Genomic DNA, 112817 nt, shown 5'->3' on the forward strand with positions numbered 1-112817 from the left:
TGGGCCCGGTGCGCCGAGTTGTCCGCAGGGTGGGCCGAAACGCCGGTCGGGCGACCAATTTCAGCCCGGCCGGCGTTTGAGGCCGCCTCGGCCGGGGGCCGGGTTCCCGGCCGGGCCAGCGTTTGAGGTGGGCCTGGTGCGCGGAGCTTTCCGTAGGGCGGGCTGAAACGCGGGCTGAGCGACCAACTTCAGCCGGGCGGCGGTTGAGGCGACCTCGTCCGGGGGCCGGTGTCCCGGCCGGGGCGGTGGTTGAGGTGGGCCCGGTGCGCCGAGTTGTCCGCAGGGTGGGCCGAAACGCCGGTCGGGCGACCAATTTCAGCCCGGCCGGCGTTTGAGGCCGCCTCGGCCGGAGGCCGGGTTCCCAGCCCGTCCGGCGTTTGAGGACGGCGAGCGGACGGGGGGCCAAGTCGCGGGCACGCCAAGCCCGGCACGGACCCGCTGCGCCGAATCGCCGATTCGCCGGCCGAGCAACCAACTTCAGCCCGGCCGGCGAATGAGGCCACCTCGCCCGGCCCCGCCTACGGCACCGGCGCGAACCCCCGGCTCCGGCGACCGTCGACGCCCACCGGGACGTCCCCGTCGATCGTCACCCGATGCAACAGCCGCCGCGTCTCGACGAAGTCGCGGATCACCCGGTGTTGCGTCGCCCGGTTGTCCCAGATCGCCACGTCACCCGCCCGCCACTGCCACCGCACGGTGTTCTCCACCCGGGTCACGTGACTTTGCAGCAGCGCGATCAGCGCCGCCGAATCCGCCGCGTCGAACCCGACCAGCCGCCGGACGAACGCGCCCAGCAACAAGGTGCGTTCGCCGGTGACCGGGTGTATCCGAACGACCGGGTGCTCGGTCTCGTACACGGTCGACTCGAAGACCTCCCGATACTCCAGCTGCGCCTCGGAGAACCCGTCCGGATCGGCCGCCGCGTAGTCGTGGCGATTGCTGTGCACCGCCCGCAACGAGCCGGCGAACGCCTTCAACTCGTCGGGCAATCCCTCGTACGCAGTCGCCGTATTGGCCCACAACGTGTCGCCGCCCACGTCCGGCAGCTTCACCGCACGCAGGATCGACGCGAGGGGATACGCCGGCACGAACGTCACGTCCGTATGCCAGCGGTCGGCGACCACCCCGTGGTCGCTGTCGATCGGCACGATCAGCTCGCCCTCGGCGGACGCCGTCGGATGCCCGATCGGCTCGCCGAGCAGCTGCCCGAAGGCGATGTGGCCCGCGTCGTCCAGGTGGTCCTGGCCGCGAAAGAAGATCACCTTGTGCCGGTGCAGCGCACCCCGAATGGTGTCCACGGTGATCGTGTCGAGATCGCCGCCGAGGCGAACTCCCTCGACCACGGCCCCGATTCGGGTGGCGACCGGCGATACCGCGATGGTGGTTGCAGTCATGACTGTCCGATGTCCCTTCGACCTTCAGATGCGGGCGAGAACGTCATCCGAAGCGGGCGCACACACGGCCCCCGACCGTCGAAATACCCGGACGGTCAAGCAACACGACGGATCGCCGGAGCCGGCCGACACAACAGGCCGAAGCACGACGAACCGGAGCCGGCGTACGCCCTACCGACAGCGCGTACCGGGCGGCACCGGCAAATGGGTGATCCGATGCCGACGAATCACGCACGCGACAACATGACCGCCGACGCCGGCCATCCGCGCACTCCCCACGATCCCCACGCCCGGATTCTGACCGCAGCCACACACCCGGGTCAACCACTCGCCGACATCCGACCCACGGCCACCGCACCGCTGCCCTGGACAGGGGAGCCGGCCCCAGTGCGCGGGGCACCTCCGGCGACACCGCCAATCGGGTGACGCAGGGTGACATCAAGCATGTGGAGATCTAAACTATGTACATGAGCATGCCCATAATTCTGCCCGTGGCAGAGGTTCGCAGTCGCTTCTCCGAGCTGATCACCTATGTCGAAAGCAGTGGTCGTCGTGTCGCCGTGACCCGAAACGGCAGAGGCGCGGTGGTCATGGTCTCGCTCGGCGAGTTGGAGGCTCTGGAAGACCGCATCGCGTCATTGGAGGAGACCCTCGCAGTGCTGCGTGAGAGCGGCGCACTGGAAGAACTTGCCGAAGCGAAAACCGAATTCGAGGCCGGAGGCGGCGTCACAGCCGAGCAACTGGACGCGATGCTCGCGGACCGTGCCCGGCGGGAACAACCCGGTTCGCAGGATGTGGCGTGACCTTGGCATCCGAACCCGAGCCTGATCGCCTCCGGCTCTCGTCGGGTGCCGCGCGTGCCCTTGCCGAGGCGGCGGCCGGTGGGGGTTAACCCTGGGGTAATGCTGGCGCAACAAGGGCGCGGGACAGTGGGGTGCGGGTGCGGGTGCGGGTGCGTGGGTGGTCTGGGGGAGTGCCGTGGGCGAGGCCGGTGGGGTGGGGCGGGTTTCCGGGGGTGGGGATGGGCGACATGGTGACGTTGTTCGGCGCGACGCTGGCGGATGGTCGGGTTCGGGACGTGGTGTTGTGCGACGGGCGGATCGGGGTGTTGCGGGCGCCGGGTCGCCGGATTCAACGGCCGTCGGCCGGGCTGGACTTGGCCGGCTATCTGCTGTTGCCCGCGCCCGCCGAACCGCACGTGCACCTCGATCGTGCGTTGCGGCGGCAGCCGGTGGGCTCGGTTTCGGGCGGCCGGGACGATGCGTGGCGGTCGTGGCGGGTAGGGCCGGTTCGGTACCACCCCGGCGACCTGCGGCGGCGCTCGCGCGAGATGTTGCGCGCGCTGGCCGTGCGTGGGGTGACGGCGGTCCGGACCCAACTCGACGTCGGCGGTCGTACGCCGCTGCGCGCGGTGGAGGTGCTGGCCGAACTGGGCGCCGAGTTCCGGCGCGTACTGGATGTCCAGATCGTCGCCGTGCCGGTGCCGGGCACACCCGAGCGCACCATCGTGGACGCGGTGAGCGCCGGCGCCCGGGTGCTCGGCGGGCGGCCCGGCGGCGCGGCGGACTGCCGGCAGGAGATCCGCCGACTGTTGCGGCTCGCCGATCGTGCCGAGGTCGGACTGGATCTGCACCTGGACGACGGCTTCGACCCACGCCTGCTCGCGGTCGGCGACCTGGCCCGGCTGCTGCGCGCGTCCGGCTTCGACCGGCCCGTGACCGCGAGCCACCTGACCGGCCTGAACCGGCTCGCGCCGGCCGCGCTGAGTCGGGTGGCCGAGACGATCGCCGCGGCCGGCCTGCGGGTGGTCGCGCTGCCCTCGGATCGCGGCTGTGGGCTGCCGATTCGCGAACTGCTCGCGGCGGGGGTCACCGTCGCGGCCGGCGGCGACCATCTGCGCGACGCCGGGCACCCGATGGGCCGCGCCGATCCACTGGCCACCGCCGCGGCCACCGGCCTCCCGCCCGGGTCGGCCTGGGCCACGGTAGCCGGCCACGCGCGGGACGTGCTCGGCCTGGAGCCGGGCGGCTTGGCCCCGGGCGCGCCCGCCGACCTGCTCGCGGTACGTGCGCCGTCCCTGGCCGAGGCCCTCCGCACCCGTCCCGGCGACCGAGTCACGATCCGGGCGGGCCGGGTGAGCACCCGGGCGGTACGCCGCACCCGAGTCCGGACGGCGGCCTGACCGAGGCCCACCCCCCGGGGGGCCGGCCGGAACGACCCCGGCCGCCGCCGATCAGCCGATCACTCGGCCGCCCTCTCCTCCTGACGCGCTTTCAGCGCCTGGCGGCAAGCCTGGTCGGCCGCGCGCGTGGTCTCCGGGAGGCGATAGCGCGGGGTCAGCGCCAGGACGTGGGCGCAGGCCGTGTCGAGGTCGACGCCGTGGCCGATGGAGACGAACACCGGCTTGACTCCGTCCCGGGTACGCAGCGCGCGCCCGACCACGTCCCCTTCGTGCACGAGGTCGGTGCCGGCGCCGCGCGTCTCGCCCGGCGCCTCGTACGTCCCCACGAACGGCGTCTTGCCGACCCCGATGGCCGGCAACCCGGTCAGCACGCCGAGATGGCAGGCCAGCCCGAACCGCCGCGGATGTGCCAGCCCCTGGCCGTCGCACACCAGCAAGTCCGGTACGACGTCGAGCCGTTCGAGCGCGGCCAACAACGCCGGAATCTCCCGGAACGCGAACAGTCCCGGCACATACGGAAAGCCGGCCACCCCGGACACCACCGACCGGGCCAGCACGGCATGCGTACGCGCGTCCAACACCACCACGGCGGCGGCCAGTTCGTCCGAGTCCTCGGCGTACGCCACATCCAACCCGGCCACCCGCCGCACCTCCGCCGGCGCCGGCCCCGGCCCGACCACATCCACCAGACCCCGCAACCGATCCTGCACGGCCAACGCCTCGACAGCGGTCCGCGGCCAGGGCTCGATCGCACTGCTCACGCCGGAAGTACTCACCCGGAAACGCTACCGCCCACGCGGGCCGGTCGTATCGGCCCGAACCCGGCCACCGACTAATCCGATCCGGCGTCACGCGCCGACGAGGAGTGTGCAGGGAACCCGAGGCTTGCGACATACCATGGGAAATATGGACCGCGAGGAGTTCGACCGGCTGACTGCCATCGCCAATAGTGTGCGGACGCCGTCCAACTACAAGATCGAGATCAGCGACGGCACGCTCGTGATGATGACCGGTCCCTCCGGAATCCACGAGTTCATCGTGCGCCGGCTCCGGATGCGCATCGAGCAAGGTATCGCCGGGCGGGCCGAGTGGGCCGGGATGGCCGTGCACGGTGGGATCGACGTGCTGGACGACACGAACCTGATAAGGCGCAACCCCGACGTCTGCATCTTCCCCGAGGACGATCTCCTCACCGTCGAGAACCACGTTCCCGCCGCCGACCTGCGCCTGGCCGCCGAGGTCGTATCGCGATCGAATCCCGAGAACGACTGGGAGGCCAAGCTGCGTGACTATCCGCGCATGGGCATCCCGGTCTACCTGATCGTCGACCCGCGCCAGGGCACGATCGCGGTGAACTCCGAGCCGAAAGGCGGCCGATACACGGCACGCGCGGCCTTCGCCTTCGGCCAGGACGTTCCCCTCCCGGGCTTCGACTTCTCGATCACGACGGCGGACTTTCCGCTCTACTGACCGGCGGTCGGGTCCGGGCGGTTCACAACATGTGGTCCGCCGTGCGCAGGATTGCGTGTAGGTCGATGGCCGCGTCCCAGGCGGCCCACGTGGACAGGGCCGCGCCGGTCAGGGCGATCAGGGTGGCGGCGCCCGGGGGGCTCCACGGGGTGGGCCAGCGGTCGGCGGGGGTCGGGGCCAGGAGTGCGGCGACCCGGCGTGGGACCGGGCCGCCGGTGGCGGCCATCGCGCCCGGCGGGGCGGCGGTGCCGGCCAGGGCCGCCTTGCCGACCGCGCGGGCCACCACCCGGCGATCGCCCACCACCCGTGCGGCGGCTTCGTCCGCGCAGCGCTCCAACGCGTACTCGATCGCCGTCCGCATCGGCCGCAGCAGCGGATGGGCGCACATCGCCAGCGTCGCCACCAGCAACACCCGGTCGTGACGCCCTGTCAGATGCGCCCGCTCGTGCGCGAGCAGCGCGCGTCGTTCGTCGGCGTCCAGGCGCGCCAGCATCGACGCCGAGACCACGATCCGAGGTCGCCGCCCCGGCAGCGCGAATGCGGTCGGCGGTCCCACCGGCAGCACCGTCAACTCGGTGGCGCCCGCCGCCCCGACCCCCGCGCGCAACACGGCCAGCGCCCGCCGCCGGCGATACAGCAGCACCGCCACGCAGACCAGCGCCGCGGTCAGCGCCACGCTCGCCAGTGAGCCGATCACCTGTACGTTCGGGATCGAGGCCCGCACCTGCGCGTCCGACCAGTGGTCCGGCAGTGGTACGCCGGGCAGTTGGGCCGTACCCACCACGGTGAGCAGGCCCAGGCTCGTGCTCGCGCACAACGCCAGGACCGAGGTCAGCGCGGTCAGCAGGCACACCACCCGGCGCGGCGCCAGGTGGTCCGCCGCGAGCCGGGCCACCGGCACCGCGGTGATCGGCAGCAGCAGCGGCAGATAGACGATCCAGCGCACCCGACTACGACCCGCCCTCTTCCAGCAGTCGGCGCAACAACGCCTCGTCGTCGGTGGACAGGTCGGAGACGAACCGGGCGAGTACGGCCTGCCGGTCCCCCTCCTTGTCCAGCACCTGCCGCATCCGCCGCGCGGCCAACCCCGCCTCGTCGTAGACCGGCGCGTACACGTACGACCGGCCCATCCTGGTGCGCTGGAGCACACCCTTGTCGTGCAGGCGGGACAGGATCGTCACCACCGTGGTGTACGCGAGTTCGCCGGACAGTTGCTCCTGGACCGAGCCCGCGCCCATCGCGGTCGGCGAGGTCCACAGCAGCGACAGGATCTCGGATTCCAACTCGCCGGGGCCACGCCGCGCGGGCGGTCCGCCTGCTCTGCTTTCGGTCACTTCGGCCTCCGGTGGATGGGCACAACGCCCCGGCAGCCTAAACCGTCGGCGGCCGATGCGGCCCCTCAGGTGGTTCTGCCAGGTAGCCGCGCATCAGCACATCGAGCAGTACGTCGAAGTCCATCGGCGGATCGACCGGGAACCGGCCGCCCTCCTCGATCGAGGTCCAGCCGAGCAGCGCGGCGGCGAACACGTACCAGTACTGCTGCGCGTGCTCGCGATCCGCGCCGCCGAGGACGAACGCGGCGACCGCGCCCTCCTCGATCGGCAGATGGCCCGCGTCCCGGTGCGGGCCGGTGAGCATCCGAGTGGCGAAGCCCGGGATCGCGCGGAACTCGCGATGTACGGACCGGGCCAGGTCGAGCAGCCACTCGCGCCAGGTCTCGGCGGTCGGCGGCGCGGCCGGGGTGATCCGCTCCGCCATCCGGCGGCTGACCAGATCGAGCAGCCCCTCGCGGCCGTCCACCCACCGGTAGAGCGCCGACGTGGCCACGCCCAGGCGTTCGGCGAGCGCCTGCATGGTCAGCGTGTCGAGGTCCATGGTCAGCGCGGCGGCCACGATGCGATCGGGGTCCAGCCGGGCCGGCCGACCGAGCCGGGGTGTGCGGAGCGCGGGTCGCGGGGCCTCTGACATGGGCCCAAGCGTAGCCGGCGGGCCTACCTTCAAGCTTTAGTGAAATGGCTTCACAAATAAGTTAGGGAAGCCTAATCTCGGTCGGGATCGGCCGACCACCGGCCACTCTTCCGACGAAGACGAAGGAGCACCATGCGTACGCCGCCCGAACGGGTCCTGCTCGGCCTGTCCTGCCTCGCCCTGTTCATCGTGGTCCTCGACGCCACGATCGTGGCCGTCGCGCTCCCCGACATCCGGGACGACCTGGACTTCGCCGGCAGTGCGCTGCCGTGGGTGGTGAACGCGTACACGCTGGCCTTCTCCGGCTTCCTGCTGATCGGCGGGCGCTGCGCGGACTTCTTCGGCACCCGCCGGATGATGCTCGCGGGTCTGGCTCTGTTCACCGTCGCCAGCCTCGCCTGCGGGCTCGCCGACCACCCCGCGACGCTGCTCGCCGCGCGGGCCGCGCAGGGCCTGGGCGGCGCGTTGTTGATGCCGACCACGCTGACCCTGCTCCAGCACACGTTCCCGGACGGGCCGAGGCGGACCCGGGCGCTGATGATCTGGAGCATGGTCGGCGCGGTCGGCGGCGGCGCGGGCACCGTGCTGGGCGGGGTGCTCACCGATTTCCTGAACTGGCGTTGGGTGTTCCTGGTCAACGTGCCGCTGGGGGTGCTCGCCCTGGTGGTCGCGTGGCGGGTGTTGCCGGCCTCGGCGCGGGCCGCGCGGCGTGGGCGGATCGACGTGTTCGGCGCGCTGCTCGCGACCTGCGGACTGACGTCGGCGGTCTACGGGACGATGGAGTCCGTACCGAAGGGGTGGAGCGCGCCGGCGGTCTGGGGACCGCTCGCGGGTGGGCTCGTGTTGTTCGCGATCTTCCTGATACACCAGGGGCGTTGGGCCCGCGATCCGCTGGTGCCGCTGGGCATCTTCCGGGCCCGGTCGGTGTCCGGGGCCAATATCGTGATGTTCCTGATGGGCCTCGGCTTCTTCGCCAGCCCGGTGCTGCTGTCGCTGTATCTCCAGGGTGTCCACGACTATTCGCCGCTCCAGGCGGGCCTTGCCTTCGTACCGGTCGCCTGCACGCTGATGCTCGGGGCGCGTGGGGCGGGCGCGCTGATGGCCGCGCACGGCACCCGGCGGATCACCGTGGCCGGCGCGGCGCTCGCCGCGGCGGGCTTCCTGTGGTTGGCCCTGGGGTTGGGCGAACACGGCGCGTACGTGACGACGGTGGGGCTGCCGGCGGCGTTGTTCGGGCTCGGCATCGGGGCCTGTTTCACGCCGATCGCCCAGTCCGCCACGACCGGTGTGCCGAGGGAGCGGGCCGGGCTCGCGTCGGGCGTGCTCAACACCACGCGGCAGGTGAGCGGTGCGGTCGGGCTCGCGGTGCTGAGCACGATCTCGGCCCAGGTGAGCGGCGCGCACCCGACCCCGGGCCGGCTCGCGCACGGGTACGCGGTCGCGTTCGGCGTCGCGGCGGCCTGTGCCGGGGCGGCGGCCGTCGCGGCGGCGCTCGCGATGGTGCGCGACCAGCCGTGCGTGGCCGCCGCCGAGCGGGTGCCGACTTCGGTCTGAGCCTGCGTCAGGCGGCGGTGACCAGCGGCGCGGGGATGGCGGCGGCGCGGCGCACCAGGGTCGCGCAGCCCTCCGCGCGCAGCGCGTCCACCAGCACGTCGTGCCGCCGGGAGCGGGCGCGGGCCGGATCGGCGTCGGCCGGGAGCAGTACGGCCACCCGCCGCTCCGGCAGCCCCCGGACGAACGTGGCGAGCGCCTCGACGAGCCGGCCCCGCTCGTCGTGGACCACGCTCAGCGGCGCGTCCACGCCGGACGCGTCCCACGCGGCGATCAGCGCCTCCCGGGCGGCCCGTTCGCCGGTGTGGGTGACATGTACCGCGATCGCCCGGCCGCCCATCGCCCGAGCGGCACCGAGCGCGGCGAGCGCGGCGGCGTCCATCCGCACGATCGGCACCACCACGACCTGCGGCCCGTCCTCGGCACTGCGCGCACCTCGTCCACCACGTCCACCGAGCCCGGTGGCCCGGCGGATCGAGGCGGTGTGGCGGATTCCGGTGACCCGACGAATCACGGCGAACATGGCGGCCCCCTTTCGACCGCCCCCAGCCTGACCCCGAACCCTCCGGAACGACCCGCCCGTTGACGCGCTCTTGGCGCACCTCTTGCCGATCCGAGCGGGTCCCTTACCCGAACTCCGCCCCCGTGTTTCCCTGCCGCACGCCCGGGGCGCCGGCCGCGAACGGCCGCGAACGGCCGCGAACCGCAGGCGCCGGGAGTACGACGGGAGGACGACGGGAGGTCGAAGGCAGACGCGAAAAGGCCCCCCGGCCGCCTGCGCAAGGCTGGGCCGGGGGGCCTTTCGGTCACCGGCTCCCCAAGGGGGGAGGATGGGGAGCCGGCTGCTTTGTGGTGGAACGACCGCGACGGGTCAGTCCGTTGCGATGGCGCGCAACACGTTCATCCGCGCCGCCCGGAAGGCCGGCATCACCGCGGCCAGCAGGCCGACCAGTGCCGCCGCGACCACGATGCCGATCACCGTGCCCCACGGGACCGCGAGCACGTCCAGACCCTGCTTGGCGAGCAGGCGCTGGGCGCCGATGCCCCACGACATGCCGAGCGCGAGCCCGACCAGGGCGCCGAAGACCGCGATCACCATCGACTCCAGGCGGATCATCCGGCGGATCTGCCGGCGCGAGGCGCCGATCGCCCGCATCAGGCCGATCTCCCTGGTGCGTTCGACCACGGACAGCGCCAGCGTGTTGATCACGCCCAGGATCGAGATGATGATCGCCAGGCCGAGCAGACCGTAGATCAGGTAGAGGAACGTGTCGATGCTCCCGCTGATCAGGGCCTTGTAGTCGCTCTGGTCACGGGCCTTGACCTGTGGGAAGGGTTCGAGCGCCGTCTTGAGCGCGTCGCCGACCTTGGTCGCGTCCTGACCGGAGGCCGCGTTGATCGTCATGATCTGGTACTGCACGTCCGGGACGAACTTCTTCATGATCGTGTTGGGGATCATGAGCGTTTCGCCGAAGCCGATCGCGCCCTTTTCCTTCTTGCGGATCGCGCCGACCTCGACCGTGGTCTTCGCGCCGTTGGGGAAGGCGAGTTCGATCTTGCCGCCGAGGCCGAGGTGGTGGTCGTTGGCGTAGTTCTCGCCGATGGCCGCCTTGCCCGCCGCCATCGCCGCGTCGCCGCTGCCCTGGAGGTAGGTGGTCTTGAACCCCTTGTCGACGCCCGGGTCCGCGCCCACGACGAAGTCCTTCTTGGCCTTGCCGTCCGCGGTGACCGTGGCGTTGCTCATCGTCTGGGTGGACACCTCGCCGACCCCGGGGACCTTCTTCGCCGCCGTGACGACGCCCTCGGGGAAGGTGCCGGTCAGCGACTGGATCGTGTAGTCGGCGCCCAGGGACTTGTCGATCTGCTTGTCGAACGAGGCCGACATCGACGAGGCCGCCACCGACATGCCGCTGACCAGCGCGACGCCGATCATGATCGCCGCCGCGGTGGCGCCGGTACGGCGCGGGTTGCGCAGCGCGTTCTCCCGGCTGAGCCGGCCCATCGAGCCGAACAACTTCGGGTACCAGCCGGCAAGGGCCGGGATCACCGTGCGGGCCAGGAGCGGCGCCAGCACGATGAAGCCGAGCAGGGTGAACAGCACACCCAGGCCCAGGAAGCCGCCGCCCTGACCGCCGTTGCTCGCGGTGGCCCCCGCGACCAGCGCCAGCGCACCGAGGCCGAAGAGCACCGCGCCGATGATCGAACGGGTCTTGATCGACTTCTGCGGCGGGGCACCGGCCTCGCGCAGCGCCGCCATCGGGGCCACCCGGCCCGCGCGACGGGCCGGCACGTAGGCGGCGATCACCGTGACGATCACGCCGACCAGGTAGGCCACGATCGGGGTGGCCGCCTTGATCACCAGGGACGTGCCCTTGAGGTCGACGCCGACCGAGCTGATCAGCGCCTTGAGCCCGACCGCAAGCCCGAGGCCGGCCGCCAGGCCCAGCGTCGAGCCGACCAGGCCGAGCAGGACGGCTTCGAGCAGCACCGAGCGGTTGACGTCCGCCCGGCTTGCGCCGATCGCCCGCATCAGGCCCAGCTCACGGGTGCGCTGGGCGACCAGCATCGAGAAGGTGTTGAAGATCAGGAAGATGCCGACCAGCACCGCGACACCGGCGAAGCCGAGCATCGCGTACTTCATCACGTTCAGGAAGCCGCTCAGCGAGTCGCTGGAGTCCTTGGCGGACTCGGCGGCGGTCTTGACCTCGAAGTTCTTCGGGTCGTTGAGCGTCTGGACCACACGCTTCTTGAGCTCGTCGTCGCTGACGCCCTTCGCGGCGGACACCGACACCGAGGTGATCAGGTTCGGATCGCCGAGCAGCCGCTGCGAAGCGGTCGCCGAGTCGAACGAGATGAGCGCCGCACCGGGGTTGGTGGTGATGAAGCTCATCAGCCCGGAGACCTTGACCTGGAACTCCTTGTTGCCGGGTGCGATCACCCGCAACTCGTCACCGATCTTGACGTGCTTCTTGTCCGCGGTGTCGGAGTCGATGATCACCTCGCCCGGACCCTTGGGCTCGGTGCCGCTGCTGAGCTTGACCGGAGAGCGGTCGGTCGGGTGCCAGGCGGTGGCGATCGTCGGCGCGCCGGACGTGGGGCCCACCGACTTGTTGTGCTTGTCGACCACGGTGATCGACTGGAGGGTGACGTCTGCGTACGCCTCCTTGACGCCGTCCACCTTGGCGATCTTGTCGATCACCGACCGTTGCAGTGTGGGCGTCTGGCCCGTGGCGGCCAGGTCGTTCTTGTCGAAGTCGGACTTCGGGTCGACCGAGACGTCCGACGCGGTGGACTTGAACAGGTCGTCGAAGGTCTTGGTGATCGTGTCGGTGAACACCAGGGTGCCGGAGACGAACGCGACCGACAGCAGCACTGCCAGGGCGGACAGCACCATTCGCCCCTTGTGGGCGAGGAAGCTGCGGAACGTGGCTTTCAACATGGTGTGGGGACTCTCCGCCTGCTTCAGCTGGTCCGGGCGCCGTCGAAGCGCTTCATGCGCTCCAGCACGGCGTCGGACGTGGGACGCAGCATCTCGTCGACGATTCGACCGTCTGCCAGGAACAGGACCCGGTCCGCGTAGGACGCCGCGTTGGGGTCGTGGGTGACCATCACGATGGTCTGACCGAGCTCGTTGACACTGCGCCGCAGGAAGGCCAGCACCTCGGCGCCGGAGCGCGAGTCCAGGTTGCCGGTCGGCTCGTCGCCGAAGATGATCTCCGGCCGGCTGGCCAGCGCGCGGGCGCACGCGACACGCTGCTGCTGACCACCGGACAGCTCGCTCGGGCGGTGCTTGAGCCGGTCGCGCAGACCGACCGTCTCGATCACGTTGTCCAGCCAGGCGCGGTCCGGCTTGCGGCCCGCGATGTCCATCGGCAGCGTGATGTTCTCCAACGCGGTCAGCGTCGGGAGCAGGTTGAACGCCTGGAAGATGAAGCCGATGTTGTCCCGGCGGAGCTTGGTGAGCGCCTTGTCCTTCAGGCTCGTGATCTCGGTGTCGCCGATCCAGCTCTTGCCGCTGCTGACCGAGTCGAGGCCGGCGAGGCAGTGCATCAGCGTGGACTTGCCGGAGCCGGACGGGCCCATGATCGCGGTGAACTGACCACGACCGATCTGCACGTCCACGGCGTCGAGAGCGACGACTCGGGTCTCGCCTTCGCCGTACGCCTTGGTGAGCTGCTGCGCGCGGGCGGCGATCGTGCCCCTGGAGTCCGCGTCGGTCATGGCAGCCGTGGCCGTAGTCACGAGTCTGTCCCCCATGTGAGGTGATTAGGGTGGCGCGCTCCGCGGTTGCAGTGCACTCGATCACCGTATGGGGAGGCCGGTCCGGCCGAATCGTCTCCAAGGACAGATCCGATCGTCCTACGCAGGGAGGACCCCGGGTACGCCGAACGACCCTTCCCCCTAGGGGAGCCCCGTACCGGCGAGGTAGAGATCACGGACGCGTGGATCACTCGTCACACTCCGTGGAGATCCACCGGGTCAACGATCCACATCTGCCCATCGATTCCCGAAATGTCGCGTTCGGTTTCGCCGCACGCCTCGGGGATGGTGCCGTCACTCCTGGGAGGGACCCGCCGGCCCCCGATGGCGGGTCACGATGGCCGCGCCGATCCCGGCCATCATGGCCCGCAGACTCGGCGGCGCCACCGCCTCCAGATCCGGGCCCAGCATCAACAACTGGCCGGCGGCGACCTCCTCGGACTCGGTCCGCACCCGCAGCTCGACCCACCCCGCCGGATCGGCCGGCCCGGCCGAGTCCAGCGCGTCGCGTGCCACCACCGGACCGAACACCCGGGGCAACGCCCGCAGTCCCGACGGCGACACCCTGACCACGCAGTCGAACCGCATCAGCGAGCGGGCGAAGTCCTCGTTGCTGTGCGCCCACCACGCGCCCAGGTCGAAGCCGTCCGGCCGGTCGAAACGATCCGGTCGGCTGCTCGCGGCCACCACCCGGGACACCCGATAGCTGCGGATGTCGCTGCGATGCCGGGCCACCAGGTACCACACGCCCGCCTTGAGCACGAGGCCGAGCGGATCGAGCCGACGGGCCACTTCCCGGTCGCGGCGCGCGTATCGCAGATCCAGCCGGTGACCGGTCCAGACCGCGCCGGCGATCTCGGTCAGGTGCGGCACCCCCTCGTCGCGCTGGAACCAACCCGGCGCGTCCAGATGGAACCGCTGCCGCACCCGCCCCGCGCGGGTGCGCAGATCGGCGGGCAGGGTGGCCAGCACCTTGGTCTGCGCCGCCACCAGGACGGTGTCCAGGCCGAGCGCGTCCGCCGCGTGCGGCGCGCCGGACAGGAACAGGGCCGCCGCCTCGTCGCCGGTGAGCCCGTCGAGCCGGGTCCGCCAGCCCTCGACCAGCCGGATCCCGCCGTGCGGCCCGGTCTCGGTCCACAGCGGTACACCGGACGCCTGGAGCGCGGCGACGTCGCGGTAGACGGTACGGACCGACACCTCCAGTTCGCTCGCCAACTCGGCGGCGGTCGCCCCACCGCGTCGGTTTTGCAGATGCAGCAGCAGGGCCACCAGTCGACCGGATCGCATGACCCGAAACTAACCCGGAATCCCTGCCGGCGGTTGTCAGGGATCGGCCCGCAGGATGGGCGCATGACAGGTTGGTCGGAGTTCGAGAAGGCCGAGCCGGAGTTCGCGGCGACGGTGCGCGAGCGGTTCGGGATGTACAAACACCACGTGCTCGGCACGCTGCGCCGGGATGGCTCGCCCCGGCTGACCGGCCTGGAGGCGGACTTCCGGTTCGGGCAGCTGTGGCTGGGGATGATGCCGGGCTCGCTCAAGGCGCGGGATCTGCTGCGTGATCCGCGGTTCTCGCTGTTCGCCAATCCGGGGGAGGGCGCCCAGATGGCGCACGGCGACGTGCGGGTGAGCGGGCGGGCGATCGAGGAGGTGGACGAGGAACTGAAGGCACGTTACGTCGGCGCGACCGGCGCGCCGACGCCGTTCCATCTGTTCCGGGTCGAGCTCGCCGAGGTGAGTCGGATCGGCGTCGAGGGCGAGGAGATCGTGGTCCGGACCTGGCGGCCGGGCGGCGCCGTACGCACGATCCGGCGCGGGAACGCCGCGGAGACGGCGCGCGAGGAGGGCTGAGCGGGGCTGGCCCTCGGCCCCCGAGCGCCGGCCGACCGCGGTGGTCGGCCGGTGCTCGGGGGGCGTTCGGTTACCCGTGTCGCGGCATCGGGTCGGCGTCCTCCACCGCCCGGTCGGGCGGCGTCAGCCCGGTACCGCGATGCAGCGTCAGCTCGCGGGTGATCCCGATCCCGGCCAGGAACGGGCGGTCGTGGCTGACCACCAGCAGGGCCCCCCGATAGGCGTCGAGCGCCTGTTCGAGGCGACGGACCGAGGCCAGGTCCAGACTGTTCGTCGGCTCGTCCAGGATCAGCAGGTGCGGCGGCGGCTCGGCGGACAACAGCGCGGCCAGCACCGCACGGAAACGTTCGCCGCCGGAGAGGGTGCCGACCACCTGTTCCGGACGGTTGCCCTTGAACAGGAAGCGGGCCAGTCGCCCGCGCAGTTCCGCGTCCGAGGCCGACGGCGCGAACCGGCGCACGTTGGCGAACACGGTCGCGTCCTCGTCGAGTACGTCCAGCCGCTGGGGCAGCAGGCGCACGCCGTCGACGCCGAGCCGGACCGTGCCCTCGGCGGCTTGCTCCGCACCGGTGAGCAGGCGCAACAGCGTGGTCTTGCCGGAGCCGTTGTCGCCGACCAGCGCGATTCGTTCCGGGCCGCGCACGATCAGGTCCAGGCCGGTCGGGCCGAACAGTCCGCTCGACGTGTTCAGCCCCTCGGCGACCAACACGGTGCGGCCGGCCGGCACCTCGGTCTCGGGCAACTCGATCCGGATCTCCTGGTCTTCGCGTACCGCGTCCCGGGCCTCGGACAGCCGGGCCCGGGCGTCGTCCAGGCGACCCTCGTGGGTGCCCTTGAGCTTGCCGGCGGAGACCTCGGCGGCCCGCTTGAGCTTGCCCGCGACGATCTTGGGCAGGCCCGCCTCCAATTGGGCCTTGCGCCCGGTCCGCGCCCGGCGGGCCAACTTGACCTGCGCCTCGGCCAACTCCCGTTTCTGCCTGCGCAACTCGGTCTGCGCGGTGCGCACCAGGCGGTCCGCGGTGGCCCGTTCCTGGTCGAGCAGTTCCAGGTAGGCGCTCAGATTGCCGCCGTAGCTGCGCGCCCGGTCGGGGAGCAACTCCACGATCCGGTCCACCAGATCGAGCAGGACGCGGTCGTGGCTGACCACGACCAGGACGCCCGGATATGTGCGTACCGCGTCGTAGAGCCGCTCGCGCGCGGACTCGTCGAGGTTGTTGGTCGGCTCGTCCAGGAGCAGTACCTCGGGTCGGCGAAGCAACAACGCGGCCAGCCCGAGCAGGATCGACTCGCCGCCGGACAGCGTGCCCACCGGGCGGTCGAGGTCGACGTGCGGCAGCCCGAGCCGGTCGAGTTCGGCGCGGGCCCGCTCCTCGACGTCCCAGTCGTCGCCGACCGCGTCGAAGTGCCGTACGTCGGCGTCGCCTGCCTCGATGGCCAACAACGCCGCACGGGTGTCGGCGATGCCGAGCACGTCGTCGACGCGGCGGGCCGCGTCGAGTGGGAGGTGCTGCGGCAGATAGCCGAGGTCGCTGCCGACGGTGACGGTGCCGCCGGTGGGCCGCAGGACGCCGGCGATCAGTTTGAGCAGGGTGGATTTGCCCGCGCCGTTGACCCCGATCAGGCCGGTTCGGCCGCTGCCGATGGCCAGATCGAGATCGGCGCAGACGGGGGTTCCGTCCGGCCAGGCGAAGGACAGCGCGGAGCAGACGATCGTGGGTGCGGTCGGAATGGACATGAGGTGACTCCCGGGACGCGTGGTGAACGGATCGCGTGGGACACCGCGCGGCGGGATCGGAAGGGGCCGAAACACTGGCACCGGAAACGAGGAATCGTCCGGGACGGCCACATCGAGGTCACAGCCACACCGAGGCGGAAAGGCGACCGCGAGCACACAGGGGGCTCCAGCGGCGCGATGTCCTGACCTCAGTTGCGCAACGGACCATCCAGACGGACGACAATGTGACCCCGTCAGGCTAACCCCGGGGTCGGCGCGAACTCAACCACTTTCCTGGTCCGGCGCGGCGAGGCCGGCGCCGGCCTCGATCCGCCGGGCCCGTCGGTCGAGTGTGTAGCCGACCGCGGCCGTGGCGATCAGCAGGGCCAACGGCGCGGCGAAGGCGATCAGTACGTGTACGCGCAACACCAACATCGCGCCGGTGAACGCGCCGAGCGCCATCGCGAGCGCGGAGAGCAGCCGGCGGCCCGCCCGCGCGCCGCTGCCGCCGAACCTGCGGATGTCGGCGGCCAGGCCGGTGAGCGTCTGGGACAACACGGTGGTGGTCAGGTCCGGTACGGCCAGCCGCCGGGCCACCGCGTTCTGTAGTCCCATGGCCAGGCCCAGGAGCAGGATCAGCGTGTATCGCTCGCCGGTGCCCAGGCCGCTCACCGCCGCGGCGACGATCAGCGCGGCGGCGAGCAGCACGGCCTGGAGGGCGCAGCCGATCCACAACAGGCGCAGCCGCCGGTCGCCGAACACCGTGCCGAATCGGCCGCCGGCGGCGGCGCCGACCAGGAACGCGGCCAGCGCGGCGACCGAGGCGGCGACCGACAGACCTGGGGCGCCGGCCAGCGCGAAGCCGGTGAAGACCACGTTGCCGGTCATGTTCGCGACGAACACCCGCCCGAGTTCGAGGTAGCTCAGCGCGTCGACCAGGCCGGTCACCACGGTGAGCACGATCAGCAGCGGCGGGAGCGGGCCGTGCGGGTCGTCGCGCGGCGGCAGCAGGGTGTGCTTGGCGTCCCGAAGCGTCTCGCGCATCGATGCCCCTTCGAGATCGGCCGTCCCTTGCCCGGCCGCGAACGCCGGCCGGGCTATCCATAGCCCGTTCGGTGCGCGTGGACACCTCGACCGGGCCATGAGCCCGGTCACCCCGCCGCCGAGTGGCCGTATCCGTTCATCCCATGCGGTGATCATGATCCTCCGCGCGGCTCGGCGCGGTGCCAACCGGGTCGGTGGGCGACCTAGCCTGCTGTGGATTTCTCTACATTTCCAATCACTTGGGGCATTCGTGCGATCATCCCGCGGCGTGGCCGCAATCGTCCTGGTGGTGGCGGTGGTCGCCGCCCTCGGCTTCGTCGTCTTCGCCCGAGGGCACGACGCCGACCCCAAGCAGCAGGCCGCGGCGCCGGCCAGGGCCCCGCAGGGACCGGCGGCCGCCGGCCAGGCGCCGGTGACCCTGATCGGCGATGGTTCCACGTCGAACACCGGGGAGCAGCCGGGTCGGCTCAAGCCGGAGAAGCTCGCGCCCGGGGCCACGCCGCCGCAGTTCGTGGTGTTCTCCTGGGACGGCGCGGGTGAGGACGACAAGAGGTTGTTCTCCAGGTTCCGGCAGGTGGCCAAGGAGAGCAACGCGAAGATGACGTTGTTCCTGTCCGGGGTGTACGTGTTGCCGGAGGCCAGGAAGGCCCGGTATCAGCCGCCGCACAAGCCGATCGGCGCCTCGGACATCGGCTATCTCGACGACGGCCACGTGCGGATGACGCTGGAGCAACTGGGCGCCGCGTGGCGGGAGGGCCACGAGATCGGCACCCACTTCAACGGGCACTTCTGCGGGCCCACGGGTGTGGGTTCGTGGTCGCCGGACGATTGGCGCAATGAGGTCGAGCAGGCGCGGGAGTTCGTCAAGAACTGGAAGACCAACACCGGGTGGACCGACCTGCCGGCGCTGCCGTTCGACTACGACAAGGAACTGATCGGCGGCCGGGCGCCGTGCCTGGAAGGGCAGCGGGCGCTGCTCGCGGCCGAGCCGTCGTTGGGCTTTCGCTATGACGCGAGTTCGCCCGGTGGGCGGCAGGTGTGGCCGGAGAAGGTGAACGGCGTGTGGGACCTGCCGTTGCAGCAAATCCCGCTGCCGGGGCGCAAGTTCGAGGTCCTGTCGATGGACTACAACGTGATGTTCAACCAGTCGCAGACGGTCAAGGGCGATCCGGCGAGGTTTCCCGAGTGGGAGGACCAGGCGTACGCGAGTTATCTGGCGGGCTTCGATCGTGCGTACACCGGGAACCGGGCGCCGCTGCTGATCGGGAACCACTTCGAGGGGTGGAACGGCGGGATCTACATGAAGGCCGTCGAGCGCACGATGCGCACGGTGTGTGTGCGGCCGGAGACGAAGTGCGTGAGCTTCCGCGATCTGGTGGATTGGCTGGACGTCCAGGACGCTTCGGTGTTGGCCAAGCTGCGGACGTACGACATCGGGGCGAAGCCGGATTGGGCGACGGTCGTCCCGGGCCTGCCGGTTGCGCCTGCGGCGCCGCCTTTGCCGCTTCCGGCGGGTGGGTCGGCCGGGCACCGGGCCGCGGCGATCCGGGACCGCGACTGAGGTGGCCTCAAACGCCGGCCGGGCTCTTCGCCTCAAACGCCGGCGGGGCTGATTGAGCCCGGCCTCCGGCCGAGGCCGCCTCAAACGCCGGCGCGGCTGATTCGCCTCAAGCGCCGGCGGGGCTGATTTTGGCTCGGCTTCGCTCGAGGTCGAACGCCGGCGGGGCGATATATACAGCCCCGCCGGCGTTTGAGGCCAAGCGGGCCGCGGGGACGTTTGGTCGGCGTTACCCGTGGGGATGGCGGCGGTCTTCGCGCAACAGTTCGGGGAGGGTTACCGCGCCGGAGCCGTAGCGGCTGACCACGTCGTCGGGGTTGGAGATTCGGCAACGTTTCATGCTGAGGCAGCCGCAGCCGATGCATTGTTCGAGGCCGTCCCGGAGTCGGACCAGGGCTTCGATCTCCTCCTCCAGGCGGCCCCGCCAGGCCCGGCTGATCTTGGCCCAGTCGGCGGGCGTGGGGGTTCGGCCCTCCGGCAGCCGGCCGAGCGCGTCGCGGATCTCCTCCAGCGACAGGCCGATGTTCTGCGCGGCGCGGATGAAGGCCAGCCGGCGCAGGATGTGCCGTTCGTACCGGCGTTGACCGCCCGACGTGCGGCTCGCGGTGATCAACCCCTCCGCCTCGTAATAGCGCAGCGCGGACGCCGCGAAGCCGCTGCGCGCGGTCATCTGCCCGACCGTCAACAAATCCGTTCCGGTAAGCACGTCGTCTCCCGAAGTTCGCCCGATCGCTTGACCTCAAGCCCACTTTAACTTGCAGTGTAGAGGGGCAGCCCATCACCGGGTGGGGTGCGGAATGCCTCTGGAGACACCATGCCTGTCGCACTCGTCACCGGCGCCTCCCGCGGCCTCGGCCTGGCCCTGGCCCGCGCGCTCGCCATCCGCTCCTGGACCCTGGTCCTGGACGCCCGCCGAGCCGGCGATCTGGACCGGGCCGCCCGCGAACTGCGCGAGCTGGGCCCCGCCGACGTGATCGCCGTCGCGGGCGATGTGGCCGACCCCGCGCATCGCCGCGAACTGCGGGACGTGGTCGGCGAGTCGGGTCGGCTGGACCTGCTCGTCAACAACGCGAGCGCGCTCGGCCCGAGCCCGATGCCGCGGCTCGCCGACTACCCCGAGGCCGAGCTGGCCCGGGTGTACGAGGTGAACGTGTTCGCGCCGCTCGCGCTGACCCGACTGACCCTGCCGGTCCTGCTCGACACCGGTCGTGGCGTAGTGCTGAACATCAGCTCGGACGCCGCCGTCGACGCCTACCCCGGCTGGGGCGGCTACGGTTCGAGCAAGGCCGCGCTCGACCAGGCCACCGCGACCCTGGCCGCCGAGCAACCGGGCCTGGACGTATACGCGTTCGATCCCGGCGAGATGAACACCGAACTGCACCAACAGGCCTTCCCGGGCGAGGACATCTCGGATCGACCGGACGCCGAGACGGTGGTGCCCGCGCTGCTGCGGCTGCTCGACGAGCGCCCCGCGAGCGGCCGGTACACCGTTGCCCAACTCGCCCCGGCGGTGACCTCGTGACCACGGCGATCGTCCGCGAGGCGACCGAGCCCGCCGAGGCGCGCGGGCTGGCCCGAGACGGCGTCCGGCTGCTCGTGCACGCCGAAAACCGGGTCGAGCACACCGTGTTCCGCGACCTGGGTCGGCATCTGGGCCTCGGCGACCTGCTCGTGGTGAACACCTCCGCGACGCTGCCCGCCGCGGTGGACGGCTACCGGGCCGACGGCTCACCGGTCACCGTGCACTTCGCCACGCGTCTCGACGAGGAGACGTGGGTCCTGGAACTGCGGCACGCCGACGGTACGCCGGGCCCGGTCGAGGGGGTGCGCCGCTTCGAGGCGGTGCGCTTTCCCGGCACCGGGTGCGGGATGGCGCTGCTCCTGGACCCGTACCCGCAGGAGCACACCCCACAGCGCCTGTGGAAGGCCCGGATCACCGTGCCGCAGGCCCGGGTGGAGACCTTCCTGGCCGAGCGCGGCCGACCGATCAGCTACGCCTACGTGCCCGAGCGCTGGCCGCTGACCGCCTATCAGACCGTCTTCGCCCGGGACGAGGGCAGTGCCGAGATGCCCAGTGCGGGACGGCCGTTCACCACCGAGCTGGTGGTCGACCTGATCACGCGCGGGGTGACGATCGCGCCGGTCGTGCTGCATACCGGGGTGTCCTCCCAGGAGGTCGGCGAGCCGCCGCTGCGCGAGTGGTTCAGCGTGCCGGAGCACACCGCGACGCTGGTCCGCCAGGCCCGCCGGGTGATCGCGGTGGGCACCACGGTGACCCGGGCGCTGGAGTCGGCGGTCGGCGCCGACGGCCGGATCGGGCCGGCCCGCGGCTGGACCGAGTTGCTGCTCGGCCCGGACCGGCCGGCCCGGGTGGTGGACGGCCTGATCAGCGGGTTGCACGCGCCGGAGGCCACCCATCTGTTGCTTCTGGAGGCGGTGGTGGGCGCGGCGGCGGTACGTCGGGCCTACGCCGCGGCGCGCGCCGAGGACTACCTGTGGCACGAGTTCGGGGACAGCTCGCTGCTGTTGCCCTGACCGGGCCCCGGGGGGCTCGGGCGGGAGCGGGGCTCAGCGCACCAGTTCGGACACGGGCCCCGCGCGCCCGGTGCTCCCCGGTGGTCGGGTGCGTGGCGAGCGCACCCACCACAGCACGATCACGCTCGCCACCGCCGCGACCGCACACCACGTCGAGGCGAAGGAGTGGAACCACAACCGCACGGTGATCGCCGCGCCGATCGCGCAGACCAGGCCGAGCAGACGCAACAATCGGTCGCGCGCGAGCAACAACGAGCCCAGGGTCGCGACGAGGTAGCCGGCGATCACCCACGCGGCGCCGGGGATGCCCACCGAGTAGCGCACGGTGTTGCCACAGATCTCGGCGTCCACCGGCCGGGACGCGACGGCGTGTGCGAGCGCGCCGCTGACCACCAGGCCGAGCAGGATCAGGAACGTGGCCCGGACCCGCTCCCGGCCGCGCGCCAGGGGCCACTGCGCGGCCAGCACGGCGAGCGGGACGAATGCGGGCAGCAGCGGGAAGGCGATCACCGCCCAGGCCTCCCGGGCGATCTCGGCGGTGCCCGAGGACACATCGCCCGTCTCGCCCTTCCACACCACCGACTCGATCAGTTGATGCGCGCCCAGGATCACCGGGAGCAGTGCCATCGGCAGATCGTTGATCCGCCGTACCGACGCCACACTCGCTATGCCCACGGCCGTGATGGCACTGCCCATCACGAGGTCGGCCTCAGCGCTCCAACACACGGCTGCCTCGTCTCGCCGGGGAGGGTTGTTCCGTGGCAGGCGTACCCATAGTTGGTGTGTTCAACAGTTCATACGCTCATTCGGCCCCCGGATGCGGCGTGGCATCGATCACGCCCGGGTGTAGTGCGCACGTACCGCCGGTTGGCCCGTGTAGTTGGGGCCCGCGGTGTCGTCCGCGCCGAGATAGCGGTACGGAAAAGCCACCTCGCGCGCGCCGTTCAGGCCGATTCGGCGACGGCGCGGATCGTACGTGAAGCCCTGCCCGCGCAACTCGCCCACCGGATCGCCGGGAAGCGCGAGCCCGGCCGGGTCGAAGTCGGCGACGAACACGCCGGTGGGGGTCAGCCAGGACGCGATCCGGGTGAGCAACCCGAGCCGGTCGCCCACGTAGTGCAAGCCGTGCACGCAGGTGATCAGGTCGTAGCGGCCGGGCGGCGTCCAGTCGGTCGCGTCGGCCGCGATCAGCTCGAGGCCGGCGGGCCGGGTCGCGGGGACGAAGAAGTCGACCAGGTCGACCCCGGTGATCCGCACCCCCTCGGCGCGCGGATCACCGGCCGCCTCGAACAACGCGCGGCCGGACCCACAACACAGGTCCAACCACGCGGTGCCCGGGCCCAGTCGGGACAGCGGGTCGAAGCCCAACTCGCGGGCATAGCCGTTGACTCCGCGCAGTCCCCGCTCGCGGTTCATCGCATTGTTCGCGACGACCGGCGAGCGGGACAGCGACGCGTCGTCGAGCAGTGCCGGCGGGTCGGGCGTTGGGCTCATCCCGACAGGTTAGGAGGGGTGCGCGAGGTGCCGATCAGCTGCCCGCCGTCCACTGGTCCCAGGTCAGGTTCCAGGCGCCGTAGCCGTTGTCGGGCGCGACCGGCTTCTGCTCGTTGCCCTTGACCTGGACGATGTCGCCGCGGGTGGAACGCTCGTAGATCCACTTGGCGTTGTCCAGCGTCATGCTCACACAGCCGTGGCTGGTGTTGGCGCTGCCGAACACGTCGGTCGACGCCCACGTGTTGGCGTGCAGGTACGTCCCCGAGTCGGTGAGTCGGATCGCGAACTGCACGCCCTTTTGGTCGTATTCGTTGCCCAGGCCCACGCTCTGCGAGTTCATGTCGACCGAGAGGTCGCGGTCCTCCATCACCATGGTCCCGTTCCACGTCGTGTACTTGGGGTCCTCGCCCGCGGTGATCGGGATGGTCTTGACCACCTGGTCGTTCTCCGAGACGGTCATCGTGTGCGCCTTGGCGTCCACCACGGTGATCCGCTTGGTGTCCGAGATCTTGAAGCCGAAGCTCTTGAACTGCTTGGACATCACGCCGCCGCCCAGGTCCACGCCGCGCAGGTTGAGGTCGACCTTCACCTGGGTGCCGACCTTCCAGTACTCCCTGGGCCGCCACTCCACCCGCGAATTGCCGAACCAGTGCCACGCGCCCTCCACCGCCGGGGTGGCGGTGACCTTGATCGCGTCCTGGACGGCCTTGTGGTTCTTCACCGGCTCGTCGAAGGTGATCGAGACCGGCTGACCCACGCCGACCGTGGCATCGGCGTCCGGCATGAAGGTGGCGGTGGCCGCCTGGGTCGGGTTGAGCACGGTGAACACCGAGGTCGCGGTGGTCGGCTTGTTCTCCGCGTTGGTCGCGGTCGCGGCCACCGTGTACTTGCCGCCGTACATGAACGGCACCTGGGGCTTCCAGGTGTTGCCGGTCAACGCGCCGTCCACCGACTCGCCGCCCGCGTTGGTCACCTTGACCTCGGCGATCTTGGCGCCGCTGCCGGCGACGGCGACGGTGATCGGCGCGGCGGGGTCGACGCCGGTGGCCTTGTCCACGGGGGTGAGCGTGACCGTGGCGGCCTCGGCCGGCGTGGTGCGGTTCTGGCCGGCCGCCTTCGCCGGGTCCGGCGCCTTCTTCTTCGCGTCGTCCTTGCTGCACGCTCCGGTCAACAGCAGGGCCGCCGCCGCGATCGCGGCGACCCCGGCGCGTCGGGTGGTTCGAGACATGGAAAGGGCCCCCCGGGCTGTGGCGTTCGCTGGATTCACCAGAGGGACGCCGGCGGCGGCGCCGCCGTTGCACGGGGGGCCCGGTGTGACCGAGATCTCAGTCGAGGGCGGGTGGCTCCCGGGTCACTCCTTGGTCGCGCTGCCGGCCAGCCACTGGGCCCAGGACAGGTTCCACGCGCCGTAGCCGTTGTCCGCCGCGACCGCGTGCTCCTGGGAGTTGACCACCTTGACCACGTCGCCGCGATCGGCGTGGTCGTAGAACCACTTGGCGTCCTCGGGGGTCATGCTCACGCAGCCGTGGCTGGTGTTGACCCGGCCGAACGGCGGATTGGCCTTGTCGTACCAGTAGTTGCCGTGTACGAAGGTGCCCGACGTGGTGATCCGGACCGCCCACGGGACGTCCGGGATGTCGTACTCCTTGCCCAGACCCACGGTCGCCGAGTTCATCCGGGTCTTCTCGTACTTCTCCATCACCACCATCACGCCGCCCCACGTGTCGTACTTGGGCGACTCGCCGGTGGTGACCTTCGCGGTCCTGACCACCTTGCCGTTCTCCGTGGTGGTCATCGTCTTCGCGGCCACATCGACCGTGGAGATCCGGGCGACACCGCTGATCCCGAAGTTGAAGCTCTTGTACTGGCGCGAGCCCGAGCCGCCGCCGAGGTCGGTGCCACGCAGATTCAGGTCGACCCTGACCTTCGTCCCGGCCTTCCAGTATTCCTTCGGCCGCCACTCCACCCGGGTGTTGCCGAACCAGTGCCACGCGCCGGAGACCGCGGGTGTCGCGGTGACCTTCATCGCCTTCTCCGCCGCGGCCCGGTTGGTGATCGGCCGGTCGAAGCGCACCGAGACGGGCTGGCCGACGCCGACGGTGCCGCCGTCCGGGAAGATCGAGGCGGTCACCTCCTTGCCCAGCGTCTGGGTGGTGAACCTGGTGGAGGTCGTGGTCGGCTGGTTGTCCGCGTTGTTCGTGACGGTGCCGATCGTGTACTGGCCGCCCGGGGTGAACGGGACCTTCGGCTTCCAGGACTTGCCGTCCGCCGAGAGGGTGCCGTCGACCGGCTCGCCCTTGGCGTTGAGCACCTTGACCGAGGCGACCTTGCCGCCCTCCACCGCGAAGGTCAGCGGTTCGGCGAGGTCGACGCCGGTCGCGCCGTCCTCGGGGGTCACGGTCAGCTTGGGCGGGATGCCCTTGGGCTGCTCGGCCGGCTTCCCGGACTCGGTGCCGCCGGCGCCGGCCGGGCCGACCGGGGCCTTGGACTCGCTGCCCGCGTTGCTTGTCTTGTCGCCCTTGTCGCCGCCGCCCGTCAGCCCGCAGGCCCCCGTGAACAGGATCGCGCCGGCGACCAGGACGGCCGGAACGGTGCGCCGTCGCATCGCTTTACCTGCCACGTTTCGGGATTCCCTTCAAACGGGTTCGGCGGATTGCGCCAATGGGTCGAGGAGCCGGAGGCCGCGCGATGCGAGTCTCCGCATCATTGACTGTCCCAGGGGGTCCAAGGTTGCTCTCCGATGGATGTGATATGCGTCTCGTATCGAGCGGGATCGGCTCGATTCGGCGCGCCGTCGGGCGTGAGTTCGAACACGGTGCGGGCCCGTTCGGGTGAGTCGACGAGATCGCCCGCGGGTCGTGGGGAGTTCGCCGGGACGCCATGTCAAAGCCGTTCGGACGTGGTCGAATTCGGCCACGCGGGGGATTTCGGGGACCCGACCCGGGCCCGGCGGAGATGGGTAAGTCACGGACATATCAGGTCGGTTGACGACACGTCAGGCTACGCACGCGTCCGGAAGGTCGGTGTTGGGCCTGTCCGGATCGGGCCGGGTAGGCTCACGCCCGACCAGCCCCCGGCCACGAGGATCCGCTTGATGTCAGCAGTACAGACGCCCCCTCGCGCCCGGTCCGAACGTCCCCCGATGGGACGGGTACTGCTCGCCTTCGCGGTGGTCCTGCTCGTCACCGGAGGCGTCCTCGCGTGGGCGGTGTCCACCGTCGGCTCGCGCCATCGCGGCACGGTGGCGGTGGGCGGCGGCGCGGTGGCCCTCGCGTTGGCCGTGGCCGTCGCGGCCACGGTGTACGCGATCGGCGTCGCGGACGTGTTGCGGGCCCGGGTCGCCGCGTCGGCGGACGACGCGGCCCGCCGGCACGACACCGAGCGCGACCGGATGTCCGCGTTCGAGGCCGAGGCGGTCCGGCTGGCCGACGAGACGCTGCCGATGCTGGTGGCCGCGCTGCGCGACGGCGCGTCGGTGGACACCGCCCTGGCCGGCCTGCCCGGGCCGCAACACGAGGTACTGGACCGGATGTTGAACCGGGTCGCCCGCGAGATCGGCCAGGGCGAACGGATGCGCGCCGCGGCGATGTCCGCGTGCGCCAACGCGGCCGGGCGGGTCCAGGCGTTGTCCACCAGCATGCTCGCCGACCTGCGCGAGATGGAGAACCGGCACGGCGAGGAGGTCTTCGGCGACCTGCTGCGGCTCGACCACAGCACCGCCCAGGCGGGTCGGCTCGCGGACAGCATCGCGGTGCTCACCGGCGCCCGTTCGGGTCGGCGCTGGACCAAGCCGATCGTGATGGAGAGCATCCTGCGCGGCGCGGTCGGCCGGATCAGCGCCTACCAGCGGGTGCGCGTGCACTCCTCCAGCGAGGCGGCGGTGGCCGGCTACGCGGCCGAGGGCGTCATGCACGCGCTCGCCGAACTGATGGACAACGCCACCAAGTTCTCCCCGCCCTCGGAACAGGTGCACGTCTACGTCGAAGACGTGCCCGCCGGCGTCGTGGTCACCGTCGAGGACGGCGGCCTGGTGATGGGCGAGTTCGCCCTGCGCCGGGCCGAACAGGCGGTCTCGGCGGAGGTGTTGGACCTGACCACGCTCTCCGGCACCCGGCTCGGCCTGGCCGTGGTCGGCTGTCTGGCCCGCAAGCACGGGCTGACCGTGTCCTTCCGGCCGTCCTCGCGCGGCGGCACCGGCGTCGTGGTGATGATTCCGCGGCAGTTGGTCACCGAGGTCCGACCCGAACCGCGCAAGCGCGCCGCGCCGAGTGGGCGACCGGTCGAGCCGGCACCGGTTCCGGAGCCCCGACCGGCACCGGTCACCCCCTCGGCCGTCGAGCCGATCGCGGAGCCGGCCGCCGAACCGGCCGTCGCCGAGGTACCCCGGGCGGCACCCGCGGCCACCCTCTCCGGGCTGGCCAAACGCCGCCCCGGACAGACCCTGGCCGCCGCGGCCAAGGCGGCGCAGCGGGCCGAAGCGGGCCCGGATCCCGCCGAGCGGTCGACCAAGCCCCGCCCCGCGCCCGGGTCCCGCTTCGGCGCGTTCCGTCAGGCCGTCCAGGGCGACCGACCGGGTCGGGACGTGACGGCGTCCCCCGACGACAATTCCTGATCGCCCCTTCGCCGGGTCGTCCGCAACGAGAGAACGGAGGCGGGGGTCGGCCATCCGACGGATGTCCACCTCGGAAGCCCTATGAGCGCAACAGCACACGGCACCGACGCACAGCGGATCGGCACGCAGGGCCGGCCCGAGCGCGACCTCGACTGGCTGCTCGAGAACCTGATCGAGCGCACCCCGGGCACCCGGCACTCCCTGGTGTTGTCCAAGGACGGCCTCAAGCTGTGCCGTACCGCCGGACTGACCGTGGACCAGGCCGACCAACTCGCGGCCATCGCGTCCGGCATCCAGAGCCTGTCGCACGGCGCCTCGATCGAGTTCGGCGACGGCAGCGGCGGCGTCCGGCAGTCGATGACCGAGTTCCACGGCGGCATCCTGTTCATCGTCGAGGCCGGCGAGGGCGCCCACCTCGCGGTGATCGCCGCGGACGACGCGGACGCCGGGGTGGTCGGCCACAACATGAACGAGCTGGTCGAGCAGATCGGCGAGTATCTGAGCACACCGGCCCGGGAGTTCGACGAAGGCGGCCGATCGGCATGATCCGGCGGCCAGTCGACAGCGGCGACCCGGACCGGCTGTACACGGTCACCAATGGCCGAACGCGCGCCGACGAGGAGGCGTTCGACCTGGTCACGCTGATCGTCAGCGAGTGCGAGCCGAGTCCGGGCATGCAGTCCGAGCACGTGCGGATCCTGCGGATGTGCGATCGACCCACCGCCGTCGTGGAGATCGCCGCCGAACTGGGCCTGCCGGTGGGCGTGGTGAAGATCCTGCTGTGCGACCTGCTCGACACGGGGCGAATCACCGCGCGGCATCCGCGCACCTCCCCGCGCCGGGCGCAACTACCCGATACCGAGATCCTGAAGCAGGTGCTCGTTGGACTCCACAACCTCTGAGCTCGCCGCGGCCGACCCGGCCGTGCGTACCCCCCTGGCGAGCACCGCGCGCGACGGGCTCAAGATCGCCATCGTGGGCGGGTTCGGCGTCGGCAAGACGACGATGGTGCGCTCGGTGAGCGAGATCCGTCCGCTCAACACCGAGGAGACGATGACCCGGGCGGGGGTCGGGATCGACGACGCCCGCAGTGCCGACGGCAAGACCACGACCACGGTCGCCTTCGACTTCGGGCGGATCTCGCTCAACGACGAGATGGTGCTCTACCTGTTCGGCGCCCCCGGGCAGGAGCGTTTCTGGTTCCTGTGGGACCGGCTGTTCGCCGGCACGCTCGGCGCGGTGGTCCTGGTGGATCCGCGACGCCTGGAGGACTCGTGGTACGCGATCGACCGACTGGAGCACCACGGGATGCCGTTCGTGCTCGCCCGCAACAACTTCGGCCCGCCCGAGCACACGTTGGACCAGGTGCGCGAGGCGTTGTCGCTGCCCGCGGAGATACCGATGGTCGACTGTGACGCGCGCAGCCGGGAGTCCAGCAAGGCCGTGCTGATCGCGCTCGTGAACCATCTCTACACGCTGTCCTTCGCCCGGGAGCACGCCCTGTGAGCACGCCTGCCGACCTCAACGACCCGAACGCCCCCGCGCCGCCCGAGGGTTGCCCGGCGCACCCGGGCGCCTCGCCGCCGGCCGCCTCGCATGTGGGCGCGGCGCGGTTGTCCGGCCCGGGCCTGTGGCAGGACCCGCACGGGATGTATCGCAAGTTGCGCCAGGAGCACGGCTCGGTGGCGCCGATCCTGCTCGACGGCGACATCCCCGCGTGGTTCGTGCTCGGCTACCGCGAGGTGCACCACGTCACCGCCAACGACCAATTGTTCGCCCGGGATTCGCGGCGCTGGCACGCGTGGGATCGGATCGCGCCGGACTGGCCGCTGATGCCGTTCGTCGGCTACCAGCCGTCGGTGATGTTCACCGAGGGGCCCGAACACCGGCGCCGCTCCGGGGCGATCAGCGACGCGCTCGCGGCGGTGGACCAGTTCGAACTGCGCGCTCAGGCGGAGCGGATCGCCGACCTGCTCGTGGACGAGTTCGCGGGGGTGGGCGAGGCCGAGCTGATGGCCGACTACGCGCACCGGCTGCCCTCGCTGGTGGTGGCCCGGCTGTTCGGGCTGCCCGAGCAGGAGACCCCGGACCTGGTCCGGGACCTGGCCGGCTCGCTGGACGGCGGGGAGGGTGCGGTCGAGGCGCATCTGCGGGTACGCGCCACGATGGCCCGCCTGCTTGAGCGCAAGCGCGAACGGCCGGGTGCCGACGTGCCCTCGCGGCTGCTCGCGCACCCGGCCGGACTGGCCGAGGAGGAACTGATCCAGGACCTGCTCGTGGTGATGGCCGCCGCTCAGCAGCCCACCGCGAACTGGATCGGCAACACCCTGCGGTTGATGCTCACCGACGACCGTTTCGCACTGACCCTCTCCGGTGGCCGGCGCAGCGTCGGACAGGCGCTGAACGAGGTGTTGTGGGAGGACACCCCGACGCAGAACTTCATCGGCCGCTGGGCGGTCCGGGCCACCGTGCTCGGCGGGCAGAAGATCAAGGCCGGCGACCTGCTGGTGCTCGGCCTGTCGGCGGCCAACACCGATCCGCAGGTGCGCCCGGACTCCTATGTCGGCGCGGCGGGAAACAACGCGCACATGTCGTTCAGCCACGGCGAGCACCGCTGCCCCTACCCGGCCCCCGAGCTGGCCGAGGTGATCGCGCGCGCGGCCATCGAGGTATTGCTGGACCGGCTGCCCGACGTCAACCTCTCGGTGCCCACCCGGGAACTGGTCTGGCGCGACTCGGTGTGGATGCGCGGCCTGGAGCACCTCCCGGTCGAGTTCACCCCGGCCTACGTGGGCTGAATCGGGAGCCGGTTCGGGGGCGGGCGCCGGGCCCGCCCCCGAACCGGGCTCAGGCCGGCGGGGTGAAGGTCACCGGCAGGGCCACCGGGCCGCGGGTGAACACGCCCTTGTCGGCGGGCGCGAACCCCGGTGCGAAGGCCAGGTCGGGCATCGCGTCCAGGAGTTGGTTGGTACCGACCTCGACCTCGGCCGCCGCGAGCAGCGCGCCGACGCAGAAGTGCCGGCCCAGCGCGAAGGACAGGTGGTCGGCCGCCGCGGAGAACGCGGTCTTCGTGGTCAGGTCGTCGCGGAAGATGTCGAACCGGTCCGGGTGCGCGTAGCGCCGGTCGTCCCGGTTGGCCCCGCCGATCAGGCAGGTCAGCGTGCTGCCCGCGGGCACCACGCCGCCGCTCAGTTCGACGTCCTCGGCGGGTTGGCGCATGATCATCTGCACCGGCGGCGAGTAGCGCAGCGTCTCCGCGAACGCCCGGGGGATCAGCGAGCGGTCCGCGCGTACGGCGGCGAGTTGTTCGGGGTGTTCGAGCAGGTTCTTGAACAGGCTCCCGATCGCCTTCTCGGTCGTGTCGCCGCCGGCGGCCAGCAGCAGGCTGCAGAACGCCTTGATGTCCTCGTCGCTCATCCGGGTGCCGTCGATCTCCGCCAGACACAGCGTGGACAGCAGGTCGGGGCCCGGGTTCGCGCGCCGCTCGGCGATCAGCGGCAACATGTACGCGGCGAACTCGGCGCGGGTGCGCAGTCCGGCCGCGGCGACGTCCGGGTCCTGGCTCAGGTTGCCCAGGAACGCGATGACCGAGGTGTACCAGCCGTGGAACCTCGCATGGTCGGCCCGGTCCAGGCCGAGCATGTCGGCGATCACGTTGACCGGCAGGCGCTGCGCGAACTCCGGGACCAGGTCCACCGAACCGCGCCCGCGAAAGGCGTCCACGAGCTGCCGGCTGTTGCGCTCGATCACCGGCAGGAAGGTCTCCTGGAGGGTGTTGCCCCGAAACGCCGGCGCCACCAGGGCCCGGCGGACCGCGTGTTCGCGTCCGCTCAACTGGAGGATGGTCCGCCCGTGCACCGGCTCCAACTGCCAGTCGTAGTTGTCGGTGGTGAACACCGGCTCCTTGAAGGCCCGTTCCACGTCCGCGTAGCGCGAGACGAGCCAACTCTGCATCCCCTCGTGCCACAGCAGCGGGTGTTCGTCCCGCATGGTCCGGTAGAGCGGATACGGATCGGCCGCGAACTCGGGCGAAAGTATGTCCGGCACGTCCAGGGTGGTCATCGAATCCCCTTGTCCAACAACGCAATCGAAGATCATCAACCAACTCGTCCAGGCTATGGACCACGACCCCGGGGGTCCACCCTCGCCCACGGCTTCCGAGTTCAGGAGCTCCTTGCGTCCGCACCGGCCGAAGAAACTGCGGGCTTCGCAGCGATGTCCGGGATCGCTCGGACGTGGTTTGCCGGACCGAAGAAGGCGACCAAGCGTAGGAATTGACAGCGAAGCGTCGTATCCCGGGCGGTCGCGTCAGCGATCCGACTACTCTGGTCCCGCAGATCACGGACAGGGCCGGAACGCTTTGCAGCCCGGACGGGAAGGGGAGTTTCGCTCTTGGGACATTCGCTGCGATTCTCTCCGCAGATCCTCAGGCGTATCGGTGAAGAGCTCGTCCAACACCCGGACTACGGGGTCATGGAACTCGTCCGCAATGCCTATGACGCGGATGCGAGGCACTGTCACATCCGCCTTGCCGATGCCGGCGAGCCGGGCGGCAGCCTCATGGTGGCCGACGACGGCGACGGAATGACTGCCGAGGACCTGGCATCGGGCTTCCTGTTGATCGGGAGTTCCGGCAAGACGCTCGATGGCGGGCGGCATACGGAATCGGGGCGGCGGAAGGTCGGGGAGAAGGGCCTCGGCCGAATCTCGGCGCTGCGCCTGGGACACCGCGTGTCCGTCCGCACCAAGCCGCGTTCGGAACCCGGTGCCGAATACGCCCTGGATATCGACTGGGACCGGATCGACAAGGCCCAAGCAGTCGAGGACGTGCTCCACGAGGTACGGCGCACCGATACGACAGAGGAGCCCGGTACCGAAATCATCGTGCATGACCTGCGCGAGGGCTTCGCCGAAGCGCACGCGTCCCGTTTGGCCAGGGGACTGCTTCTGGTGAGTGGGCCGCCGACTCGTGCCACGACGTTCCGGATCACCTGTGACGCCCCGGGGTTCGTCGCTCTCGAACGGGATGTGATGAGTCCGTGGGAACAGTTCACCGAGGCGGTCGAGTTTCGCCTGGTTGCCGAGCTCGATGAGAACGGTCAGGCTCGTGCGGTGCTCTACAACTGGCGCGGGGAGCCCGAGTATCAGGGCGATCACGCCGACGTGGCACGCGGTCGCACGCGCGAGGCACGCGGTAAACCCCCGGTGCTCCAGTTCCAGGCTCCGGCGGCGTTCTTGGAGGTCTGGACTTTCAACCTCAACCCCGGAGCGTCAGCCGAGCTTCGCCACGTGCGGCAGGACACCGAGGCACTGAGGTCCTGGCTGAAGCATGTGGGAGGAATCCACCTGTTCCACCGGGGCCTTCGGGTGCAGCCGTACGGAGATCGCGGCGATGACTGGCTTGCCATCAACGCTCGAAGGGCAGGAAGCCCCGAGGGGCGCCCCTCGACAAACAACTCATTCGGTGGAATTTGGGTCGATGATGCCGACGACGTCTTGCGGCCCAAAACGGACCGGAGCGGTTTCGTCGACGACGTCGCCTTCCTCGAATTGCAGGCGTTTGCGCGGCATGCCTTGGACTGGGCGGCCGAGCGACGGATCGACAGACGGGAAGCCCGCCGTGTCGGACAGGTCCGCAAGACCCGAGACATGGCTGTGGCAGCGGAGGAGGAGCTGAACCGAGTCCTCGAAGCGGCCTCCGACCGCGCGCCGACACTCTTCGACAGCGAAGCCGGGCCTTCCGACGTGGCGCGCATCAAGGTTGCCGCTCGTGACCTGGTTGCGACCAAGCAGGAGGAGATTCAGGCGCTGCGCGAGGACCTGCTGCTCTACCGGACTTTGGCAACAGTGGGGACCAGTACTGCGGTGTTCGCTCACGAGTCCATCAAGCCTGCCGCTCGCATCGTCAACCTCCTCAAGTCCGTGCGAACGCGGCTTCAGCGATTGATCGGCAGTGAAGACTACGCCGCCGGATTTGCGAACCCGATCGAGAGCTCGATCAGCAGCGCCGAAACCGTCAATACCTTTGCCCGCCTGCCACTGGACTTGCTGGCCAAGCGCAAACGCCGCCCGGAGAACGTCGACATCGACGTCGCCTGTCGGGAGACGGTAGAGCTGTTCATGCCGTACCTGCGCCTGGGGCGGATCGAAGTCCAACTCGACTTGGACGCCCGACAGTCCACAGTGCGTACGACGGTTGCGGACATCGAATCGATCGTGTCGAACCTGCTTGCCAATGCTGCGCACGCGTTCACCCGTGAGGATGAAACCGATCGGGATCGGGTCATCCGCATCAGCACTTGCCGGGACGGTGCCGTTGTGGCACTGGCCATACACGACAGTGGGCCTGGCATTCGAGGGCTGAAGGTCCATGAGATTTGGCAGCCTGGTCGAACCACGCGAGACAGTGGAACCGGACTCGGCCTCACCATCGTGCGCGACATCGTCGCCGACCTCAACGGGACCCATCGAGCGGAAGAGACAGGAGAGTTGGGAGGAGCCAGTATCCTGATCACGCTGCCTACCACCGACGCCGTGGAGACCGACAGCTGATCGGGGGATCGCATGGGTGTGGCGACGCTCAACCCAGGGGCACGGGTTCTGGTTCTCGATGATGACGGCGAGGACGCCGAGGCCGCAGCCGGTGCCTTGCTGGATGCCGACTTCGCGGCGGTCCCGCTCAGTGAAAACGCGGACGGACTGGATGTGGATGCCTTTTTGGCCCATGTCTGCCGGGGCTTCGATGCCTTGGTCTGTGACCACGTGCTCAGCGGTGCCCGGCGATTCGGCTTCACCGGCGCGGAACTGGTGAGTCGTGCCAACCAGCGCCCCGGCCGACCGCTGCCGGCTGTGCTGCTGACGAGTCATCGAGGCACCGACCAGACTGGATCGATCAGCCGATGGTTGTCCGGCATCCCGGCTGTCGTCGACAAACCGGACCTGACCGATGGCATCGTGCCGGCTCTCGATTACACCGTCCGCGAACTACGGGGGGACTTCAGCGAGGAGCGCCGTTGTTTCCTTACCCCTATCGAGGTGCTTGAAGTCTTCACCACGAACGAAGTGAAGCGCGCCCGGGTCGTCGTGGTGGGCTGGCACATGCAGAAGAGCGTTTGGATGCCACTGGAGCCCGCACTGGCGGCAACCGGCTTGAAGGCTGGTGAACTGGAGGGCCGTTGGCTGGAGGCAAAGGTCAACTGCAATGCCAAGCGCCCCGACGACCTCTACTACCGTGACATCACCATCGCTCCCGATCTGCCGGAGGACTGGTTCACCTCATGACTGGAGTTCGACCCTCATCCGCGACGCCCGTGACGAATGGGCTTGGGATGAGGATCCTGGATGTCGGACACGGCAACAGCGCCGTGATTTGGGATGGGACGACGTGCTCGGTTGTGGACGTGGCGCCGGGCGACCTGGTCAAGTCCGAGCTCCAGCGCCTGAGGTGCGATCGGATCGAGCACCTTGTCGTCTCACATTCCGACAGCGACCACGCCGGCGGGGCAGGCAATGTAATCCTCGACCCGGCCCGGACTATCGGCACGGTCTGGTACAACGCGGACGGTGGCAAGAACACGGCGGTCTGGGAGAAGCTTCACCGCGCGATTCACGCCCGCAAACGCGCGGGGGGTCTGGACGGCCACCAGGCCATCCACACCGAGATCGGCCGGGAACTGCACAATGGGCGGGCCTGGTTGGAAGTCGTACATCCGAGCATCGTCATGGCTGGCACCGGGCCTACCAAACACCATCGGATGTTTGGAACACTCACGGCCAATACCGTCTCGGTTGTGGTCAAAGTCCACTTGGACAAGGTTCCGGCCGTGCTCCTTGCTGCCGACATCGACGACGTCGCGCTACGGACTCTTGAGGAGTTCGAGAGCGACTTGTCGGCACCCGTCCTGGTGTTCCCACACCACGGAGGTCGTCCGGGTCGCGCCGACCCGGCACGCTTCGCCGAACGAATGACGCAGCTGGTCGTGCCGAAGGTGGTGGTTTTCTCCATCCTCAGCGGTGGGCGCGCCAACAATCCGCATCCTGACGTGGTGGCAGCGGTACGCAAGGCCGCCCCGGACGCGCATATCGCCTGCACGCAGGTTTCACGGCACTGCCACAGCCTTGCCGGACCCCTGCCCGACGACCATTTGGCCACCGGAGAGGCGGCGGGTCGCAGCAAGGGCCGTTGTTGTGTCGGAAGTCTGACGGTGACCAAGACCAACGCGGGACTGGAGTTCGAACCTCTTTTGCCGGATCACGCGTTGTTCGTCTCGCAGCACGTGAACGCGCCGATGTGTCGGACGGCCGTCCTGCCGATGCCGCGCGTTGGCGATATCCAGGGCGGCTGACTTCGGACCGCCCGTATCCCGGACCGTGGTGTTGGTGCCCACGAAGCGGGTGGGTCGCGGAGTGCGCCAGTGCCGAGATCTGTTGCGCACGCTCAGCAGTCCGTCTACCGCCAAGTGGCTGGACGAGCGCATCCGTTGCCGGCATCTGACCGTGTCGGCGATAAAGGCGATCCCGTGGACTGGATGACTGGTTCACGGGTTCCACGTGGTGAGCGTCGTTTGCGCGACTTCGCAGGTGTGTTCCGGAAGGTACGTTCACTGCCGGGCTCGATGCGGTTCGGGTGGACAACGACGCCGCCGGGGATGCCAGCTGGCTGGTGCCCGCTCTGATAAAAACGCCGAAACGGCGATGGGACCCTCGGTGAACCGAGAGTCCCATCGCCGTTTCGCAAGGTGCGCCGCCAGGGACTCGAACCCCGGACCCGCTGATTAAGAGTCAGCTGCTCTAACCAACTGAGCTAGCGGCGCTTGCGTTGCGTGGGAAACATTAGCAGGGGTCGGCGGTGATCGAAAATCGACACCCCTCGACAGCCCCGGACACCGGGCGGGGGCGCGCGGGGAGCGTATCGAGGGCGCGCAAGGTCCCCCGTAGGACTTCTTTGAGGACACCGGGAGGACGCCATTTTCCGGACATCCGCAAACAGGTCCCGCGGCCCCTCTCACGGCGGGTACCGTCGGCATCACAGCCTGCACAGCACACCGCACGTGTAACCGGGAGGGCCGATGGCCATGCGGCAGGGGGCCGGTCCTTCGTCCGGGAATGTCCGGCTGAAGGCGCTACGGCACTCGCATGGCTGGGTTTCCCAGCAACAATTGGCCGACGCCTTCGAGAAGAAGGCACTGGAATGCGGGCTTCGCCTCGGGGTGAGCGTGCGCCAGGTGCGGCGCTGGGAAAGTGCCGAGCCACCCTGGCCGACGCCGGATTATCAGCAGGTTCTCCAGGCTTTGTTCGAGCGGCCGTTGACCGATCTCGGGTTCACCCCGCCGTGGCAGGCCGAGTTGGAGGAGTACGGAGAGGGATACGCCGAGCCGCACCCACCGGCCGAGCAACCCCCGCCCCCCTCGGCGTTCCCCGCGCCCGCCCGGGAAACCGGGCGGGCGCCGGACCGCTCGGAGCAGCAGGGCTACGGCGAGGCCCGGGTCCGTCGGCAACCACCGCCCACCGGCGGTCCGGTCGGCGGCGCGATGGCCGTGCCGGTCCGCCCGGCACCCGGGATCGGCCGACAGGTGCCGCCGACCCGGCCCGGTCCGGTGCCCCCGCCCGGCCCGGGCGCCCCCCCGGGACCGGTGCCGCCGCCCGGACCCAAGCCCCCGCCCGGGCTCGCGCCGATCCCGGCCCAGCACCCCTCGATCGAGACCGGGCCCACCGTGGTCGGCGGCCGTCGGCTGGAGGGCGACGCGCCGCGCGGGCTGCCGGTCCGCCCGCCGCTGCGCGCGATCGGGCCCGCCGCGAGCGCCGAGCCGCCGAGCCGGACGCTGGAGATCGCCACCCCGGCGGTGTTGCGTCAACTGCTGCGGGCGGACAGCCCCGACCCGGGCCCGCTCGCGGTGCCGATGCAGTCCCGGGCCGGCCAGCTGACCGCGGTCGGCGCCGAGCAGTACGCGATGCTGACCCGGACCTACCGGCAGATGTATTGGGTGGCGCCCGCCGCGATCGCCTACCCCTCGGTGCTCGCCCACGTACGGCTGGGCACCCAACTGCTCAACGCCCCCGGCCCGGCCCGAGCCCGCCGGATCCTGGGCGCCTCGCTCGCCGAGACCGCGATGCTGGCCGGCCGGATGGCCTTCTTCGACCTGGACCGCGCACACGACGCGCAGGACCACTACCTGGTCGCCTACCAGGCCGCGAAGGAGGCCGGGGACAGTCTGCTCGCCGCCGCGGTGCTCGCGCACACGGCGTTCATCCCGGCCTTCGGCGCGGCCCCGGCCGCCGCTCAGGACATTCTCGAGTTCGCCCGCAAGACCGCTACGCGCGGTGCGCCGATGGTGATGCTCGCCTGGTTCGACGCGGTCCAGTCCGAGTTCGAGTCGCTGCGCGGCACCCCCGAGCACGGCCTGCACCTGCTCGACCGGGCCGAGGACCTGCTGTGCCACCCGGACAACACCCCCACGCCGCCCTGGCTCGACTTCTTCGACGCCTCCCGGCTGTGGGGCTTTCGCGGCAAGGCCGAACTGACCGCCGGCCGGATGTTGCAGGCCCAGGAGTCGCTCAACGACGCGCTGCAGAGCCTGCCCGCCAACGGCGACAAGCAGCGCGCGGTGATGTACGCCGACCTGGCCGAGGCGGCCTTTCGGGCGGGCGACGTGGACGAGACGTGCGGCCGGCTGTTCCAATCCGTCGACATGTTGCGGGTGCACTGGTACTCGGTCGGCATGGACCGGGTCAAGCTCACCCGCAAGGCGCTGGAGCCGTACAAGCACACCGTCGCGGTGCGCGAACTCGACGAGGCGCTCGCCTCGTTCACCGAACTCGCGCCCACCGACGAGACCGGCTTCGTGGCCCTGCCCGGGGCGGACGAACACGGCTGAGTTCCGCCTGTCGGTGACATGGTCCACACTGACTCGGGACCGGACGGTTCGACGACGGAAGCCGCAGACGAGACATGCGCACGACGGGTACGACCGGCGCCATCGCCGGCAGGTTGGCGCAGTTGCGCGGCACACTGCCCACCCGCAACCACAACGCCCGCACGGTGGCCGCGCTCGCGGCCAACCCCGGTTGCGCGCGCCGCGGCGTGCTCGACGCGGCGGGCATCGAGAAGACCGCACTGGCCGACCGGCTCGGCTTCCCGGACCGCTACGGGCGCTCCCCGTTCGCGATCGGTCGCGGCAATGTGTTCGAGGCCCGGGTCAAGGCGGACGGCGGCCGGGAGCTGCGCAGGCTGCTCGCCGAGGCGCTGGGCGCCGATCCGGACGGCGGCCCGCTGCTCGACGTGCACCGGGACGGGGACGCCGGCGGGGTCGGCGGCCGGCCGGGTCGGGAGGAGCGGGTGGCCCGCACCCGCGACGCGCTCGCCCGGGCGGCCCGGGACGAACCGGACGCGGGGGCGATCCTGGACCATCCGCTGCTGCCGCTGGACGTGGCCGGGCGGCGCGCCTACCTGGAACCGGACGCGATGGCCTGCCGGGTGGCCGGCCGCTTCCACATCGTGGAGATCAAGTCGTTCGCGATCATCGACGGGTCGGCCGACCCGGGCAAACTGGCCTCCGCGACCCGACAGGCGGCGGTATACGTACACGCGCTGCGCCTGCTCGTCGAGGAACTCGGCCTGGATCCGGACCTGGTGGCCACGGACATCGTGCTGGTCTGCGCCCAGGACTTCGCGAACCATCCGGTCGCCGTGGTGCTCGACGTGCGCCGCGAACTGGCGACCACCCGGCGGCGGTTGGCCCGGTTGTCCGGCGTGGACGAGCTGCTCGACGCGCTGCCCGCCGGGCTGAGCTTCGACGTCGCCGGCGAGCAGGTCGGCGCGGCGGTCACCCGGGTGCCCGCCGCCTACGTGCCGGACTGCCTGACCGCGTGCGAACTCGCGCTGTTCTGCCGGCACGAGGCCCGCACGTGTGCCTCGGGCGGCGGCAGCGTGGGGACGCTGGGCACCTCGGTGCGGGGCGCGCTCGGCGGGATCGAGGACATCGCCACGGCGCTCGCCCTCGCCGACGGCACGCGGGTTGCCGAGCCCGGCCAGGAGGACGTGGCGCGGTTGCTGCGCCGGGCCCAGGCGTTGCGCGACGAGGCGCTTGGTGGTGCCCGGTGAGTGCGGTCGGGGCGCTCGGGCGGTTGCGGGCTGCGGCTACCGGGGTGGCGCAGCCGGCGGCCACCGTTCGGCATCGGCATTTGTCCGGGCGGCCGGTCGTGTTGGTGCCCTACGTGCTCGCGGGTGAGGCGTTCGCGCCGTTGGCCGCTTTGGTGGGGACCGACCCGGATCGGCCGCAGTTGTTCGTCGTACCGCAACCCCGGGACCGGGAGCGGCGGTTCGCGCACGCCGCCGAACTGGCCGGACTGCTGCTGCCCTACCTGGGCGAATTCGCCGCCCGGACGGAGACGGTCGAGCGGCGTGGCGACGATCCGTACGAACGCAGCCTGGACGCCCCGCAGGTGCTCGTACCCACGGCGGGCGGCATCGAGTATCTGCGGTTGCTCGGCCGGTCCACCCGATTCCGCAGCGCCGAGGGGGAGTACGCGGTGGCCCCGGAGGTGCCGCTGCTCGGTCGCTGGTGTACGTGGCTGGCGGACCGGGCCGGGGTGCCCGGATCGAGCGTGTTGTCGGCGATGACGGATCTGCTCACCCAGGCGTGGGCGACCGGGCAGAGCGCGCTGGAGGACGGCGACCTGGCCGCGCTGCTCGCCTGGATCGACCCGCCCGCCGGGCTGCGCGGGGATCAGGCGGCGCGGGCCGTGGAGGGTGGGCCGACCGCCGGGCCGGCCACCGATCCGGCGTTCGACGAGCGGTTGGTGCCGCTGATCGCCGCGTTCGACGAGGCGAGCCGGGGCGAGGGTGGTGATGCCGAGGGCGCGGAACGGGCGATCCGGGACGCGCTGTTCGCCGAACTGCTGCCCACGTGGCAACGGATGTGGCGCGGCGTGGAGCTGCTCGGCACGCGACCCGAGGGCGCCTCGGTGGCCGGGCGCTGGGAGGCCGACCGGGCCTCGTACAGCTTCTTCGCGGCCGACCTCGCCGATCCCGAGTCGCGCCCGCAGCCCAGGGTGCCCGGCGCGATCTCGGCCGCCGCGCAACTCGCGACCAGGGAACGGGCCCAGGCCCGGCTGGACGCCGAACAGGTGCGTGACGACCCGCTGTTGATGGCCGCCGTCCGGCTCGCGGGCGAGGCGTTCCGGGGCGAGCTGATCGCGGTGGACGCCGAGCGGATGGTCGCCGAACCGGGGAAGAAGACCGCGCGCCCGCGCCCGCTGCTGACCTTCCGGACCGAGGACGAACCGCTGTTCGGGCCCGGCACCGACCTGGAGTGCGTCGAGCGCCGGGAGGCGAAGGCCCGGGTCCTGGACTGCGAACCCGGCCGGGTGGTCCTGGAGTTGCGCGGCGGGATGGGTGGCGGGAAGGCCCCCAAGCCGGGCAGCGTGCCCGAACCCGGCGAAGTCCTGTGCTGGACCTCGCTGATCGCCGAGTTCCGCCGCGGCCCGGACTGGCCCGAGGTCGCCGACACGCCCTGGACGCACGGCGGCCCGCCTCCGGATCCGGAAGCCGACCCGGTTGCCGACTCGGCCGACGACGCCCTGGAGGAGTGGTCGTGACGGCCGCGCTCGCACACCCGGCCGGCGATCCGGCCGCGCTCGCCGCCGCCGCGACCAACGCCGTGCTCGCCGATCTCGGCGCCGGGATGCATCGCGGCGTCGTGGTGGACTCGCCGCCCGGCGCGGGCAAGTCGACGCTCGTGGTGCGCGCGGCGGGGGAATTGGCCGCCGCCGGCGAACGGTTGATGATCGTCGCGCAGACCAACAACCAGGTCGACGACCTGCTGGTGCGGCTCGTCGAGGAACATCCGCAGCTGACCGTGGGCCGGTTGTCCGCGACCGGCTACCGGCTGCCGGCCGCGCTGGTCGGCACGTCCGTGGCGAACGCGGAGCAGGCCGAGGCGCTGGACGCCTGCGCGGTGGTGGTGGCCACCGCCGCCAAGTGGGCGCTGGTCAAGGACCGGCGCTGGCCGTGGGCGATCGTGGACGAGGCGTACCAGATGCGCTCGGACGCGCTGCTCCTGGTGGCCCGGCTGTTCGACCGGGCGCTGTTCGTCGGCGACCCCGGCCAACTCGACCCGTTCGCCACGGTGGACACCTCGCGCTGGCACAGCCTGACCTACGACCCGTCGCAGAGCGCGGTGGTGGTGCTGCGTCGGCACAACCCGGACCTGCCGGTGCATCGCCTGCCGGTGTCGTGGCGGTTGCCCGCGAGCGCGGCGCCGCTGGTGTCCGAGGCGTTCTACCCGTTCACCCCGTTCCGCTCCGGCACCGGGCCGGGCGAGCGGCTGCTGCGCTTCGGCGAGGCGCGCGAACACGACGCGTACGACGCGGCCGTGGACGTCGCGGCGGCGTCCGGCTGGGGACTGCTCGAACTGCCCGCGCGATTCACCTCGGCGGGCGACGAGGAGACGGTACGGGCGGTGGCCACGCTGGCCGCGCGGCTGCTCGCGCGCGGCGGCGTCGCGATCGGCGAGCGCACGCCGGGCGGAACGCCGCTGGACGCGTCGCGGATCGCGATCGGGGTCAGCCATCGCGAACAGCGGGCCCGGGTCGAGGCGGCCCTGCGCGCGCTCGGCGCGGCGGACATCGTGGTGGATACCGCGAACCGGCTCCAGGGCCGCGAGTTCGACGTAACCGTGGTGCTGCACCCGCTGTCGGGACGGCGGGACGCGACCGAGTTCCACCTGGAGACCGGCCGGCTGTGCGTATTGGCCTCCCGGCATCGGCACGCGTGCCTGGTGGTGGCCCGCGCGGGCATCCCCGAACTGCTGGACGCGCATCCGAGCGCGGATCCCGTGCAACTGGGCGTCCCGGTCAGCTTCCCGGACGGCTGGGAGGCGAATCAGGCGGTCCTCGCCGAACTTGCCAAGCACCGCGTCCCGCTGGTTCCGTAGCCGGGCGACCGGCTTGGTGACCGGTTCGGCGATCGGCCCGCCGGCCTGCCTCGTGGCCGCCGCGGCACCGGTTCGGCGGGCCGGTCGGGCGCCGCCCCCACCGGCGCCCGGGACCGACCGTCACTCGCCGCGCTCGAGCAACAACCGCCGGCCGTGCTCGATCATCTTCGCCGTGTAGTCCTCGCCCCAGCCCGCCCGCAGCGCGATCTGAGCCGTCGTCAGATGGTCGAACCGATTCGGATCCGCCATCCGCGCCACGGCCATCGCCTGATAGTCCACCGCCCGGTCGGCCGCCGCCCGAAACGCCTCGGCCAGGTCGGTGGAGCGGGTCAGCACCTCCTGGGGATCGGTCAGATCGTCCAGGTCGAAGAAGCGATCGTCGGGCGGCTCGGGGACCGAGGGCTCGAACAACAGCGGCGCGGGCCGCATACGGGGCTTGCGCGACTCGGACGGCATGCGCGGAATCCTTCCGACAGTGCAGACGTGCTGACGACGACTACGGACCAGGGGAGCGGCGGGCAAGATCCCGCGCCCTTGCCATTGTCACCAACGCGACGCCATCCGAAAGACCCTTGCCCGAAAGAGCGACGAGAGCCGGGAGACCGCCCGGATAAACCCCGAATCGGCCGGTCGAACCGGTTGCGCGCGCCGGTTTTCGGCGGCGGTATCGACGTCGGCTCGGCGGGGCGGTTCGGCGGGGCGGCTCGGTGGGGCCGTTCGGCGAGCCGGTTCGTGCGGCGGCGAACCGAGTCGGGCCGGACACGCGGATGCGCCCCCGCGCCGAGTGGCGAGGGGGCGCATCGCGTCCTACCGATACCGGCCGGGTCGAGCAGGCATTGGGGGAGCCGCTCGTGATGTCAGGTGCCCGACCGGTACGTCCTGGGCGATCTCAGATCGCCTGCTGGTGGCGCTCGGCGAGCGCGCGGGCCGCCTCGGCGATCGCCGCGCGCACGTGGCGCAGCGTGGTCAGCCGGTTGTCGGGCGTCGGCGGGACCAGCCACACCAGCGGTCCGTCGTTCTGCTCCGGCGGCGGCGGAAAGGTGATCCACGCACCCCGCCCGTGGTGTCGCGGGCCGAGCCTGCGCTCGCGTGGCCGCATCGGCATCACGGTGGTCGGCGGTACCAGGAAGCCGATCCGGCGGTAACGGCGATCGAAGATGACCGGACCGACCGGCACGCGGTGCGCGTACAGCGTGGCCAGTGCCTCACGGCCGAGCCGGTCCTCCACCTCGATCACGTCGAACGTCTCGCCGGCGGCGACCAGGCGAGGGGCGTACGGGTTCCGAAGCGCGTCCTGTGGCAGCGCTGCCAGCGTCGTTCGGTTCACGTCGGCGTCCATCGGTGAGGCGGTCCTCTCGTTTCGTCGTGGAAACGGAATCGCCCTCGGGGGCCGGGGAGGTCCTCGAAGCGTCCTCTTCGTCCTGCACGTGCCCGAAGCGTCCGACTTTGAGGACGTCCGCTTCTGCCCTAGATGCAACCAGGCCGGCACACCGTGTGACGAGGCCCGCGGTGGGACTCCTGCAGGACGCGCTGAGGACTCTTGCCGCCCTAACGAGCTAGAGGCATGACGCCGCAGGTGGGACGGGGTCACGATCGAGATCAAGGACGGAGCGGTCCGGCCCGGTGTATCGCGTGATCGGGTCCACGCAGTCATGTCCGTCACCACGACGCGTAGGGAGGACGGGGTGCAACGACGTACCTTTCTGGCCGGCGCCGCCGTCGCCGGCCTCACGGCGAAGACTTCCGCCGCGTACGCCTCGTCGGCGGTGGCTCGTGCGCTGCCCGATCCGGTCGCCTACATCGCGACCACCGCCCGGCTGCGGACCCGCTACTGGGTCGAGGAGCCGGGGCGGTTGTTGCCGGTGGTGGCCGAACACGCCCGCAACGGCGCCCGGTTGTTGGCCGAGGGTCCGGAGGGGGCGCACTGCTCGGCGATCGCGGAGACCGCGCTGCTCGCGTCTCGGATCGCGTTCTTCGACCTGAGCCTGCGCGGGCCGCATGTGCGGCGCTGGCAGGACCTGGCCCTGGAGGCGGCCGATCGGGGGCGGGACGGGGCGCTGGCCGCGGCGGTGCTCGGGCACATGGCCTTCGCGCCGGCGTGGAGCGGGCGGGGCACGGAGGCCCGGGACACGTTGGCCGCGGCGCGCGAGCGGACCGCGGCGGGCGAGGCCGGGCCCACCCTGCGGGCGTGGTTGGACGCGGTCGCGGCCGAGGCGGAGGTGCGATTGGGCACGCCGGACGCGGCCTTCCCGCTGCTCGATCGGGCGGCGGATACGTACGCGCCGCCGGAGACGCCCGGGTCGTGGACGGCGGATGGGCCACCGGCCTGGTTGGACTGGTTCTCGGCGGCCCGGCTGGAGGGTTTCCGGGGCGCGGCGGAGGTGGCGGCGGGGCGGTCGGCCGAGGCGCGGGCGACCTTGGAGCGCACGCTCGCGGGGTTGCCGGCGCACAGCCACAAGCAGCGGGCGATGACGTTGGCGGAGCTGGCGGCGACTGCCGTCGGGGCCCGGGAGCCGCGGGACGCCTGTCGGCTGTTGGAGGAGGCGTTGGACCTGGTCGGCGTGCAGGGGTATGCGACGGCGGTGGATCGGGTGCGCACGGTTCGGGCGTCGTTGGCGCCGTGGTCGCGGGAGGTCTTCGTGCGCGATATCGACGATCGGCTTCGGGCGGGGGGCGGGGCGCGTGGGGTGGAGGGGTAGGTGGCCTCACGTGCCGGCGGGGCTGCCTTGGCCTCAAGCGCCGGCCGGGCTGATTCGACCCGGCCTTCGGCCGAGGTGGCCTCAAACGCCGGCCGGGCTAATTGGCCTCAAGCGCCGGCCGGGCTGATTTTGTTCGGCCGGCGGTCGGTGTCGGCTCGGCTTGGTTCGCCTCAAGCGCCGGCGGGGCTGAGTGGCCTCAAGCGCCGGCCGGGCTGATTTTGTGCGCCCGGCGGTTGGTGTTGGCTCGGCTTGGTTCGCCTCAAGCGCCGGCGGGGCTGAGTGGCCTCAAGCGCCGGCCGGGCTGATTTTGTGCGGCCGGCGGTTGGTGTTGGCTCGGCTTGGTTCGCCTCAAGCGCCGGCGGGGCTGAGTGGCCTCAAGCGCCGGCCGGGCTGGTTTTGTTCGGCCGGCGGTTGGTGTCGGCCTGCCTGATGCGCCGGCCGGGTTGCCTGGTCGGCTATTGCTCCGTCGTGCCGTTGATTTTGGCGATTGCGGCCGGGAGTTCGGTCAGGGACTCGAGGCGTAGGTCGGTTACCTCGGTGAGTTCCGGGGTGTCGGCCACCAGGTAGCCCCAGGGGCCGCGGCGGATGTGGGCGGTGCGCAGGCCGGCCAGGTGGGCCGGGCGGACGTCGTTGTCCAGGCGGTCGCCGACGTACAGGATTTCCTCTGCGGGGCACGGGGATTCGGCCACCAGGCGTTCGAAGAAGGCCGGGTCCGGCTTGCTGATGCCCCAGTCGTCGGAGGTGGCGAGCAGGTCCACGCCCAGGTCGAGGCCGCGCAGGATCAGGCCCGCGTTCACCGTCTGGTTGCCGACCACGCCCAGCCACACCCGTTGGTCGCGCAGCGCCTTCAGGCACGGGCGGGTGTCGGTGTACAGGTCTTCCTCGCCGAACCATTCGGGGAAGCCCGCCTTCGTGCGCGCCGCGCGCTCCGCGGTCAGGTCGAAGCCGGGCCGAAAGCGCTGGAACACCTCGCGATAGTCGAGGCCCTGCGCGATCACCGCCCCGAACGTGGCCGCGAACGTGTGCCGGGGCACGCCCAACCAATCCGCCCAGGTGCCGTATTCCCGCGTCTCGTCGACCAGGGTCTCGCCCACGTCGAACACCACGGCGCTGATTCGCATTACCGCTCCCCGCTGTCGTCGCCTGCCGGCCCCGTCCCTGGTTCGCCGCTTCGGTTCGCCGCGCCGTCCGTCCGCCGGACGGGGTCCGGTCAGGCCGAGACCGACCGGGTTCGGCCACTGTTGTGGTGACTTGTCCGATCGGCGTATGCCCGATGACGTAATCCTTGCCGTTACCGGGCGCGGGACCACCCAGAAGGTACCGCCTGCCGACAAGACAAGCGTCGTCCGGAGGTCGTATCCGGCCGATCTTGACCGAAATCGTTTTAAGTTCAGCGGAGTGCTGTTATTGGGGGGCGGGGTTTTATTTTGTTTCGATCGGCGGAGTGGCTTTATTCGACGCTTCCCGGCGCATCGCCACCCCGTCGCGCAGTCGATCGAGACCGCGCAACAACCACGGCGAGGCGAGCGCGCCCAGGCCCATCACCGCGAGGCCCGCGAGCACGTCCGCCAGGTAGTGGTTCGCCGTGCCGAGCACCACCACGACCACCAGGAGCGGGTACAGCACGCCCAGCCCGCGCAACACCCGACCGCGCCCGAGCCGCCACAACTGCCACCCGCACCACGCGGCCCAGCCCACGTGCAACGACGGCATCGCCGCGTACTCGTTGGTCATGTGCTCCATCCCGCGCGGCGCACTCGCCCCGTCCCCCCACCAACCCCAGGACGCGAAGTGCGCCATGGTGTCGGTGAAACCGCCGATCATTCGCGGCGGCGCGGTGGGGAAGAGCATGAATCCGGCCAGCGACACCAGTGTTGCGATGGCCAGAGTGGTGCGCGCGCCCCGATAGTGCTCGGGCCGCCGGCGCCACAACCAGAACAACACCAGCGGGGTGATCACGTAGTGCAGCGTCGCGTAGGCGTAGTCGCAGACCACGCCGATGAACACATGGCTGGACACCACCTGGTTGAGCACGTGCTCGGGATCCAGGTGGGTCAGCGACTCCACGTGCAATATTCGCTCGGCGTTGCGCAGCGCGGCGTCCACGTCGCCGCGGACCACAAGCCGGCTCAGCGAGTACGCCTCGTACAGCACCGCGATCAGCAGCAACTCGATCCACCAGCGCGGGCGCGAGCGGACCGTGGCGGGGGTTGACGACATCCGTCCAGTTTGCAACACGTGTGAGCCGGGCCCCGCATCGCGTCGGGGTGAGCGGGCCGGCGGCCCCGCCGTTCCCGGCCACACCCGGCTTCCCGGCCATTGATGACACGTGTCACACGTGATAGAACGTGTTTCACTTTTCTGGCGGCGGCAGGGCAGCCGCCGTGGATACCGGAGGTTGTCGTGGCCGACCCCGACGAGGTCACCCGTCCGCAGACCAGTACGCGCGACCTGGCGACGGTGCACGACCAACTGCTCGCCTGGCTGACCGGCCGGCTGCCCGAGGGCGCCGAGCCGGAGGTCTCCGAACTGGCCGCCCCCTCCGGCAACGGCATGTCCAGCGAGACGCTGCTGTTCGACGCGACCTGGACGACGGCCGGCGGCCGGCACACCGAGCGCTGCGTGGTGCGGATGCGCCCGTCGATGGACGCCAAGCCGGTGTTCCCGACCTATGACCTGGACAAGCAGTTCAAGGTGATGACGCTGGTCGGGGAGCGCTGCGCGATCCCGGTGCCCACGCTGCTGTGGAACGAGCCGGACGCCGGCCCGCTGGGCGCCCCGTTCTTCGTGATGCGCCGGGCCGAGGGCGCCGCGCCGCCGGACGTGATGCCGTACACGATGGACGGTTGGCTGCTCGCGGCCACGCCCGAGCAGCAGCGCCGGCTCCAGAGGGAGTCGGTGGCCATCGTCGCGGCGATCCACGGGATCGAGGCGAGCGCCGACGAGATCGCCTTCCTGCAATACCCGGGCCCCGGGGAGAGTGCGCTGCGCCGGCATCTGGACGACCTGCGCGCGTGGTACGAGTGGGGCATCGAGGGGCAGCGCGTCCCGCTCCTGGACCGCGCGTTCGCCTGGCTGGAGGACAACTTCCCGGCCGAGACCGGCCCGGATGTGATCAGTTGGGGCGACGCCCGGATCGGCAACATCCTCTACGTCGACTTCGCGCCGACCGCCGTCCTGGACTGGGAGATGGCCGCGGTCGGCCCGCGTGAGCTGGACCTCGCCTGGATGATCTTCATCCACGCGTTCTTCCAGGACATCGCCACCCGCTACGGACTCCCGGGCCTGCCCGACCTCATGCGCACCGAGGACGTGTGCGCGCAATACGAGCGGCGCACCGGCCACGCGCCGCGCGACATGCGGTACTTCGAGATGTACGCCGCGGTCCGGCACGGCGTGGTGATGGCCCGCATCGCGCACCGCCAGTGGCACTTCGGCGAGCGTGAGCAACCCGCCGACCCGGACGAGACGGTGCTGCACCGTGGGTTGATCGAGGCGATGCTCGCGGGTACGTACTGGGAGCGCGCGCAGGGAAACTGACGCCCAGTCACCACTACTTGTGCGCCCGTCGCGCGACCGGCGCGCTCCGCGAGCCCGGTGGGTGCGCGTCCGGACAAGATCCCGAGGGGTTAGGCTGGCCTCTTCACCATCATCCGACGCGGGCTCCGTGACCCGTGCGGGTGATCGTGTGTGACGGGCGACATCACGCGGACACCGTCCGTGTTGTTGTCGGTAGCATGAATCACCGGGGGCGACTCCGGGGGTAGCTGCCGGAGGTGCCGCATGACGATCGGGGGACTCGACCCGCCGGCCGGTGCGGGTGTGCCCAAGGGTGCACCGCGAGCCGACGGTGCCGGTCCGAGCCGGAGCATGTCCGACCGGGTCGGACGACTGTCCCGCCGGCCTGTCCAACAACCCATCCAACGGCTCGGCCTGGCCGCGGTCACCTTCCTCACCGGAAGTCGTCGACGCACGCCGGACGCGGTCGAACCGCTGCTCCAGGTACATCGTGTGCACCACCCGAAGGCCGATGTGACGGCCATTCAGGAGGCGTACGCGGTCGCCGAGTTGTCCCATCGCGGGCAGATGCGCAAGAGCGGCGAGCCGTACATCACGCACCCGCTCGCGGTGGCCACCATCCTGGCCGAGCTGGGCGCGGACACCACCACACTGGTTGCCGCACTGCTGCACGACACGGTCGAGGACACCGACCTGACCCTGGACGAGGTCCGCGCGGCGTTCGGCGACGATGTCACCCACCTCGTGGACGGCGTCACCAAGCTGGAGCGGGTCGACCTGGGCGACCGGGCCGAGGCCGAGACGATGCGCAAGATCATCGTGGCCACCGGCCGGGATCTGCGGGTGACCGTGATCAAGCTGGCCGACCGGCTGCACAACATGCGCACGATCCGATATCGCCGCCGGGCCAGCCAGATCCGCACCGCGGAGGCCACGCAGGAGGTGTTCATCCCGCTCGCCGAGCGGTTGGGCATCCACGTGCTCAAGTCGGAGCTGGAGGACATCGTCTTCGCCACGCTCCGGCCCGAGGAGCACGCCGCGACGGCCCGCACGGTCAACGCGAGTCAGGCGGTCACCGACGAGGCCGTGTCCAAGCTGTGTACGACGGTCAAACGCGCGCTGCGCGACGCCGGGATCGAGGCGGAGGTATCGCCGCGCGCGCGGCACCACGTATCCGTACGGCGCGTACAAAAGCGGCGCGGGCGCGAGGATCTGGGTCCGTTCGACCTGTCCCGGCTGATGATCGTGGTGGACGCGGACACCGACTGTTACGGCGCGCTCGGCGTACTGCACACCTGCTGGTCGCCGATCGCGGGCGAGTTCAAGGACTACATCGCCACCCCCAAGTTCAACCTCTACCAGTCGCTGCACACCGCGATCACGCTGCCCGAGGGCGACAAGGTCGAGGCGCTCATCCGCACCCGACGCATGCATCGCCTGGCCGAGTTCGGCGTCGTCGCGCACACCGGCAAACCGGACACCGGCCCCGACGCCCCCGAGCAGCTCGCGTGGCTGCATCGGCTGCTCGCGTGGCAGGGCGGCATCCCCGACGCGCACGTCTTCTGGAGCTCGCTGACCGCCGACCTGTCGGCGGACCGCGAGCTCCTGGTATTCACCCCCGGCGGTCGCCCGCTCACCCTGCCCGCCGGGTCCACGTGTGTGGACGCGGCCTACGCGATGGGCGAGCAGACCGGCCACCGATGTATCGGCGCGCAGATCAACGGCCGCCTGGTCGCGCTGAGTTCGGTACTCGCCGACGGCGAGACCGTGTCGATCATCACCGCACCGCCGGGCGCCGCGGCGCCGTCGAAGGAATGGCTCTCGTTCGTCCGCAGCCCGCTGGCCCGGGTCGCCATCGAGGCGTGGTTGGCCAAGTATCCGCACGGCGTCGAGGGTCGCCTCGACCCGCTGCTCGCGCCGCCGCTGGGCAACCTGGCCGCGTCCGGGGAGGCCGCGCAGGGGGCGCGGGTTGGCGGGGCCGACTTTGTCCCGGCCGTCGGGGACGCCGCGGCCCAGGCCCCGGCCCGGACCCGCCGGCCACCGGCCGACCCCGCGGAGACCGCGGTCAGCGTGCCGGGCTCACCGGGCGCCCCGGTCCGGCTGGCCCGCTGTTGTACCCCGGTGCCGCCGGACGAGCTGGCGGGCTTCGTGATCCGCGGCGGCACGGTGGCCGTACACCGGGCCGACTGCACCAACGTCCAGCAGATGCGCCGCGCGGGCCGCGACGTGGTGGCCGCGTCCTGGCTGCCGCATCAGGCCGATCAGGGCTACCGGGTCACGTTGCAGATCGAGGCGCTGGATCGGCCACGCCTGCTCGCCGACGTCACCGCCGCGATCGATGCGGAGGGCGCCGACATCACCTCGGCCTCGATCGCGCCGCCGCAGCAGATGCGGGTGCGGCAGACGTACACGATCCGACTCGCCGACCTGGCCACACTGCCGAAGCTGCTGCGGGCGCTGCGCCGAGTGCAGGGTGTCTACGACGTCTACCGGGCTCGACCGCGGGTGCACCCGAGGGTGGCCGACAACTAGCGCCGGGCGCGGCGCTGGCGCCGCGTTCGGTACTGGGCCCGGTCCGGTGCCCGGTCGGTCGGCGAGGAAGCGCGGTTGCCACGTGTGGACCGTGTCGGCGGTGACCCGCAGGTCGCGGGCGTCCCCGGCGACCGGCGACCGACTCTCGGCGCCGGACACTAGCCCGGTTGGCGATGGCCGAGATTTTGCCCGGTTTCCAAGGCCCGACGGACCCCCGCCACCCGCTCGTCGTTCCATTCCACCGACGGGTCGGGCTCCAGGAACGCGAAGGCGATCCCCGCGACGCCCAGGGCGGGTTGCGACCACTCGGCCGTCCCCGACGCCCCGAAGGGATTGGCCCGGTTGCGCCGCACGACCACGTCCGGGTTGGACAGTGCCATGATGACCAGCCCCCGCAGGGTGGCACTGACCAGGCCCGTCAACGTCTCGAAGGTCGAGCCGAGTTCGGGCCGCAGCCGATAGCCCAGGAGTTCCGCCATCCGCTCGTTGGCTGCCGAGATCCGCGCGACGAACCCCTGATCCGCCGTTGCGAGGGCGGCCTGCACATCGGCCCTGAGGTCGCCGTCCGCCAGGCCTACGAACGTCGCGTGCAGTGCCAGGTACGTACGCCACTCCGTCGAGGCGTGGATCGTCTCGAAGTCCAGCAACGCCCCCTGGCGCAGCAGCTCGACGTACAGGTCGTGGCGTAGTTCCGGCGTCTTGAGCCAGTCCAGCCGCTCCAGGGCGACGCGTCTGACCAGCTCCGTCGCGGACTCCTCCGCCGCTATGCCGGCCGGGGCCAGCCCACCGGCGAGTTCACGCAGGAGGTCGCTGAAGAACAGGTCCTTGTACGGCCAGCGACGGTAGACCGCGCTGCGGGCGACGCCCGCGTCCCGGATCACGTCCTCGAAGCTGATGTGCTCCAGACTCACCGTCAGCCCGGTGCGATTGACCGAGTCCAGCGCGGCCCGCAACATGCGCTGCTCGGTCTCTTCGTCCGACAACCGGCGGCGGCGTCGGTGGGCGAGGCCGGTGGGGGCCTGGTCGTCGTTCGTCTTCAATTGCGTTGCACCTGCTTCTCGATTGAGACATGATGTCCCAAGTTTGGGATCCCAATGTTTCCCGCGCAGGCTACCAGCGCGTCGCCGCGCGAACACCCCATATCCGTGCAGGGAGATCCGATGCAATCGCAGACGCAGCGCCGAGCCACGCCGCCGTCGATCCGGAACGCCGTCACCACGATGTATGTCGGAGTGACCCTCACCCTGGTCTCGGCGGCCACCACTGTCGCCATGGCCGGTCCGCTCGGTGACCGGCTTCGGGACGTCTACCCCGACTACGACGACACGAGGCTCGAGTCGGTCAAGTCCAGTGTCCTCACCTATCTGTTCACCATCGCCACGGTCGGCATCGCCATGTGGTTGTGGATGGCGTGGGCGAGCAAGCGGGGAAAGCGGTGGACGCGCACGGTCGCGACCTCGGTCTTCACCGTGGCAAGCGCCATCTCCGTCTACAACTTCACCCAACCTCAGCCGACGCTGGTGAACCTGGCCGGGCTGCTCCCCTGCGTCGCGGGGCTCGCGACCGTCGGCTTCCTGTGGAGGCGCGACTCATCCGCCCACTTCTCCGCCGGCGGCGGTACCGCCGACTGACGGGGGTTCGTCGACGGCGGACCGTGGCGTGACTGCTCGGGTGGCGTGCGGCGCGCACGCACGTTCCGCGACGGGCACACCGATACGTGGTGCGTCGCCGACGCCACCTGGTACATCCTGGTACGTCGCCACCAACCTGCCCCGGCCGGGTGGGCCGGGCGAGAACGAGGCCCGACCCACCCGGCTGCAAGCCCCGATGAACTCGGTCGGTGCGGGCTACAGGCTGCGCTGGTACGTCCCGAACCGACCACCATCCCTAGCGTGGTTGTTGTTGTTCGGCTTCGACGGCTTCGACCGTGTCGCCGCGCAGTACGTCGTTGAAGCGGGCCAAGTGGTCGGCGAGCGCGCCCAGTTCCTCCTTGGGCCAGGCGGCGAACCGGTCCGCCATCACGGCGAGGCTGCGCTGTCGGGCGTCGGCGAGGCGGGCGTGGCCGGCGTCGGTGAGGGTGATCAGGTGTGACCGGCGATTGGTCGGGTCGGTGGTCCGGGCGATCAGGTGGGCCTCTTCGAGCGCGGTCAGCTGCCGACTGATCGTGGTCTTGTCCAGGCTGAGCCGGCAGGCGAGTTCCTTGCCGGTGGAGGTGCCGCGCTCCTCCAGGTGGGCGAGCAGGTGGTATTCCGCCTGGGTGATCCCCGCCGCGTGCAGCGGGGGAGCCATCAACAGCCGAATCAACCGGGTGGCCGCACCGACCTCACGGACCACTCGCCGCTCAACGCTGTCCGACATCGCCTTGCTCCTCAACACCGTGCACCCGAATGTGCGCCAAGAGTGCCCGAAACGGTTGCAAAACACAACAACACACACGAGCGGCGTGCCGCGGGGGTTGCCGTAGGCGCGGGGTTGCTCGGCCGGGGTGGCGAGGTGGGCGCGGGTTGGCTCGGCGGCGTACCGCCTGTTGTCCTCAACCGCCGGACGGGCTGGAGTCGGTCGTCATTGGTCCAGCAGGGTCGCCCACCGCGCGGCGTGTTCCGGGGAGTTCGCACACTCGGCCGTTGCCCCGGCGACGTACGCCCGGATGCCGGCGCGGCTCGCCATGCGCCACGCGGGGAACTGCCCGAGCCACGCTCGGGCGGCTTCGGGGGTGTGGCCGGAGAACAGCAGCCACATGTACAGCCCGGCGTACTCCGCCCACGCGGGACCGAGCACCGCGCGCCCCCAGTCGACCAACACGACCTGCCTCGTGTAGCCGGCCTGTCGAAGCATCACGTTCGACGGCACGAGGTCGTTGTGTACGAGGTGGTTGCCGGACAGCAGCGATCGTTGGTCGCCGGTGAGGTATTCGGTCCACTGGTCGGCGAGCGGCGGCAGCGCGAACCCGTGTGGCGGGCGCACCTGTTGGACGTCCCGCAGCGTCGCGGCGAGGTATCCCAGGTCGATGGACCCGGGCGACAGATCGGCGTTGCCACCCTTGACGTGGCCGAACAGGAGCAGGATCCACCCGTCCTCGGCGACGTGGGCGATCAAGGGCGCGGCGAATCGGGTCACGAGCGGGGCGACCAAGGTTTCCCGCCGGCGCTGCTCGGCCGCTTCGGTGTCGGTGCTGGGCGCGCCCTTGACGAACACCTTGCCCGTTCCCGTCGTGAGTACGGCGACGAATGCCGTCGAGCCGTGCCAGGTGGTGATGTCCTCGGTTTCGAGTACCGGCCCCGTGACCGACTCGACAGCGGACCGGACCCCGTTCGGGAGTTCCGTCCACGACTGCTGTTCCATGTGGTCCCTTCGTCGGTCACGGGGTCGGATTCCCGTTCCCCGCCTGGTCGTTCGCACCACTCCGCAGTGCTTGCAGCGGTCGGCGTGGTTGTCGTGCCAGAAATCGTGTGTGCGAACCCCGGACTGAATTGCTGAATAGCCACCGTCTCCTCCGATGCCCCGGTCGGCACTGCCGACCAGTGATCTCATGCGGGGGTCACGACCAGGGCGTCACCGTGCGAGTAGCGATTCCCATCGTTTGGCCTGGTCGGGTAGGTCCCGGGCGTTCGCTTCCGCGGTGGCCCCGGTGACGAATGCGCGGATACCCGCGTTGGACGCCGCGCGCCAGGTCGGGAACTGTCGCAGCCACGCGTGTGCGGACTCGGGGGTGTGCTCGGACCACAGCAACAGCAGGTATGCGTAGGCGAGTTCGGCCCATGCGGGGCCGATGGCGGACATGCCCCAGTCCACGAAGCGGGCACGTCCGCCGTGCCCGTCGTCTTCGATGAGGATGTTCCAGGGGTTCAGGTCGGTGTGCAGCAGGTGTGTTCCGCCGAGCAGGGCGCGTTCGCCCGGGGTGAGGTGTTCGGCCCATCGGTCGGCCAGCGGCGGCAGGGCGATCCCGTGGGGCGGTCGGATGCGGCCGGCCCGGCTCAGGGCGTGGGCGAGCGGGGACAGGTCGGCCCCACCGGGCGACACATCGGCGTACCGCCCGTCGACGTGGGCGAACAGGAGTACGTCCCACCCGTGCGGGGTGAGGTGGGCGAGCATGGTCGGGGCGAGGCGTCCGCCGACCACGGGGGCGGCCGAGGTCTCCCGCTCCTGGTGCTCGGTTGCCTTGGCGTTCGTGGTCGGCGTGGCCTTGGCGAACACCCTGCGGCCCGGTGCCCGCAGCACGGCCGTGAAGGGTGATGTCAGCCCCTCGGCGAGCGGTTCCGCCGTGTGCACCGGTCCCGTGACCGACTCGATCTCCGCCCGGACCGTGGCGGGTAGTTCGGTCCATGTCCAGCGACGTTCCATGGGTTGCCTCTCGTGTCGGTCACGGGATCGGGTCGTCTACTTCTTCCTGCGTACCGCCGGGCACTTCTTGCACCTATCGTCGCCCGACCAGCGCCACCACTCATGCGAGCAGTTCACGTTCCCGCCGGTGATCTCGTATTCGTCGTCGTCGGCCATGTGCCCTACCTCTCCTATCGGTAGTGCTCGGATGGTGCGGACCCCGCCCGGAGTTCTTCCCCGAGCATCCGGGCGGGGCGAACGTGGGGGTCAGCGCGGCGGCTCGACCCGGTACAGCTCGGATGCGCGCAACAGGTACGGCATGCCGTCGCCGCCGGCCTGCACCATGACCACCTGGTCGTTGTCGAGCCCGGCACAGTCCTCGGCCCGTTCGACCCGGCCGGCCGGGTAGGTGTCGTGGCCCGACCCGGGCAGCGGGGCGACCCAATCGCCGACGGCGTACCGCAGCGGCAAAGGGCGTTCGCGCGGGGGCAGTTCACGCGCTACGACCAGCGGCGCGGCGATCCCGTCCGGACCGACGACGAAGTCCGCTTCACGGCTCACGACAGCCTCCCCGTGCCGCAGGGAGCCCGCCGAGCGACCAGCCGGGGATACCGGGCACGAACACGGCGGATGATCCATCCCCGAACGGCGTACTGATCCGGGCTCAACGTCCGCACCACACCGGGCGGATGCGTCGACTTCGTCATGCCACTCCCTCCGAGACCATGCGCCCCGGTGCCGGGACCACGCGCGATCGAGACCGACACCGGGGCAGTTCAGGCGCGACGAAATGGCCGCTCGGCAGGGCACGGCAACTCCCAAGATCACCAATCGGTGTTGGTGATGTCGCTATCGGTAGCGTGCTCTCGTGTGAGCAATAGTGCAAGTCCCCATTTCAGATACCCTCGTTTCGGATCAGCCGATCTTGTTGAGTTCGCCCGCTGCCCGGCAGACTGCTGCCCGAGTGGGTAGACCTTGGGAGGGGTGAACGTGACCGTCAACCGCAACCCGACCGTCCGTCAGAGACGGTTGGCACGGACGTTGCGAGAGATCCGCGTCGGTGCCGGCCAAACGATTGCCCACGCGGCGAGGACACTTGCGTGCGCAGAGTCGAAGATCAGCCGCATCGAGGGCGGCCAGTCGGGCATCCGACTCGTGGACCTTCGCTTGCTCCTCGACTCGTACGGTGTCGATGACGAGGGTGTCCGTTCGCGCCTGGAGGAACTGTCGAGAGACAGTCGTCAGCGGGGCTGGTGGAACCGCTATGCCCAGGATCTCAATCCCATGTACGCCGATTACATCGCTCTGGAAGCCGATGCATCGGAGTTCCTGAGCGTCCAGCCCTTCCTGATTCCGGGGCTGCTACAGACCGAGAGTTATACCCGTGCCGTTGTCAAGGCTCAGTTGCCGGAAGTGACGGCCGACCAAGTTGATACCTTGACGCAGATTCGCCAAGAGCGCCGATCGGTCCTCACTCGGCCGGATCCGCTGACGGTATGGGTCGTCCTCTCCGAGTGGGTTCTCGGTCAAGAGATCGGCGGCCGGGCGGTCATGCAAGAACAATTGTCCTATGTGATCGAGATGGCCAACGAGCCCAACATCAACCTTCAGGTCCTTCCGAAGACCTCGGAAGCCCACGCTGCGCTGTTCGGACCGTTCGTCATCCTGACCTTCCCCGATCCCGCCGAGACCGACGTTGTCTACGTGGACAGCATGGTGAGCACCATCTACATCGAAGAGCCCGACGAAGTCGTCAGGTATTCGGCGCTTGCCCGCCGGGTTGTCGCAGATGCGCATCCGTACAAGAAGTCACTCGCGCTGATAAAGAGCGCTGCCAATGAGATGGGTTCCAAATGATCGAGAATATTCCGACAGTTGCCGCCGATCTCGCATGGCGGAAATCCTCATACTCCGGCGCGCAAAGCGAATGCGTGGAAGTTGCCCCGATCGAGAACGCGACGGCGATTCGCGACAGCAAAGACCCAAGTGTTGGAACTCTCGCAGTCAACGAAATATCGTGGGCGGCCCTGACCTCCTTTCTGTGCGCCTAGTACCTGCCAGGCACCCCGTCCAATTTCTCCCCGAGCTACGGCGCGATCCACTGCGCCCGTGAAACGCAAACGTGCCCCGACCCGAAGGCGAATGGCCAACGAGTCGGGGCATCGTTGCGAGCATCAACAGTTGTAGACACCCGCCAAAACGACTCTATGAGCCGCGCCGATTTCTTCTCTCCCTGCCGCCGCTTCGCCCCCGGGGAGGGGGTCACCCCCTGGGCCACGCACTCAGCTCGCGCCGGACTCGCGCTCGGAGCGACGCTCGGCCGCCCACCCGCCGGGGCTGAAGCCGCGCAGTCTCCCTGTTGTGGCAGCGCGCGCACAGCGGACGCATGCGGTCGGGCGCGTCGGGGTCGGTCACGCCGTGGTTGAGCAACTGCCGCCGACTGAACGGGTGATGGTCGGCAACCACCGCCGGAGCGGGTGGTGTCGTTTTCACCGCCGGAACGGCGAGCGCCACATACAGCGAGGTCACTCGGCGAAGGACCAGCCGGTCAGGCGATGAATCGTGACTGCAACCACAGGGCCCGCGGGTGCGTGCTCTCGATACTGTGGATATTTTTCCCGCAGCAACGCAACAGGCGCGGTGCAGGTCGTTCTCCCAAATCTCCGCGTGTCCGTCGGCGCGGACCCACCAGAGTTCGGACCAATCGTCAGCGTATCGGTCGACAAGAATCGATACTCGATTGTTCTCCCGAATATTACGCAGTCGACGTAGATTGGACGAAGCCTTCGGCTTGTGGTCGACGGCGAAATACAACATGCTCCCATCCGATGCGAATGTGATGGGGACCATGTGCGGCTCTCCGGAACTCGACACAGTGGCCAAACGGGCTACGCGGGATTCACGGAAGCGCAGGCATGCTTCAGCAGGATTCAGCCTCATACCGTGACGGTACATTGGCGCCGGTGCCGGCAACGATCACGAATCTCCGAAGTAAACACCGAAGGGTCCGGAACACGCTCCCGTGATCCGTGGGTCGGCTTGGTGGCGTACCGCCGGTCTTCAGGCGCCGGACGGGCCGAATTCTGCCTGCCCAAGGCGGGAGTGTTGCGGTCCGTAGGGCGGATGGCGCCGGCTACCGGATCGGCGGCAGGTCCGGGAGGTCCGTGCTGATGCGTAGGGGGAAGTCGGGGCGGCGTTTTTCGAGGAAGGCCACTACGCCCTCCTGGGCATCCGCCGAGCTGCCGGTCCAGTGCAGGGCTCTGGATTCGTGGCGGTGGGCGGTTTCCGGGTCGGGGACGGTTTGCATGTCCCACAGGAGGCGGCGGGTCAGGGCGATGGCCACCGCCGGGGTGTTTTCGGCGATTGTTCGGGCCAACTCGTGGGCGCGGGGGAGGAGTTCCGTCGGGGGGACCGATTCGCGGATCAGGCCCGCCTCCAGGGCCTCCGGTGCGGCGAAGACCCGGCCGGTGAGGCACCATTCCAGGGCCCGGTCCAGGCCCACCACGCGCGGCAGGAACCATGTCGAGCAACCGTCGGGGGTGATCCCGCGCCGGGCGAAGACGAAGCCGAACCGGGCCTGCGTGGAGGCGATCCGGATGTCCATCGGCAGCGTCATGGTCGCCCCCACCCCCACCGCCGGCCCGTTGATCGCGGCGATCAGCGGCTTCTTCGAGCGGTACAGGCGCAGTACCAGTCGGCCGCCGTCGTCGCGGAACGCCGCCGCGTCGTCCACCACGTCCGCGAACCGCTCCGCATGTACCCCGGGATCGAACGTCTCGGCGCCCATCTCCAGGTCGGCTCCCGCGCAGAAGGCTCGCCCGCTGCCGGTGAACACCACCACCCGGACCTCGTCGTCCGCGTCGGCGACGTCCAGCGCGTGGGTGATCTCCTCGCGCATCCGGTAGGTGTACGCGTTCAGCCGATCCGGCCGATTCAGCGTCACGGTCAGCACGTTGTGCTCGATCGAGGTCGAGATCTGCTCGTATTCCACGGAAGCCTCCTGCGGGACGCACACGTGCCGGCCGTTGTCCGTTCGGCCACCCTGCCGGGTGATCACGTGGAATGCCAGGGTTCCCGCGCCGCGATCTCCGCATTAGCTTTGATGGGCTCCTACCCGCCGGTACCAGTCGCGCGCAGTGTGCAGGAGGTGGACCCACCGGATGCTGGATCGGACACAGGCCCTGGCCGAACTCACCGGACCCGAATCGGCCTACGCGATCGAGGAGGTCGTCCACGACGGCATCCCCTGGCGGGTCCTGAGCCGGGCCCCACGCACGCTGCGCGCGGTCTTCGAGGATCTGGTCGACTACGGCGGCCGGGACGCGTTGGTCTACGAGGACGAGCGGATCGACTATGCCGAGCAACATCGCCTGGTCGCCCACCTGGCCCGACATCTGGCCGCCGAGTGCGGCGTCCGGCGCGGCGACCGGGTGGCCATCGCGATGCGCAACCTGCTCGAATGGCCGCTCGCGTTCTGGGCGATCCAGGTGCTCGGCGCGATCGCCGTACCGCTCAATGCGTGGTGGACCGCGGACGAACTGCGCTACGCGATCGAGGACTCCGGCACCGAGGTGTTGATCTGCGACGGCGAGCGGGCCGAGCGGCTCCGGGATCGGCCGGGCCCGGACGGGGGGCGCACCGTCCTGGTGGTCCGGCCCGAGGGGCGGCCGGCTCCGGGGGAGAGCGATCTGTCCGCGTTGTTGCGCGGGTTCACCGGGGACTGCGCGCTGCCGGCGGAGGGCCCCGAGCCGTTCGACGACGCGACGATCATGTACACCTCCGGTACCACCGGGCGGCCCAAGGGCGCGGTCGGCACGCACCACAACCACACCACCAACCTGCATACGATGCAGCTGCTCCAGGCGGTCGGGATGGCCCGACTGGGCATGCCCACCGCCGAGTTGGCCAAGGGGCCCGCCGCGCTCGACGTGCTGAGTGCCGGCCTGCCCGCGCCCAGCAGCCTGCAGGTCTACCCGTTCTTCCACATCGCCGGGTTGTCCAGTCTCTACGTCGGCGCGGCGCGTGGTGCCAAGTTGTGCCTGATGCACCACTGGGACACCGCCAGGGCGCTGGAGTTGATCGAGAGCGAGCGGATCTCCACCGCCAATATGGTGCCCACCCTGCTGCGTCGCCTGGTCGAATCGCCGCTGCGGGCCGGCCACGACCTGTCCAGCCTGACCAGTCTGGGGGCGGGCGGCTCGCCGGTGCCGCCGGATCTGGTCGGCCGGGTGGGCGAGATGTCGGGCAACACCATCGTGCCGCTGAACGCGTACGGGATGACCGAGACGACCTGCGTGGTGGTGGTGAACTCGGGCGACGACTACTACGAACACCCGGACAGCGTCGGCCTTCCGGTACCCACGGTCGAGCTGCGGGTGGCCGATCCGCTGACCGGCGAGGAACTGCCGACCGGGCGTACCGGGGAGATCCGGGTGCGCGGTCCACAGGTGGTGCGCGGCTATTGGCACCGGCCCGGGGAGAGCAAGGAGGCATTTCCCGACGGTTGGTTCCGTACCGGGGACCTCGGCTATCTGGACGCCGAGGGGCGGTTGTACGTGGTGGACCGGCTCAAGGACGTGATCATCCGGGGCGGGGAGAACGTCTACTCGGCCGAGGTCGAGGCGGTCCTGTTCGAGCATCCGGCGATCGCGGACGTCGCGGTGGTCGGGGTGCCGCACCACGACCTGGGGGAGGAGGTGGCGGCCGTGGTCCGGCTGCATACCGCAGGCGCGGCGACCGCGGCCGAACTGCGCGGGCACGTGGCCCGTCGACTGGCCGCGTTCAAGGTGCCGACCCTGGTCCGCTTCACCGAACGGGCGCTGCCGCGCAACGCGGTGGGCAAGGTGCTCAAACGCGAACTCCGGGACATGCTGGCGCTGTAGCCGCGGCCGGAAGACGGCCGGTCCGGAGGGTCAGGCCTGGTTCCGGGACGGGTCGCCGTCCAGGCGGTGTTCCCAGTAGGTGAGTTCGTCCCAGACCTCGATCACCAGCTCGTGGTCGGAGCCGAGCACCCGGATCACGTCCGGGACCAGGGTGCGCAGGTGATGGACCGCGCTGACGAAGTTGCCCGCCTCGCCGTCCCGGCGGGCCCGTTCCCGGCGGATCCGCAACGTCTCCAGATGATCCGTGCCCATCACCCGGACCTGGTCCGGCAGCAGGTTCTTCAGCAGCCGGGCCGCCTCGGCCGGTCGACCCGCCGCCGCGGTCCAGCGGGCCAGCGCCCGCCGGGCGCGCAGCGTGTCCGGGTCCAGCGCGCCGCGCAGCCGGCCGCTGTCCGAGATCACGTTGCGCAGCAGGCCGGCCGCGGTGAGCGGATCGCCGTCCTCGCCGAGCCGGGCGGCCAGTTGCTCGCGCAGGCGCAACGTATCCGGGTGGTCGTAGCCGAACGTTTGCATCTGCCGGCGCAGTTCCGACCGCATCAACTGGAGCGAATCGGGCACCCGGACCGGTGCGGCCGGCTCCGGCGCGGGCGGAACCAGTCGTACCGGCTGATCCTGGGTCGGCTGCGGATCGATGGACGCGGCCGGCTCCGCGGCCGGTACCCCCCACGGCTGGGGCGCGAGGTTGCGCGGCGGCGTGACGGAGAGCTCCAACAGCCGATCACGGACCTCGGCCGCGCTCGCCGGGCGGTTCTCCGGCCGCTTGCTGAGCAGCGCCAGGACGAGGGCGGCGAGGTCCTCGGGTACCTCGAGCCGGGTGTTGCGCACCGACTCGGGCGGCTTCTCCAGATGGGCGTGCATCATCGAATGTGGATGATTGAGGCCGAACGGTGGTGCGCCGGTGAGCAGTTCGTGCAATACGCAGCCCACGCTGTACAGGTCGGCGCGGCCGTCGATACCGCCGCCGAGGATCTGCTCGGGCGACATGTACGCCGGGGTCCCGATCATGCTGCCGGGCAGCGTGATGCCCGCGCGCGAGGACTCCTTCTGCATGTAGCGCGCTATGCCGAAGTCGAGCACCTTGACCACCCCGCGCGAGGTGACCATCACGTTCGCGGGTTTGATGTCGCGGTGCAGCACATTGCCGGAGTGCGCGACGTCCAGGCCGTCGCACAGCTGGATCGCCCAGCCCACCACGTGGCCGATCGGCAACCACGCGCCGTCCGAGATCAGTTGGGCCATCGAGCGCCCGGTGATCAGCTCCATCGCGAGGTACATCACCTTGCCGTCGGTGCGCCGGATGTCGGCCGGGCCCGGGCCGAGGGCGGAGGTCACCTGCGCGTCGTGCATCGTCTCGGCGTCGTGGGTGAGCACGCGGGTGCGCGGGTCGCTCCGGCGCGGCGGCTCGGGCCGCTCCCGCTCCGGCGCATCCGGCGCGTCCGGCGCGTCCGGGTCGTCCCGGAGCTCGAGGACCTCCTTGTGACCCCGGTCGTGCACCACGATGATGTTGGGCGAGGCCAGGCCGCCGACGATCACCGCCTCGCGGCCGAAGCGGTCCACGCTGTTCGAGGTGCCGAAGGACTCCTTGAGTACCTTGACCGCGACGAACCGCTGCATCTTTCGGTCCCAGGCCCGCCACACGGTCGCGTTGCCTCCCGAGCCCAGCCTCTTGTCCAGCCGATATCGGCTGCCAAGCCACAACTGAGCCACCGCAAACGCCTCCCCGTACGCGCCCTCTTGGATGTGATTCTTTCGTAGCTGCGTGCGTGCGGGGAACGGTATGCGACATCACCACCCGGATACGGAGCGGGTCCGGTCCACCGACAACCGGATTCAACCGGATCCAACCGGATCGCCGCTCGGAGCCGGGCACTACGGTCGGCGGCATGACCGAGATCGTTGTCGTGCACTCGCCCGAGGAACCGCCGTCGAGCTGGGCCGCGAGCGTCTTCCTGGCCGGTCCCACCCCGCGCGCCGCGCATGTGGCGTCCTGGCGACCGGGCGCGCTGGAGCTGATCCGCGCGCGCTGGAACGGCCCGGGTCGGCTGGTGGTGTTCGTACCGGAACCCGCCGACGGGCGCTCCTGGCCCGAGCATCGGGTGCAGCGCGAGTGGGAGTGGCGCAACCTGGACCGCAGCGACGCGGTGTTGTTCTGGATCCCGCGCGACCTCGCGGAGCTGCCGGGGCTGACCACCAACGACGAGTGGGGGTGGCTCAAGGACTCCGGCCGCGCGGTGCTCGGCACCCCGCCGGACGCGCCGCAGGTGACCTATCAGCGGGCCTATGCGCGCGGCCACGACGTTCCGGTACGGGACGGTCTGCCCGCGACGGTGGACGCGGCCCTTGCCACGCTGGGTGAAGGGGCGCGCCGGGCGGCGGGCGAGCGGGACATTCCGCTGAACGTGTGGCGCACCGAGGCCTTCGCGCACTGGTACACGGCGCAGCGGGCGGCGGGCAACACGCTGCTCGGCGGCCGGATCGGGTGGGTGTGGCGGCACGGGGCGCGTACGTGGTTGTGGGCGGCGCACGTGCGGGTGGCGATCGGCGCGGAGGGCGGCCGGGTCAAGGACAACGAGGTCGTGCTCGGCCGCCCGGACGTGGCGGCGGTGGTGCTGTATCGGCGGGCCGAGCCGATCGAGGCGTCGACCGTGGTGCTGGTCCGCGAGTTCCGCTCGGCGGCCCGTACCGAGGACGGCTTCGTACGCGAACTCCCGGGCGGGAGTGGGCACACGGCGGCGGACGGGTGTACCGAGGTGGTGCAGGAGACCGGCCTGGTGCTCGCGCCGCGGCGATTGCGCGGGCACGGCTCGCGGCAGCTCGCCGGGACGCTGACGGCGCATCACGCGCACGTGTGGTCGGCCGAGTTGACCGAGGCCGAACTGGCCCTGCTACGCAGCGTCCCCGGTCCACACGGGGTGGCCGGGGACGGGGAACGCACGCACGTCGAGATCACGACGTATGGCGAACTGCTGCGTCACGCGGGCGTCGACTGGTCGACGCTGGGGATGGTGGCGGCGGTGTTGGCCGGCGCCGCCGAGGCTCAGCGGTAGTTGCCGAGCCCGGTGCAGGGGGCGTGCCGCTCGACCAGGCAGACCGTGTCGTCGATGGTCATCAGCCGGCCGCCGACGATCTCCGGCTTGACGAACGCCGGGGTCTGCACGCTGACGAGCGAGCGCGGGCTGAGCGCCGCGACGTACGGCTCGCCACAACGGGTGCACATGGCGGGGGCGGTGAGGGTCTTCAGCATGGTCGTACCTCCGTGACTGGTGACGTTAACCTTCCGTTCACCCTTGGTTCGGACCCCAGTTTCCTTGTTGGACGCGTAGATGTCAACTGTGTTGGCCTACGGAGGTGGCCGTCCATATGGCATCCTGACAGCGTGGACAGCGTGGATCACCAGGATGTGGACCGGGAACACCCCGACGCCGCCGAAGAGGGCCTGATCAGGGCCGCGAAGGCGTACCGAAGGACCGAGAAGGCGCACGAAGAGGCGCGTCAAGAACTCAAACGGGCGGCGGTGCGGGCGATCGGCGCCGGGGTCAAGCAGTCCGAGGTGGTCAAGGTGACCGGGTGGACACGTGAGTACCTGCGCCGGTTGAAGAAGGACAAGAAGGGCCGTGACGACGACTGAGGCCGGGTTCCCGTGCGGAGCCCGGCCTCGGCCGTGTGTCGTGGTCGTGCCCGGTGTGGATCAGGCGGTGTCGAGGTCGTCCAGGTTCTCGAACCCGGGCAGGTCGGCCAGCTCCGGCACGTCCTGGAGCGGGCACAACACGTGCCGCTCGACGATGTACGTGGTGCCCGCGGCGTTGAACACGTGGCCGGACACCGGCGCGTCGATCCGGGACAGGTAACGCCGCTGGGTGGGGATCAGCTGGGCGATGTACGGCTCGTCGCAGCGCGTGCAGGTGGCCGGGGTCGCGGTCGGCGCGGCGGCGGCGTAGCGGTCGAGCGCCACCACGAGCCGGTCGGCCAGGTGCGCGGCGGTGCGCTGGGTGTCGGCGACCCGGCCCGGGTCGCCCGCCTCGCGGGACTCGGCGCAGGCGCGCATCGCGTCGCCGATCCGGCGCAGCGCGACCTTGTGGAACGGCGGTGCCATGCCCGACAGCGCGTCCGCGCGGTCGGCGATCGAACCGGCGGAGCCGGCGAACGCGGGGTGCCGCTGGGCGCCGTCGGTGCCGAGGGCCGCGACATCGGCGGCGAGGCCGCGCAGCGCGGCCACGAGCTCGGGGGTCAAAGTCATGGTGGGCCGTTCCTTCCTGCCGTCCGATGGGAGGCAACTTGTCCATAGTGTGCAGATTCGGCGGATAAACGCCATGGAGTGTGATGATCGGCACGTTGATGACCGGTTTGTTGGCGTTTGTCGAACGGTAACGTCGGCCGGTGCTTGTCACGAGGTAGCGACGAAACCGTTACGCAATGACCGAAAGGATCCCCTTGTGACCGGCCGAGCGGGGGGAGGAGAGTCTCGATCAACATCGTTCTAGGGGGAATGCATGCGCACCATCAAGGTCGGCCTGGTCGCGGCGCTGCTCACGTGCAGCGTGGCGGCCTGTGGCAGTAGCGGGGACAGCGGGTTCGGGGGATTCGGGGCGAAGAAGACGGACACCGCGAGCGACACGAGCGTGCCCACGGGGAAGAGCAGCGCGAGTTCGCGGCCCAGCGACAGCCCGACGCCGCCCACCAGTGACCGGCCCACCACGTCGCGTCCGCGCACCACGGCGCCGAGTGTCCCGACCTCGTCCGCCGGTGGCAGCGGTGGCGGCAGTGACTGGAGCTCGTTCTACTCGACGAACTTCCTCAACGGCTGCCTCAGCACGTCGAACAACAACACCAAGTACTGCAACTGCACGCTGAGCGAACTCAAGGGCAAGTACACCCAGGCCCAGATGAACGCGTTCGACCAGGAGTACGCCCGGACCAACAAGCTGCCGGACGAGTTGCAGTCCACCGTGCAGAAGTGCCTGAACGCCTGACCGGTGCACTCGGGTGGGTCACCCGTCGGGTCGCGCGGGGGCGTGGGCGCCGGGGGTGAGCGAACCCGGCCTGCCGCCGACCCGGGTCGGCGGCAGGCCGGAGTCGGGCCGGAGTCGGTCAGTAAGGGATCGCGTCGAGCAGCGCCCGGGCGCCGCGGTCGAGGAGTTCGCCGGCCACGGCGACGCCGAGCTTGTCCGGGTCGGGACCGTGGTCGGCGGCCTCCAGCGCGCTCGAACCGTCCGCGGCGTAGACGGCGGCGCGCAACCTCAGGCCGGTGTCGGTCTCGACGCAGTGGGCCGCGATCGGACTGTGACAGTGCCCGCGCAGCTCGCGCAGCAGCGCCCGCTCGGCACCGACGCAGGCCCGCGTGGGCGCGTCGTCCAGCGCGCGGGCGGCGGCCAGGGTCGCCGGGTCGTCGGTCCGGCACTGCAGGGCGAGCGCGCCGGCGCCGACCGCCGGGAGCATCTCGGTGGTGGTCAGGACCCGGGTGATCCGCCGCGCCTCGCCGATCCGGTCCAGGCCCGCGACGGCCAGGATCAGCGCGTCGAACTCGCCCGCGTCCAGCTTGGCCAGCCGGGAGTTCGCCGAGCCGCGCACCGGCAGTGGGGTCAAGTGCGGGTGGTCGCGCCGCAGTTGCGCCGCGCGGCGGACCGAACTGGTGCCCACCCGGGCGCCCGGCGGCAACTCGGCCAAATTCGCCCCCACCACACAGTCGTGCACGTCGTCGCGGGGCAGGTAGGCGGCGACGGTGAGCCCGTCGGGCGGCGGGACGTCGCCGGGCATGTCCTTGAGGCAGTGCACGACCAGGTCCACCTCGTCGTCCAGTTGCGCGCGGTCGAGTTCCTTGACGAAGGCGCCCTTGCCGCCGAGTTCGGCCAGGCTGCCGCCCCAGCGGTCGCCGCTGGTGGACAGCGGGACGATGGTGGGCGGGTACGGGTGTGCGGGCAGCAGGGAGGCGACGAGGCGAGCCTGCGCGAGGGCCATGGGGGAGGACCGGGTACCGATGCGAAGCTGCATGCGCGAAACGCTAAGCCCGCGGCGCGCGTGGTACCGCATCGGCTTTCGTTCGGCGCAACGGTCGTGTCCTCGGGCGGGGTTCGCGCGTTGGACGAACGGCGCCCCAGCCGGCGGGCGAGACCGTCGGACTTCGAGTCACTCCGAGTCACTTCGAGACTAAGGAACCGTTCCCCATGCAGCGCATCGTTCGCGGCCTTCTGGTCAGCACGGCCGTCATCGCGGCCCCCGTCGTCGGCGCGACCGTGGCGGTCGCCGCGCCGGCCGGTCCCGAGACACACACGGTCCGCGCCGACCCGATCGACACGGCGGGCGGCATCTGCGGCAACGGCCTCGTCGCGCTCGGCGCCCTCAACCCGGCCTTCGCCCAACGCTGCTGACGCTGCCGGCTGGGCCGAACGGGGTCGACGGGCTCAGCCGCCCTTCGGCTGCTCGGCCAGCAACGGGGTCAGGATGCCGCGTAGTTGCTCCTCGCCGATCTTGCCGATCACCGAGGCGGCGATCGCGCCGGAGCGGTCGATCACGACCGTGTTCGGCAGGGCGGCGGCGTTGACGTAGCGGGTGAGCTTGAGGATCTGTCGGTTCTCCGGGTCCCACAGGCTCGGGTAGCCGATGCCGAACGTGTTCTCGAAGTCCCGTGCGTTCTCCCGGGTCGACTCGCTCGTGTTCAGGCCGACGATCTCCACCCCGGCCGGGCGCAGGTCGGCGTAGACCCGCTGCAGTGCCGGTGCTTCGCCGCGACACGGCGCGCACCACGAGGCCCACATGTTCACCACCACGACCCGACCGCGCAACGACGCGACGTCGAGCCGGTCACCGGCGAGCGTCTCACCGGACAGACTCGGCGCGGGTTTGCGCTGCTCGACCGGGATCCGCCGGACGCCGTCGGCGGAGATCACCGCCGCGTCCTTTTGGCCCGGCGTACCGAACCCGGAACAACCGCCCGACAGCAACATCGCGGCCATCGCCACCGCGGCCCACCGCCACCCCCGGGAATCTCGCATGCCACGATCGTCCCACCGGCCCCATCCGTCACGAGCACAGGGGCGGGCCGCTCGGGCGCGGGGCCGCCGGGGATGTCCGGGCCGGTTGCGGGGCGGGTGCGGGGCCGCCGGGGATGTCCGGGCCGGTTGCCGGTTGGGCGCGGGGCCGGCGGGGGTGTCTGGGCCGGTTGCGGGGTGGGTGTGGGTTGGTTGGGTGGGGGTGTTGGGGATGCTCCGGCCACGTGCCGCTTGGGTGCGGGGGCGTCGGGGGCGCTCGGGCCGGTTGCCGGTTGGGTGCGGGTTGCTTGGGACGCCTTTGGCGTTGGGGGCGTGAGTTGTCCGTATCCGCCCACGGTGCCTGGGTGGATGTGGACGGCCGTATCGGTGGGGTGGTGAACTCCCGGTCAATGCGGCCGTGTTCGGGGGCGGTGGGCCGCCGCTGCGCCCGGGGTGCGCCGGGCCGCGAGGTGGCAGCCTCGCGGCCCGGTCCCGGTTCGTTCCGGTGCGCGGCGGACCTTGGTTCCCGGCCGACGGCACGAGAGCGTTCGGCCGGGTGGACGGCCGACGTGCGGCCCGGTGGCCCTACAGCACGAGGTCCGCGCTCAGCGGGAGGTCGCCGAGGGAGCGACCGATGCGCAGGGTGTACGTGCCCGGCGTGGTGGTCCAGCCGGCGGCCTCGGTGTTCCAGCGGGACAGGGTGTGGGCGTCGATCGGCACCGTGACGGTGGTCCGCGCACCGGGCTCGGCGTCGAGTGCGGTGAAGCCGACCAGGCGGATCGGCTCGGGCCGGCCCATGAGCGTGCCGTCGGGGGTTTCCAGGTACACCTGGACCACCTCGCGGCCCGGGCGCGCGCCGGTGTTGGTGACCGTGACGTCCACCGTCACCCCGTCCGCGTCGCCCTTGACGGTGACCTCGTCGTAGGACCAGGTCGTGTAACCCAGGCCGTGGCCGAACGGGTAGGCCGGAGCGGCGGTGCCCAGGGCCCACGCGCGGTAGCCGATGTGGCCGGCCTGGACCCCGTAGTCGTGTCCGCCGGCCACCCGCGCGGTGGAGTAGATCGGCACGTCGGCCGCCGCGGCCGGGTAGGTCGTCGGCAGCCGCCCGCCCGGCTCGACCACCCCGGTCAGCACGTCGCCGAGCGCCGCGCCACCCTCCTGCCCCGGCAGCCACGCCCACACCACCGCGGCCACCTCGTCCCGCCACGGCATCAGCACCGGGGAGCCGGCGTTGACCACCACGACGGTCCTCGGGTTGGCCGCCGCGACCCGGCGGACCAACTCGTCCGAGCGTCCCGGCAGCGCCAGGTCGGCGCGGTCGAAGCCCTCCGACTCGATGTCGTCGGTGGTGCCGACCACCACCACGGCCACATCCGCGGCCCGCGCCGCCTCGACCGCCGCGGCCAACTCGGCCTCCGCCGACCGGCGCGGATCGGCCCAGCCGAGCCCGAGCGCGGCCATGAAGAACTGCCCGCCCTGGCTGAAGTCCACCCGGATCGGCACCGGCGTGCCCGCCGTCGCCTCGACCTCGATCCGGGTGGCCTCGGGCCGCATGATCGCCTCGATCACGTCCGTGCCCTCGGGCAGGGTCATGTCGATCGTGCGCGTCGCCCCGTCGAGGTCCACCTCGAACCGGCCCGCGCCGCGCACGTCCAGGATGTTCGTCCCGGACACCGTCGGGGTGACCGTCGTCCGCAGCCGGATCACCGTCGCCCCGGCCGGGATGTTGTCCGGCCAGAACATCAGGCTGGAGCCGAGCCGGTGCTCGGAGGAGAGTACGGCGCCCTCGGCGTCCAGGAACTCGGCGCGCAGCCCCGGCTCGCCGCTCACCGGGTCGACGGCCGTGTCCAAGGACAGGTCGGCCAGCGCGCGGTGGGTGAACGCCCCCTCGGTCAGCGTCAGTTCCACGCCGTCGCCGAACGCGGCGCGCAGCCCCTCGGGGATCGAGACCACGTGCGCGGGGTTCACATGCGCACTGCCGCCACCCTGCGCGGACAGGCGCAGCGCGTTCGGGCCGATCAGCGCGACCCGGGAGAGCGCGGCCGGGTCCAGCGGCAACGTGCCGTCGTTGCCGAGCAGCACCATCGCCTGCGCCGCGATCGCACGCAGCGTGACCACGGCGTCCGCCGGCGTCGTGGTCGCGGCCGGTCGCCGGTCGCCGAGCACGCCGACCCGCGCGGCCAGCCGCAACACCCGGGTGACCCGCTCGTCGATCAGCGACTCGGCGACCCGCCCGTCCCGCACCGCGGCGAGCAGCGGCGCGCCCCACACCTCACTGGGCCCGGGCATCGCGACGTCGGTGCCACCGGCCGCCGCGGCCTCCGTGGAGCGGACCGCCAGCCAGTCCGAGATCACCACGCCGTCGAAGCCCCACTCGTCCTTGAGGACGTCGTTCACCAGGCGTGAGTTCTCGGTCATCGTCGTGCCGTTGACCTGGTTGTAGGCGCTCATCACCAGCCAGACCCGACCGGTGCGCACGGCCTCCTCGAAGGGCACCAGGTAGACCTCGCGCAGCGCCCGCTCGTCGATCCGCGAGTCGTAGGACATCCGATCGTCCTCGGTCTCGTTGCCCACGAAGTGCTTGATCGTGGCGCCGACGCCGGCCGACTGGACACCCTCGATGAACGCCGTGGCGATTCTCGCGGTGAGCAGCGGGTCCTCGGAGTAGCACTCGAAGTGCCGGCCGCCGAGCGGGCTGCGGTGCAGGTTCACCGTCGGGGCGAGCAGGACGTGGATGTCCTTGTCCCGGGTCTGCGCGCCCATCACGAAGCCCGCCCGCCGGGTGACCTCCGGGTCCCACGCGGCGGCCAGCGCGGTGGGGCTGGGGAACAGCAGCGAGGTGTCCCGCTCGTCCCAGGTGACGCCGCGGACGCCGACCGGCCCGTCCGAGACGCGCAGCTTGCGCAGGCCGATGCTCGGAATCTCGGGGAGCGACCAGAAGTCCTCGCCGACGATCAGCGAGAGCTTCTCCTCGAGGGTCAGCCGCGCCACCAGGTCGCGCAGCTCGTCGTCCGTGGCCTCGTTGCCGGTGGGGCCGGTGGGGGTGGGGTGCGCTGCCATCGTCTGCCTTCCGCTCGCGTGCCTGGTCGACCCCGAGTCCTGTCGACCCGAGTCCGGGCGACCGGTTCGGGTCGGCCGAGGGGTCCGTTCGTACGGTAACCGCAAAAACCTATGGCGCGGTAGCTTTGTTATCTCGACGTGACACACGCCCCATCGGACCCGCCCCGGGACACGGCAGGATGACCCCATGGACGCGCAACAACCGGACGACCGCCCCGACACCCCGCCGACCCCGACGCCGGCCCCGACCCGGACCACCCGGTCCCGGTCGCGCGGTCGCGGCTACGCGTCGGGCGACGCCCGGCGCACCCGGATCCTGAACATCGCCCTCCAGGAGTTCGCCGAGAACGGCTACCGGGGCACCTCGCTGGCCCGGATCGCCGAGCGCGCCGAACTCACCCAGGCCGGCCTGCTGCATCACTTCCGCAGCAAGCAGGAACTGCTCGTCGCGGTGCTCGACCTGCGCGACCGGATGGACATGGTGCACCTGGACCTGGCCGAACTCCCGCGCGGCGGCACGGCGTCGCTGACCAAGCTCGCCGAACTGGCCGAGCACAACCGCGCCATCCCCGGCCTGGTGCAACTGTTCACGGTGCTCACCGGCGAGGCGGTGACCACCGACCACCCCGCGCACGGCTGGGCCCAGGCGCGCTACGCGCTGCTCCGCTCCGGCATCACCGCAGCCCTGACGGCCGGCCGCGCGTCCGGCGAACTGCGCGCCGACGTGGACCCGCACGCGGTCGCCGCGCAGGTCTTCGCGATGATGGACGGACTACAGCTGCAATGGCTGCTCGACCCGGAACACGTGGACATGGCCGCGCTGTTCCGCGACTACCTGGACCACCTGCTGCGCCGCATCCGGGCCTGAGCGGCGGTTCCGCTACGCCGTATCGCTCGCGCCGCCCTCGCCCGCGGTCAGCTCGCGCAGCACCGCGCCCAGGTCCCAGTTGGACAGCCCGGCCAGCGCCTCGCGGAAGACGGTCAGGCCGAACAGGTCGCCCCGCGCGGTCATCCGCCCGCCGGCCAGCGCCTCGCGCGGTGCGTGCCGGTCGTTGAGCAGGATCACCCGACGCGCGGTGTCGTAGTCCATGTGCACGATCAGGTCCGGGCCCGGCAACAACCCGGGCCGGACCAGGACCCGGCCCTGGAAGACGTCCAGATGCAGCTCGGCCGGGTCGTCCCGGCCGGGCACGTCGCTGACCACGATGTCCACGATCGCCGGATGCGGCGTGCGCTTCTCCGGGTCGGGCGTGATCAGCCGGCTCAGCCGGGACACCGCCGCGATCCACGCGTCGGACATGAACGGGTGCCGGTCGAGCGCCGGTTCCGGGTCCACGTCCGGCTCCTGCGCCCGGGTCCGCTCGGGCTCCTCGCGCAGTACCTTGCCCAGTTCCGCGCCGAGCCGGCGGGCGGCCGTCCGGCGCATCGCGCGGGCGAGTTCGGCCTCCACCGCGCGCAGCGCGAGCGGTCGCATCCGGCGGATCATCTCCGCCGTCTCGTCCGCGTCGTCGTCGGCGGGTAGCAGATGCGACTCCATCAAGCGGCCGAATCCCTCGGCCACGTGCTCCATCGCCGCGCGCAACATCCGCAACTGCTCGAGCACCGCGAGCACCGGCACCCCGGCCGCGTGCAGCTCGGCGCCCACCGCCAGTTCACGCGCACTGGGCACCCGGAACACCGTCAGCGAGTCGTCCTCGGGTTCGAGCAGCCCCAGGTGCACGGCGCCGGCGAGGGCCACCGGATCGGACAGCCCGCCGAACATCGAGATCAGCTCGGCCCGGCTCATCCGCTCCGGCGTCTCCTCGGTCCACGGACCGCTCGCCTCGGCGACCAGGCCGAGCACCCCGCCCAGGCTGCGCCCGGCGTCCCACGCGTCGAGCAGCTCCTTGATGCTGACCAGGCTGTAGCCGCGCTCCAGCAACTGCCCGATCAGCCGGAGCCGACCCAGGTGCCCGTCCTCGTAGAGCGACACCCGGCCCTGTCGCCTCGGCCGCGGCAGCAGCCCACGATCCTGATACGCCCGTACGTTGCGTACGGTCGTGCCCCCCTCGCGGGCGAGGTCCTCGATCCGATAGTCCGCCAACCTCGTGCCTCGCGATCCTCGTGCCCCGTGTCCGGGCCAACGTAATGCACGCACGTTCGAGGTTCGATCACTCGGCGACCCGAGTTCGCGTCGGGCTCGCGAAAACGGGGGAACGACGAAGGCCCGACCTGTTCGCACAGGTCGGGCCTTGATCATCCGGGGTGAGTGACGGGACTTGAACCCGCGACTTCCTGGACCACAACCAGGTGCTCTACCAGCTGAGCTACACCCACCATCGCCGATGCGTTTCCGTCCCGGCGAGGAAAAGTGTACAGGCTCGTGGAGGCTGCTCGCCGCAGGGTTTCCGGGTGAGCGATTCGACCCGATTGGATCCGATTCGGGCGGATTCAGCCCTGTTCGGCCGGCCGGTGGCCGTAGCGGGCGGCGATCGCCTTGGCGGTGTCGCTGTCCGGACCGGGGTCCGGCACGAAGATCGCCTCGCGGTAGTACCGCAGTTCCTCGATGCTCTCGTGGATGTCGGTCAGCGCGCGGTGGTTGCCGGCCTTCGGCGGGCTCTGGAAGTAGACCCGCGGATACCAGCGGCGGGCCAGCTCCTTGATCGACGAGACGTCGATCACCCGGTAGTGCAGGTAGCCGTCGAGGTCGAGCATGTCCCGGGCCAGGAAGCCCCGGTCGGTGCCGATCGAGTTGCCGCACAGCGGCGCCTTGCGGCCCTCCGGGACGTGCTTCCTGATGTACCTGAGCACCTCGGCCTCGGCCTCGGCGAGGCTGACGCCCGCCTCCAGCTCGTCCAGCAGACCTGAAGCGGTGTGCATTTTGCGCACCACATCGGGCATGCCGGCCAGCGCCTCGGCGGGCGGGCGGATCACGACGTCGACCCCGTCGCCGAGGATGTTCAGCTCGGAGTCGGTGACGAGGGCCGCCACCTCCACCAACGCGTCCCGGGACAGGTCGAGTCCGGTCATCTCACAGTCGATCCAGACCAAGCGGTCGTTCATGGGGTCACCCTACGGCCCGGGCACACACCTCCTCGTCTCCGGTCTCCTCCGGGCTGCGGGTGCGGAACGTCTCCCGGTAGGAGGCGGGCGGGACACCCAGTTGTTTGCGGAAGTGGCCGCGCAGCGCGACCGGCGAGCGGAAGCCGCAGCGCCGGGCGATCTCCTCGACCTGGAGATCGGTGGTCTCCAGGAGTCGCTGGGCCTGGAGCACCCGCTGGGTGAGCAACCATTGCAGCGGAGCACTGCCGGTGAGGGTACGAAAACGCCGGTCGAAGGTGCGCCGACTCATATACGCGCGGGTGGCCAACTGCTCGATGTCGAACCGCTCGGCGAGGTTCTCCAGCGCCCAGGAGATCACCGTGGCGAGCGGGTCGCCGCTGATCTCCTCGGGCAGGGTCAGGTCCATGTACTGGGCCTGGCCGCCGATCCGATGCGCCGGTACGACCAGCCGGCGGGCCAGCGCGTTGGCCGCGTCCGGACCGTGGTCCAGGCGGACCAGGTGCAGGCACAGGTCGATCCCGGCCGCGGTGCCCGCGCTGGTGAGGATGTCGCCGTCGTCCACGTAGAGCTCGCGCGGGTCCACCCGGACCTTGGGGTAGCGCTTGGCCAACGCCGGCGCGTACATCCAGTGCGTGGTGGCCGGGCGGTCGTCGAGCAGGCCGGCCGCGGCGAGCACGAACGCGCCGCCGCACAGGCCGACGATCCGGGCCCCCTCACGATGTGCCCGACGCAGCGCCTCCAGGACGGGCGGCGGCGGCATCCGGGACGGCGAGTGCCACGCGGGCACGATCACCGTGCCGGCCCGGGCGAGGGCGTCCAGGCCGTAGGGCGCGATCAGTTCGACGCCGCCGGTGGTGCGAAGCGGTCCGGGCTCGGCCGCGCATACCAGTAATCGGTAGTTCGGTACGCCGGCGTCGCGTCGGTCGACCCCGAAGACCGATATCGGGATCGAGCTCTCCAGGATCGGCGAGTTGGCGAACAACAACACCGCGATCGTGTCCGGGCGCCGCCGACCGAGCAGCGGGCGATCCCGCCCCGGCGCGAGCACGCCCTCGGCGTCGGGGTCGTACTCCCCGTCGAAGTCGATGTCGTCGGCGAGTTCGCCGTCGTCCTCGATCGAGTCGTGCTCGGGCGGAGCCTCGGAGAGCACGGTGGACGCCGCAGCGAGCACCACCGCGTCCCGATCGCCGACCGGGACGGTATCGACCGCGTCGATCGCGCCGGAATCGGCCGAGCGGTCGGCATCGACCACCCCGACCTTCCCCCGTCGCCGGTCCTTGCGACTGTCGATCCTGCTCATGGCCCCGATCGCCCCCTTCACCCCTCTGTGACCTGCACGGCCCCGGTCGCGCCAGTGGTCCGGGTCGCGCAGGCGGTCACGCCCCACTGGTTCACAGGCGTCACTCGCGTAACCCAAGATCGGAACTTACTCTCTCTTACCTTGTCTATGCATGGTGTTCTCTACGTGACGTTATGTAGATATGCGTGTTTGTGACGGTGGTCACATCGCGGAACTTGTCGACATTCAGCCGCGCGGGGCGGCGTCCGGGCGTTGTCGGGCCGCGTGCAGCAGGTGCAGGGCACCCTCCGGCAGTTCCCGACCACGCGGCCAGACCGCCCGCAGGATCCGGTCCAGGGCGGGCAGATCGGCCACCGGCACGGCCACCAGGCGGCCCTCGGCGAGGTCCTCGCGCACCGCGAGATCGGACAACACGGCGGGCGCGGAGCCGGCGATCGCCGCCGAGCGCAGCGGCGCCGTCGCACCCAACTCCAGGGCGGGTACCGCCACTCCGTCATAGGCCGCCAATGCCCGCTCCAGCGTCTCCCGGGTGCCGGACCCCGCCTCGCGCAACAGCAGCGGCGTCGCGGCCAACTCGGCCGCCGCGATCGGGCGCCGCCGGCGTGCCCACGGGTGGGTCGGCGCGACCACCACCACGAGCCGGTCCCGGCCCACCGCGGCCGACTGGAGGTCGCGCGGCACCCACGGACCCTCCACGAAGCCCAGGTCGGCCTCACCCGCCCGCAACGCCTCGATCACATGCAGGCTGTTGGTCACCTGGAGACCCACGTGCAACCCGGGCACCGCCTCGCGCAGCGTCATCAGCCAGCCGGGCACCAGGTGTTCCGCCACGGTCAGGCTCGCCGCGACCCGCAGGCGGTCCTCCTGTCGGGCCTTGAGCGCGGCGGCACCCTCGACCAGGGCGTGCGCCTGATCGAGTACGCCGCGCGCCCAGTCGGTGATCACCAGGCCCGCCGCGGTGGGCACCGAGCCGGTGGTGCTGCGCTCCAACAGCCGTACCCCGAGCCGACGTTCCAGGGTGCGCATCCGGGCGCTGGCCGAGGGCTGGCTGATCCCGAAACGGCGCGCCGCGCCGCCCAGGCTGCCGCACTCGGTGACCGCGACGAGCAGGTCGAGCGTGTACAGATCCGGGAGGCGGTCGGCGGGGCGCGGCTGCGGGGTGGGCGGGGGCGAAGTGGTCGGCGGGGTCATAGCCAAACCCTATGACCTGCCAGGCAACCGACCGCTACCCGCGCGCGGCCGGCGCGCCGAGGGTGGTGACCATGACCCTGACGGCCGGGCACCGCGCCCACCCCGAGCAACTTTCCGCCCCGACCGGGACGGCCGGGACGAACAAGTCCCGACTGTGGCCGGGGCTGCTCGCGGCCGCTCTCGCGGTGGCGGCGAGCTGGGGTGCGCACCGGTTGTGGCCGCAGCTCCCGATGCTGACCGTCACCGTGGCGCTGGGCATCCTGGCCGCCAACGTGCGCGCGCTGCCCGCCGCGACGGCGCCGGGACTCGGCTTCGCGGGCCGCCGGCTGATGCGTGCCGGCGTGGTGCTGCTCGGCCTCAAGCTGGCCCTGGGCGACCTGGCCGGGCTCGGCTTCGCGCCGGTGGCGATGGTGCTCGCGGTGGTCGTGCTGACCTTCTTCGGCACCAAGTGGCTGGGCCGCAGGCTGGGGCTGCCCGGTGATCAGCCGCTGTTGATCGCGACCGGCTTCTCGATCTGCGGGGCGTCCGCGGTCGCCGCGATGAACGGGGTCAGCGACAGCGACGAGGAGGACGTGGTCACCGCCGTGGCGCTGGTCACCCTGTGTGGCAGCCTGGCGATCGGGGTGTTGCCGCTGCTCCAGTCACCGCTCGGGCTCGACGCGACCCGGTACGGCGGCTGGGTCGGCGCGAGCGTGCACGACGTCGGCCAGGTGGTCGCGGCCGGCGGGGTGGCCGGGCCGGTCGCGCTGCACACGGCGGTCGTGGTCAAGCTGCTGCGGGTGTTGCTGCTCGCGCCGATCGTCGCGGGCACCGGGTACGCGCTGCGCCGCCGGGCCGCACGGGCCGGCGACACCGGGCGGGCCGGGGCCAAGCGCCCGCCGCTGCTGCCGCTGTTCGTGGTCGGCTTCCTGGCCATGGTCGCCGTGCGCAGTACCGGGCTGCTGCCCGATCGGGCGCTCGAGGTGGCGGGCACCGTGCAGGATCTGCTGCTCGCCGCCGCGCTGTTCGGGCTCGGCAGCATGGTGAACCTGAGTCGGCTGGTCCGCACCGGGTGGCGCGCGCTGCTCCTCGGCTTCGCGTCCTGGGGCCTGGTCGCGGGCGCGGCCTACGGCGGCGTACTGCTCACCATGTGAGGCGTGCGCCGCACGGGCCGCACGGGAGGCGTGGGACGCGGGTGCCGCGGTCGGTCCCCGGACCGACAGCGCGCGCGTCCGAAAGTACGTCGAACCCGCCGACGGCCCGGCGCGTGACGGGCCGTCAGACAGGTTCGACTCGGCGCCGCGGCGCGGGTCGGCGTGCGGCAGGGTCGGCGTCCAAGCTGCGGATCGCCGCCCGTTTCGACGCGGTCGCCCGGACGCACGGTGTCGCCCTGACCAACGCTCGGGCGGGGTCCGGGGTAACGCCCGTTCCCCCTAGCGGCGTCCACGCGCACCGCCGAACGGACCTCGCGGCCGGCTCGATTCGACCCCGCGAGGGGCCGCCGACCGCCCTCGACCGGTGTCCCGCGATGGCGTCATTCGACACGGCAATCACCCACACGGCCGCCCGGGTCTCCCCAATCACGGCGTTGTCCGGCTAATGTGCGTGTCTCGCCGAGGCTTTGTCGGGGGCCCCATCCCCGTGCCGGGTCCGGCGAACCGTGTCACCTCTCGATCGGCATGCTTCGTGGTGTCTGTTTTGTCCGGGCGAACCCCGGACAGACACTGTCGAATGTGCGGGTCGGCGCAGTAATCTGGTACAGAAAGCCCCGAGGCGCCCCTCCACAGCAAAGACGCCCGATTCCCATGGCTGCTTTCGAGTTCAGTGACCTTCCGGACGGCACCCCGTTGCTCCGTCCCGACTCTCCACATCAGCGCGATCCCGCGTTCCAACACCCCGTCGTGGTCGGTTTCGACGGGTCCGAGTCCAGCGAGCGAGCCCTGGCGTACGCGTCCGGCATGGCCCGCAGGCTCGGCGGCGGACTGGTGATCGTGCACGTGGCCAACCGGATTCCGGCCACCGTGTGGGCCGGCTGTGAGCCGCCGGTCTTCATCGACGTGCCGGACAGCCGCTCCGAGGCCCTGGGTCTGGAGCTGGCCTGCGCCGACCACCTCAGCGACGTGCCGTGGATCCTGGTCGAGCGCGGGGGTGACATCTGCCACGAGATCGAGGACGTGGCGCGCGAATTCACCGCCGACGCGATCGTGGTCGGCGGATCCACCGGGCTGGCCAGCCGGATCTTCGGCTCGGTCGCGTGTCGGCTGGTCAAGCACGCGAAGCGGCCGGTGGTGGTGATCCCCTGACGGTGGCCGGCGGCATCCGGCAGGCGAGCGATCGAGGTCTGGCCCCGACGCCCATGAGTGCTTCGGGGCCTCGTTCGTTTTCCGCCGGTTTCCACCCGGGCACGCCCGGTGTCGGCGTTCGCGTTGTGTCCGGCGTCGGGCTCGGCGTAGCGTGCCGTCACCTGTGGGTTACGCACGCGTCATCGGGAGGGTTTCGAACATGAGCACCGGCGAGTCCGAGCAGCCGTCGCGGCAGCAGTTGGACGACGAGAAGGCCGCGCTGTACGCCATGGACATCAGTGGTGTCACGTGGGTCGGCTACGGCGAGGACACCACCGGCGAGGGGATCGTGGAGACCGCCGAACTGCCCGGTGGGGGCATGGCGATGCGCAACTCGATCCACCCCGAGGGGCCGATCCTGCGCTTCACCGAGGGCGAGTGGACCGCGTTCGTGCTCGGCGTGCGCGACGGCGAGTTCGATCTGGACCGGCTCGCCGAGCCGTTGCCGGAGCAGCAGGGCTGACGCTTCGTCAGGCGACGGGCGTTCGGGTCATTCCCGAGTTGCGCCCGTTTGGCCGGCCGTGTACCGGTTACTCCTCGGTGGACTTCGCACCGACGTAGGGAGATCCGTGTCCACAGCCACCTCCGGGGTGGAGATCACCGCGGTCGGCCTGGCGGCGGACGGTCCCGACGGCCCGATCTTTCGGGACGTCCGGCTGACCGCGCCCGCGGCCGGGCTGACCGTGCTGGTCGGACCCGCCGGCGCCGGGCGTACCTCGCTCCTGCTCGCCCTCGGCGGCCGATTCCGCACCCACGCGGGCACGGTGACCGTGGCGGGCAGCCGCGACCCGGCGACCGCGCGGGCGCATACCGCGCTGGCCCGGGCCCGGCCCGGGCTGGACCTCGAACCGCACCTGTTCGTGTCCGAGACGGTGGCCGAGCGGCGGGCGATCGGCGGCGGCCGGCCCACCGAGGCCGCGCTGGACCGGATGTACGACCTGCTGCGCGTCGATCCGCCGGGCCACGTGCTCATCGAGCACCTGGCCGCGGTCGAGCAACTGTTGTTCGCGGTCGCGCTGGCCGCCGCCACACAACCCGGCGCGGTTCTGGTCGACGACGTGGACAGCGGCCTCGGCGGCGCCGACCTGTCCCGCGTGTGGCGGGCGCTGCGCGACCTCGCCGACACCGGCACCACCGTGGTGGCCACCGCGACCGAGGCGCCGCGCGGCGCGGACGCGGTACTCGACCTGCCCGGACACCACCTGTACCCGAGAGGTGGTGCCGCCTGATGGGCGTGCTGCGCCTGGCCTGGTTCGAACTGCGGCGCTTTCGTGGTCCGTTGCCCCGTCTGGTCCCGGTCGTGCTGATGCTGGTGCCGACCCTGTACGGCGCCCTCTACCTGTGGTCCAACTGGGATCCCTACGGCCGGTTGCACCACGTGCCGGTGGCGTTCGTGAACCAGGACCGGCCGGTGGACGTGGCCGGGCAACACCTCGACGCGGGCGGCCGGCTGACCGAGTCGATCATGCACGACAAGAACTTCAAGTGGCGGATCACCGACGCGAAGCACGCCCGGGACGGGCTGGCCGACGGCGACTACCACTTCGTGGTCACCGTGCCGCCGGACTTCAGCGCGACGCTGGCCACCACCGCCTCCGCGCAACCCCGGCAGGCGAAGTTGTCGATGACGCTCGACGACGCGAACGGCTTCATCATCGGCAAGATGGCCGAGGTCGCCAAGACGCAGTTGCAACAGCAGATCTCGGCCACCGCGCAGAGCACGCTGGTGCAGCAGCTGTACGGGCAGACCGGGACGCTCAAGGAGCAGCTGGCCCGATCGGCGGACGGCGCACGGCAGTTGGCCGCGGGGGTCGGCGTCGCGCCGCCGGACCAGGTCCGCCAGGGTGCCGAGCAGTTGGCCGGCGGGCTGGATCGCATCGACGCGACGGTGCCCGCGCCACCACCGGCGCAGAGCGCGGGTGCGGACGCGCGGGTGCTCGGCGCGCCGGTGGTGATCGAGGTGAGCAATACGCATCCGGCCGTGTTGTACGGCCGCGGCCTGGCGCCGTTCTTCTTTGCCATCGCGCTGTGGGTGTTCGGCCTGGTCGGCTATGTGCTGCTGCGGCCGTACAACCCGCGCGCGCTGGCCGGTCGGGCGGGCGCGGTCAAGGTGGCCGTCGCGGGCTGGTTGCCCGCCGCCGCGCTCGGCGTGCTCGGCGCGTTCGTGCTCTACGCGGTGGTCCAGCTCGGGCTGAGTCTGGACGCCGACGATCCGGGGCTGAGTCTGCTGTTGATCGCGCTGGCGGCGGTGACCTTCGTGGCCATCGCGCAGTTTCTGCGGGCCGCGTTCGGCGCGGTGGGCGATGTGCTGATCCTGGTCCTGCTGATGCTCCAGCTCACCTCGTGCGGCGGGCTCTACCCGGTCACCACGACACCCGAGCCGTTCCAGGCGCTGCATCCGGTGTTGCCGATGACCTACCTGGTGAACGGATTGCGGGTCACCCTCACGGGTGGAGAGGGCGAGCGTTTGGCGGTCGCGTTCGCGGTGCTCGGCGGATACCTGGTGGTCGCGCTGATCGGCACGGTCTTCGTGGTCCGACACCGGCGGATGTGGACGATGGCGGCGCTGAAACCGGCTGTGGACCTGTGACCCGCGCGAATGAGGCACCGCCGATGAGCCGACCCGCTCCCCCGTACGGTTGTCCCGGGGGAGCGCAACCACGCCCGCTCCGGACACGTCGCCCACAATCAGGGGGTACCGCGGGTTTGCCACCTGTGGTGGAGGAGGGAGAATCAGCGGCGATGAACGAGCAGGAGATACACAAACTGAGGGCCGAGGCCGAGACCCGGACGCGGGAACTCGGGCCCGATCACCCCGGTTCGCTCGACGCGCGCGCCGCGTGGGCCCGGGTCGTCGGCGACGAGGGCAGGCCGGGAGAGGCCGCTCGGATGTTCGGGGAGCTGGCGGGCGACTATGCGCGCGTGCTCGGTCCGCAACATCCCGACACACTCCTGGCCCGGCACAACCACGCCTACTGCCTGGGCCTGTCCGGCAACGCGGTCACCGCCGAGTCGCTGGCCCGGGACGTGGCGGCCGACTGTGTGCTGGTGCTCGGTCAGGACGATCCCGAGACGCTCAACGTGCGGGCCGGGTGGGCTCGTTGGATCGGCGAGGCGGGTGACGCGGCGGGCGCGGCGCGGATGTTGCGGCCGATCGTGGAGGAGGCGACCGACGCGCTCGGGCCGGTGCACCCGGACACGCTGACCATTCGACACCAGCACGCGCACTGGGTGGGTCGGTCGGGCGAGACGATCCAGGCCGCCCGGTTGATGACGGCGATCGCGGACGAGCGCGGCGAGGTGCACGAGCCGGACGACCCGGCCGCGTTGTCCGCTCGGCACGACCGCGCGATGTGGGCGGGCGAGGCCGGAGATGTGTCGGTGGCCCGGGACGCGTTGGTGCGACTGGTCGAGGACGCCACGCGGATCCTGGGTCCGGATCACCAGGACACGTTGGTGATCCGGCACAACCACGCGCACTGGACCGGCGAGTCCGGCGATCCGCTGGGCGCGCGGACGTTGCTGACCCAGCTGGTCACGGACTGCGCACGAGTGCTCGGCGAGCAGCACCCGGACACCGAGAACGCCCGGCGCGGGCTGATGTGGTGGACGTACGGGCCCAAGGCCAACGACCCGGCGCCGGTGTTCGCCACCGCGGTGGGCAACAGCTCGGTGCAGGCCGGGCGCCCGGCGAAGCCGCCGAAGCCCACGAAACCGGCGAAGCCCGCGAAGGTGAAGGTCGCGAAGGTGAAGGCGCCGAAGCCGCCCAAGCCGCCTCGCGGTGCGGGCGAGTCGGATCGGGCGACGGAGTCGGCGTCCGCCTCGGCGGCGCCCGCTGCCGCGCTGCCCGTCGAGTCGGCGCCGGCCGGTGCCTCGGCCGCCGTACCGCCGCGGCCCGTGGTGTCGGAGCCGGACGGGGACGTCACCGAGTTTGCCCCGGTGGCCGGGCTCACCCCGGACACCGAGGAGAACGCGACGCTGTCGGGCGCCTCGGCCGCCCCGACGGCGCGGGTCGGCCTCGGCAAGGAGCCGTCGCCGAAGCCGGCGGAGCCGAGGTCGGATCGGAAGCCCGAACCCGAGTCCGAGCCGAAGCCCGGGTCCGGGTCCGGTTCGGCCGAGGCGCCGGAGAACGCGCCGACGCAGGTGACGAGCGTGGCGCCCGAGGACGAGCCGACCCACGTCAGCCCGCCGCCGCGCCCGGTGGTGGTGCCGGTGGATTCGGCGGAGACCGTCGAGGCCGCTGTCGAGGCCGTCGAAGTCCCGGATGCCTCCGCGACCCCGGAGACCCCGGAGGCCGCCGAGGCCGAGGTCACCCGGACCGCCGAGTCGACCGCGCGGCCGACCCCGAAGCCGGACGAGAAGCCCGGCGGGCGTGGGCCGAAGAAGTAGCAGAAGCAGCAGAAGCGGGCGCAGCGCGGGCGGGGCGGCATCGGAGGATTTCGGTGCCGCCCCGCCCGCACGTTTGCCTGCTTGGGTCCGGTGCTTTCCGCCGGCCGTACGGCTGCTTGGCCGGTGGTGATCACTTTGGACCGTCATATGTACGCAACATGATCGAAACGGGAAAGAGCCAGGATTCAACGCAGGTCGACTGAGGAGGTGTCGCGTGTTGTACCGACTGAGGGTGTCACTGCCGGATCGGCCCGGGTCGCTCGCGCGGGTGACGCAGCTGCTCGGCGCGGCGGGGGCCGACGTGATGCAGATGACCGTGCTCGAACAGCTCGGCGGTCGCGCGGTCGACGAGTTCACCGTCTCGTGGGCCGGCGAGCGGGACATCGCCGCGCTGGTCGCCGCTTTGGAGCGGTCGACGGGAGTCCGGGTCGAGGGTTGCTGGGCGGCCGGCGAGGTGCCGGGGTCGGCGCCCGAACTGGACGTACTGGGCCAGGTGGCGCGCGATCCGGGCCGCGCGGTGGCCACGTTGATCGACGCGGCGCCCACCCTCTTCCACGCCGACTGGGCGGTGGCCACCCGCGGCGGACGCGGCCGGCAGCCGGTGCACGCGAGCTGGCGCGCCCCGGAACTGCCCGCGCTGCCCGCGCTCACCCCGATGCGTCCGCTGGCCTTCGGCTACGAGGGCGACGCGAGCGGCCACGGCGCGGCGGCCCCGATCGGCGCGTCCTGGCTGACCCTCTACGTGGTCCGGCACCACGGCCCGGCCTTCCACCGCACCGAGTTGGACCGCCTCGGCCGGATCGTCGACGTCGTGCTCGGCGTCCTCGGCACCCGCGGTGCGGCGAAGGCGGCCGGTACGACGCCCTGACCGGTGGGTTCGGGTTCGGCCGATTCGGGAACCATTCGTCGCTATTCCGCGTGTAAAGATCGGAACACCGTATGATTGCGTAATTGTGCGCGTACTTCGGGCCATCGAGCCGAGCGCACATCGAGCGCGGGGGCCCGACGAAGGCGACGACGACGTGCAGGACAGAGACGAGACGTCCCCGGCGGCCGAGGGCCTTCCGGGGACGTCGGCCGAGGAGTCGGGCGCGGAAGGCCCCAGCCGCATACAACGACGCGTGCGCGACCGGCGCCGCCGCCGGCGGCGCGTCCTGGCCTGGATCGGCGGTGGCCTGGTCGCCGTGCTGCTCGCCGCCGGCGGCTTCGGCTGGTGGTTGTACGACCGACTCAACGGCAACATCCGCACCCAGGACTTCGCCGACCAGCTCACCGATCGACCGCCGCCCACCGGGGCGATGAACGTGCTGCTCGTGGGGTCCGACTCGCGCGCGGGGGACAACTCCGAGTACGGCCGCGACGACGGCGGCAGCCAGCGCTCGGACACCACGATCCTGCTGCACGTACCGGAGGGTCGAAAGACCGCGACCGCGGTCAGCTTCCCACGCGACCTGATGGTCCAGGTGCCCGGTTGCCGGACCACCTCGGGCGGCACCCAGCGGTCCTACTTCGGCCAGTTCAACAGCGCGATGGAGGTCGGCGGCGTGCCGTGCGTGGCGGCCACCGTGGAGCGGCTCACCGGCGCCCGGATCGACCACCAGATCACCATCGACTTCACCGGCTTCAAGAAGGTCGTGGACGCGCTCGGCGGCGTGCCGATGCACATCGACCAGCCGATCGACGACAAGGCCGCCCAGCTGCAACTGCCCGCCGGCGACCTCAACCTCAACGGCGAACAGGCGCTGGGCTTCGTCCGGGTGCGCAAGACCCTGGGCGACGGCAGCGACATCCAACGCATCGCCCGGCAGCAGGAGTTCCTCAAGGCACTGATCAAGAAGGTGCAGAACCAGAACCTGCTGACCAATCCGGCGAAGGCGTACAACGTGATGGACGCCGCGACCAAGGCGATCACCACCGACTCCGGGATCAACACCCTGGCCGCCCTCTACGACTTCGCCAACGGGCTGCGCGGGATCCCGTTGGAGAAGATCTCGTTCGTCACCACGCCGTTGACCGACTACGCGCCCGACCCCAACCGGGTCGCGCTCAAACAGCCCGAGGCCGCGCAGCTGTTCACCGCACTGCGCGACGGCGCGCCGGCACCGACGCCGAGCCCGACCGGGCCGCCCGGGACGTCCGCGGCGGGCGGGACGAGCGGGACGGGGACGGCCGGGACGAGTGCGTCGACCGGGAGCGGGACGGCCGCGACGAGTGCGCCGAGCACGCACGGGACACGTGGGACCGGCACGTCCGGTAGCACGAATCGGGGCACTGCGGGACGTTAACCAACACGGCGCCGTGCCCGCGGGTCGTTGAACTGTACGGTGCAGAGGTCCGCCGACGACGCAGCGACCGGGCCGCCGGGACAGACCCGGTAATGGGGCCGCCCGCGACGCTTTACGGTGGACTCGCGAGGGTGCTGGGTGCGGACCGAGGGGCTGGTGGCAGGGGCGCCATGACGGGTCGGGTTCTTCAGGTGGTGCAGGGCACTCGGTGGCGACGCCGCGCGGGTGAGTACGCCTCGATCGGAGCCGCGGTGGGGGCGGCGGCGGCGGGCGACTCGATCCTGGTCGCGCCGGGCACGTACCGCGAGGACGTGTCGATCGCGGTGCCGGTGACGGTGGTCGGCTCGGACGGGCCGGGGACGGTGATCCTGACCGCGGCCGACGGGGTCGCGCTGACCATAACCGCCGACGCGGCCGTACACGGTCTGGCGATCGAGGGCGGCGCGGGGGTGTTGTCGCCGGCCATCGTGATCGAGGGTTGCGCGCCGATATTGGAGGAGTGTGTGGTCCGGGCCGCCTCCGTGGTCGGCGTCGAACTGCGCGCGGGCGCCGACCCGATGGTGCGCCGGTGTCGGGTGAGCAATCCACAGGGTGTGGGCATCGGGGTCACCGGGCGCTCGCGCGGCACGTTCGAGGACTGCGAGATCGGCGACACCGGGCGCGAGGGCTTCGACGTGCGCGAGGGCAGCGCGCCGATCCTGCGCCGGGGCCTGGTCCGGGACGCGTCCGGCCACGGGTTGCGCTTCACCGGACCCGGGACCACCGGGAGTGTGCAGGACTGCGAGATCCACGACGGCTCGGACGCGGAACCGGCGGTGTTCGTCGGCGATCAGGCCTCGCCGCACCTGACCGGGCTGCACATCCACGACGTGGGCGGCGGCGGAATCTGCGTCGCGGGCGGCGCCGCGCCGATCATCGCCGACTCGCGGATCGAGCGGGTCGGCTGGGCGGGCATCTCGGTCGGCGGCCAGGGCAGCGCCGGGTCGCTCTCGCGTACCGAGATCGCCGCGATCAAGGGCACCGGCGTACAGGCCGACGACCTGGCCACGTTCTCCCTCGACGACTGCACGATCCGCGACGCCGAGGGCAACGGTGTCTCGGTCGACCGCGGCGCCAATCTGACCCTGGTCGGTTGCCGGCTGCGCGACGTGGGCCGCAACGGGGTCGACGTGCACGGCCACTCCGAGGTCACCCTGAGCGGTTGCACGATCCGCAGCTTCGGCCGCAACGGCCTCTCGCTGGCCGACCACGGGGCGCGCGCGTCCGCGATCGACTGCGAGTTCCACGACTCCACCGGCGGCAAGCCGGCCGTGTGGGTCGCCGACGGCGCGGACGCGGCGCTCGGCGAATGCCGGATCCACGATGTGCTGGACGGGGTCAAGGTGGCCGGCTCCGGCACCGGCCTGTCCATGCACGACTGCGAGCTCCACGACGTGGACGAGACCGCCATCGGGATCGGCGCGGGAGCGGTGGTCTCGGTCAAGTCCTGCAAGGTGCGCAAGGCCACCACCGGCGTGTGGTTCATGGAGTCCGACTGCGGCGGGATCATCGCCGACTGCACGATCGAGGACACCACCGACGGCGTCTCGGTCACCGGCGCGGCCGGGCCCACGGTGCGCCGGGTCCGGGTGGACCGGGCGAGCGGCGAGGGAATCCGGATCGCGGGTGGCGGGCGCGGCGACTTCGAGGACTGCGAGGTGCTCGGGGGGCGCGGCTACGGGGTCAATGTGCGCGAGGGTTGCCACCCGGTGTTCACCCGCTGCACCACGCGCGACAACGCCAAGGGCGGCTTCGAGTTCGCCGGCCCCGGACCGGTCGCGGTCGAGTGCACGTCGCAGGGGGACGGGACGAGCGGTACGGAGCCGGCGGCGGGCGGGATTTTGGGCACCCCGAGCCCGATCGCGGCGGCCGGTGCCCAACCGCAGGGCGTGGCGAAGCTGACCGCGACGCTGCCGATCCCCGGCGCGCGCGACGGTGCCCTCGCCGACGCGGCCGGCGCCGCACCTTCGGTGCGCGAAGTCGACGAGCTGCTGGCCGAGTTGGACGGACTGGTCGGGTTGGCCGGGGTCAAGTCCGAGGTGCGCAACCTGATCGACCTGATCTCGGTCGGTCGGCGGCGCGAGGAGGCCGGGCTCAAGGCCCCCACGCTGCGCCGGCACCTGGTCTTCACCGGCTCCCCGGGCACCGGCAAGACCACGGTGGCCCGCCTCTACGGCGAGATCGCCCGGGCGCTCGGCGTGTTGCGGATGGGCCACCTGGTCGAGGTCTCCCGGGTGGACCTGGTCGGCGAGCACATCGGCTCGACCGCGCCGCGCACCAAGGAGGTCTTCGACCGGGCCCGGGGCGGCGTGTTGTTCATCGACGAGGCGTACAGCCTGGCTCCGCCGGACCCCTCCCGCGACTTCGGCCGCGAGGCGATCGACACGCTGGTGAAGATGATGGAGGACCACCGCGACGACGTGGTGGTGATCGTGGCCGGCTACACCGACGAGATGCAGCGCTTCCTGGACGCGAACCCCGGTTTCGGCTCCCGGTTCTCCCGCACCATCACGTTCCAGGACTACTCGGCGGACGATCTGGTGGAAATCACCCGCAAGCAGGTGCGCGAGCACGAGTACGTGCTCACCGACGAGGCGTGCGAGGCGCTCCTCGGCTACTTCCGCCGGCTGCCGCGCGGCGCCGCGTTCGGCAACGCGCGGGAGGCGCGGCGTACGTTCGAGGCGATGATCGAACGGCATGCGACCCGGTTGGCCCAACTGCCCGGCGCGGGCCTGGAGGAGCTGCGGACGCTGCATCCGGAGGATCTGCCCGAGCTGCGGTGAATCGGCCCGCGCCGGCGGGGTAACGGCCGGTGGGCGCGGTTGCCCCGCGCCGCGTGGCGGATGGATACCGGATGGTTTGCGGGATGGTTTGCGACGGCGAAGGAGCCTCACGTGCCGGTCATGGGCATCGACATCGGCGGGACCGGGATCAAGGGCGCGCCGGTGGACACCGACGCCGGGCGGTTGACCCACGAGCGGGTGCGGCTGCTCACCCCCGAACCGTCCGAACCGCAGGCGGTGATCGAGGTGGTCCGCGAGGTGTTGGAGCAGTTCGCGGACACCACCGGGCCGGTCGGCATCACCTTCCCGGGCGTGGTCCGGGACGGCATCGTGCGCACCGCGGCGAACGTGGACAAGTCCTGGATCGACCTGGATGCCGACGCGTTGTTCAGTGCGACGCTCGGCCGGCCGGTGACGATGGTCAACGACGCGGACGCCGCGGGTGTCGCCGAGATGCGGTTCGGCGCGGGCGCGGGGCGCGGTGGGACGGTGCTGATGTTGACCTTCGGCACCGGGATCGGCAGCGCGCTGTTCGTGGACGGCAGGCTGGTGCCCAATACCGAGCTGGGCCACCTGGAACTGGACGGGCACGAGGCGGAGCGGCGGGCCTCGGCGGTGGCGCGCGAGACGCACGACCTGTCCTGGGAGAAGTGGGCCGTGCGGGTGCAGGACTATCTGCGATACGTGGAGATGTTGTTCTCGCCGTCGTTGATCATCATCGGTGGCGGGATCAGCAAGAAGCCGGAGAAGTTCCTGCCGTACATCAAGATCGGTGCGGATCTGGTGCCCGCGAAGTTGCACAACGACGCGGGGATCGTGGGGGCGGCGATGTTGGTGACGGGGGACTGAGCGCGATCGTGGGCACGATTCACTCGGCCCTCGCGCGGTCTTGACGCGACGCGCGCAGGACGCCGCCGAGCAGGGCGGCGATGTTCCACGCGTCGTCGACGCCTCGGTGGTGGGTGCCGTGGAGGGGGAGGCCGGCGTGTGCGAGGGCGCCGGCCATGCCGAGTTCGTGGTCGAGGCCGTGGGCGAGCGAGTACAGCGTCTTGGCGTTGAGGTGTCGGGTGCCGAACGGGTACGGGACGGCCTCGGCGGCGCACTGGCGCTCGAACTGCTGCCGGTCGTACTCGCCCCAGCTCGCCCAGACCCGCTCGTGGGCGCGGAACTCGTCGCGCAGCAGCGCGCAGGCGTCGGCGAAGGTGTGGCCGGCGGCCACGTCCGCCTGGGTGAGGGTGGTCAGTTCGGTGCAGAACGCGCTCACCGTGGAGTGCGTGGGGCGGACCGGGATGCCGTGTCGGTCGAGGCGTTCGCCGGTGCCGATGTCGAGGGTGGTCAGGCCGATCTCGATGATCTCGTTGCGCTGTCCGTCGGGGATCGGGCCGGACCAACAGGTCGCCTCCACGTCGATCACCAGGAGCAGATCCAGCCGTCGTTTAGCCATGCCGGTCAGCAGAGCAGGATCGGCGGCGTGCTACCACTGGTTTTGCGCTGACGACGCGTCAGATGTGTGGGGTCCACCCGGCCGCGGAGGAGTTCGACATGGGTACGTACAAGACGACACCGGAGACCGGCGTGGTGATCACCGGCGGCGCGTCGGGCATCGGCCGGGCCACCGCGCGGGCGTTGGCCGCGACGGGGCGGCCGGTGGCGCTGTGGGACATCGCGGCGGGGCCGGTGGCGGAGGCCGCGCGCGAGATCGCGGCCGAGCACGGTGTACCGGCGCTCGGGCTGGCCCTGGACGTCACCGACACCGAGGCGCATCCGGCCGCGATCCACGCCTCGGTCGAGGCGCTCGGCACGATCGGCGGCTTCGTACACGCGGCGGGCATCGTCGACTCGACGCCGATCACCGAGGTCACGGCGGACAACTGGGACCGGGTCCTGGACGTCAACCTGCGCTCGTTCGCCCTCCTGGTCCAGGCGCTGACCCCACACCTGCGCGAACACGCCGGCTCGGCGATCGTGGGCATCGCCTCGCTCAACGCGATCGTCGGCAACGCGCTCAACCCGTCCTACTGCGCCGCCAAGTCCGGCATGCTCGGCCTGAACCGCTCGATCGCCGCCAAACTCGCCGAACACGGCATCCGCAGCAACGTGGTCTGCCCCGGCTACATCGACACCCCGATGCTCGCCGCCTCCTTCACCCGACCGGGCACCAGGGAGCGCCTGGAAAACAGCTCCCCGCTACGGAGGTTGGGCCGCGCGGAAGAAATCGCCGGTGCGGTCCGCTTCCTGCTCAGCGACGAGGCGTCGTTCGTGACGGGGACGCACCTGATGGTGGACGGCGGGATGACGGAGACGGTCTGACACATCGATCGCGGCGCCTCCCCACCCGGAGTCGCCGCGATCTTCCGCGCCCGAGCGGGCGGGGCTGCCAGAATCGCCATGAACCATGGCGGAGCCGACCACCTCGGGAGTGCCCATGCAGGCCGCGTTCGATCGCGAGTGGACCGCCGCCGACGTGTTCGCCGCCCAGGAGACGTCGCTCCACCGCGTCGAACTCCTCGACGGCATCCCGCTGATGTCGCCGCTGCCGAGGCTGCGCCATCAACACGTGGCCGGCACGTTGGCCGAAGCGCTCGCCCGGGCCGTGGCGGAATCCCGTGTCGAAGCGACGGTCTTCAAGGGCGCGAACGTGTGTCGCGGCGATCGCGACGTGCTGCGTCCCGACCTCTCGGCGGTCACGTCGACGGCGGCCCGCTCGGCGCTGGCCGCGGATGCCATGGCCTTCGCCCCCGAAGACGTGCTCCTCGCGGTCGAGATCCTCTCGCCCGGGCACGAGGGCGCCGACCGCATCGACAAGCTCGCGCGGTACGCCGAGTGGGCGATCGCCTCCTACTGGGTCGTCGACCCGAAGTCCCTGACCATCGAGACCTACACCCTCGACGGCGAGAGGTACGCCCCCACCGCCACCGCCAAGCCGGGCACCGCCACCACGCTGCCCGCCTTTACCCCGATCACCCTCGACCCGGGGACGCTGCTGCGGATGCGGTGAGGGGGGCGGCGCCGTCCCCGGGAGCTGGGCCGAGCGCCGTTCGGCGCGGTAGCCGTGCCCCATATGCTCGGTGGCATGGTGTGTGTGCGGACATCGCTCGGTGATCTGGTCGGCGAGGAGTCGGATGGGATCCGGGTCTTTCGGGGGGTGCCCTTTGCGGCTCCGCCCGTGGGTTCGGCGCGGTTTCGGGTGGCCCGGCCGCCGGTGGGCTGGTCTGGAGTGCGGGACGCGCGCGAGTTCGCCCGTGCCGCGCCGCAGCCGATCGGGCAGTACGGGGCGGCGCCCGTGGCCACCGACGAGGACTGCCTCTACCTGAACATCCACGCGCCCGTCGAGCCCGGGCCGCATCCGGTCCTCGTGTGGGTGCACGGCGGCGGGTACACCAGCGGCGCGTCCTTCGAGGGGGTGTACGACGGGAGCGGGTTCGCCCGGCGCGGCGTGGTCGTGGTCACCCTCGCCTACCGCCTCGGCGTACTCGGCCTGTTGCACCTGCGGCACCTGCTCGGCCCGGAGTACGCCGACTCCTCGGCCAACGCGCTCCTGGACGTCGTCCAGGGCCTGCGTTGGGTGCGCGAGCACATCGCCGCGTTCGGCGGGGACCCCCGCCGGGTCACCCTCGGCGGGGTCTCGGCGGGCGCGAAGCTGACCTCGAATCTGCTTGCGCTGCCCGCCGCGCGCGGCCTCTTCCAGCGGGCGATCGTGCAGAGCGGCGGCGCCCAGACGGTACGCACCGTGCCCGAGGCCGAGGAGGCCACCGGCCGGGTGCTGGCCGCGCTCGGCATCGCGCCGGAGCGGGCCGCCGCGCTGATCGACGTCCCCGTGGCCGACCTGCTCGCCGCGCAGGCCGAGGCGATCGGGCGGGGCACCGGGCGGTTCGTGTTCCGCCCGGTGGTCGATCCGGCCGGGCCGTTGCCGCTGCCGCCGTTGCGGTCGATCCGGGGCGACGTGCCGATCCTGCTCGGGTCGAATCAGGACGAGGAGGAGATGTTCGCGCAGCTCGAGGGGTCGGGTGGACGTGCGCCGGGGCCTGCCGACCTGGCCAATCTGCGCCGGCCGGACGCGCTCGCGGGGCTGCTGGATCGCTACGCGGAGCTCTACCCCGACCTGACCGGGCGCTCGTTGCGGATCCGGCTGCTGACCGCCGAGTCCTACGGGATACCGACCGTCCGGCTCGCCGAGGCGCAGGTCGCGGCGGGTGGCGCGGCATATGTGTACCGGTTCCGCTGGGCCGCCAAGGCGCATCCGCAGCGGCTCGGGTCGCCGCACGTGATCGACGTGCCGTTCGTGTTCGGCACGCTCGATACCCCGCTCGGCCGCTGGCTGACCGGCGGGGTACCGGTCGCCGCGCGGGAGTTGTCCGGGCGGATCCAGCAGGCGTGGGCGGCGTTCGTCGCGGGTGGCGCGCCGGCGGCGGACGGGCTGCCCGAGTGGCCGCCGTACGACCCGACCGAGCGGCGCACGATGGTGCTCGACGTGCCGGCGACGGTGGTCGGCGACCCGGATCGGGAGGAGCGGCGGGTGTGGGACCACGCGCTGTGAGCCCCGCCGGTCCGCCCGCGCTGACCGACCTGATGCCGTGGGGCGGCCCCGGGATCGGCCCGGGACGCACGTGGGTGTACGCACCGGAGCGGGAGACGCTGCGTCGGCGCTGGGCGAGGTTGGCCGCCGCCGAGGACCGGGATCCGCTGCTGCGGCCGACCCGGGCGCGGACCACGGCATCGTTGCCCGCGCCGTTGCCCGGATGTCCACCCCCGCCCGGTCCGCTGGCGCGCGAGGTCGGCCCGACGCCGCGCCTGGTCCGGATCGCGCGCGGCCCGTTCGATCGGCAGTGGCTGGTCGCGGATCCACGGGTCGTGGACGTCGCCCGGCCCGAGCTGTGGCGGGTGCGCGGTGATCGGCAGGTCTACCTGACGGCGCGTCAAGCGGGGGACCCCTGGCCGGTGTTGTGCAGCGCGCTGGTCCCGGACGCGGCGCACCACGGCGGTCGGGGCGGTCGGGTTGCGCCGCTCTACCGGGACCCGGCGGGCCTGGTGCCCAACGTGGCGCCCGGCCTGGTCGAACTGCTCGCGGACCGACTCGGCGTTCCGGTGGTGGCGGAGGACCTGTTCGCCTGGATCGTGGCGGTGACGACGGATCCGGCGGGGGTGCCGCTCACCGCCGATCCGAACCTGTGGGCGGCGGGCGTCGACCTCGGCCGCCGGCTGATCGCGCTGCACACGTTCGGCGCGCGGTTCGGCCGCCCCGGCGAGGGCAAGCCCCGACTGCCGGGCGGGCGCCGCCCGTTCGTCCGCGAACCGGTCCCGGCGCGGCCGACCGAGGTGCGGCACGACGAGGAGACCGGCTCGCTCCTGCTCGGCTCCGGCCGGATCGCCCCGGTCCCGCGCGAGGTCTGGGACCTGGGCCTGCTCCAACCCTGGATCGCGGCCCGCACCGAACCCCCGGGCGAGGGCCTGGAACGCATCCGCGAACGCGCCTGGTCCACCGACCTGACCAGCGAACTGATCGACCTGCTCCACGTGTTGGCGCTACTGACCGACCTGGCGGACACCCGGCACGCGTTGTGCGCCGAAGCCGCCGCGGCTCCCACCCTCGCCACCGCCGACCTACTCCCACCCCCGCCCGCCACCCGCCGCCCCCCAACGGTCCTCGACATCACCGAGGAGGGCCCGGGCGGCCAGGCCGTACTGGTCTGACCATCGGCCGCCGAACTCAGGGGACATGACGATCCGCCCGCCGATCAGCTCCACCCGGACGGTTTCGGGCGCCTCCATCGACTCGAACAGCGCGGCAATAGCCGATCCGGTGGGTCGTGTGGCGTCGATCATGCCGGTACCTCCTGCGGGGCGATCGTGCGTTCCGGACAGGATGCCGGCGCTGTGCACGAGTTTCGTGACAGGCGACAAATGGGGGGCTTCTCGACGCCGGGCTCGGGTCGGCTCGGTTTGCCTCCGGGGGCGACGCGCGTTGGGCCGAAGGGGGGAACCGTACGCGCGGCGGCGGTCGTGGGTCGGGGAGGCGACCTAGCGTGGTCTGGTGAGCAGACCCCGGAACACTCGCGTGGCGTCGCTGGTGATCGCGCTCGGTGCGGCCGGGCTCACCTCGATCGCCGGGCCGGCGGCGGCCCATGAGGGCCCGACGGCGGACCTCGGCCGCGTTCCGTCGGTGGTGGTGCGGACCGAGCTGCCCGTGTCGTCGGGGTCGACTCCGTCGTTCGGCGGGCCGCGTCGGCCGGGGATTCGGGTGCCCGGCGTCGGAGCGAGTCCGGTGGTGCCGTGCCCGGTGGCGAGTCGGTGGTTGCCGGCGACCGGCCAGGGCCGTTCGGCGACTCCCGGCGTCGCCGGCCGCCCGGATCGGCCGGACATCCGCGTGCCCGGCGCCGATCCGACCCGGGTGGACTGCCAGGGCCTGCCGGACCCCGGCCGACCCGCCACGCCGCGGGCAGTACCCACCGGCTCGGCGGGCGGGCTCGTGCCGCACCGCCAGGGGAGCCGCCGGGGCGCCACCGCGCATGGGAAGCCGCCGCGCCGGGGCAGACCCGGTGCGCGAGAGCGCGGCGGGGTCGCCAAGCAGGCCGTACACGACGGGCCGGCCGTGGTCGCCCGTCGGGCCATCACCGACCACGTCGCGGGTGCCGGATCGGGACCGGTCGTACCGCTGGGTCTGGCGGCCGGCGCCCTGGTCCTGGTCGGCGGCCTGTTGGTCGCGGGCACCCGGCGCCGCCGCAGCAGACCGGGACGAGCCCGCAACCGCCCCGAATGACGTGCGCCGCCGCCCCCGCGCGTCGCCCGGCCCGGGACGAGGGGGCCGAACCACCGTGCGGGGCAGGCGGGTACCGCCGACGCCGATCCACGTGCCTCTGCACCGGGCCCCGGCACACCACGCGACCCGGCCGCGGCTCGAACCACCGCCCCGGGCAGCCGGGTACCGCCTCGATCAGGCCCACCGCAGGTCCGTCCGCGCCCGGCCGCCACGGCCGTCGGCCGAGCGACGAACCACGAACTACCGCCCCAGGCACCCCTGTACCGCCTCGATCAGGCCCAACCCCCGGACGTCCGTCTGCAATGGGGACTGGCCGTTCGTCACGTACGCGAAGGCCAGCCCCGTCGCCGGGTCGGCGAACGCCAATGGGCCGCCGCTGCCCGGGTGGCCGAAGGCGGCGGGGTTGGCGGAGACGGCGAAGAACGCGGTTTCCGGCTTCATGAAGCCGAGGCTGAAGGCCGTGTGCTCGCCCAGGATTCGGTCCGGGCCGGCGACCACCGTCGTGGTCACCTCGGTGACCGTCTCGGCGGAGAGCAGGCGTACCCCGTCGAACGTGCCGCCCGCGCCCAGCATCGCGTAAATCCGGGACAGCGCCCGGGCGTTGGTGACACCGAGCCCGGAGGGCACCTCCCAGGCCAGCACGTCCGGGTCGTGATCCGCGCCGGGCGCGGCCAGTGCGGGCAGCGCGAGCATCGCCCGGCCCAGGTCGGAGCCGAGATCGAGCAGGCCCGGTTCCATCGGCGCGAGCGTGGTGAGGTGGGCCAGGCGCGGCACCACCGCGCCGGGCAGGCCGATGTGCGCATCCACCCCCAGTGGGCCGGTCACCTCCTCGGCCAGGAACATGCCGACCGTGCGCCCGTCCACGCGCCGGATCAGTTCGCTTGCGTAGAACCCCCACGTCACCGCGTGATAGCCGTGCGCCGTGCCCGGCTCCCACGCGGGCCGCTGCATCGCGAGCGCGTCGGCCAGCGCGTCCGGCATGGCCACCTGGTCGAGCGTGATCGGCTCGTCCAGGAACGGCAACCCGGCCTGATGGGACAGCAGTTGGGCCACCGTCACGTCGCGTTTGCCACCCGCCGCGAACTCGGGCCAGTAGCGGCAGACCGGCAGCGCCGGATCGAGTCGCCCCCGATCGATCAGGATCGCCAGACACGTGGCGACCAGGCCCTTGGTGACCGACCAGACCACCTGTACGGTGTCCCGCTCCCAGCCCCGCCCGGTGGCCGGTTCGGCCACACCGCCCCACAGGTCCACCACCGGCACGCCGTGCAGGTGGATCGCCAGCGCGGCGCCCAGTTCGCCGTGCAGCGCGAAGTTTTCCTCGAACGCGGCCTGTACGGGCGCGAATCCGGGCGCGATGAAACCGTCGACGTGCATGGTGTGGTCCTTTCGCGAACGCTCGACACCCCCCACCGGCGCCGGCGCAGGCGCGGCTCGACGACCGCGACGCCTCGTCACGTGCGTGGGGTGACCCCTTCGAGCACCAGCGCCATGAATTGGGCTTCCAGTTCGGGCACGGTGCGGTCGGTGGTGGACTTCCAACCGGCGGTCAGCCACAGCGGATAGGCGAGATAGCGGTAGACCAGGTCCGGATCCAGATCGGCCCGGAACTCACCGGACTCGATGCCCTCCCGAAGGGTGTTCAGCCACAGATCGCGGACCCGCATCCCGTCCACGCCCAGATGCGCGAAGCGCGGCAGGCCGGCCAGGTAGGCGTAGTCCCGGACGTAGATCGTGGCCGCGTCGGGGTGGTGCTCGATGGTCCGGAACGCGGCGTGCACGAGTCCGCGCAGCCGGTCGCTCGACGTCCGCGCGTCGGCGAACGCCTCGTCGTACCAGGTCGCCAGGTCGCGCATCGCGGAGCTGAGGATCTCGTCGAGCAGATCCTCCTTGGAACCGAACCAGTGGTAGATGCTGCCCGCGAGAATCCCCGACGCGTCGGCTATCTCACGGACCGTGGACGCGACGACGCCCTTGCGGGCGAACAGCGCGGCGGCCTCGGACAGGATCACCTCCCGGCGCGGAAGTGCCTCGGGTTCCGTCTTCCTGCGTGCCATGAGCGCCCGTTCTCGGTCCGGCGGGTGACTGCTGCCGCGTTCTGCCAGGTGCTGTGCAGCCTAACCGCAGGTGGAGCGGTTGCCGTTGATCAGTGGGGGATGCCTTCAGGGAGATCCGAACTACCTATCTAACATTTGTTAGATTGTGCTGAACTTCTATCCCGGTTCCCGTCGTGCTGTCAAGGCCCTTGCGAGGTACGGGTGTTGCGGTCTAGCTTGTGCCGCATCCGGGAGTCCGTGGGGGATGGCCGGGCGGGGAGACGACGCGAAAGGCGTTGGCTCCCATGGCTCGTTGGACGGCACGGCAGGCAGTACGACAGGCAGCACCACAGGCGGCGCACCGCGCCGGACCCGATGCGGAACAGGGCTCGGGGCAGGACGCGGGACACGGCGCGGATCCGACTCGCGACGCGGATGTGTCGCGGCGAGCGCTGCGCACCCGTCGGGCACCGGGGGAAAGCCGGTTATCGGCAGGCGACTTCCCGCGGTTCGTGAGCATGGGAACGGCTCGGTTCGCGCGCATCGCCACGGCGACCGCCGCGGGCGGTGTCCCCGGCGGCGTCGACGCCTGCGCCGGATCGGCGCCCGCGAAGGGCGCGTCCTGATCATGGCCGGCTTCGTGATGCCGCCCGCCGTCGGCGGCGCGGTGGTGCGCCGCTTCGGGTCGGATCCCGAACAACTCCCCGGTGCCGTCCTCAGGTCGACCGTGCCTGCGGGCGCGCGGCCGGATGGCGCCGTCGTGGGGCACGAGTTGCTCGAAACCACCACAAAAATCGTGTCGTGGCCGGGAGGTGACGCCGGGTCAGGAGGGGAGTCGGCGTCCGACCGAGGCGCGGGGGCCGCCTCGGATACATCCGGTTCGCGGCCGGACGGGGCGGGGGAGCCCTGTTCGACCGCCGATCCGGCTTCCGGTTCGGCCCCCGATACGGGCGGCGCGCGGATGGGGGGTGACGCCGGGTCAGGTACGGCGTTCGCTTCCGCGCGCCGCCCGGGGGAAGGGTCCGGGGCCGAGGCGCGGCAGTTCGCGCGCCTCGGCTCGGGCCCGAGCCTGCCTCGGCGACGGCTCGGCACGCGGCGAGGTCGCGGCGCCGACCGGCCGGCGGGCGCCCGGGTAAGGCAGCGGCATCCGGCGAGGGAGGACGAACATGCCTGATCCGATACGCCTGTTCGTCGCCGGCCCGGAGCCGGTGCCGGCCACCGGGTCCGACCAGGTGCGGCAACCGGTGTTGCGGGCCCGGGACATCCGGGTCGACTTCGCCGGCGAGCCGGTCGTGGACGGGGTGTCCATGCGCATCGATCGTGGTGAGGCGGTCGGGGTGATCGGCCCCCGGGGCAGCGGCAAGACCACGCTGCTCAACGCGATCACCGGGGTGGTCCCGGCCACCGGCGACCTGTTCGTGGACGGCCTGCCGGTACGCCTGGGCAGCCCCGAACGTTCGCGCCGCTCCGGCCTGGTCCGGATGTTCCAGACCCCGCAGCCGGTCCGCGCGTTGTCCAGCGCGGACAACATCCTGCTGGCCAACTCCGACCACCGGCACCGGGACCTGCTCGCCGCGTGGTTGTTGCGCCCGTTGTTGACGCGCGTCCAACAGGAGCGGCAGACCGACACACCGACGGCCGCGGCGCGGGCCGGCTCGGGTCGGCCGGCCGGGCCCGGGACGGATGTGCTGACCTACGGCGAACGCCGGCTCCTGGACATCGCGCGCGGGATCGCGGCGGTGCCCCGGGTGCTGCTCCTGGACGAGCCGAGCGCGGGGCTGAGCTCGCGCGAGACCGACGCCCTGCTGCTGCTCCTGCGCGGCGTGGCGGCGGAGGGCGTGGGGCTGCTCGTGGTGGACCACAAGATCGACTTCATCGACGCACTGTGCGATCGGGTCACCGTCCTGGAAACCGGCCGCGTGGTTGCGGAGGGCACGCCGGCCGAGGTGTGGCGGGATCGTCGCGTCATGGACGCCTACCTGGGGGCCGCGCACGACGCCTGACGGCGATCGGGGCGGCGGCACCGGGGGTGGGCGGGGCGAGGCGGCCGGACGCGTTCGGGGGCGCCCGGCGGGGGCCGTCGGCAGGCGCCGACGGCCCCGCCTCGCCCGTATGTTCGACCGGGTCGTGACCACCTCGCCCGTACGTACGTACGCCCGACCGTCGTCCCCCGTCCGTACCGCTACAACCCCGGCGCGCCCGGCGGGTACTTGATCGCGTTCTTGACCATCTTGTCGCGCAGCGCCTGGGCCGGGTCGATGCCGAGTTTGTCGGCCAGCCCGAGCAGATAGGCCAGCACGTCCGCGATCTCCTCCCGGACGTGTTCGCCCCGCTCCGGGTCCGACATCACGTCGGCCGCCTGCTCGGGGGTGAGCCACTGGAAGATCTCCACCAGTTCCGCGGCCTCCACGCTCAGCGCCATCACCAGGTTCTTCGGCGTGTGGAAGGGCTGCCAGTGCCGCTCGGCGGAGAACGTGTTGAGCGCGGCGGTCAGTTCGGCGAGTTCGGAGCCGGCCGGGGGAGTGGTGTCCATAGCCCCTATGCCTACCGCATCCGACGCGCGCCGACGTCCCCGGCCGTGTCACCCCGGCGAGGGACAATGGCGCGAGGTCTCGTCCGGTCGGTCCGGGCGGGGCCCGATCGCCGTCGTCCGCCCTGGAAGGTTCGCATGAGGGTCGCCACCTGGAACATCAACTCGATCGGGGCTCGGCTGCCCAAGCTCGTGGAGTGGCTGGAGCGGGCCGCGCCCGACGTGGTGTGCCTGCAGGAGCTCAAGTCCACCCCGGAGGCATACCCGGCCAAGGAGTTGCAGGAGGTCGGCTACGAGTCCGCGGTGCACGCCGGCGGGCGCTGGAACGGCGTCGCGGTGTTGTCCAGGGTCGGCCTGGCCGATGTCACCCTCGGTCTGGAGCAGGGGCCGGGCTTCCCCGAGCCCGACAGTCCGCACGAGGCCCGGTCGATCTCGGCGACCTGCGGCGGCGTCCGGGTCCGGTCGGTATACGTGCCCAACGGCCGCGAGGTGGACAACCCGCACTACGCGTACAAGCTGGAGTGGCTCAAGGCGCTGCGCGACGCGATCTCCGCCGACGCGGCCGGCCCGCTGCCGTTCGCCGTCCTCGGTGACTTCAACGTCGCGCCCACCGATCAGGATGTCTGGGACATCTCGCTGTTCGGCGAGAACTCGACGCACGTGACGCAGGCGGAGCGGGACGCGCTCACCGCGCTCGAAGGCATCGGCCTGCACGAGGTGCTGCCTCGACCGCTCAAGTACGACGTCCCGTTCACCTACTGGGACTACCGCGAGCTGGGCTTCCCGAAGAACAAGGGCATGCGGATCGACCTGGTCTACGGCAACGCGCCGTTCACCGCCGCGGTCACCGACGCCTACGTGGACCGCGAGGCCCGCAAGGGCAAGGGCACCAGCGACCACGCGCCGGTCGTGGTGGACCTCGACGTATAGGACATATAAGACGTATAAGACGGTAAGGGTGGTGGTCGGTCCGTCCCGGAGCCGGGGGTCACCCACCCGGCCCGGGACGGACCGACCGCACACCCGCGCGGCGGCTACAGGTACAACCCCTCGCCGCCGTGCGCAGGCCGCTCGACCTCGACCGGCGCCGCGCCGTTGCGCAGCGCGTACAACTCGGCGAGCGTCGCATGCGTCCCGATGCCCTCGGCCGTGCCCAGCCAGTCGCGCGCCTCGCTGAAGTCCAGCGGGCCGACGTCGATCTGCGCCAGGCAGCGCCCCGGCCGGACCACCGCCGGATGCAGCCGGCCGAGATTCTCGTTGGTGGTGATCGCGACCATCACGTTGCGCCCCTGGCCGAGCAGCCCGTCGGTCAGATTGAGCAACCGGGACAGTGCCTGACCGGCCGAGCGTTTGGCCTCGCCCCGGATCAACTCGTCACAGTCCTCCAGAACGAGCAGCCGCCACCGCTGCTTCTTGGACTTGTCGTGCGACTCCTCGTCCTCGTCGCCGCGCCCGATCGCCACGTCCATCAGATAGCCGGTGTCGCCGAACAGCGCCTCGGGGTCGAGTACGCAGTCCATCCGGCACCAGTCCTGCCAGGACCGGGCCAGCGCGCGCAACGCCGTGGTCTTGCCGGTGCCGGGCGGGCCGTGCAGCAGGATCAGCCGCCCGGACACGTCGTCGGGCGTCACCTTCATCAGCCGGTCGAACGCGCCGGCGGTGGGCGCGGTGTAGTTGCGCCGGATGTCCTCCCACGGCGCGGCGGTGATCGCCCGGGTGGTGCGGTACGGGCCGCGCCGGGCGGAGAAGTACCAAAAGCCCATCGCGACGGCCTCGTCCTTGGGCGGCGGATCGGCCGCGGCGCCCTTGACCGCCCGCTTCAACACCGCGCGGCCGACCTTCTCGTCCACGGCGGTCACGGTCACTTCGCCACCGCCGCTGCGCCAGCGCACCGAGCGCAGCGTCCAGCCGTCGCCGACGGCGAGTTGGGAGGAGCGGTCGTCCTCCTCCACGGCGCGGACCACCTTGGCCCCGCGCGGCACGAGTCGGGCGCCGGGTTTGACCCGGTCCAGGCGAGTGGTCCGAGCCCACGGCTGGGCGCCGGTCAGGAAGGCGGCGAGGGCGAGCCCGTCCACGGCGTCGTACGGGGTGTCCGCGTCGTCGAGTCCGAACACGAAGGGCAGCAGCGTTGAGGGGTCGTCACCGGCTGAACTCGGCGCCCCATCCGGTGGTCGGGGCGTCTGGCGAGGCATCGACATGATTTCGATGATCCGGTGCCCCGGCCCGTCCGTACAGAGGTTTTCACCGAACGGTTTCCGGACGGTATGGGCTCCGACGGGTCGCGACCGGCTCTGGCGCGCCGGCCTATGTGCCCCCGTAGGCCGCGCCGATCGCGTCCAGCGCGGTCGCCGTCGCCTCCTCCCGGGTCAGGCCCAGTCGGTGTGCGCGCCGCGCGTATTCGATTGCGGCCTCGCTCGCCGCCCGATGCGCGGTGTCCCCGACGGTGGCGACGAAGCTCCCCGAGCGCCCGCGCGTCTCGATCACCCCGTCCGACTCCAACTCGCGATAGGCCCGCGCCACCGTGTTCGGCGCGAGCCCGAGCTCACCGGCAAGGCCGCGCACGGTCGGCAATCGAGTCCCGGCCGGCAACACCCCGGCCCGCGCCTGCTCGGCGACCTGAACCCGAATCTGCTCGAACGGCGCTACGGGGGAGGCCGGATCGATGGTGATGACCATGCCGGGAAGCCTAGTGGCGCGGTACTGGTGTCCCGCGCTGGTTGCGATCGGTCACGGCGCCGGTGTCGGTGCCGCCCGGTAGCCCGCGGGGCGGAACTGCTCCCGTGCGACGACGGTCGCGCCTTCGCGCGGCGATCCTGCTCCCGCTCGGGAATCCCGAGCAGGCATCCCGAGCGGGAATCCCGAGCAGGATCCGGGAATCACCGGACGGCCCGCACCCGGTCCGGCAGGGTGGGACGACGGCGGTGAAGGGGGCTTGGCGTGGGGACCAACACGTACGACGAGCGGTTGGGCGCCGCCGAGGTGGCCGAGTGGCAGCGCATCGGCCGGGTCCGGCGGTACGCCGACGGCGACCGGCTGCTGAGCGAGGGCGAACCCGCGCGCGAGGCCCTGCTGTTGGCGGCCGGCCGGGTCAAGGTGGTCAGTTCCTCGGCGGACGGGCAGGACGTCGTGCTCGCGTACCGCCGACCCGGCGAGGTGTTCGGCGAGATCGCCGCGCTGGACGGGGGACCACACTCGGCGACGGTGTACGCGATCGGTGACGTGCTCGCCTGGTCGCTGACCGCCGATCAGTTCCTGCACTTCCTGGAGCGGCAGCCCAGGGTGGCGATCACGCTGTTGCTGGTGATGAGCCGACGCCTGCGCCAGGCGGACGGCCAGCGGCTGAACTACCGTGCCAGGAGCGTGCTCGAACGGATGGCCGAGCGACTGCTCTCGCTCGCCGAGCAGTGCGGCGAGGACGCCGGCGGCGGTCGCCGTCGGGTGGCGATCCGGGTGACCATGCCCGAACTCGGCGCCTCGGTCGCGGCCGGCCGTGAGTCGGCGGTCAAGGCCTTCGCCCGGCTGCGCGAGATGGGGGCGATCTCGGTCGACCCCGGTCGCCGATTCGTCATCGAGGATCCCGAACTACTGGCCTCGGTCGCGGCGGGCCGGGCCCGCGAATCCTGACCGGCGGGCATCCCGGAATTTGCCCGGGGGGTAAAAGTACGCGGCGGCGCGCGCCCGGCTGCGGCACGGTGGACCCCGTCGAACCCAGCGTGGTCACACGCTCACCGAAGGGGGATTTTGTGTCCGACATGCCGTCGATCCGGGCGTTGTTCGCCGTGGACGCCGAGAAGTTCACGCACAACCGGGACGTGTTGTTGCCGAAGGTCCGCGAGGCGATCACGTCCGTGGTTCCCGAGGCCTTCGCCCGGGCGGGTCTGGACTGGGACAAGCAGGTGGCCCACGTCGACGACACCGGCGACGGGCTGATCCTGACCATGACCGACGACCGTACGCATCAACTCGTCGACGCCGTCTACTGGCTCGATCGCCGACTGCGCACCCGAGCCCGGCTGCACGAGGGCCCGGCGCTGCGGATGCGCGCGGCGGTACACATGGGCCCGATCCATGTGTCCGACGGTTCGGGAACGGCCAAGAACGAACTGTGTCGGCTGCTCGACGACGCACACGTGCGGGCCGCGCTGCGGGCCACCAAGGGCCATGTCGCCGCGATCGTCTCGGACAGCGTGTACCGCACCGCCGTCCTCGGCGGATACACCGACGCGGTCGAGCCGGGCTGGTTCCGCCGGGTCGAGTCGCACGTCAAGGACACCCGGCAGATCGCGTGGGTACACGCGCCCGCCAACGACCTGCCGGAGCGGCTCGATCCGGAGCCGGGCCCGGCGGATCCGGTGGTGTCGCCCGGTCGGCCCGCCCGACCGGCGGCGTCCGCGTCGGCTGTGCCGACCGTGCCGACCGAGCCGCCCGGGTCTCGGTCGGGCCCCGGCGCCGGCGGACAGCGGATCCACATCGGCGGCGGCGCCATGCACGGGAACAACGTGGTGGGCAGCACCAACCACGGGGACATGAACTACGGCACCGCCGGCCGGGTCGAGCGCCAAGACCCCGACGACGAACCGTACTTCGGCACCTCGACCCGAGGTGTGTGAGATGGCCGAGTCCGACGGGCGACCGCTCGACCCGGTCGCCGGCGCCCCGGTCGAGCGTGTCGAGGAGGTCCGGGCCGCCGAAGCGAGCAGCCACGAGGATGAGCCGGGCGAAGAGGCCTGGCCGGAGGAGGAGTTCGGGCTCCTCGAATCGGCCACCACCGTGGTCGTCAACTTCAACGGGACGACCGGCAACCACGTCTTCGGCTCGCGCATGTTCGGTGACCTGACCGCCACGGCACCCCAGGGCGCGCCGAGCCGGCCGCGGCAGGCGCGCGAGGGCCCGATCTGGAAGGAGGAGAACGATCTCGTCGATCGCACCTTCGTGCCGCCGAAGGGATACCTGCGCGCTCGCGGCATGATGTCCCGCCGGCTGCTCCTGCTGACCGGCGAGGCGGAGTCCGGAAAGCGCACGATGGCCCTGCATCTGATGCAGGATCAGTACGTCGACAACGTGATCGCGCTGGACCCCGAAGCCGACCTGATGACCCGTCGGATCCAGCGCGGGCGGGGCTACGTGGTCGATTCGGCCGCAGCCGACATGCTCGCCGGCTACACCCGCCACGACCTGGAACTGTTGCGCCGACGCCTGGTCGAACGCGGCAGCGTGCTGGTGGTCACGGCGGTCGCCACCGCGTCGTTGCTCGCGGTCTGGGCGCCCTGGCATGTGCCGTGCGAACGCCCCGACCCGCTCCAGGTGTTGCACAGCCACCTCGCCCACCACCTGGGCCCGGACTGGGAGCGTCGGCACCTGGACCTGGTGGACGAGGACATCGCCGAACTGGTTCGCGCGGACGGCGGCCGACCCGATCGGGCCGCGACCATCGCCGGTGACCTGGCCGATCTGGCCGACGGCCGGTTCACCAGGATCGAGGTGCTGAACGCGCTGCGCGATCGTGACCATGCCGCCGTGGACGGCTGGTTGCGGGCCAACTCCGGGCGCGCGGACTGGGCGTTGATGATCGCCGCGGCGGTGTTCGAGGGCCAGGACTACGGCATCGTCACCGAGCGGGCGGCGGCGCTGCGCGAAACGCTGACCGCGCATCTGCCGACCGCGGCCGGCGAACCGGCGGACGGCTGGCCGCCGCAGGCCCGAGCCGCCCGGCTCGACCTGATCAACGCAACCGCGGTGGCCGCCGACGCGACCCGGGGCGGTGCCCGCTACCGGCTCGACGTGGTCGGTTTCAACCGGCCGCACTGGGCGGCGTCGGTACGGGCGCACGTCTGGGACGTATACCCGGACCTGCGCGACCCGCTGGTGGACTGGCTGGCCGCGACTCCGCGACAACCGCTGGACGTGTACCGGGTGGCGGCCCGGGCGGTGGGCGACTTCATCGCCACCGGCCGCGGACATCGGCCGCTGGGCCCGGTGCACCGCTGGGCCCGGGACGACGGAGCCAAGCAGGCGATGGCCGTACTCGCCCTGAAGGCGGCGGCCCAGGACGCGGTCGTGGCGACCCAGGTACGGCACCTGTTGGAGACGTGGAGCCAGGACACCACCCGTTCGGGGCTGCGCCTGCTGGCCGCCCGCGCGTACCCGGGGCTGGCGTCGGTCTATCCCGAGCGGACCCTGACCAATCTGCTTCGGCTGGCTCGCACGGGCGATCGTGCCGTGGCGCACGCGGCCCGGACCGGGATCGCCGCGCTGTGTCGGGACGGCATGCGGGCGGATTCGGTCCTGGAACGGGTGGAGGAGTGGGAAGAGGCCGCCGCAGCCGCCGAGTTGGCCGCGCACCTGGTCCGCGAGGACGGCTCCGGCGAGTTGGTGGCGAGCGACCGGTTCCGAGCCGTGGTGCGGCTCGCGGTGCCGGACCGGGAGGGATACGCCGTGGTGGTCCGGCTGTTCACCTGGTTGCTCGGCACCACCGGCGGCGACCCGACGCGCGCCTCGGCGCTGCGCGAGACCTTCGCGCTGCTGTTTCGTCCCGGGCGCGGATATGGACTCGAACGACTCGCATACGACCTGACCCGGCTGGCCTACGAGGGACTGCCGAACGGCGAAGTGATCGACATCGGCGTGCTCGAACCCGCCATCAACGCGTTCGAGGACCCGGTGGCCCGATCGAACGGGGGAGCAAGTAGATGACCGACGACCGAAGTTCCCTGGTCCGGCCCGCCACGGGGGCGCGCAGCCTGACCTATCTGCGCCACCGCCTGGGCCTGCGCACCGAGCAGGTGCTGGTGGCGCCGTCGAGCGCGCAGCCGGTGCCCACCTTCGCGGAGGTGCGTCGGGCGCCCGAACTGTGGTGGGTCGCGGCGCACGAGTACGCCGACGTGCGCGAGTTCGAACTGCGAATCGGGCCGGACGGGGACCGGCCCTGCCGAGTCGAGGTACAGCTGCGCTGGTGGGTGCACGATCCGCGGACGGTCGCGCTGCGCCGCCCGGTGGACGCCGTGTCCTTCGTCTGCCGAGACGTGGAGAACCGGATCCGCAAGGCGATCGCCCTGCTGCCGGGCGCCGACGAGGGGCGGCTCCAGGACGAACTCGACGTCGTGCTGGCCCATCCGGTGGCGCTCGCGGAATACGGGCTCAGCTATCGACCGGTCGGCGCATTCCTGCGCGCCGAGGAGATTCCGCACGCGGTCCGCGAGATGTTGGACCAGGCGCGCTGGGCGGTGCCCCTGGAAAAGGAGCAACAGCGGCTCACCCGAGTGCGGTTGGACTTTCACCGGGAATTGATCCGGGAGGGCCCGGAGACGTTGGTCGCGTACTGGCTGACCCGGTTTCCCGATCAGATCAAGGCGGTGGTGGATCACCTGGACAACCACGGGTCGGCGGCGGGCACGAATCCCACCCTGAGTACGGAGCTGCTCGCGCTGCTCGGCGACGCCGACGATTTCGAGCGCAACCAGCTGCGAAAGTCGATCGTGGCCGGATTGGCCGCCTCCGGGCCGCGCGGAGTGGACGTGCTGCGCTCCCTCGGCCTGTGGGACGACCTGGTGGAGCGCGACCCGGAGGCGACGGGGGAGGCGGGGGAGGCGGGGCCGCTCGGGTAGTCGGTGGGCACCGAATAGTCGGTGGAGCGTGGAGCAGGGAATAGTCGGTGGAGCAGGGAATAGTCGGTGGAGCAGGGAATAAAGAAGCCGCGCACCCGCACTTACCGCCGGGTGCGCGGCCTTCTCGCTTCCTTATGGGGCGCGGCGTGCTTATCGCTCCTCGCGGAACAGCACGTGCTTTCCGGCGGCCGGGTCGTACTTCCGCAGGGTCATCCGGTCCGGGTCGTTGCGCCGGTTCTTTCGGGTCACGTAGGTGAATCCGGTCCCGGCGGTGGACCGAAGCTTCACGATGGGACGAAGCTCGCTGCGAGCCATGGATGCCTCCCGGAGTTTCGAAGTCTGTCCCGATGGCTGCTTCAAGGCGCCGGGACCCTCGGTTATTCCGTAGCACTTTCCCGGGCGGCCCAACTCGGGTGACTTCGATATTCCCTCGGTCGTTGGCGGCTGCCGACAGCTGTCCCCGTCGGCGCTGCCGGCCGGTCCGGGGTGGACGCGCTGCCGGTCGCGGGCGACCCGGACACCTCGGACGCGCGGACGCGCGGGCGGCGTGCAAGTTGGTCGAGCCGCGCGGGCGGGGTAGTCGGTCCGCCCGGAAACCCCGGGCACGACGGGGGTTCGCGATGGGATGCTGATCGGGTGAATCGATCGGATGTGCTGCTTCAGATCCCCGCCGAGTTGCAACAGTTCCTCCCGCCGAAGTTGCGCGGGTTGCCGGTGACGGTCCCCGCCGACGGGGATTCGACGATCGGACACCTGGTGGAATCCGCCGGCCCGCCGCTGCCCGAGGTCGGCGCACTGCTCGTGAACGGCCAGGAGGTCGGGCCGGGGCATCGACCGGTGGGCGGTGACGTGGTGGACGTATTGCCGATCGCCCGTCCGCAGGCCGTGCCGGGATTCGCCGACGCGGCGCCGCGCTTTCTGCTGGATGTACATCTGGGCGCACTGGCCCGGCGGATGCGCCTGGTCGGGATCGACACGGCGTATCACAACGACTGCGACGACCCGACGCTGGTGATCCAGGCCAACGCCGAACAGCGCGTGCTGCTCACCCAGGACCGGGGCCTGCTCCGCCGCAAGAACCTGTGGTTCGGCGCGTACGTGTACGGAATCCGCGCCGACGCCCAACTCGACGACCTGCTCCGCCGCTTCGCGCTGCCGCTGGCCCCTTGGACCCGCTGTACGGCCTGCAACGGCGTGCTGCGCGCCGCGACGAGGGAGGAGGTCGAGCCCGACCTGGAGCCCGGCACCCTGGACCGCGTGGACACCTTCGCCCGCTGCGAATCCTGCAACCGCGTCTACTGGCACGGCGCCCACGGCGGCCACCTGAACGAAATCGTGGAATCCGCACAGCGCACGGTGGCAAGCCTGCGATGAGGCGAAGGCAAGTCCTGACTCCGGCCGGCCCGGGGGCGGGGGCGGCCTGCCGCGTCGGCGATGAGCATGTCCGGCAAACCCAGCCCGTCCGGCGTTTGAGGGCAGCTGGGCCGGAGGCCGGTCGGCCTCGGCGGTGGGTGCTTGGGGGGTGGTCCGGCCCGAGGTGGGTCCATCTCCAGCCCGTCCGGCGTTTGAGGACACCGGGCCGGAGGCCGGCCGCCTCGCAGGACGGGCGCGTCGGCGATGGGCGTGTACGGCAACGGTCAGCCCGTCCGGCGTTTGAGGACAGCTGGGCCGGAGGCCGGTCGGCCTCAGGGGTGGGTGCTTGGGGGATGGTCCGGCCCGAGGCGGCCCCATCTCCAGCCCGTCCGGCGTTTGAGGACACCGGGCCGGAGGCCGGCCGCCTCGCAGGACGGGCGCGTCGGCGATGGGCGTGCGCGGCACCGGTCAGCCCGTCCGGCGCTTCAGGACAACCGGGCCGGAGGCCGGCCACCCCGCAAGGGCCCCCGCACCGGTCAGCCCGCCCGGCGCTTGAGGGCAAAAGCCGAGCCGACCCCGGCCCCACCCCGCCCCCAAGGCCAAGCCCGAATCAGCGAACGCGCCCGCGAGGACGCAACGGCACCGAAGGCAACGTGGGCGCCCCCATCCGGCCCCCCGCATAGCCCGACACCGTCCCGAAGTCCGACCCGTCCTCCCACGCCGCCCGCGCCGCCACGATCTCCTCACCCGTACGCGCCACGAAGTTCCACCACATCACGATCTCCTCCGCGAACGGCTCCCCGCCCAGCAACAGCAGATCCGCCCCGTTCACCGACCGAAGAGCCAACTCCGCACGCCCACACCCCAGATACAGCAACCCACCAGGGGTGAGCGGCACCCCGTCCACCGTCGCCTCGCCCGACATCGACATCACCGCGTACTCGAAGTCCGGCTCCAACGGCGGCCGGACATCCGTACCCGCCGCCAACGTCAGATCCGCCCCGACCAGCGGGCTGTACGTAGTCCCCGGAGACGTAGACCCATCCAACGTCCCCATGATCACCGTGGCCGCCAACCCGCCCCCCGCAACCACCGGAAGCTCCGCATGATGCTCGAAGTGCGGCTCCACCCGCCGATGCGCGTCCGGCAACGCGACCCACAACTGCGCACCGTGCAGCAGCCGAGCGTGCTCACGCGGCGACTCCTCCGAGTGCGAGATCGCCCGCCCCGACGTCATCAGCCCCAACTCGCCGGGCCGTACCGTCGCCAAACTCCCCAGACTGTCCCGATGCAACACGCTGCCCTCACGCAGCCAACTCACCGTCTGCAGCCCCAGATGCGGATGCGGCGGTACCTGCATGCCCGGCTCGTCCGCGATGTCGTCCGGCCCGTAGTGGTCCACGAAGCACCACGCGCCGATCATCCGCCGCCCCAGGCTCGGCAACAGCCGCCGAACCATCGTGCTCTCGCCCAATCGCACGTCACGCGCCTGCAGCAACTCGTGGACGGGCACACCGGGTACATCGGCCCGGCCGCCGCACGTGGTCAGGGTCGGTTGGGTATCGAGGTTGCTCATGCACCCAACGGTACGCGGACCACCCCATCCCCTCACGGACCGACCGCGCCCGGTGCCCGTGCCTCACCTGGGCTCGACACGAAACGGACGTCCCGCGAGTCCCTCCGGCGACCCCCGCCGCGCCCCGGAAGGACGAAGACCCACGTGCGACTCGACTACCTCACCCACGTCACCGGCCCCGGCGACGCCCGCACGGCATACCGCGAAGCCACCGAACTCGCGACAGCAGCCGAGGAGTTCGGCTACGACTCGTGCCAGCTCGCCCAACACCATCTGGGCGCCCAGGGCGCATTGGCCCAGGCATCCGGCGGCTACCCGGTCGACTTCACGCCGACCGACTACCTGGCACTCGGCAACATGCACACGGGCGCCCACACAGCGCTGCGCCAAATCGCCCAGCAAGTCCGCCCCTTGCTGACCACCCACCACCCCTAAACCAACCCAAGCCCGGGAACCTGAAGCGCCAGCCCCAAAGCCATCACCGGCAGCCCGACCACAAACCGCCGCCGCCGAAGGCAGGCCGCCAACACGAACCCAACAAGCGTCACCACAAAGCTGAGCCCAAAGACCCCGAGCATCCACTGAAACTCACCCTGATACCGGGCCCTACACGCGGCGGCATCACAGACCCCCGACCCATCGGCGACCCCGTAGAGCGCCAACAGATCCGCCATAGCCATCACCACGAACACCCCGAGCATCGCAACCCCGGCCAGCGCAGCCAAAAGCCCGTACATCCCACCGCGCGGCATAGCACCCCTAGTCCTCATACCGAGAACGCTATGAACCAGGCCCGTCCCAGAGCATCCGCACACATACTCAACCGGGCACCCGAGTAGCGCCCCGCACATCGCCGCCGACCACCCGAATCCGCCCAAATCTCGCCGAGGCGCCGGCGAACGAGGCAAGCGACGAGAGGGCCTCGGGACCCCGGCTGCTCAGACGGCCGGCTCCGGCAGCCGGCCGAGGCGTTCGATGACCCGCTTACGCAGAAGCAGGTAGTCGTCCCAGCGGCGGGGCAGGGGGCCCGGCGGGCGTTCGACGACGCGCGACGCGGTGAGGATCTGGCCCCGCCGGAACTGTCCACGCGTCAGTTCGAGTTCGCCACCACTGCGCGGCCGGTTCCACCAGTGGAAGCCATGCTGCTCCCCGTCGGGCCCGCGTCGATCCGGCAGGGCAGGTGGTCTCCTACGTCCCGGGATGGTCCTGGGAGCGGTGCCGGGCGAGCGTGCCCTGCCAGGGAGGGAGCAGGTCGGCGAGCGGTCGCAGGTCGCCGTCGGCGTTCGCCTCGGCGAGCGCGGCCTGGTACTCCTCCTCGAAGTCCATCCGCAGGTCGTCGGGCAACTCGGCACGCAACTCGGCCAGCGTCGCGTGCCAGGGCCCGCCGAAGCCGATCGAGTGCCGGGGCAGGCGGGGGTCGGCGATCTGTTCGTCCATAACGACAGCGTGACACCGCCACGCCGAAGCTCGACGGCCGACCCGCTCGAGTGGACCGCGCGACCCGGAAGCTCCTTTGGCCGCCTTCGGCGTCGGTAGGCATGACTACGACGGAAACCCGGTCGGGCGCTTCCATTCGTGGTCGAGGAGCCCGTACACGATGGAGTCCCGCCAGGCGCCTCGGACGTGGACGTGTTCGCGGATGGTGCCTTCGCGGGTGAATCCGGCGCGTTCCATGGTTCGTCCCGAGACCTCGTTCAGCGGGGCGCGAGCGCCCCAGATCCGGTGGAGATCGAGCCGCCGGAACGCGAGAGCCGCGAGGAGGTGCACGGTCTCGACGCCGTACCCGTGTCCCCATGTGTCCGCGCGGAGGGCGAATCCGATGGTTGCCCCGCGCGGGCTGTGCGGATCCAGGGCGAGCCGGGCGAACCCGATGAGGTCCCCGTCCAGCGCGACGGCGGTCGCGTACTCGATGCGCGGGTCGACCCGTGCCGATGCGATCGAGCGCTCGACGATGGCTTCGACCTGCTCGCGAGTGCGCGGCTCGAACGAGAGGTGACGAGTGGCCTCTTCGTCGCCGTAGATCGCGAGGACCGCGTCGATGTCGTCGGGGTGGAGTTCGCGCAGGGCCAGG

At 71.3% G+C, this 112817-nt stretch carries 105 protein-coding genes and 2 tRNA genes (1 of these 107 running past the window's edge); 55 read left to right on the plus strand and 52 right to left on the minus strand.

The window, feature by feature from the left end:
- Positions 1–518 precede the first annotated feature (518 nt).
- On the minus strand, positions 519–1394 hold the full coding sequence (locus tag ABIA38_RS34300; protein WP_424642833.1) for a TauD/TfdA dioxygenase family protein: 876 nt from the start codon (positions 1392–1394) through the stop codon (positions 519–521).
- Positions 1395–1861: 467 nt separating this feature from the next.
- On the opposite strand from ABIA38_RS34300, the gene ABIA38_RS34305 reads away from it, so the two are divergent.
- Together ABIA38_RS34305 and ABIA38_RS34310 are read left to right on the plus strand one after the other, a co-directional pair.
- Positions 1862–2197 (plus strand): type II toxin-antitoxin system Phd/YefM family antitoxin, encoded by a 336-nt coding sequence (locus tag ABIA38_RS34305; protein WP_424642834.1) that lies wholly within the window; start codon positions 1862–1864, stop codon positions 2195–2197.
- A 227-nt stretch (positions 2198–2424) separates the two neighbouring features.
- Entirely contained in the window at positions 2425–3576 is a 1152-nt protein-coding gene (locus ABIA38_RS34310) for an amidohydrolase family protein (RefSeq protein WP_424642835.1), read from the plus strand.
- Positions 3577–3635: 59 nt separating this feature from the next.
- On the opposite strand, the gene ABIA38_RS34315 is transcribed toward ABIA38_RS34310, so the two are convergent.
- Positions 3636–4352 carry an endonuclease V gene (locus ABIA38_RS34315; RefSeq protein WP_424642836.1) on the minus strand — a complete coding sequence of 239 codons (717 nt, stop codon included), beginning with the start codon at positions 4350–4352 and terminating at the stop codon, positions 3636–3638.
- A 91-nt stretch (positions 4353–4443) separates the two neighbouring features.
- Here ABIA38_RS34315 and ABIA38_RS34320 point away from each other — a divergent pair, with 91 nt between their 5' ends.
- A complete protein-coding gene (locus ABIA38_RS34320) occupies positions 4444–5046 on the plus strand; it encodes a Uma2 family endonuclease (RefSeq protein ID WP_424642837.1) in 603 nt (200 codons plus the stop codon).
- A 22-nt stretch (positions 5047–5068) separates the two neighbouring features.
- On the opposite strand, the gene ABIA38_RS34325 is transcribed toward ABIA38_RS34320, so the two are convergent.
- Genes ABIA38_RS34325 through ABIA38_RS34335 form a run of 3 tightly spaced genes read right to left on the minus strand, consistent with a single transcriptional unit; the run spans position 5069 to position 7014 of the window.
- A complete protein-coding gene (locus ABIA38_RS34325; RefSeq protein WP_424642838.1) occupies positions 5069–5992 on the minus strand; it encodes a M56 family metallopeptidase in 924 nt (307 codons plus the stop codon).
- Between the two features lie 4 nt (positions 5993–5996).
- Positions 5997–6380 (minus strand): BlaI/MecI/CopY family transcriptional regulator, encoded by a 384-nt coding sequence (locus tag ABIA38_RS34330; protein ID WP_424642839.1) that lies wholly within the window; start codon positions 6378–6380, stop codon positions 5997–5999.
- A 37-nt stretch (positions 6381–6417) separates the two neighbouring features.
- The gene (locus ABIA38_RS34335) at positions 6418–7014 is read right to left on the minus strand and encodes a TetR/AcrR family transcriptional regulator (RefSeq protein WP_424642840.1); all 597 of its coding nucleotides are present in this window, start codon (positions 7012–7014) and stop codon (positions 6418–6420) included.
- A gap of 132 nt (positions 7015–7146) precedes the next feature.
- Here ABIA38_RS34335 and ABIA38_RS34340 point away from each other — a divergent pair, with 132 nt between their 5' ends.
- On the plus strand, positions 7147–8568 hold the full coding sequence (locus tag ABIA38_RS34340; protein WP_424642841.1) for a DHA2 family efflux MFS transporter permease subunit: 1422 nt from the start codon (positions 7147–7149) through the stop codon (positions 8566–8568).
- A gap of 7 nt (positions 8569–8575) precedes the next feature.
- On the opposite strand, the gene ABIA38_RS34345 is transcribed toward ABIA38_RS34340, so the two are convergent.
- From ABIA38_RS34345 to ABIA38_RS34360, 4 genes are all read right to left on the minus strand, one after another.
- On the minus strand, positions 8576–9088 hold the full coding sequence (locus tag ABIA38_RS34345; protein ID WP_424642842.1) for a hypothetical protein: 513 nt from the start codon (positions 9086–9088) through the stop codon (positions 8576–8578).
- Positions 9089–9436: 348 nt separating this feature from the next.
- Positions 9437–12004, minus strand: a complete 2568-nt coding sequence (locus ABIA38_RS34350; protein ID WP_424642843.1) for an ABC transporter permease — start codon at positions 12002–12004, stop codon at positions 9437–9439.
- Between the two features lie 23 nt (positions 12005–12027).
- On the minus strand, positions 12028–12786 hold the full coding sequence (locus ABIA38_RS34355; protein WP_424642967.1) for an ABC transporter ATP-binding protein: 759 nt from the start codon (positions 12784–12786) through the stop codon (positions 12028–12030).
- A gap of 333 nt (positions 12787–13119) precedes the next feature.
- Positions 13120–14112 carry a helix-turn-helix transcriptional regulator gene (locus ABIA38_RS34360; RefSeq protein WP_424642844.1) on the minus strand — a complete coding sequence of 331 codons (993 nt, stop codon included), beginning with the start codon at positions 14110–14112 and terminating at the stop codon, positions 13120–13122.
- A gap of 63 nt (positions 14113–14175) precedes the next feature.
- Between ABIA38_RS34360 and ABIA38_RS34365 the strand changes: the two genes are divergently transcribed.
- The gene (locus tag ABIA38_RS34365; RefSeq protein WP_424642845.1) at positions 14176–14673 is read left to right on the plus strand and encodes a pyridoxamine 5'-phosphate oxidase family protein; all 498 of its coding nucleotides are present in this window, start codon (positions 14176–14178) and stop codon (positions 14671–14673) included.
- 70 nt (positions 14674–14743) lie between these two features.
- Here the strand turns inward: ABIA38_RS34365 and ABIA38_RS34370 are convergent, their stop codons facing one another.
- The gene (locus tag ABIA38_RS34370) at positions 14744–16408 is read right to left on the minus strand and encodes an ABC-F family ATP-binding cassette domain-containing protein (RefSeq protein WP_424642846.1); all 1665 of its coding nucleotides are present in this window, start codon (positions 16406–16408) and stop codon (positions 14744–14746) included.
- Between the two features lie 261 nt (positions 16409–16669).
- The gene (locus ABIA38_RS34375) at positions 16670–17431 is read right to left on the minus strand and encodes a YoaK family protein (protein ID WP_424642847.1); all 762 of its coding nucleotides are present in this window, start codon (positions 17429–17431) and stop codon (positions 16670–16672) included.
- Positions 17432–17699: 268 nt separating this feature from the next.
- On the opposite strand from ABIA38_RS34375, the gene ABIA38_RS34380 reads away from it, so the two are divergent.
- Positions 17700–18992 carry a hypothetical protein gene (locus ABIA38_RS34380; RefSeq protein ID WP_424642848.1) on the plus strand — a complete coding sequence of 431 codons (1293 nt, stop codon included), beginning with the start codon at positions 17700–17702 and terminating at the stop codon, positions 18990–18992.
- 226 nt (positions 18993–19218) lie between these two features.
- Here ABIA38_RS34380 and soxR read toward each other — a convergent pair whose 3' ends face one another.
- The gene (gene soxR / locus ABIA38_RS34385; RefSeq protein ID WP_424642849.1) at positions 19219–19695 is read right to left on the minus strand and encodes a redox-sensitive transcriptional activator SoxR; all 477 of its coding nucleotides are present in this window, start codon (positions 19693–19695) and stop codon (positions 19219–19221) included.
- A 108-nt stretch (positions 19696–19803) separates the two neighbouring features.
- On the opposite strand from soxR, the gene ABIA38_RS34390 reads away from it, so the two are divergent.
- On the plus strand, positions 19804–20511 hold the full coding sequence (locus ABIA38_RS34390; RefSeq protein ID WP_424642850.1) for an SDR family NAD(P)-dependent oxidoreductase: 708 nt from the start codon (positions 19804–19806) through the stop codon (positions 20509–20511).
- A complete protein-coding gene (locus ABIA38_RS34395; protein WP_424642851.1) occupies positions 20508–21524 on the plus strand; it encodes an S-adenosylmethionine:tRNA ribosyltransferase-isomerase in 1017 nt (338 codons plus the stop codon). The genes ABIA38_RS34390 and ABIA38_RS34395 overlap by 4 nt, the downstream gene beginning before the upstream one ends.
- Positions 21525–21557: 33 nt before the next feature.
- Here the strand turns inward: ABIA38_RS34395 and ABIA38_RS34400 are convergent, their stop codons facing one another.
- From ABIA38_RS34400 to ABIA38_RS34415, 4 genes are all read right to left on the minus strand, one after another.
- On the minus strand, positions 21558–22250 hold the full coding sequence (locus tag ABIA38_RS34400) for a DUF6629 family protein (RefSeq protein WP_424642852.1): 693 nt from the start codon (positions 22248–22250) through the stop codon (positions 21558–21560).
- Positions 22251–22358: 108 nt separating this feature from the next.
- Entirely contained in the window at positions 22359–23018 is a 660-nt protein-coding gene (locus tag ABIA38_RS34405) for a class I SAM-dependent methyltransferase (protein ID WP_424642853.1), read from the minus strand.
- A 34-nt stretch (positions 23019–23052) separates the two neighbouring features.
- The gene (locus ABIA38_RS34410; protein WP_424642854.1) at positions 23053–24246 is read right to left on the minus strand and encodes a L,D-transpeptidase; all 1194 of its coding nucleotides are present in this window, start codon (positions 24244–24246) and stop codon (positions 23053–23055) included.
- 123 nt (positions 24247–24369) lie between these two features.
- Positions 24370–25623: an Ig-like domain-containing protein gene (locus ABIA38_RS34415; RefSeq protein ID WP_424642855.1), complete on the minus strand. Its 1254-nt coding sequence runs from the start codon at positions 25621–25623 to the stop codon at positions 24370–24372.
- A gap of 537 nt (positions 25624–26160) precedes the next feature.
- Between ABIA38_RS34415 and ABIA38_RS34420 the strand changes: the two genes are divergently transcribed.
- The 5 genes from ABIA38_RS34420 to ABIA38_RS34440 all read left to right on the plus strand — a co-directional run bounded on the left by ABIA38_RS34420 (position 26161) and on the right by ABIA38_RS34440 (position 30428).
- Positions 26161–27630, plus strand: a complete 1470-nt coding sequence (locus tag ABIA38_RS34420; RefSeq protein WP_424642856.1) for a sensor histidine kinase — start codon at positions 26161–26163, stop codon at positions 27628–27630.
- Between the two features lie 81 nt (positions 27631–27711).
- Positions 27712–28176: a roadblock/LC7 domain-containing protein gene (locus ABIA38_RS34425; protein WP_424642857.1), complete on the plus strand. Its 465-nt coding sequence runs from the start codon at positions 27712–27714 to the stop codon at positions 28174–28176.
- Positions 28173–28532, plus strand: a complete 360-nt coding sequence (locus tag ABIA38_RS34430) for a DUF742 domain-containing protein (RefSeq protein ID WP_424642858.1) — start codon at positions 28173–28175, stop codon at positions 28530–28532. Before ABIA38_RS34425 ends, ABIA38_RS34430 begins: the two co-directional genes overlap by 4 nt.
- On the plus strand, positions 28513–29136 hold the full coding sequence (locus tag ABIA38_RS34435; RefSeq protein ID WP_424642859.1) for a GTP-binding protein: 624 nt from the start codon (positions 28513–28515) through the stop codon (positions 29134–29136). The genes ABIA38_RS34430 and ABIA38_RS34435 overlap by 20 nt, the downstream gene beginning before the upstream one ends.
- Positions 29133–30428, plus strand: coding sequence for a cytochrome P450 (locus ABIA38_RS34440; protein ID WP_424642860.1), 1296 nt, complete (start codon positions 29133–29135; stop codon positions 30426–30428). The genes ABIA38_RS34435 and ABIA38_RS34440 overlap by 4 nt, the downstream gene beginning before the upstream one ends.
- A 49-nt stretch (positions 30429–30477) precedes the next feature.
- Here the strand turns inward: ABIA38_RS34440 and ABIA38_RS34445 are convergent, their stop codons facing one another.
- On the minus strand, positions 30478–31692 hold the full coding sequence (locus ABIA38_RS34445; RefSeq protein ID WP_424642861.1) for a cytochrome P450: 1215 nt from the start codon (positions 31690–31692) through the stop codon (positions 30478–30480).
- Between the two features lie 411 nt (positions 31693–32103).
- Between ABIA38_RS34445 and ABIA38_RS34450 the strand changes: the two genes are divergently transcribed.
- Genes ABIA38_RS34450 through ABIA38_RS34460 form a run of 3 tightly spaced genes read left to right on the plus strand, consistent with a single transcriptional unit; the run spans position 32104 to position 35975 of the window.
- Entirely contained in the window at positions 32104–34182 is a 2079-nt protein-coding gene (locus tag ABIA38_RS34450; protein WP_424642862.1) for a sensor histidine kinase, read from the plus strand.
- Positions 34183–34200: 18 nt separating this feature from the next.
- The gene (locus ABIA38_RS34455) at positions 34201–34911 is read left to right on the plus strand and encodes a response regulator (protein WP_424642863.1); all 711 of its coding nucleotides are present in this window, start codon (positions 34201–34203) and stop codon (positions 34909–34911) included.
- A 47-nt stretch (positions 34912–34958) separates the two neighbouring features.
- Positions 34959–35975, plus strand: coding sequence for a ComEC/Rec2 family competence protein (locus ABIA38_RS34460; RefSeq protein ID WP_424642864.1), 1017 nt, complete (start codon positions 34959–34961; stop codon positions 35973–35975).
- 394 nt (positions 35976–36369) lie between these two features.
- On the opposite strand, the gene ABIA38_RS34465 is transcribed toward ABIA38_RS34460, so the two are convergent.
- Positions 36370–36443, minus strand: a tRNA-Lys gene (locus ABIA38_RS34465).
- Positions 36444–36698: 255 nt separating this feature from the next.
- Between ABIA38_RS34465 and ABIA38_RS34470 the strand changes: the two genes are divergently transcribed.
- The 4 genes from ABIA38_RS34470 (at position 36699) to ABIA38_RS34485 (ending at position 42563) form a co-directional block, all read left to right on the plus strand.
- A complete protein-coding gene (locus ABIA38_RS34470; RefSeq protein ID WP_424642865.1) occupies positions 36699–38504 on the plus strand; it encodes a hypothetical protein in 1806 nt (601 codons plus the stop codon).
- 74 nt (positions 38505–38578) lie between these two features.
- Positions 38579–39730 (plus strand): hypothetical protein, encoded by a 1152-nt coding sequence (locus ABIA38_RS34475; protein ID WP_424642866.1) that lies wholly within the window; start codon positions 38579–38581, stop codon positions 39728–39730.
- Positions 39727–41226: a hypothetical protein gene (locus tag ABIA38_RS34480; RefSeq protein WP_424642867.1), complete on the plus strand. Its 1500-nt coding sequence runs from the start codon at positions 39727–39729 to the stop codon at positions 41224–41226. Before ABIA38_RS34475 ends, ABIA38_RS34480 begins: the two co-directional genes overlap by 4 nt.
- Complete coding sequence (locus tag ABIA38_RS34485; RefSeq protein ID WP_424642868.1) at positions 41223–42563, plus strand: AAA family ATPase; 1341 nt, start codon at positions 41223–41225, stop codon at positions 42561–42563. The genes ABIA38_RS34480 and ABIA38_RS34485 overlap by 4 nt, the downstream gene beginning before the upstream one ends.
- A 120-nt stretch (positions 42564–42683) precedes the next feature.
- On the opposite strand, the gene ABIA38_RS34490 is transcribed toward ABIA38_RS34485, so the two are convergent.
- Together ABIA38_RS34490 and ABIA38_RS34495 are read right to left on the minus strand one after the other, a co-directional pair.
- The gene (locus tag ABIA38_RS34490) at positions 42684–43019 is read right to left on the minus strand and encodes a hypothetical protein (RefSeq protein ID WP_424642869.1); all 336 of its coding nucleotides are present in this window, start codon (positions 43017–43019) and stop codon (positions 42684–42686) included.
- 433 nt (positions 43020–43452) lie between these two features.
- On the minus strand, positions 43453–43890 hold the full coding sequence (locus ABIA38_RS34495) for a hypothetical protein (RefSeq protein WP_424642870.1): 438 nt from the start codon (positions 43888–43890) through the stop codon (positions 43453–43455).
- Positions 43891–44248: 358 nt separating this feature from the next.
- Between ABIA38_RS34495 and ABIA38_RS34500 the strand changes: the two genes are divergently transcribed.
- Complete coding sequence (locus ABIA38_RS34500; protein WP_424642871.1) at positions 44249–45262, plus strand: transcriptional regulator; 1014 nt, start codon at positions 44249–44251, stop codon at positions 45260–45262.
- Positions 45263–45717: 455 nt separating this feature from the next.
- Here the strand turns inward: ABIA38_RS34500 and ABIA38_RS34505 are convergent, their stop codons facing one another.
- Positions 45718–46383 carry an HAD family hydrolase gene (locus tag ABIA38_RS34505; protein ID WP_424642872.1) on the minus strand — a complete coding sequence of 222 codons (666 nt, stop codon included), beginning with the start codon at positions 46381–46383 and terminating at the stop codon, positions 45718–45720.
- A 301-nt stretch (positions 46384–46684) separates the two neighbouring features.
- Positions 46685–47482, minus strand: a complete 798-nt coding sequence (locus ABIA38_RS34510) for a phosphatase PAP2 family protein (RefSeq protein WP_424642873.1) — start codon at positions 47480–47482, stop codon at positions 46685–46687.
- Between the two features lie 183 nt (positions 47483–47665).
- Here ABIA38_RS34510 and ABIA38_RS34515 point away from each other — a divergent pair, with 183 nt between their 5' ends.
- Entirely contained in the window at positions 47666–48802 is a 1137-nt protein-coding gene (locus tag ABIA38_RS34515) for a phosphotransferase family protein (protein ID WP_424642874.1), read from the plus strand.
- A 243-nt stretch (positions 48803–49045) separates the two neighbouring features.
- Positions 49046–51313, plus strand: a complete 2268-nt coding sequence (locus ABIA38_RS34520; protein ID WP_424642875.1) for a RelA/SpoT family protein — start codon at positions 49046–49048, stop codon at positions 51311–51313.
- Positions 51314–51471: 158 nt separating this feature from the next.
- Here ABIA38_RS34520 and ABIA38_RS34525 read toward each other — a convergent pair whose 3' ends face one another.
- Positions 51472–52353, minus strand: coding sequence for a TetR/AcrR family transcriptional regulator (locus ABIA38_RS34525; RefSeq protein WP_424642876.1), 882 nt, complete (start codon positions 52351–52353; stop codon positions 51472–51474).
- Between the two features lie 120 nt (positions 52354–52473).
- Here ABIA38_RS34525 and ABIA38_RS34530 point away from each other — a divergent pair, with 120 nt between their 5' ends.
- Positions 52474–52944: a hypothetical protein gene (locus tag ABIA38_RS34530; RefSeq protein ID WP_424642877.1), complete on the plus strand. Its 471-nt coding sequence runs from the start codon at positions 52474–52476 to the stop codon at positions 52942–52944.
- A gap of 256 nt (positions 52945–53200) precedes the next feature.
- On the opposite strand, the gene ABIA38_RS34535 is transcribed toward ABIA38_RS34530, so the two are convergent.
- The 4 genes from ABIA38_RS34535 to ABIA38_RS34550 form a co-directional block, all read right to left on the minus strand.
- On the minus strand, positions 53201–53671 hold the full coding sequence (locus ABIA38_RS34535; protein ID WP_424642878.1) for a MarR family winged helix-turn-helix transcriptional regulator: 471 nt from the start codon (positions 53669–53671) through the stop codon (positions 53201–53203).
- A gap of 204 nt (positions 53672–53875) precedes the next feature.
- Positions 53876–54655 (minus strand): phosphotransferase family protein, encoded by a 780-nt coding sequence (locus ABIA38_RS34540; protein WP_424642879.1) that lies wholly within the window; start codon positions 54653–54655, stop codon positions 53876–53878.
- A 210-nt stretch (positions 54656–54865) separates the two neighbouring features.
- A complete protein-coding gene (locus ABIA38_RS34545; protein WP_424642880.1) occupies positions 54866–55654 on the minus strand; it encodes a phosphotransferase in 789 nt (262 codons plus the stop codon).
- A 246-nt stretch (positions 55655–55900) separates the two neighbouring features.
- Entirely contained in the window at positions 55901–56194 is a 294-nt protein-coding gene (locus ABIA38_RS34550) for a hypothetical protein (RefSeq protein ID WP_424642881.1), read from the minus strand.
- 423 nt (positions 56195–56617) lie between these two features.
- On the opposite strand from ABIA38_RS34550, the gene ABIA38_RS34555 reads away from it, so the two are divergent.
- Together ABIA38_RS34555 and ABIA38_RS34560 are read left to right on the plus strand one after the other, a co-directional pair.
- A complete protein-coding gene (locus ABIA38_RS34555) occupies positions 56618–57490 on the plus strand; it encodes a helix-turn-helix domain-containing protein (protein WP_424642882.1) in 873 nt (290 codons plus the stop codon).
- Positions 57487–57684 (plus strand): DUF397 domain-containing protein, encoded by a 198-nt coding sequence (locus tag ABIA38_RS34560; protein WP_424642883.1) that lies wholly within the window; start codon positions 57487–57489, stop codon positions 57682–57684. The genes ABIA38_RS34555 and ABIA38_RS34560 overlap by 4 nt, the downstream gene beginning before the upstream one ends.
- Before the next feature lie 211 nt (positions 57685–57895).
- Here ABIA38_RS34560 and ABIA38_RS34565 read toward each other — a convergent pair whose 3' ends face one another.
- Positions 57896–58588: a TIGR03668 family PPOX class F420-dependent oxidoreductase gene (locus tag ABIA38_RS34565; protein WP_424642884.1), complete on the minus strand. Its 693-nt coding sequence runs from the start codon at positions 58586–58588 to the stop codon at positions 57896–57898.
- A 178-nt stretch (positions 58589–58766) separates the two neighbouring features.
- On the minus strand, positions 58767–59624 hold the full coding sequence (locus ABIA38_RS34570; protein WP_424642885.1) for an enoyl-CoA hydratase-related protein: 858 nt from the start codon (positions 59622–59624) through the stop codon (positions 58767–58769).
- A 169-nt stretch (positions 59625–59793) separates the two neighbouring features.
- On the opposite strand from ABIA38_RS34570, the gene ABIA38_RS34575 reads away from it, so the two are divergent.
- Positions 59794–61515: a class I adenylate-forming enzyme family protein gene (locus ABIA38_RS34575; protein ID WP_424642886.1), complete on the plus strand. Its 1722-nt coding sequence runs from the start codon at positions 59794–59796 to the stop codon at positions 61513–61515.
- Positions 61516–61545: 30 nt separating this feature from the next.
- Here ABIA38_RS34575 and ABIA38_RS34580 read toward each other — a convergent pair whose 3' ends face one another.
- Positions 61546–63222 carry a protein kinase domain-containing protein gene (locus tag ABIA38_RS34580; RefSeq protein WP_424642887.1) on the minus strand — a complete coding sequence of 559 codons (1677 nt, stop codon included), beginning with the start codon at positions 63220–63222 and terminating at the stop codon, positions 61546–61548.
- A 176-nt stretch (positions 63223–63398) separates the two neighbouring features.
- On the opposite strand from ABIA38_RS34580, the gene ABIA38_RS34585 reads away from it, so the two are divergent.
- A complete protein-coding gene (locus ABIA38_RS34585; protein ID WP_424642888.1) occupies positions 63399–64562 on the plus strand; it encodes a nucleoside 2-deoxyribosyltransferase domain-containing protein in 1164 nt (387 codons plus the stop codon).
- On the opposite strand, the gene ABIA38_RS34590 is transcribed toward ABIA38_RS34585, so the two are convergent.
- Positions 64553–64759, minus strand: a complete 207-nt coding sequence (locus ABIA38_RS34590; RefSeq protein ID WP_424642889.1) for a hypothetical protein — start codon at positions 64757–64759, stop codon at positions 64553–64555. The genes ABIA38_RS34585 and ABIA38_RS34590 overlap by 10 nt on opposite strands.
- Positions 64760–64891: 132 nt before the next feature.
- Here ABIA38_RS34590 and ABIA38_RS34595 point away from each other — a divergent pair, with 132 nt between their 5' ends.
- Positions 64892–65143 (plus strand): hypothetical protein, encoded by a 252-nt coding sequence (locus tag ABIA38_RS34595; RefSeq protein WP_424642890.1) that lies wholly within the window; start codon positions 64892–64894, stop codon positions 65141–65143.
- Between the two features lie 60 nt (positions 65144–65203).
- On the opposite strand, the gene ABIA38_RS34600 is transcribed toward ABIA38_RS34595, so the two are convergent.
- A complete protein-coding gene (locus ABIA38_RS34600; protein ID WP_424642891.1) occupies positions 65204–65752 on the minus strand; it encodes a hypothetical protein in 549 nt (182 codons plus the stop codon).
- Positions 65753–66005: 253 nt separating this feature from the next.
- Here ABIA38_RS34600 and ABIA38_RS34605 point away from each other — a divergent pair, with 253 nt between their 5' ends.
- Entirely contained in the window at positions 66006–66485 is a 480-nt protein-coding gene (locus tag ABIA38_RS34605; protein WP_424642892.1) for a hypothetical protein, read from the plus strand.
- 118 nt (positions 66486–66603) lie between these two features.
- Here the strand turns inward: ABIA38_RS34605 and hemC are convergent, their stop codons facing one another.
- Entirely contained in the window at positions 66604–67503 is a 900-nt protein-coding gene (gene hemC / locus ABIA38_RS34610; protein WP_424642893.1) for a hydroxymethylbilane synthase, read from the minus strand.
- Positions 67504–67676: 173 nt separating this feature from the next.
- Here hemC and ABIA38_RS34615 point away from each other — a divergent pair, with 173 nt between their 5' ends.
- Complete coding sequence (locus ABIA38_RS34615) at positions 67677–67880, plus strand: hypothetical protein (RefSeq protein ID WP_424642894.1); 204 nt, start codon at positions 67677–67679, stop codon at positions 67878–67880.
- Positions 67881–67913: 33 nt separating this feature from the next.
- Here ABIA38_RS34615 and ABIA38_RS34620 read toward each other — a convergent pair whose 3' ends face one another.
- Together ABIA38_RS34620 and ABIA38_RS34625 are read right to left on the minus strand one after the other, a co-directional pair.
- Positions 67914–68504 (minus strand): TlpA family protein disulfide reductase, encoded by a 591-nt coding sequence (locus ABIA38_RS34620; protein ID WP_424642895.1) that lies wholly within the window; start codon positions 68502–68504, stop codon positions 67914–67916.
- A gap of 561 nt (positions 68505–69065) precedes the next feature.
- Positions 69066–71540: a glycoside hydrolase family 3 protein gene (locus ABIA38_RS34625; protein WP_424642896.1), complete on the minus strand. Its 2475-nt coding sequence runs from the start codon at positions 71538–71540 to the stop codon at positions 69066–69068.
- 187 nt (positions 71541–71727) lie between these two features.
- Between ABIA38_RS34625 and ABIA38_RS34630 the strand changes: the two genes are divergently transcribed.
- Entirely contained in the window at positions 71728–72408 is a 681-nt protein-coding gene (locus ABIA38_RS34630) for a TetR/AcrR family transcriptional regulator (RefSeq protein WP_424642897.1), read from the plus strand.
- Between the two features lie 12 nt (positions 72409–72420).
- Here ABIA38_RS34630 and ABIA38_RS34635 read toward each other — a convergent pair whose 3' ends face one another.
- The 5 genes from ABIA38_RS34635 to ABIA38_RS34655 all read right to left on the minus strand — a co-directional run bounded on the left by ABIA38_RS34635 (position 72421) and on the right by ABIA38_RS34655 (position 77073).
- Positions 72421–73623, minus strand: a complete 1203-nt coding sequence (locus ABIA38_RS34635) for a MerR family transcriptional regulator (protein ID WP_424642898.1) — start codon at positions 73621–73623, stop codon at positions 72421–72423.
- 160 nt (positions 73624–73783) lie between these two features.
- Positions 73784–73856: transfer RNA gene (locus ABIA38_RS34640), tRNA-His, on the minus strand.
- Between the two features lie 114 nt (positions 73857–73970).
- The gene (orn, locus tag ABIA38_RS34645; RefSeq protein ID WP_424642899.1) at positions 73971–74582 is read right to left on the minus strand and encodes an oligoribonuclease; all 612 of its coding nucleotides are present in this window, start codon (positions 74580–74582) and stop codon (positions 73971–73973) included.
- Between the two features lie 4 nt (positions 74583–74586).
- Complete coding sequence (locus ABIA38_RS34650; RefSeq protein ID WP_424642900.1) at positions 74587–75882, minus strand: GlxA family transcriptional regulator; 1296 nt, start codon at positions 75880–75882, stop codon at positions 74587–74589.
- Positions 75883–76107: 225 nt separating this feature from the next.
- On the minus strand, positions 76108–77073 hold the full coding sequence (locus ABIA38_RS34655) for a LysR substrate-binding domain-containing protein (protein ID WP_424642901.1): 966 nt from the start codon (positions 77071–77073) through the stop codon (positions 76108–76110).
- Between the two features lie 11 nt (positions 77074–77084).
- Here ABIA38_RS34655 and ABIA38_RS34660 point away from each other — a divergent pair, with 11 nt between their 5' ends.
- The 10 genes from ABIA38_RS34660 (at position 77085) to ppgK (ending at position 89739) form a co-directional block, all read left to right on the plus strand.
- On the plus strand, positions 77085–78206 hold the full coding sequence (locus ABIA38_RS34660) for a YeiH family protein (protein ID WP_424642902.1): 1122 nt from the start codon (positions 77085–77087) through the stop codon (positions 78204–78206).
- 651 nt (positions 78207–78857) lie between these two features.
- Positions 78858–79355 (plus strand): universal stress protein, encoded by a 498-nt coding sequence (locus ABIA38_RS34665; protein ID WP_020550635.1) that lies wholly within the window; start codon positions 78858–78860, stop codon positions 79353–79355.
- Between the two features lie 199 nt (positions 79356–79554).
- Complete coding sequence (locus ABIA38_RS34670) at positions 79555–79857, plus strand: DUF397 domain-containing protein (RefSeq protein WP_424642903.1); 303 nt, start codon at positions 79555–79557, stop codon at positions 79855–79857.
- A gap of 106 nt (positions 79858–79963) precedes the next feature.
- Positions 79964–80623, plus strand: a complete 660-nt coding sequence (locus ABIA38_RS34675; RefSeq protein ID WP_424642904.1) for an ATP-binding cassette domain-containing protein — start codon at positions 79964–79966, stop codon at positions 80621–80623.
- Positions 80623–81984, plus strand: a complete 1362-nt coding sequence (locus tag ABIA38_RS34680; protein ID WP_424642905.1) for a YhgE/Pip domain-containing protein — start codon at positions 80623–80625, stop codon at positions 81982–81984. Before ABIA38_RS34675 ends, ABIA38_RS34680 begins: the two co-directional genes overlap by 1 nt.
- 152 nt (positions 81985–82136) lie before the next feature.
- A complete protein-coding gene (locus ABIA38_RS34685; RefSeq protein ID WP_424642906.1) occupies positions 82137–83783 on the plus strand; it encodes a hypothetical protein in 1647 nt (548 codons plus the stop codon).
- A gap of 214 nt (positions 83784–83997) precedes the next feature.
- Complete coding sequence (locus ABIA38_RS34690) at positions 83998–84651, plus strand: ACT domain-containing protein (protein WP_424642907.1); 654 nt, start codon at positions 83998–84000, stop codon at positions 84649–84651.
- A gap of 154 nt (positions 84652–84805) precedes the next feature.
- Positions 84806–86068: an LCP family protein gene (locus ABIA38_RS34695; RefSeq protein ID WP_424642908.1), complete on the plus strand. Its 1263-nt coding sequence runs from the start codon at positions 84806–84808 to the stop codon at positions 86066–86068.
- Positions 86069–86238: 170 nt separating this feature from the next.
- Positions 86239–88890 (plus strand): right-handed parallel beta-helix repeat-containing protein, encoded by a 2652-nt coding sequence (locus tag ABIA38_RS34700; protein WP_424642909.1) that lies wholly within the window; start codon positions 86239–86241, stop codon positions 88888–88890.
- Positions 88891–89010: 120 nt separating this feature from the next.
- Positions 89011–89739: a polyphosphate--glucose phosphotransferase gene (ppgK, locus tag ABIA38_RS34705; RefSeq protein ID WP_424642968.1), complete on the plus strand. Its 729-nt coding sequence runs from the start codon at positions 89011–89013 to the stop codon at positions 89737–89739.
- 19 nt (positions 89740–89758) lie between these two features.
- Here ppgK and ABIA38_RS34710 read toward each other — a convergent pair whose 3' ends face one another.
- Positions 89759–90334: an exonuclease domain-containing protein gene (locus ABIA38_RS34710; RefSeq protein WP_424642910.1), complete on the minus strand. Its 576-nt coding sequence runs from the start codon at positions 90332–90334 to the stop codon at positions 89759–89761.
- 98 nt (positions 90335–90432) lie between these two features.
- On the opposite strand from ABIA38_RS34710, the gene ABIA38_RS34715 reads away from it, so the two are divergent.
- From ABIA38_RS34715 to ABIA38_RS34735, 5 genes are all read left to right on the plus strand, one after another.
- Complete coding sequence (locus tag ABIA38_RS34715; RefSeq protein WP_424642911.1) at positions 90433–91200, plus strand: SDR family NAD(P)-dependent oxidoreductase; 768 nt, start codon at positions 90433–90435, stop codon at positions 91198–91200.
- Positions 91201–91315: 115 nt separating this feature from the next.
- Positions 91316–91888 (plus strand): Uma2 family endonuclease, encoded by a 573-nt coding sequence (locus tag ABIA38_RS34720; RefSeq protein ID WP_424642912.1) that lies wholly within the window; start codon positions 91316–91318, stop codon positions 91886–91888.
- A gap of 75 nt (positions 91889–91963) precedes the next feature.
- A complete protein-coding gene (locus ABIA38_RS34725; RefSeq protein ID WP_424642913.1) occupies positions 91964–93427 on the plus strand; it encodes a carboxylesterase/lipase family protein in 1464 nt (487 codons plus the stop codon).
- Positions 93409–94581 carry a type ISP restriction/modification enzyme gene (locus ABIA38_RS34730; protein WP_424642914.1) on the plus strand — a complete coding sequence of 391 codons (1173 nt, stop codon included), beginning with the start codon at positions 93409–93411 and terminating at the stop codon, positions 94579–94581. The genes ABIA38_RS34725 and ABIA38_RS34730 overlap by 19 nt, the downstream gene beginning before the upstream one ends.
- 340 nt (positions 94582–94921) lie before the next feature.
- Positions 94922–95647 carry a hypothetical protein gene (locus ABIA38_RS34735; protein ID WP_424642915.1) on the plus strand — a complete coding sequence of 242 codons (726 nt, stop codon included), beginning with the start codon at positions 94922–94924 and terminating at the stop codon, positions 95645–95647.
- A 240-nt stretch (positions 95648–95887) separates the two neighbouring features.
- On the opposite strand, the gene ABIA38_RS34740 is transcribed toward ABIA38_RS34735, so the two are convergent.
- Both ABIA38_RS34740 and ABIA38_RS34745 read right to left on the minus strand, forming a co-directional pair.
- Positions 95888–97024 carry a serine hydrolase domain-containing protein gene (locus ABIA38_RS34740; RefSeq protein ID WP_424642916.1) on the minus strand — a complete coding sequence of 379 codons (1137 nt, stop codon included), beginning with the start codon at positions 97022–97024 and terminating at the stop codon, positions 95888–95890.
- A 77-nt stretch (positions 97025–97101) separates the two neighbouring features.
- On the minus strand, positions 97102–97704 hold the full coding sequence (locus ABIA38_RS34745; RefSeq protein ID WP_424642917.1) for a TetR/AcrR family transcriptional regulator: 603 nt from the start codon (positions 97702–97704) through the stop codon (positions 97102–97104).
- Between the two features lie 1145 nt (positions 97705–98849).
- On the opposite strand from ABIA38_RS34745, the gene ABIA38_RS34750 reads away from it, so the two are divergent.
- Entirely contained in the window at positions 98850–99686 is an 837-nt protein-coding gene (locus ABIA38_RS34750) for an ABC transporter ATP-binding protein (protein WP_424642918.1), read from the plus strand.
- Positions 99687–99865: 179 nt separating this feature from the next.
- Here ABIA38_RS34750 and ABIA38_RS34755 read toward each other — a convergent pair whose 3' ends face one another.
- A complete protein-coding gene (locus ABIA38_RS34755) occupies positions 99866–100216 on the minus strand; it encodes a nucleotide pyrophosphohydrolase (RefSeq protein WP_424642919.1) in 351 nt (116 codons plus the stop codon).
- A gap of 135 nt (positions 100217–100351) precedes the next feature.
- Between ABIA38_RS34755 and ABIA38_RS34760 the strand changes: the two genes are divergently transcribed.
- Positions 100352–101143 (plus strand): exodeoxyribonuclease III, encoded by a 792-nt coding sequence (locus tag ABIA38_RS34760; protein WP_424642920.1) that lies wholly within the window; start codon positions 100352–100354, stop codon positions 101141–101143.
- A gap of 104 nt (positions 101144–101247) precedes the next feature.
- On the opposite strand, the gene ABIA38_RS34765 is transcribed toward ABIA38_RS34760, so the two are convergent.
- Positions 101248–102405, minus strand: a complete 1158-nt coding sequence (locus ABIA38_RS34765; RefSeq protein ID WP_424642969.1) for a DUF5925 domain-containing protein — start codon at positions 102403–102405, stop codon at positions 101248–101250.
- 112 nt (positions 102406–102517) lie between these two features.
- Positions 102518–102889, minus strand: coding sequence for a GntR family transcriptional regulator (locus ABIA38_RS34770; protein WP_424642921.1), 372 nt, complete (start codon positions 102887–102889; stop codon positions 102518–102520).
- Between the two features lie 261 nt (positions 102890–103150).
- On the opposite strand from ABIA38_RS34770, the gene ABIA38_RS34775 reads away from it, so the two are divergent.
- The 4 genes from ABIA38_RS34775 (at position 103151) to ABIA38_RS34790 (ending at position 107817) form a co-directional block, all read left to right on the plus strand.
- Entirely contained in the window at positions 103151–103837 is a 687-nt protein-coding gene (locus ABIA38_RS34775) for a Crp/Fnr family transcriptional regulator (RefSeq protein WP_424642922.1), read from the plus strand.
- 119 nt (positions 103838–103956) lie between these two features.
- Positions 103957–104823: a hypothetical protein gene (locus ABIA38_RS34780; RefSeq protein ID WP_424642923.1), complete on the plus strand. Its 867-nt coding sequence runs from the start codon at positions 103957–103959 to the stop codon at positions 104821–104823.
- 1 nt (position 104824) lies between these two features.
- Entirely contained in the window at positions 104825–106906 is a 2082-nt protein-coding gene (locus ABIA38_RS34785; RefSeq protein ID WP_424642924.1) for a hypothetical protein, read from the plus strand.
- Complete coding sequence (locus tag ABIA38_RS34790; protein ID WP_424642925.1) at positions 106903–107817, plus strand: hypothetical protein; 915 nt, start codon at positions 106903–106905, stop codon at positions 107815–107817. The genes ABIA38_RS34785 and ABIA38_RS34790 overlap by 4 nt, the downstream gene beginning before the upstream one ends.
- 150 nt (positions 107818–107967) lie before the next feature.
- Here ABIA38_RS34790 and rpmG read toward each other — a convergent pair whose 3' ends face one another.
- Entirely contained in the window at positions 107968–108132 is a 165-nt protein-coding gene (rpmG, locus tag ABIA38_RS34795) for a 50S ribosomal protein L33 (RefSeq protein ID WP_078977190.1), read from the minus strand.
- Between the two features lie 321 nt (positions 108133–108453).
- Here rpmG and ABIA38_RS34800 point away from each other — a divergent pair, with 321 nt between their 5' ends.
- Positions 108454–109191 (plus strand): Mut7-C RNAse domain-containing protein, encoded by a 738-nt coding sequence (locus ABIA38_RS34800; protein ID WP_424642926.1) that lies wholly within the window; start codon positions 108454–108456, stop codon positions 109189–109191.
- A 589-nt stretch (positions 109192–109780) separates the two neighbouring features.
- On the opposite strand, the gene ABIA38_RS34805 is transcribed toward ABIA38_RS34800, so the two are convergent.
- A complete protein-coding gene (locus ABIA38_RS34805) occupies positions 109781–110746 on the minus strand; it encodes a pirin family protein (RefSeq protein ID WP_424642927.1) in 966 nt (321 codons plus the stop codon).
- A 144-nt stretch (positions 110747–110890) separates the two neighbouring features.
- On the opposite strand from ABIA38_RS34805, the gene ABIA38_RS34810 reads away from it, so the two are divergent.
- On the plus strand, positions 110891–111181 hold the full coding sequence (locus ABIA38_RS34810; RefSeq protein ID WP_424642928.1) for a hypothetical protein: 291 nt from the start codon (positions 110891–110893) through the stop codon (positions 111179–111181).
- On the opposite strand, the gene ABIA38_RS34815 is transcribed toward ABIA38_RS34810, so the two are convergent.
- The 4 genes from ABIA38_RS34815 to ABIA38_RS34830 form a co-directional block, all read right to left on the minus strand.
- A complete protein-coding gene (locus tag ABIA38_RS34815; RefSeq protein WP_424642929.1) occupies positions 111178–111483 on the minus strand; it encodes a hypothetical protein in 306 nt (101 codons plus the stop codon). The genes ABIA38_RS34810 and ABIA38_RS34815 overlap by 4 nt on opposite strands.
- Before the next feature lie 201 nt (positions 111484–111684).
- Complete coding sequence (locus ABIA38_RS34820; RefSeq protein ID WP_424642970.1) at positions 111685–111948, minus strand: YunG family protein; 264 nt, start codon at positions 111946–111948, stop codon at positions 111685–111687.
- On the minus strand, positions 111935–112183 hold the full coding sequence (locus ABIA38_RS34825) for a DUF6247 family protein (protein ID WP_424642930.1): 249 nt from the start codon (positions 112181–112183) through the stop codon (positions 111935–111937). Before ABIA38_RS34825 ends, ABIA38_RS34820 begins: the two co-directional genes overlap by 14 nt.
- A gap of 105 nt (positions 112184–112288) precedes the next feature.
- On the minus strand, positions 112289–112817 hold the 3' portion of the coding sequence (locus ABIA38_RS34830; RefSeq protein WP_424642931.1) for a GNAT family N-acetyltransferase. The gene runs 23 nt beyond the window's last position; only the last 529 of its 552 coding nucleotides appear in the window; the start codon falls outside the window, past its right edge; the stop codon is at positions 112289–112291.

The sequence above is a fragment of the Embleya sp. AB8 genome (assembly GCF_049739465.1).
Lineage (GTDB): Bacteria > Actinomycetota > Actinomycetes > Streptomycetales > Streptomycetaceae > Embleya.

Bases quoted from the DNA above. Each gene is read 5' to 3' on its own strand.
- ABIA38_RS34620 (WP_424642895.1), bottom strand. From the start codon at position 68,504: ATGCGAGATTCCCGGGGGTGGCGGTGGGCCGCGGTGGCGATGGCCGCG.
- ABIA38_RS34590 (WP_424642889.1), bottom strand. From the start codon at position 64,759: ATGCTGAAGACCCTCACCGCCCCCGCCATGTGCACCCGTTGTGGCGAG.
- ABIA38_RS34340 (WP_424642841.1), top strand. From the start codon at position 7,147: ATGCGTACGCCGCCCGAACGGGTCCTGCTCGGCCTGTCCTGCCTCGCC.
- ABIA38_RS34305 (WP_424642834.1), top strand. From the start codon at position 1,862: ATGAGCATGCCCATAATTCTGCCCGTGGCAGAGGTTCGCAGTCGCTTC.
- ABIA38_RS34535 (WP_424642878.1), bottom strand. From the start codon at position 53,671: ATGTCGGACAGCGTTGAGCGGCGAGTGGTCCGTGAGGTCGGTGCGGCC.
- ppgK (WP_424642968.1), top strand. From the start codon at position 89,011: ATGGGCATCGACATCGGCGGGACCGGGATCAAGGGCGCGCCGGTGGAC.
- ABIA38_RS34625 (WP_424642896.1), bottom strand. From the start codon at position 71,540: ATGGCAGCGCACCCCACCCCCACCGGCCCCACCGGCAACGAGGCCACG.
- ABIA38_RS34665 (WP_020550635.1), top strand. From the start codon at position 78,858: ATGGCTGCTTTCGAGTTCAGTGACCTTCCGGACGGCACCCCGTTGCTC.
- ABIA38_RS34545 (WP_424642880.1), bottom strand. From the start codon at position 55,654: ATGGAACGTCGCTGGACATGGACCGAACTACCCGCCACGGTCCGGGCG.
- hemC (WP_424642893.1), bottom strand. From the start codon at position 67,503: ATGCAGCTTCGCATCGGTACCCGGTCCTCCCCCATGGCCCTCGCGCAG.
- ABIA38_RS34520 (WP_424642875.1), top strand. From the start codon at position 49,046: ATGACGATCGGGGGACTCGACCCGCCGGCCGGTGCGGGTGTGCCCAAG.
- ABIA38_RS34785 (WP_424642924.1), top strand. From the start codon at position 104,825: ATGGCCGAGTCCGACGGGCGACCGCTCGACCCGGTCGCCGGCGCCCCG.
- ABIA38_RS34345 (WP_424642842.1), bottom strand. From the start codon at position 9,088: ATGTTCGCCGTGATTCGTCGGGTCACCGGAATCCGCCACACCGCCTCG.
- ABIA38_RS34390 (WP_424642850.1), top strand. From the start codon at position 19,804: ATGCCTGTCGCACTCGTCACCGGCGCCTCCCGCGGCCTCGGCCTGGCC.
- ABIA38_RS34710 (WP_424642910.1), bottom strand. From the start codon at position 90,334: ATGGCTAAACGACGGCTGGATCTGCTCCTGGTGATCGACGTGGAGGCG.
- ABIA38_RS34300 (WP_424642833.1), bottom strand. From the start codon at position 1,394: ATGACTGCAACCACCATCGCGGTATCGCCGGTCGCCACCCGAATCGGG.
- ABIA38_RS34430 (WP_424642858.1), top strand. From the start codon at position 28,173: ATGATCCGGCGGCCAGTCGACAGCGGCGACCCGGACCGGCTGTACACG.
- ABIA38_RS34765 (WP_424642969.1), bottom strand. From the start codon at position 102,405: ATGCCTCGCCAGACGCCCCGACCACCGGATGGGGCGCCGAGTTCAGCC.
- ABIA38_RS34740 (WP_424642916.1), bottom strand. From the start codon at position 97,024: ATGCACGTCGACGGTTTCATCGCGCCCGGATTCGCGCCCGTACAGGCC.
- ABIA38_RS34405 (WP_424642853.1), bottom strand. From the start codon at position 23,018: ATGAGCCCAACGCCCGACCCGCCGGCACTGCTCGACGACGCGTCGCTG.
- ABIA38_RS34630 (WP_424642897.1), top strand. From the start codon at position 71,728: ATGGACGCGCAACAACCGGACGACCGCCCCGACACCCCGCCGACCCCG.
- ABIA38_RS34825 (WP_424642930.1), bottom strand. From the start codon at position 112,183: ATGGACGAACAGATCGCCGACCCCCGCCTGCCCCGGCACTCGATCGGC.
- ABIA38_RS34450 (WP_424642862.1), top strand. From the start codon at position 32,104: ATGGAACTCGTCCGCAATGCCTATGACGCGGATGCGAGGCACTGTCAC.
- ABIA38_RS34490 (WP_424642869.1), bottom strand. From the start codon at position 43,019: ATGCCGTCCGAGTCGCGCAAGCCCCGTATGCGGCCCGCGCCGCTGTTG.
- ABIA38_RS34530 (WP_424642877.1), top strand. From the start codon at position 52,474: ATGCAATCGCAGACGCAGCGCCGAGCCACGCCGCCGTCGATCCGGAAC.
- ABIA38_RS34615 (WP_424642894.1), top strand. From the start codon at position 67,677: ATGCAGCGCATCGTTCGCGGCCTTCTGGTCAGCACGGCCGTCATCGCG.
- ABIA38_RS34770 (WP_424642921.1), bottom strand. From the start codon at position 102,889: ATGGTCATCACCATCGATCCGGCCTCCCCCGTAGCGCCGTTCGAGCAG.
- ABIA38_RS34375 (WP_424642847.1), bottom strand. From the start codon at position 17,431: ATGCGCGAGACGCTTCGGGACGCCAAGCACACCCTGCTGCCGCCGCGC.
- ABIA38_RS34505 (WP_424642872.1), bottom strand. From the start codon at position 46,383: ATGCGAATCAGCGCCGTGGTGTTCGACGTGGGCGAGACCCTGGTCGAC.
- ABIA38_RS34565 (WP_424642884.1), bottom strand. From the start codon at position 58,588: ATGTACCGTCACGGTATGAGGCTGAATCCTGCTGAAGCATGCCTGCGC.
- ABIA38_RS34575 (WP_424642886.1), top strand. From the start codon at position 59,794: ATGCTGGATCGGACACAGGCCCTGGCCGAACTCACCGGACCCGAATCG.
- ABIA38_RS34720 (WP_424642912.1), top strand. From the start codon at position 91,316: ATGCAGGCCGCGTTCGATCGCGAGTGGACCGCCGCCGACGTGTTCGCC.
- ABIA38_RS34360 (WP_424642844.1), bottom strand. From the start codon at position 14,112: ATGCGATCCGGTCGACTGGTGGCCCTGCTGCTGCATCTGCAAAACCGA.
- ABIA38_RS34655 (WP_424642901.1), bottom strand. From the start codon at position 77,073: ATGACCCCGCCGACCACTTCGCCCCCGCCCACCCCGCAGCCGCGCCCC.
- ABIA38_RS34600 (WP_424642891.1), bottom strand. From the start codon at position 65,752: ATGACTTTGACCCCCGAGCTCGTGGCCGCGCTGCGCGGCCTCGCCGCC.
- ABIA38_RS34750 (WP_424642918.1), top strand. From the start codon at position 98,850: ATGCCTGATCCGATACGCCTGTTCGTCGCCGGCCCGGAGCCGGTGCCG.
- ABIA38_RS34660 (WP_424642902.1), top strand. From the start codon at position 77,085: ATGACCTGCCAGGCAACCGACCGCTACCCGCGCGCGGCCGGCGCGCCG.
- ABIA38_RS34425 (WP_424642857.1), top strand. From the start codon at position 27,712: ATGAGCGCAACAGCACACGGCACCGACGCACAGCGGATCGGCACGCAG.
- ABIA38_RS34470 (WP_424642865.1), top strand. From the start codon at position 36,699: ATGGCCATGCGGCAGGGGGCCGGTCCTTCGTCCGGGAATGTCCGGCTG.
- ABIA38_RS34310 (WP_424642835.1), top strand. From the start codon at position 2,425: ATGGTGACGTTGTTCGGCGCGACGCTGGCGGATGGTCGGGTTCGGGAC.
- ABIA38_RS34805 (WP_424642927.1), bottom strand. From the start codon at position 110,746: ATGAGCAACCTCGATACCCAACCGACCCTGACCACGTGCGGCGGCCGG.
- ABIA38_RS34815 (WP_424642929.1), bottom strand. From the start codon at position 111,483: ATGTACGGGCTTTTGGCTGCGCTGGCCGGGGTTGCGATGCTCGGGGTG.
- ABIA38_RS34670 (WP_424642903.1), top strand. From the start codon at position 79,555: ATGAGCACCGGCGAGTCCGAGCAGCCGTCGCGGCAGCAGTTGGACGAC.
- ABIA38_RS34685 (WP_424642906.1), top strand. From the start codon at position 82,137: ATGAACGAGCAGGAGATACACAAACTGAGGGCCGAGGCCGAGACCCGG.
- ABIA38_RS34790 (WP_424642925.1), top strand. From the start codon at position 106,903: ATGACCGACGACCGAAGTTCCCTGGTCCGGCCCGCCACGGGGGCGCGC.
- ABIA38_RS34540 (WP_424642879.1), bottom strand. From the start codon at position 54,655: ATGGAACAGCAGTCGTGGACGGAACTCCCGAACGGGGTCCGGTCCGCT.
- ABIA38_RS34365 (WP_424642845.1), top strand. From the start codon at position 14,176: ATGACAGGTTGGTCGGAGTTCGAGAAGGCCGAGCCGGAGTTCGCGGCG.
- ABIA38_RS34370 (WP_424642846.1), bottom strand. From the start codon at position 16,408: ATGTCCATTCCGACCGCACCCACGATCGTCTGCTCCGCGCTGTCCTTC.
- ABIA38_RS34335 (WP_424642840.1), bottom strand. From the start codon at position 7,014: ATGTCAGAGGCCCCGCGACCCGCGCTCCGCACACCCCGGCTCGGTCGG.
- ABIA38_RS34760 (WP_424642920.1), top strand. From the start codon at position 100,352: ATGAGGGTCGCCACCTGGAACATCAACTCGATCGGGGCTCGGCTGCCC.
- ABIA38_RS34350 (WP_424642843.1), bottom strand. From the start codon at position 12,004: ATGTTGAAAGCCACGTTCCGCAGCTTCCTCGCCCACAAGGGGCGAATG.
- ABIA38_RS34700 (WP_424642909.1), top strand. From the start codon at position 86,239: ATGACGGGTCGGGTTCTTCAGGTGGTGCAGGGCACTCGGTGGCGACGC.
- ABIA38_RS34650 (WP_424642900.1), bottom strand. From the start codon at position 75,882: ATGAGCAGGATCGACAGTCGCAAGGACCGGCGACGGGGGAAGGTCGGG.
- ABIA38_RS34475 (WP_424642866.1), top strand. From the start codon at position 38,579: ATGCGCACGACGGGTACGACCGGCGCCATCGCCGGCAGGTTGGCGCAG.
- ABIA38_RS34755 (WP_424642919.1), bottom strand. From the start codon at position 100,216: ATGGACACCACTCCCCCGGCCGGCTCCGAACTCGCCGAACTGACCGCC.
- ABIA38_RS34605 (WP_424642892.1), top strand. From the start codon at position 66,006: ATGCGCACCATCAAGGTCGGCCTGGTCGCGGCGCTGCTCACGTGCAGC.
- ABIA38_RS34415 (WP_424642855.1), bottom strand. From the start codon at position 25,623: ATGCGACGGCGCACCGTTCCGGCCGTCCTGGTCGCCGGCGCGATCCTG.
- orn (WP_424642899.1), bottom strand. From the start codon at position 74,582: ATGAACGACCGCTTGGTCTGGATCGACTGTGAGATGACCGGACTCGAC.
- ABIA38_RS34585 (WP_424642888.1), top strand. From the start codon at position 63,399: ATGACCGAGATCGTTGTCGTGCACTCGCCCGAGGAACCGCCGTCGAGC.
- rpmG (WP_078977190.1), bottom strand. From the start codon at position 108,132: ATGGCTCGCAGCGAGCTTCGTCCCATCGTGAAGCTTCGGTCCACCGCC.
- ABIA38_RS34410 (WP_424642854.1), bottom strand. From the start codon at position 24,246: ATGTCTCGAACCACCCGACGCGCCGGGGTCGCCGCGATCGCGGCGGCG.
- ABIA38_RS34460 (WP_424642864.1), top strand. From the start codon at position 34,959: ATGAGGATCCTGGATGTCGGACACGGCAACAGCGCCGTGATTTGGGAT.
- ABIA38_RS34725 (WP_424642913.1), top strand. From the start codon at position 91,964: ATGGTGTGTGTGCGGACATCGCTCGGTGATCTGGTCGGCGAGGAGTCG.
- ABIA38_RS34680 (WP_424642905.1), top strand. From the start codon at position 80,623: ATGGGCGTGCTGCGCCTGGCCTGGTTCGAACTGCGGCGCTTTCGTGGT.
- ABIA38_RS34745 (WP_424642917.1), bottom strand. From the start codon at position 97,704: ATGGCACGCAGGAAGACGGAACCCGAGGCACTTCCGCGCCGGGAGGTG.
- ABIA38_RS34445 (WP_424642861.1), bottom strand. From the start codon at position 31,692: ATGACCACCCTGGACGTGCCGGACATACTTTCGCCCGAGTTCGCGGCC.
- ABIA38_RS34510 (WP_424642873.1), bottom strand. From the start codon at position 47,482: ATGTCGTCAACCCCCGCCACGGTCCGCTCGCGCCCGCGCTGGTGGATC.
- ABIA38_RS34560 (WP_424642883.1), top strand. From the start codon at position 57,487: ATGATCGAGAATATTCCGACAGTTGCCGCCGATCTCGCATGGCGGAAA.
- ABIA38_RS34355 (WP_424642967.1), bottom strand. From the start codon at position 12,786: ATGACCGACGCGGACTCCAGGGGCACGATCGCCGCCCGCGCGCAGCAG.
- ABIA38_RS34715 (WP_424642911.1), top strand. From the start codon at position 90,433: ATGGGTACGTACAAGACGACACCGGAGACCGGCGTGGTGATCACCGGC.
- ABIA38_RS34420 (WP_424642856.1), top strand. From the start codon at position 26,161: ATGGGACGGGTACTGCTCGCCTTCGCGGTGGTCCTGCTCGTCACCGGA.